Annotated in this window: 103 protein-coding genes, 1 tRNA gene, 1 other RNA gene, 2 pseudogenes and 1 riboswitch (1 of these 108 running past the window's edge); of the genes and pseudogenes, 60 read left to right on the top strand and 47 right to left on the bottom strand. The window is 62.3% G+C overall.

Annotated features, from left to right (window positions below; translation table 11 throughout):
• Positions 1–813: the start of a TonB-dependent receptor domain-containing protein gene (locus NCT03_RS03185; RefSeq protein WP_250491912.1), read on the bottom strand. 1,065 nt of this gene lie to the left of the window's left edge; the window shows 813 of its 1,878 coding nt (coding positions 1–813); the start codon lies at positions 811–813; its stop codon lies off the left edge, out of view.
• Between the two features lie 86 nt (positions 814–899).
• Positions 900–1,223: riboswitch (cobalamin riboswitch) on the bottom strand.
• A gap of 236 nt (positions 1,224–1,459) precedes the next feature.
• On the opposite strand from NCT03_RS03185, the gene NCT03_RS03180 reads away from it, so the two are divergent.
• The 5 genes from NCT03_RS03180 (at position 1,460) to NCT03_RS03160 (ending at position 3,823) form a co-directional block, all read left to right on the top strand.
• On the top strand, positions 1,460–1,846 hold the full coding sequence (locus tag NCT03_RS03180) for an ATPase (RefSeq protein WP_244827263.1): 387 nt from the start codon (positions 1,460–1,462) through the stop codon (positions 1,844–1,846).
• Positions 1,843–2,157, top strand: a complete 315-nt coding sequence (locus NCT03_RS03175) for a cell division protein ZapA (protein WP_244827262.1) — start codon at positions 1,843–1,845, stop codon at positions 2,155–2,157. The genes NCT03_RS03180 and NCT03_RS03175 overlap by 4 nt, the downstream gene beginning before the upstream one ends.
• 122 nt (positions 2,158–2,279) lie before the next feature.
• Positions 2,280–2,462, top strand: a non-coding RNA gene (gene ssrS / locus NCT03_RS03170) — 6S RNA.
• A gap of 77 nt (positions 2,463–2,539) precedes the next feature.
• Positions 2,540–2,998 (top strand): EVE domain-containing protein, encoded by a 459-nt coding sequence (locus tag NCT03_RS03165; RefSeq protein WP_250491911.1) that lies wholly within the window; start codon positions 2,540–2,542, stop codon positions 2,996–2,998.
• Positions 2,999–3,091: 93 nt separating this feature from the next.
• Entirely contained in the window at positions 3,092–3,823 is a 732-nt protein-coding gene (locus NCT03_RS03160) for an SIMPL domain-containing protein (RefSeq protein ID WP_244827260.1), read from the top strand.
• Between the two features lie 27 nt (positions 3,824–3,850).
• Here the strand turns inward: NCT03_RS03160 and lgt are convergent, their stop codons facing one another.
• Together lgt and NCT03_RS03150 are read right to left on the bottom strand one after the other, a co-directional pair.
• Positions 3,851–4,747: a prolipoprotein diacylglyceryl transferase gene (lgt, locus tag NCT03_RS03155; RefSeq protein ID WP_250491981.1), complete on the bottom strand. Its 897-nt coding sequence runs from the start codon at positions 4,745–4,747 to the stop codon at positions 3,851–3,853.
• Positions 4,748–4,784: 37 nt separating this feature from the next.
• On the bottom strand, positions 4,785–5,720 hold the full coding sequence (locus tag NCT03_RS03150) for a LysR family transcriptional regulator (protein WP_244827258.1): 936 nt from the start codon (positions 5,718–5,720) through the stop codon (positions 4,785–4,787).
• A 112-nt stretch (positions 5,721–5,832) separates the two neighbouring features.
• On the opposite strand from NCT03_RS03150, the gene ilvD reads away from it, so the two are divergent.
• A complete protein-coding gene (ilvD, locus tag NCT03_RS03145) occupies positions 5,833–7,506 on the top strand; it encodes a dihydroxy-acid dehydratase (protein ID WP_244827257.1) in 1,674 nt (557 codons plus the stop codon).
• 100 nt (positions 7,507–7,606) lie between these two features.
• Here ilvD and NCT03_RS03140 read toward each other — a convergent pair whose 3' ends face one another.
• The 3 genes from NCT03_RS03140 to NCT03_RS03130 all read right to left on the bottom strand — a co-directional run bounded on the left by NCT03_RS03140 (position 7,607) and on the right by NCT03_RS03130 (position 9,984).
• Positions 7,607–7,945 (bottom strand): DUF2486 family protein, encoded by a 339-nt coding sequence (locus NCT03_RS03140; protein ID WP_244827256.1) that lies wholly within the window; start codon positions 7,943–7,945, stop codon positions 7,607–7,609.
• Between the two features lie 76 nt (positions 7,946–8,021).
• A complete protein-coding gene (locus NCT03_RS03135) occupies positions 8,022–8,438 on the bottom strand; it encodes a DNA polymerase III subunit chi (RefSeq protein ID WP_250491910.1) in 417 nt (138 codons plus the stop codon).
• A gap of 10 nt (positions 8,439–8,448) precedes the next feature.
• Complete coding sequence (locus NCT03_RS03130; protein WP_250491909.1) at positions 8,449–9,984, bottom strand: leucyl aminopeptidase; 1,536 nt, start codon at positions 9,982–9,984, stop codon at positions 8,449–8,451.
• Positions 9,985–10,181: 197 nt separating this feature from the next.
• Between NCT03_RS03130 and lptF the strand changes: the two genes are divergently transcribed.
• The 5 genes from lptF to NCT03_RS03105 all read left to right on the top strand — a co-directional run bounded on the left by lptF (position 10,182) and on the right by NCT03_RS03105 (position 13,893).
• Positions 10,182–11,279: an LPS export ABC transporter permease LptF gene (gene lptF, locus NCT03_RS03125; RefSeq protein WP_244827253.1), complete on the top strand. Its 1,098-nt coding sequence runs from the start codon at positions 10,182–10,184 to the stop codon at positions 11,277–11,279.
• A 4-nt stretch (positions 11,280–11,283) separates the two neighbouring features.
• Positions 11,284–12,432 carry an LPS export ABC transporter permease LptG gene (gene lptG, locus NCT03_RS03120; RefSeq protein ID WP_244827252.1) on the top strand — a complete coding sequence of 383 codons (1,149 nt, stop codon included), beginning with the start codon at positions 11,284–11,286 and terminating at the stop codon, positions 12,430–12,432.
• A gap of 19 nt (positions 12,433–12,451) precedes the next feature.
• Positions 12,452–12,817 carry a sirohydrochlorin chelatase gene (locus NCT03_RS03115; protein WP_244827974.1) on the top strand — a complete coding sequence of 122 codons (366 nt, stop codon included), beginning with the start codon at positions 12,452–12,454 and terminating at the stop codon, positions 12,815–12,817.
• A gap of 243 nt (positions 12,818–13,060) precedes the next feature.
• Positions 13,061–13,495, top strand: a complete 435-nt coding sequence (locus tag NCT03_RS03110) for a hypothetical protein (RefSeq protein WP_244827251.1) — start codon at positions 13,061–13,063, stop codon at positions 13,493–13,495.
• The gene (locus NCT03_RS03105) at positions 13,492–13,893 is read left to right on the top strand and encodes a hypothetical protein (RefSeq protein ID WP_244827250.1); all 402 of its coding nucleotides are present in this window, start codon (positions 13,492–13,494) and stop codon (positions 13,891–13,893) included. The genes NCT03_RS03110 and NCT03_RS03105 overlap by 4 nt, the downstream gene beginning before the upstream one ends.
• A gap of 78 nt (positions 13,894–13,971) precedes the next feature.
• On the opposite strand, the gene cobA is transcribed toward NCT03_RS03105, so the two are convergent.
• The 6 genes from cobA to NCT03_RS03075 all read right to left on the bottom strand — a co-directional run bounded on the left by cobA (position 13,972) and on the right by NCT03_RS03075 (position 20,130).
• The gene (gene cobA, locus NCT03_RS03100) at positions 13,972–14,730 is read right to left on the bottom strand and encodes a uroporphyrinogen-III C-methyltransferase (RefSeq protein WP_250491980.1); all 759 of its coding nucleotides are present in this window, start codon (positions 14,728–14,730) and stop codon (positions 13,972–13,974) included.
• 10 nt (positions 14,731–14,740) lie between these two features.
• On the bottom strand, positions 14,741–16,066 hold the full coding sequence (locus tag NCT03_RS03095) for a sulfate adenylyltransferase subunit 1 (RefSeq protein ID WP_244827249.1): 1,326 nt from the start codon (positions 16,064–16,066) through the stop codon (positions 14,741–14,743).
• Between the two features lie 26 nt (positions 16,067–16,092).
• Positions 16,093–17,055 carry a sulfate adenylyltransferase subunit CysD gene (gene cysD / locus NCT03_RS03090; protein ID WP_250491908.1) on the bottom strand — a complete coding sequence of 321 codons (963 nt, stop codon included), beginning with the start codon at positions 17,053–17,055 and terminating at the stop codon, positions 16,093–16,095.
• A 105-nt stretch (positions 17,056–17,160) separates the two neighbouring features.
• Positions 17,161–17,883, bottom strand: coding sequence for a phosphoadenylyl-sulfate reductase (locus tag NCT03_RS03085; protein ID WP_250491907.1), 723 nt, complete (start codon positions 17,881–17,883; stop codon positions 17,161–17,163).
• A 3-nt stretch (positions 17,884–17,886) separates the two neighbouring features.
• Positions 17,887–18,426, bottom strand: coding sequence for a DUF934 domain-containing protein (locus tag NCT03_RS03080; protein ID WP_250491906.1), 540 nt, complete (start codon positions 18,424–18,426; stop codon positions 17,887–17,889).
• Between the two features lie 27 nt (positions 18,427–18,453).
• Positions 18,454–20,130, bottom strand: a complete 1,677-nt coding sequence (locus NCT03_RS03075; protein WP_250463503.1) for a nitrite/sulfite reductase — start codon at positions 20,128–20,130, stop codon at positions 18,454–18,456.
• A 254-nt stretch (positions 20,131–20,384) separates the two neighbouring features.
• On the opposite strand from NCT03_RS03075, the gene NCT03_RS03070 reads away from it, so the two are divergent.
• From NCT03_RS03070 to NCT03_RS03060, 3 genes are all read left to right on the top strand, one after another.
• Positions 20,385–21,326, top strand: a complete 942-nt coding sequence (locus NCT03_RS03070) for a CysB family HTH-type transcriptional regulator (RefSeq protein ID WP_250463500.1) — start codon at positions 20,385–20,387, stop codon at positions 21,324–21,326.
• Positions 21,327–21,389: 63 nt separating this feature from the next.
• A complete protein-coding gene (locus NCT03_RS03065) occupies positions 21,390–22,550 on the top strand; it encodes an ABC transporter substrate-binding protein (protein ID WP_250491905.1) in 1,161 nt (386 codons plus the stop codon).
• A gap of 104 nt (positions 22,551–22,654) precedes the next feature.
• Positions 22,655–22,739: transfer RNA gene (locus tag NCT03_RS03060), tRNA-Leu, on the top strand.
• A gap of 67 nt (positions 22,740–22,806) precedes the next feature.
• Here NCT03_RS03060 and NCT03_RS03055 read toward each other — a convergent pair.
• Positions 22,807–22,965 carry a nitrile hydratase subunit beta gene (locus NCT03_RS03055; RefSeq protein ID WP_250491904.1) on the bottom strand — a complete coding sequence of 53 codons (159 nt, stop codon included), beginning with the start codon at positions 22,963–22,965 and terminating at the stop codon, positions 22,807–22,809.
• Positions 22,950–23,465, bottom strand: a complete 516-nt coding sequence (locus NCT03_RS03050) for a hypothetical protein (RefSeq protein ID WP_250491903.1) — start codon at positions 23,463–23,465, stop codon at positions 22,950–22,952. The genes NCT03_RS03055 and NCT03_RS03050 overlap by 16 nt, the downstream gene beginning before the upstream one ends.
• 278 nt (positions 23,466–23,743) lie before the next feature.
• Here NCT03_RS03050 and NCT03_RS03045 point away from each other — a divergent pair, with 278 nt between their 5' ends.
• From NCT03_RS03045 to NCT03_RS03030, 4 genes are all read left to right on the top strand, one after another.
• Complete coding sequence (locus tag NCT03_RS03045; RefSeq protein WP_250491902.1) at positions 23,744–26,083, top strand: hypothetical protein; 2,340 nt, start codon at positions 23,744–23,746, stop codon at positions 26,081–26,083.
• Between the two features lie 71 nt (positions 26,084–26,154).
• Positions 26,155–26,871, top strand: coding sequence for a pseudouridine synthase (locus NCT03_RS03040; RefSeq protein ID WP_250491901.1), 717 nt, complete (start codon positions 26,155–26,157; stop codon positions 26,869–26,871).
• Between the two features lie 40 nt (positions 26,872–26,911).
• On the top strand, positions 26,912–27,769 hold the full coding sequence (locus tag NCT03_RS03035) for an alpha/beta hydrolase (protein ID WP_250491900.1): 858 nt from the start codon (positions 26,912–26,914) through the stop codon (positions 27,767–27,769).
• 122 nt (positions 27,770–27,891) lie between these two features.
• Positions 27,892–28,068: a hypothetical protein gene (locus tag NCT03_RS03030; RefSeq protein WP_244827238.1), complete on the top strand. Its 177-nt coding sequence runs from the start codon at positions 27,892–27,894 to the stop codon at positions 28,066–28,068.
• Here NCT03_RS03030 and NCT03_RS03025 read toward each other — a convergent pair.
• Positions 28,065–29,060 carry an NAD-dependent epimerase/dehydratase family protein gene (locus NCT03_RS03025; RefSeq protein ID WP_250491979.1) on the bottom strand — a complete coding sequence of 332 codons (996 nt, stop codon included), beginning with the start codon at positions 29,058–29,060 and terminating at the stop codon, positions 28,065–28,067. The genes NCT03_RS03030 and NCT03_RS03025 overlap by 4 nt on opposite strands.
• A gap of 95 nt (positions 29,061–29,155) precedes the next feature.
• Between NCT03_RS03025 and NCT03_RS03020 the strand changes: the two genes are divergently transcribed.
• From NCT03_RS03020 to NCT03_RS03010, 3 genes are all read left to right on the top strand, one after another.
• The gene (locus tag NCT03_RS03020) at positions 29,156–30,187 is read left to right on the top strand and encodes a CDP-6-deoxy-delta-3,4-glucoseen reductase (RefSeq protein WP_244827237.1); all 1,032 of its coding nucleotides are present in this window, start codon (positions 29,156–29,158) and stop codon (positions 30,185–30,187) included.
• 307 nt (positions 30,188–30,494) lie between these two features.
• Positions 30,495–31,679, top strand: a complete 1,185-nt coding sequence (locus NCT03_RS03015) for an acetylornithine transaminase (RefSeq protein WP_250491899.1) — start codon at positions 30,495–30,497, stop codon at positions 31,677–31,679.
• Positions 31,676–32,098 carry a GNAT family acetyltransferase gene (locus NCT03_RS03010; protein WP_250463480.1) on the top strand — a complete coding sequence of 141 codons (423 nt, stop codon included), beginning with the start codon at positions 31,676–31,678 and terminating at the stop codon, positions 32,096–32,098. The genes NCT03_RS03015 and NCT03_RS03010 overlap by 4 nt, the downstream gene beginning before the upstream one ends.
• A 67-nt stretch (positions 32,099–32,165) precedes the next feature.
• On the opposite strand, the gene NCT03_RS03005 is transcribed toward NCT03_RS03010, so the two are convergent.
• The 7 genes from NCT03_RS03005 to NCT03_RS02975 form a co-directional block, all read right to left on the bottom strand.
• Entirely contained in the window at positions 32,166–32,888 is a 723-nt protein-coding gene (locus tag NCT03_RS03005) for an ABC transporter ATP-binding protein (protein ID WP_244827234.1), read from the bottom strand.
• Entirely contained in the window at positions 32,888–33,664 is a 777-nt protein-coding gene (locus tag NCT03_RS03000) for an ABC transporter ATP-binding protein (protein WP_244827233.1), read from the bottom strand. Before NCT03_RS03000 ends, NCT03_RS03005 begins: the two co-directional genes overlap by 1 nt.
• Before the next feature lie 15 nt (positions 33,665–33,679).
• Positions 33,680–34,849 carry an ABC transporter permease subunit gene (locus NCT03_RS02995; protein ID WP_244827232.1) on the bottom strand — a complete coding sequence of 390 codons (1,170 nt, stop codon included), beginning with the start codon at positions 34,847–34,849 and terminating at the stop codon, positions 33,680–33,682.
• Positions 34,850–34,873: 24 nt separating this feature from the next.
• Positions 34,874–35,824 (bottom strand): branched-chain amino acid ABC transporter permease, encoded by a 951-nt coding sequence (locus NCT03_RS02990; RefSeq protein WP_244827231.1) that lies wholly within the window; start codon positions 35,822–35,824, stop codon positions 34,874–34,876.
• 254 nt (positions 35,825–36,078) lie between these two features.
• Entirely contained in the window at positions 36,079–37,308 is a 1,230-nt protein-coding gene (locus NCT03_RS02985) for a branched-chain amino acid ABC transporter substrate-binding protein (protein WP_244827230.1), read from the bottom strand.
• Positions 37,309–37,726: 418 nt separating this feature from the next.
• Positions 37,727–38,695 (bottom strand): 4-hydroxy-3-methylbut-2-enyl diphosphate reductase, encoded by a 969-nt coding sequence (gene ispH, locus NCT03_RS02980; RefSeq protein WP_244827229.1) that lies wholly within the window; start codon positions 38,693–38,695, stop codon positions 37,727–37,729.
• A 2-nt stretch (positions 38,696–38,697) separates the two neighbouring features.
• A complete protein-coding gene (locus tag NCT03_RS02975) occupies positions 38,698–39,153 on the bottom strand; it encodes an FKBP-type peptidyl-prolyl cis-trans isomerase (RefSeq protein WP_244827228.1) in 456 nt (151 codons plus the stop codon).
• A 194-nt stretch (positions 39,154–39,347) separates the two neighbouring features.
• Between NCT03_RS02975 and radC the strand changes: the two genes are divergently transcribed.
• The 4 genes from radC (at position 39,348) to nadB (ending at position 42,545) form a co-directional block, all read left to right on the top strand.
• Positions 39,348–40,094: a RadC family protein gene (gene radC, locus NCT03_RS02970; RefSeq protein WP_244827227.1), complete on the top strand. Its 747-nt coding sequence runs from the start codon at positions 39,348–39,350 to the stop codon at positions 40,092–40,094.
• Positions 40,095–40,344: 250 nt separating this feature from the next.
• Entirely contained in the window at positions 40,345–40,578 is a 234-nt protein-coding gene (gene rpmB, locus NCT03_RS02965; protein ID WP_008351171.1) for a 50S ribosomal protein L28, read from the top strand.
• An 11-nt stretch (positions 40,579–40,589) separates the two neighbouring features.
• Positions 40,590–40,757, top strand: a complete 168-nt coding sequence (gene rpmG, locus NCT03_RS02960) for a 50S ribosomal protein L33 (RefSeq protein WP_007180630.1) — start codon at positions 40,590–40,592, stop codon at positions 40,755–40,757.
• Positions 40,758–40,946: 189 nt separating this feature from the next.
• Positions 40,947–42,545 (top strand): L-aspartate oxidase, encoded by a 1,599-nt coding sequence (gene nadB, locus NCT03_RS02955; protein ID WP_250491898.1) that lies wholly within the window; start codon positions 40,947–40,949, stop codon positions 42,543–42,545.
• 19 nt (positions 42,546–42,564) lie between these two features.
• Here the strand turns inward: nadB and nadC are convergent, their stop codons facing one another.
• From nadC to purN, 6 genes are all read right to left on the bottom strand, one after another.
• On the bottom strand, positions 42,565–43,446 hold the full coding sequence (gene nadC / locus NCT03_RS02950; protein WP_250491897.1) for a carboxylating nicotinate-nucleotide diphosphorylase: 882 nt from the start codon (positions 43,444–43,446) through the stop codon (positions 42,565–42,567).
• Positions 43,443–44,570: a quinolinate synthase NadA gene (gene nadA / locus NCT03_RS02945; RefSeq protein ID WP_250491896.1), complete on the bottom strand. Its 1,128-nt coding sequence runs from the start codon at positions 44,568–44,570 to the stop codon at positions 43,443–43,445. The genes nadC and nadA overlap by 4 nt, the downstream gene beginning before the upstream one ends.
• Positions 44,571–44,748: 178 nt before the next feature.
• Positions 44,749–45,945: a DesA family fatty acid desaturase gene (locus NCT03_RS02940; RefSeq protein ID WP_244827223.1), complete on the bottom strand. Its 1,197-nt coding sequence runs from the start codon at positions 45,943–45,945 to the stop codon at positions 44,749–44,751.
• 227 nt (positions 45,946–46,172) lie between these two features.
• Positions 46,173–47,549, bottom strand: a complete 1,377-nt coding sequence (locus NCT03_RS02935) for a mechanosensitive ion channel family protein (RefSeq protein ID WP_250491895.1) — start codon at positions 47,547–47,549, stop codon at positions 46,173–46,175.
• Positions 47,549–48,862 carry an RsmB/NOP family class I SAM-dependent RNA methyltransferase gene (locus NCT03_RS02930; protein ID WP_244827221.1) on the bottom strand — a complete coding sequence of 438 codons (1,314 nt, stop codon included), beginning with the start codon at positions 48,860–48,862 and terminating at the stop codon, positions 47,549–47,551. Before NCT03_RS02930 ends, NCT03_RS02935 begins: the two co-directional genes overlap by 1 nt.
• Positions 48,859–49,509, bottom strand: coding sequence for a phosphoribosylglycinamide formyltransferase (purN, locus tag NCT03_RS02925; protein WP_250491894.1), 651 nt, complete (start codon positions 49,507–49,509; stop codon positions 48,859–48,861). The genes NCT03_RS02930 and purN overlap by 4 nt, the downstream gene beginning before the upstream one ends.
• Before the next feature lie 150 nt (positions 49,510–49,659).
• Here purN and NCT03_RS02920 point away from each other — a divergent pair, with 150 nt between their 5' ends.
• The 7 genes from NCT03_RS02920 to NCT03_RS02890 all read left to right on the top strand — a co-directional run bounded on the left by NCT03_RS02920 (position 49,660) and on the right by NCT03_RS02890 (position 59,689).
• Complete coding sequence (locus NCT03_RS02920; RefSeq protein ID WP_250491893.1) at positions 49,660–50,655, top strand: bifunctional riboflavin kinase/FAD synthetase; 996 nt, start codon at positions 49,660–49,662, stop codon at positions 50,653–50,655.
• A gap of 90 nt (positions 50,656–50,745) precedes the next feature.
• On the top strand, positions 50,746–53,577 hold the full coding sequence (gene ileS / locus NCT03_RS02915) for an isoleucine--tRNA ligase (RefSeq protein WP_250491892.1): 2,832 nt from the start codon (positions 50,746–50,748) through the stop codon (positions 53,575–53,577).
• The gene (lspA, locus tag NCT03_RS02910) at positions 53,577–54,083 is read left to right on the top strand and encodes a signal peptidase II (RefSeq protein ID WP_244827217.1); all 507 of its coding nucleotides are present in this window, start codon (positions 53,577–53,579) and stop codon (positions 54,081–54,083) included. The genes ileS and lspA overlap by 1 nt, the downstream gene beginning before the upstream one ends.
• A gap of 54 nt (positions 54,084–54,137) precedes the next feature.
• Entirely contained in the window at positions 54,138–55,355 is a 1,218-nt protein-coding gene (gene coaBC, locus NCT03_RS02905; protein WP_250491891.1) for a bifunctional phosphopantothenoylcysteine decarboxylase/phosphopantothenate--cysteine ligase CoaBC, read from the top strand.
• 4 nt (positions 55,356–55,359) lie between these two features.
• Complete coding sequence (locus tag NCT03_RS02900; protein WP_250491890.1) at positions 55,360–56,379, top strand: LLM class flavin-dependent oxidoreductase; 1,020 nt, start codon at positions 55,360–55,362, stop codon at positions 56,377–56,379.
• Positions 56,376–56,822 carry a dUTP diphosphatase gene (dut, locus tag NCT03_RS02895; RefSeq protein ID WP_250463450.1) on the top strand — a complete coding sequence of 149 codons (447 nt, stop codon included), beginning with the start codon at positions 56,376–56,378 and terminating at the stop codon, positions 56,820–56,822. The genes NCT03_RS02900 and dut overlap by 4 nt, the downstream gene beginning before the upstream one ends.
• Before the next feature lie 356 nt (positions 56,823–57,178).
• Positions 57,179–59,689 carry a hypothetical protein gene (locus tag NCT03_RS02890; RefSeq protein WP_250491889.1) on the top strand — a complete coding sequence of 837 codons (2,511 nt, stop codon included), beginning with the start codon at positions 57,179–57,181 and terminating at the stop codon, positions 59,687–59,689.
• A 75-nt stretch (positions 59,690–59,764) separates the two neighbouring features.
• Here the strand turns inward: NCT03_RS02890 and clpA are convergent, their stop codons facing one another.
• The gene (gene clpA, locus NCT03_RS02885; protein WP_244827212.1) at positions 59,765–62,068 is read right to left on the bottom strand and encodes an ATP-dependent Clp protease ATP-binding subunit ClpA; all 2,304 of its coding nucleotides are present in this window, start codon (positions 62,066–62,068) and stop codon (positions 59,765–59,767) included.
• Complete coding sequence (clpS, locus tag NCT03_RS02880; RefSeq protein ID WP_250491888.1) at positions 62,065–62,379, bottom strand: ATP-dependent Clp protease adapter ClpS; 315 nt, start codon at positions 62,377–62,379, stop codon at positions 62,065–62,067. The genes clpA and clpS overlap by 4 nt, the downstream gene beginning before the upstream one ends.
• 516 nt (positions 62,380–62,895) lie before the next feature.
• Here clpS and NCT03_RS02875 point away from each other — a divergent pair.
• Positions 62,896–63,102: a cold-shock protein gene (locus NCT03_RS02875; protein ID WP_244827210.1), complete on the top strand. Its 207-nt coding sequence runs from the start codon at positions 62,896–62,898 to the stop codon at positions 63,100–63,102.
• 160 nt (positions 63,103–63,262) lie between these two features.
• Here the strand turns inward: NCT03_RS02875 and icd are convergent, their stop codons facing one another.
• Positions 63,263–64,519: an NADP-dependent isocitrate dehydrogenase gene (gene icd / locus NCT03_RS02870; protein WP_244827209.1), complete on the bottom strand. Its 1,257-nt coding sequence runs from the start codon at positions 64,517–64,519 to the stop codon at positions 63,263–63,265.
• A 238-nt stretch (positions 64,520–64,757) separates the two neighbouring features.
• On the opposite strand from icd, the gene NCT03_RS02865 reads away from it, so the two are divergent.
• From NCT03_RS02865 to NCT03_RS02820, 10 genes are all read left to right on the top strand, one after another.
• Positions 64,758–65,330, top strand: a complete 573-nt coding sequence (locus tag NCT03_RS02865) for a pseudouridine synthase (protein ID WP_244827971.1) — start codon at positions 64,758–64,760, stop codon at positions 65,328–65,330.
• Between the two features lie 358 nt (positions 65,331–65,688).
• Positions 65,689–65,892 carry a hypothetical protein gene (locus NCT03_RS02860; RefSeq protein ID WP_244827208.1) on the top strand — a complete coding sequence of 68 codons (204 nt, stop codon included), beginning with the start codon at positions 65,689–65,691 and terminating at the stop codon, positions 65,890–65,892.
• A gap of 235 nt (positions 65,893–66,127) precedes the next feature.
• Entirely contained in the window at positions 66,128–66,670 is a 543-nt protein-coding gene (locus tag NCT03_RS02855) for a DUF192 domain-containing protein (protein ID WP_370652125.1), read from the top strand.
• Positions 66,671–66,929: 259 nt separating this feature from the next.
• Positions 66,930–69,035, top strand: a complete 2,106-nt coding sequence (gene fusA, locus NCT03_RS02850) for an elongation factor G (protein WP_250463444.1) — start codon at positions 66,930–66,932, stop codon at positions 69,033–69,035.
• 127 nt (positions 69,036–69,162) lie between these two features.
• Complete coding sequence (locus NCT03_RS02845; RefSeq protein WP_244827205.1) at positions 69,163–69,642, top strand: cupin domain-containing protein; 480 nt, start codon at positions 69,163–69,165, stop codon at positions 69,640–69,642.
• A 115-nt stretch (positions 69,643–69,757) separates the two neighbouring features.
• Positions 69,758–71,428: an ABC transporter substrate-binding protein gene (locus tag NCT03_RS02840; RefSeq protein ID WP_250491887.1), complete on the top strand. Its 1,671-nt coding sequence runs from the start codon at positions 69,758–69,760 to the stop codon at positions 71,426–71,428.
• Positions 71,429–71,443: 15 nt separating this feature from the next.
• Entirely contained in the window at positions 71,444–72,475 is a 1,032-nt protein-coding gene (locus NCT03_RS02835) for an ABC transporter permease (protein WP_244827203.1), read from the top strand.
• A complete protein-coding gene (locus tag NCT03_RS02830; RefSeq protein ID WP_244827202.1) occupies positions 72,472–73,329 on the top strand; it encodes an ABC transporter permease in 858 nt (285 codons plus the stop codon). The genes NCT03_RS02835 and NCT03_RS02830 overlap by 4 nt, the downstream gene beginning before the upstream one ends.
• Complete coding sequence (locus NCT03_RS02825) at positions 73,326–75,413, top strand: ABC transporter ATP-binding protein (protein WP_250491886.1); 2,088 nt, start codon at positions 73,326–73,328, stop codon at positions 75,411–75,413. The genes NCT03_RS02830 and NCT03_RS02825 overlap by 4 nt, the downstream gene beginning before the upstream one ends.
• Positions 75,414–75,489: 76 nt before the next feature.
• Entirely contained in the window at positions 75,490–75,897 is a 408-nt protein-coding gene (locus NCT03_RS02820) for a hypothetical protein (RefSeq protein ID WP_250491885.1), read from the top strand.
• Positions 75,898–75,925: 28 nt separating this feature from the next.
• On the opposite strand, the gene NCT03_RS02815 is transcribed toward NCT03_RS02820, so the two are convergent.
• The 3 genes and pseudogenes from NCT03_RS02815 to aspT (NCT03_RS02805) all read right to left on the bottom strand — a co-directional run bounded on the left by NCT03_RS02815 (position 75,926) and on the right by aspT (NCT03_RS02805) (position 80,221).
• Positions 75,926–76,771: an aldo/keto reductase gene (locus tag NCT03_RS02815; protein ID WP_250491884.1), complete on the bottom strand. Its 846-nt coding sequence runs from the start codon at positions 76,769–76,771 to the stop codon at positions 75,926–75,928.
• 57 nt (positions 76,772–76,828) lie between these two features.
• The gene (gene aspT / locus NCT03_RS02810; RefSeq protein WP_250491883.1) at positions 76,829–78,526 is read right to left on the bottom strand and encodes an aspartate-alanine antiporter; all 1,698 of its coding nucleotides are present in this window, start codon (positions 78,524–78,526) and stop codon (positions 76,829–76,831) included.
• Positions 78,527–78,539: 13 nt separating this feature from the next.
• Positions 78,540–80,221 (bottom strand): annotated as a pseudogene (gene aspT, locus NCT03_RS02805) (aspartate-alanine antiporter).
• Positions 80,222–80,702: 481 nt separating this feature from the next.
• On the opposite strand from aspT (NCT03_RS02805), the gene NCT03_RS02800 reads away from it, so the two are divergent.
• Together NCT03_RS02800 and NCT03_RS02795 are read left to right on the top strand one after the other, a co-directional pair.
• Positions 80,703–81,713, top strand: a complete 1,011-nt coding sequence (locus tag NCT03_RS02800; RefSeq protein WP_250491978.1) for a LysR family transcriptional regulator — start codon at positions 80,703–80,705, stop codon at positions 81,711–81,713.
• 62 nt (positions 81,714–81,775) lie between these two features.
• Positions 81,776–82,795 carry a 2-hydroxyacid dehydrogenase gene (locus tag NCT03_RS02795; RefSeq protein WP_250491882.1) on the top strand — a complete coding sequence of 340 codons (1,020 nt, stop codon included), beginning with the start codon at positions 81,776–81,778 and terminating at the stop codon, positions 82,793–82,795.
• 9 nt (positions 82,796–82,804) lie between these two features.
• Here the strand turns inward: NCT03_RS02795 and NCT03_RS02790 are convergent, their stop codons facing one another.
• On the bottom strand, positions 82,805–83,302 hold the full coding sequence (locus tag NCT03_RS02790) for a plasmid fertility inhibition factor family protein (protein ID WP_244827195.1): 498 nt from the start codon (positions 83,300–83,302) through the stop codon (positions 82,805–82,807).
• Between the two features lie 171 nt (positions 83,303–83,473).
• Between NCT03_RS02790 and NCT03_RS02785 the strand changes: the two genes are divergently transcribed.
• The 4 genes from NCT03_RS02785 to pdeM are packed head-to-tail and all read left to right on the top strand — an operon-like array spanning position 83,474 to position 89,684.
• The gene (locus tag NCT03_RS02785; RefSeq protein WP_250491881.1) at positions 83,474–84,571 is read left to right on the top strand and encodes a ligase-associated DNA damage response exonuclease; all 1,098 of its coding nucleotides are present in this window, start codon (positions 83,474–83,476) and stop codon (positions 84,569–84,571) included.
• Positions 84,568–86,223: an ATP-dependent DNA ligase gene (locus tag NCT03_RS02780; protein WP_250491880.1), complete on the top strand. Its 1,656-nt coding sequence runs from the start codon at positions 84,568–84,570 to the stop codon at positions 86,221–86,223. Before NCT03_RS02785 ends, NCT03_RS02780 begins: the two co-directional genes overlap by 4 nt.
• A gap of 22 nt (positions 86,224–86,245) precedes the next feature.
• The gene (locus NCT03_RS02775; protein WP_250491879.1) at positions 86,246–89,014 is read left to right on the top strand and encodes a ligase-associated DNA damage response DEXH box helicase; all 2,769 of its coding nucleotides are present in this window, start codon (positions 86,246–86,248) and stop codon (positions 89,012–89,014) included.
• 7 nt (positions 89,015–89,021) lie between these two features.
• Entirely contained in the window at positions 89,022–89,684 is a 663-nt protein-coding gene (gene pdeM, locus NCT03_RS02770) for a ligase-associated DNA damage response endonuclease PdeM (protein ID WP_250491878.1), read from the top strand.
• Between the two features lies 1 nt (position 89,685).
• Here pdeM and NCT03_RS02765 read toward each other — a convergent pair whose 3' ends face one another.
• Positions 89,686–90,126, bottom strand: a complete 441-nt coding sequence (locus NCT03_RS02765; protein ID WP_250491877.1) for a hypothetical protein — start codon at positions 90,124–90,126, stop codon at positions 89,686–89,688.
• A 313-nt stretch (positions 90,127–90,439) separates the two neighbouring features.
• Between NCT03_RS02765 and NCT03_RS02760 the strand changes: the two genes are divergently transcribed.
• Positions 90,440–91,612, top strand: a complete 1,173-nt coding sequence (locus NCT03_RS02760; RefSeq protein ID WP_244827189.1) for an MFS transporter — start codon at positions 90,440–90,442, stop codon at positions 91,610–91,612.
• Between the two features lie 52 nt (positions 91,613–91,664).
• Entirely contained in the window at positions 91,665–92,837 is a 1,173-nt protein-coding gene (locus tag NCT03_RS02755) for an MFS transporter (RefSeq protein WP_250491876.1), read from the top strand.
• Between the two features lie 201 nt (positions 92,838–93,038).
• Here the strand turns inward: NCT03_RS02755 and NCT03_RS02750 are convergent, their stop codons facing one another.
• The 3 genes from NCT03_RS02750 to hmgA are packed head-to-tail and all read right to left on the bottom strand — an operon-like array spanning position 93,039 to position 97,008.
• Positions 93,039–94,373 carry an MFS transporter gene (locus NCT03_RS02750; RefSeq protein WP_250491875.1) on the bottom strand — a complete coding sequence of 445 codons (1,335 nt, stop codon included), beginning with the start codon at positions 94,371–94,373 and terminating at the stop codon, positions 93,039–93,041.
• Between the two features lie 2 nt (positions 94,374–94,375).
• On the bottom strand, positions 94,376–95,674 hold the full coding sequence (gene fahA / locus NCT03_RS02745) for a fumarylacetoacetase (protein ID WP_250491874.1): 1,299 nt from the start codon (positions 95,672–95,674) through the stop codon (positions 94,376–94,378).
• A complete protein-coding gene (hmgA, locus tag NCT03_RS02740) occupies positions 95,671–97,008 on the bottom strand; it encodes a homogentisate 1,2-dioxygenase (RefSeq protein WP_250491873.1) in 1,338 nt (445 codons plus the stop codon). The genes fahA and hmgA overlap by 4 nt, the downstream gene beginning before the upstream one ends.
• Positions 97,009–97,210: 202 nt before the next feature.
• Between hmgA and NCT03_RS02735 the strand changes: the two genes are divergently transcribed.
• Positions 97,211–98,032: an EAL domain-containing protein gene (locus NCT03_RS02735; RefSeq protein WP_244827185.1), complete on the top strand. Its 822-nt coding sequence runs from the start codon at positions 97,211–97,213 to the stop codon at positions 98,030–98,032.
• Here the strand turns inward: NCT03_RS02735 and NCT03_RS02730 are convergent.
• Entirely contained in the window at positions 98,029–99,576 is a 1,548-nt protein-coding gene (locus NCT03_RS02730; protein WP_250491872.1) for an FGGY-family carbohydrate kinase, read from the bottom strand. The two genes, NCT03_RS02735 and NCT03_RS02730, sit on opposite strands and share 4 nt — an antisense overlap.
• Before the next feature lie 50 nt (positions 99,577–99,626).
• Here NCT03_RS02730 and NCT03_RS02725 point away from each other — a divergent pair, with 50 nt between their 5' ends.
• The 4 genes from NCT03_RS02725 (at position 99,627) to NCT03_RS02710 (ending at position 104,035) form a co-directional block, all read left to right on the top strand.
• Positions 99,627–99,833, top strand: coding sequence for a hypothetical protein (locus NCT03_RS02725; RefSeq protein WP_244827183.1), 207 nt, complete (start codon positions 99,627–99,629; stop codon positions 99,831–99,833).
• Between the two features lie 78 nt (positions 99,834–99,911).
• The gene (gene dalD, locus NCT03_RS02720; RefSeq protein WP_250491871.1) at positions 99,912–101,291 is read left to right on the top strand and encodes a D-arabinitol 4-dehydrogenase; all 1,380 of its coding nucleotides are present in this window, start codon (positions 99,912–99,914) and stop codon (positions 101,289–101,291) included.
• Between the two features lie 108 nt (positions 101,292–101,399).
• On the top strand, positions 101,400–102,881 hold the full coding sequence (gene xylB, locus NCT03_RS02715; protein WP_250491870.1) for a xylulokinase: 1,482 nt from the start codon (positions 101,400–101,402) through the stop codon (positions 102,879–102,881).
• A gap of 206 nt (positions 102,882–103,087) precedes the next feature.
• Entirely contained in the window at positions 103,088–104,035 is a 948-nt protein-coding gene (locus NCT03_RS02710) for a sugar-binding transcriptional regulator (protein ID WP_250491869.1), read from the top strand.
• Between the two features lie 55 nt (positions 104,036–104,090).
• Here the strand turns inward: NCT03_RS02710 and NCT03_RS02705 are convergent, their stop codons facing one another.
• From NCT03_RS02705 to NCT03_RS02680, 6 genes are all read right to left on the bottom strand, one after another.
• On the bottom strand, positions 104,091–105,239 hold the full coding sequence (locus tag NCT03_RS02705; RefSeq protein ID WP_244827179.1) for an ABC transporter ATP-binding protein: 1,149 nt from the start codon (positions 105,237–105,239) through the stop codon (positions 104,091–104,093).
• A gap of 48 nt (positions 105,240–105,287) precedes the next feature.
• Positions 105,288–105,956 (bottom strand): HAD family hydrolase, encoded by a 669-nt coding sequence (locus NCT03_RS02700; RefSeq protein ID WP_244827969.1) that lies wholly within the window; start codon positions 105,954–105,956, stop codon positions 105,288–105,290.
• Between the two features lie 55 nt (positions 105,957–106,011).
• A complete protein-coding gene (locus tag NCT03_RS02695; RefSeq protein WP_244827178.1) occupies positions 106,012–106,863 on the bottom strand; it encodes a carbohydrate ABC transporter permease in 852 nt (283 codons plus the stop codon).
• Positions 106,860–107,795, bottom strand: a complete 936-nt coding sequence (locus tag NCT03_RS02690; RefSeq protein WP_244827177.1) for a carbohydrate ABC transporter permease — start codon at positions 107,793–107,795, stop codon at positions 106,860–106,862. The genes NCT03_RS02695 and NCT03_RS02690 overlap by 4 nt, the downstream gene beginning before the upstream one ends.
• 74 nt (positions 107,796–107,869) lie before the next feature.
• Positions 107,870–109,231, bottom strand: a complete 1,362-nt coding sequence (locus NCT03_RS02685) for an ABC transporter substrate-binding protein (protein WP_244827176.1) — start codon at positions 109,229–109,231, stop codon at positions 107,870–107,872.
• 198 nt (positions 109,232–109,429) lie between these two features.
• Complete coding sequence (locus tag NCT03_RS02680; RefSeq protein WP_250491868.1) at positions 109,430–109,852, bottom strand: hypothetical protein; 423 nt, start codon at positions 109,850–109,852, stop codon at positions 109,430–109,432.
• Positions 109,853–110,171: 319 nt separating this feature from the next.
• Here NCT03_RS02680 and NCT03_RS02675 point away from each other — a divergent pair, with 319 nt between their 5' ends.
• The 4 genes from NCT03_RS02675 to NCT03_RS02660 all read left to right on the top strand — a co-directional run bounded on the left by NCT03_RS02675 (position 110,172) and on the right by NCT03_RS02660 (position 113,271).
• Positions 110,172–110,630: a Fur family transcriptional regulator gene (locus NCT03_RS02675; protein ID WP_250463381.1), complete on the top strand. Its 459-nt coding sequence runs from the start codon at positions 110,172–110,174 to the stop codon at positions 110,628–110,630.
• A gap of 76 nt (positions 110,631–110,706) precedes the next feature.
• Entirely contained in the window at positions 110,707–111,588 is an 882-nt protein-coding gene (locus tag NCT03_RS02670; RefSeq protein ID WP_250491977.1) for a metal ABC transporter solute-binding protein, read from the top strand.
• Positions 111,585–112,496 carry a metal ABC transporter ATP-binding protein gene (locus NCT03_RS02665; protein WP_250491867.1) on the top strand — a complete coding sequence of 304 codons (912 nt, stop codon included), beginning with the start codon at positions 111,585–111,587 and terminating at the stop codon, positions 112,494–112,496. Before NCT03_RS02670 ends, NCT03_RS02665 begins: the two co-directional genes overlap by 4 nt.
• A complete protein-coding gene (locus NCT03_RS02660) occupies positions 112,489–113,271 on the top strand; it encodes a metal ABC transporter permease (RefSeq protein ID WP_244827172.1) in 783 nt (260 codons plus the stop codon). Before NCT03_RS02665 ends, NCT03_RS02660 begins: the two co-directional genes overlap by 8 nt.
• Before the next feature lie 331 nt (positions 113,272–113,602).
• On the opposite strand, the pseudogene NCT03_RS02655 reads toward NCT03_RS02660, so the two are convergent.
• Positions 113,603–114,187 (bottom strand): annotated as a pseudogene (locus tag NCT03_RS02655) (type VI secretion system baseplate subunit TssG); the annotation flags it as partial.
• Positions 114,188–114,329: the final 142 nt, after the last annotated feature.

Below are 114,329 nucleotides of genomic sequence, written 5' to 3'. Positions count from 1 at the left end.
ATCGTCGAAACTGTCGATGCCGTTCGACTGATAGAAGCGCACGCCCACGTCCCATTTGTCGCCGAACTTGTGGCGCAGCGTGGCCACGACGCTTTCGTTCAGATAACCGTTCGCGTTCGGATTGGCGTTGGGCGCGAGCGCGGGATCGATCGACGAGAAACCATCGGTCTTCTCGCGCGATACGTTGAAGCTGAAGGTCGTGCGGCCTTCGCTATCGAGCGCGCCGGAAACGCCCGCCGCTTGCCGCTGCGTGTGATAGCTGCCGTATTCCGTCTCGAAGTAGAAGCGCGGCGGATGCGCCTCGCCGTCTTTCGTGAAGATCTGCACGACGCCGCCGATCGCGCCCGAGCCGTACAGCGCCGACACGTTGCCGTTCACGACTTCGATGCGGTCGATCTGATCCGGCATGATCTGCGCAAGCTGCGCCGAGCCGAGCGATGCGGACTCCACACGCACGCCGTCGATTAAAACGAGCGATTGCGTCGAGGACGCGCCGCGTATGAACGCGCTTGCATTCGCTCCCGGGCCGCCATTGCGCGTCACCTGCACGCCGGGCGCAAGACCGATGACGCCGAGCGCGTCGTAGGCATTGCTATCGGCGATATCCTGGGCGTCGAAGAGCGAAGTCTGCGCGATCGTATCGGCGAGAGGTTGCGCGGTGCGCGTCGCGGTCACGACGACGGGTGCGAGCGGCGGTTGCGAGGCTTCGTCCGCGAGCGCTTCATGAGCGAGCAGCCATGTGTTGAGGGCGACGAGCGCGGCGCGTTCGATCGTTTTGCGTCTGCCCGCGTGTCGGGCAAGTGGCGATACCATGCGTGAAATGTTCCCATGCGTAGGCTGGCGCGACCTCGCTCCCCGCAAGGCCAATGCGCGACGAGCGCGCTCGAATGCGAACAGACGAACGCGCTGAACAGTTGGCCGGTATCCGGGCTGGCGACACACCGTCCCGCCTTCCCACGCATGAAGCGCAGTGGCATCGACACGTTCTTCGCCTTGCCTGCGTCGAGCGGCGGATTCTTGCGAATCAGACAGACTCGCAAGCAAACTCACACGACGGCGCGGCGAAAAACGCGCAAGGGACGACTTGCAACTTGCGTTGCGGTCGCTTACCGTTGCGGGGGCAGCACAGGTTGGCGTGGCCTTGGCGGCGCCGCTTCCTGTTTCCCGTTTGACTGCGCCCGCAAAAGAATGCGGACGCGAGCACCAAAAGTGCGGCAAGTGTAGGAGCGCGATTCAGGACCGTCAAGAAACGACCCTGGCCGATCATCGCAAGACACACGGCTCACGACGAACCCAACTAGAACCCGCCGTCGCATCGCATCGGCAGCGCCCGCGCTTTCCACACACGAATGCATCGCGATGCACGCATGATCGCGTGCTGTTACGTCTCGAAACGAGACAATTATCGGAAGCTCCGTTGAACCGCGCTAGAATGCGAGGTCTTTAGAGGACGCAGCACATGCTCAACGAACTCGAATCACTGTCAGGAAATATCGGCCGGCTGATCCAGATCAGCGAGCGGCACAATCAGGCGCGTCTCGCGCTTGAAGCACAAATCGAACAACTGCGTAGCGACTACGCGAACGTGCAGGCAGAGCTCGTGCAAATGCGCGAGGAGCGCGACACGCTGCAAGCCGAACGCGATTCCCTCTCGGCCAAGATCGACGACGCGCAGGTCCGCCTGAACGCGATTCTCGAAAAGTTGCCGCGCGGCAAGTCCGCGAATCATGCCGAGACGGAAAATCAGCTCGATCTCCTCGATGCCCGTTCTCACGATGTGCAAGCCGCGCACGAGCATGCGCACGCGGGAGAGCACAGTGAGCATCATCACGGAGAGAAGGCATGACGACCACGCAGATCGAAGTATCCATTCTCGGCCAGCAATATCGCCTCGCCTGTTCGCCGGAAACCGAAGGCGCGCTGCGTGAAGCGGTGGCACGCGTCGACGCCGAGATGAACAAGGTGCGCAATGCAAGCAACGTGCGCGGGCAAGACCGCATTGCGGTGATGGCCGCGCTTTCACTCGCTTCCGAATTGCTGAGGCTGCAAGAAAGCGTGCGTCATGGCGAGGCCTTCCCCGCCGAGGAAATTCGCCGCACGATGCACTCCATGAACGAACAGCTTGGTGCTGTCATCGCGCAGTATGAAGTGCAGTGACCGAAGTGCCGCGACGCCGCTCCTTGGCGAACGCTAATCGGTCGCGCGATGTCAATCGAAAAAAGAAACTGCGCAATTGGTGTCGAGAGGCTGCATTAGACATTCGATTGGTGTAGAGTGACTACTCCCTGCCTGGTTCGCCAAGGTCATATATTCCTTGAACCAATGCTACATTGGCACGGTTGTGGAAACTTGCAGCACGGGCGCGCGCGTCACTCTGTCTGATGTACCCGAAGTGTTGCTTACTGCGACCAATCTTGAACCCAGGTTCAGGATGCCGGCCTAGCGGCCGAGGTGGGGACCCTACTCCAGCGGCATCGGTTCATACCGATGCCGTTTGCTTTTGTCGAGCCCGTTTCAAAACCCCGTTGCCGAATCCATCATGCGCTACTGGCTGATGAAGTCCGAACCGGACGAAGCGAGCATCGATCATCTCGCGCACGCGCCGAAGAAAACCCTCCCGTGGACGGGCGTGCGCAACTATCAGGCGCGCAACTTCATGCGCGACCAGATGCAAGTCGGCGACGGCGTGCTCTTCTATCATTCGAGTTGCCCGGAGCCGGGCATTGCGGGCATCGCCAAAGTCTGTTCTACGGCCTATCCCGATCCCACTCAGTTCGACGCCAAAAGCCCGTACTTCGACGCCAAGTCCACGCAGGAGACGCCGCGCTGGATGCTCGTCGATGTGCGCTTCGTCAAGAAGACGCCGTTGATTCCGCTCGCGACATTGCGCGAACACGCGGAACTCGCCGACATGCAAGTGCTGGCGCGCGGTAATCGGCTGTCGATCACGCCCGTGACCGAGGCGCAGTGGCGCTTCATAACCGAGCGTCTGGTCTAGGGCGCGCGAATCGTTCAAGGGAACTAAGGGAACGAACGAAGCGCCTAAGTGCGGTCGCGAATCACGCGATGCTCTTGCACTCGGAGTCCTTAGATGATCGACAAGAAAACCGCCGCCGCCCTCGCCTTCGTCGCGATGTCGAGCGCCGCGCTCACGCTTCCGCTTTCGGCCGCCGCTCAGACGGTAATCACCAATCCGCAGCCATCCGGCGTGCTTTCGCTATCCGCGCAAGCCAGCGCGCAAGTGCCGCAAGATGTCGTCAACATCACGCTGTTCTACGAGCAGGAAGCGGCCGATCCATCGTCGCTCACCACCACGCTCAATCAGCGCGCCGAAGCCGCATTGCGCGAAGCAAAAGGCGTCGACAACGTGACCGCGAAAAGCGGCTCGTTCACGGTTTATCCGAGCACGGATCGCGACGGCAAGATCTCCGCGTGGCGCGGCCGCACGGAGGTCGTGCTGGAATCGCATGACTTCGCGGCGGCGTCCAAGCTCGCGGGCAAGATGAGTAACGCCATGCAAGTCGGCAGCGTCGCGTTCTCGCTGTCGCCCGAAGCGCAGCGCGCCGCCGAGCAGAAGCTCTCGACGCAGGCCATCGAGTCGTTCCGCAAGGAAGCGCAGGCCGCGAGTCAGGCGTTCGGCTACGCCAACTTCACGATCCGCGAAGTGAACGTGGGCCACAGCGGCGCGGGTCCGCGCCCGGTGATGATGATGCAGGCCCGCTCGCTTGGCGCGGACGCGAAGGTCGGCGCGCCGATGGCGCTCGAAGCCGGCACGACGACGGTGACCGTCGACGTGTCGGGTTCGGTGCAAATGGGGCGATAACTGCTGTGCCGGAGAACGCGGCGTGATTTACGCCGCGTTGCCGGACACGCGTTTCTGACGTTTGTACGCCCACACCATCATGACGATGCCCGCGGCGATCATTGGCAGCGAGAGCCATTGGCCCATCGAAAAGCCGAGCGCGAGGAGTCCGAGATAATCATCCGGCTCGCGCGCGAATTCCACCGTGAAGCGCGCAAGCCCATAACCGATCAGAAACAACGCCGACACTGCGCCCACCGGCCGCGGTTTGCGCGCGAAGAGGTAGATCACCGCAAACAGCACGAGCCCTTCCAGCGCGATTTCATACAACTGCGACGGATGGCGCGGCAGCATGTGATAGCGCGAGAAAATCTCCGAGAGATTGTATTGCGCATCGAACTGCGGATGCTTCGCGAGCCAGATGGCGTCGTCGTTGGTGGAGTTTTGGAAGAGCATGGCCCAGGGTGCGGCCGGGTCGGTCACGCGGCCCCATAACTCACCGTTGATGAAGTTGCCGAGACGCCCCGCCGCCAGTCCGAGCGGCACCATCGGCGCGACAAAATCCGTCACCTGCAGCCACGTGCGCTTGCGCTGAAACGCGAACAAGACCATCGCGAGCGTCACGCCGAGAAAGCCGCCGTGAAACGACATGCCGCCTTCCCACACCTTGAAGATATCGAGCGGATGCGCGAAGTAATAACTCGCCTTGTAGAACACCACATAGCCAATGCGGCCGCCGAGAATCGTTCCGAGTACGCCGTAAAACAGCATGTCGTCGATGTCCTTGACGGTCCAGCCTTGCGCGGCGACATGCGGCAAGCGCAGACGCAATCTGCCGATGGCAATGGCCGAAATGAACGCAACGAGATACATGAGGCCGTACCAGCGCACGGCGAGCGGTCCGAGATGGATCGCGACGGGATCGAAATTGGGATGTATGAGCATCGTGTAATGGAAGAGCCAGGCGAACTTCAAAGGCGAATCATACGGCAACGACGGCAGCAGCCTGCGCGCGCACGATCTCGATGAGCCGGCTCAACACCGGACTCACTTCGGCCGCGCGCCACACGAGCCCGGTTTCGACCACGGGCCCCGGTTCACGCAACGGGCGATACACCACGCCCGTGCGCCGCAGATGCCGCACCGACTGCGGCACGAGCGCGACACCCATGCCGGCGGACACGAGGCTCACGATGGTCTGCATCTGTATCGCCTCTTGTCCGATGCGCGGCGTCAAACCGGCCGCGCCGTAGCAGCCCATAATGATGTCATACAAACCCGGCGCGAGACGCCTTGGAAAGACGACGAGCGGCGCGCTGGCCAAGTCGTGCAGATCGACGGGCGTCTCGGTCCATTCGGCGGCGCCCTGCCCGAGTTCCTGCGCGGCATCCGTCGACATGGCGATGACGAGCGGCTCGCGCGCAATCGGCAGATACGAAAGCGTCATGGCGTGACGCGGCGGCAGCGGCGGAATCACGAGACCGGCATCGATACGGCCGGCCACGAGTTCGTCTATCTGAACGTCGCTGGTGGCTTCCGTGAGTTGCAGACGCACGCCCGGATAACGCGCATTGAATTCGCGCAGTAACGCTGGCAAAAGGCCGTAATCCGCCGTGGAGACGAACGCGAGCGAGAGCACGCCCGCCTCGCCGCGCGAAAGCGACTGCGCGAGCGGACGCAAGGCGTCGGCGGCGGCAAGCAGGCGGCGCACCTCGGGCAACAGATCGCGGCCAACCGGCGTCAGTTCGACCGTGCGCCGCGTGCGTTCGAACAGCACGACGCCGAGCGCGTCTTCCAGCGCACGGATGGCCTGCGAGAGCGGCGGCTGCGTCATGGCGAGGCGCGCGGCGGCGCGGCCGAAGTGCATCTCCTCGGCGACGGTCACGAAGTAGCGCAGCAGGCGGAGTTCGACTGGCATCGATATGTTTTGCGACTCAATAGACCCTGAATAATATATTGGACAGATACATCGACGACACTGCATTCTTCCTGCACCACACCAAGAACCACGATCCCCTCAGGAGGCAGCCATGCCCTTCAATCGCCGCTCGAAACACATCACGCAGGGCGTCGCACGTTCGCCCAACCGCTCGATGTACTACGCCCTCGGTTACAAGGAGGAAGACTTCGACAAGCCGATGATCGGTATCGCCAACGGTCACTCCACCATCACGCCGTGCAACGCGGGTCTGCAGCGTCTCGCCGATGCCGCCGTCGAATCCATTCGCAAGTCCGACGCGAATCCGCAAATCTTCGGGACGCCGACCATTTCGGACGGCATGTCGATGGGCACCGAAGGCATGAAGTACTCGCTCGTCTCGCGCGAAGTCATCGCCGACTGTATCGAAACGGCCGTGCAGGGACAGTGGATGGACGGCGTAGTCGTGATCGGCGGCTGCGACAAGAATATGCCGGGCGGCATGATCGGCCTCGCGCGCATGAACGTGCCGGGCATCTACGTGTACGGCGGCACCATTCGGCCGGGCAACTGGAAGGGCAAGGACCTGACCATCGTGTCGTCGTTCGAGGCGGTCGGCGAGTTCACGGCCGGGCGCATGTCGGAGGAAGATTTCAAGGGTGTCGAGAAGAACGCGTGTCCGTCCACCGGTTCGTGCGGCGGCATGTACACGGCCAACACCATGAGCTCCTCGTTCGAGGCGCTCGGCATGTCGCTGCTCTATTCCTCGACGATGGCGAACCCGGATCAGGAGAAGGTCGATTCCGCCGGCGAATCGGCGCGCGTGCTCGTGGAGGCCGTGAAGAAAGATCTGAAGCCGCGCGATATCATCAACAAGAAGTCGATTGAAAACGCCGTGGCGCTCATCATGGCGACGGGCGGTTCCACCAATGCCGTACTGCACTATCTGGCTATCGCGCATGCGGCGGAAGTCGAATGGAGCATCGACGACTTCGAGCGCATGCGCAAGAAAGTGCCGGTGATCTGCGACCTGAAGCCGTCGGGCCAATATGTCGCGACCGACTTGCACAAGGCGGGCGGCATTCCGCAGGTGATGAAGATCCTGCTCGATGCGGGCATGCTGCACGGCGACTGCATCACGATCACGGGCCGCACGCTCGCCGAGGAACTGAAGGACGTGCCGAGCAAGCCGCGCGCGGATCAGAAGGTGATTTTTCCGATCGAGCAGGCGTTGTACAAGGAAGGCCACCTTGCGATCCTGCGTGGCAATCTCGCGGAAGACGGCGCGGTGGCGAAGATCACGGGCTTGAAGAACCCGGTCATCACGGGCCCGGCGCGCGTGTTCGAAGACGAGCAAAGCGCGATGGACGCGATTCTCGCCGACAAGATCAAGCCCGGCGATGTCGTCGTGCTGCGCTATCTCGGCCCGCAAGGCGGCCCCGGCATGCCGGAAATGCTCGCGCCGACGTCGGCGATCATCGGCAAGGGGTTGGGCGAAACCGTCGGCCTCATCACCGACGGGCGTTTTTCTGGTGGCACGTGGGGCATGGTCGTGGGCCACGTCGCGCCGGAAGCGTTCGCGGGCGGGACCATCGGGCTCGTGCAGGAAGGCGATTCGATCACCATCGACGCGCACAAGCTGCTGCTGCAATTGAACGTGGATGACGCGGAGATCGCGCGCCGCCGCGCGCTGTGGACGAAGCCGGCGCCGCGTTATACGCGCGGCGTGCTGGCAAAGTATGCGGCGTTGGCGTTGCCGGCCAATCGCGGGGCGGTAACGGGCTGAAGTGGGTCCAGCCAGGAAAGGCGAGCGCCCGGCGTTAAAAAGCCGCTACGAATGATCTTCGTAGCGGCTTTTTTCGTTCGGAGCCGTTGGCAGGCCCCGCTCACTCTTCCCGCTGCCGCCGCAACTCCTCTTCCACCGCCGCTCCCACCCACTCGCGCAAGCGTCCATCCAGCGCCACCGCCACTTCGCGCGTGATGTCCTCGACGAGCGTCTGCGTATGTTCGCGCAGCACTTCCTCGCAGCGCGCCGCGATCAGCGCGCGGGCATCGGTGTCCAGATACTGCGTGACGCGCGCGCGCAGGCGTTCGGCGACCAGCGCGGCATCGTATTCGAATGCCGCTTCCGCCGATGCCGCGCGCGCATATTCCGGCTTGCCGGGCACGACGACATCGGTGAGAACGGGGATGGACGTATCGAAGGATTCAGGTGTTTTGGTCATGGTGTCTCCGTCCGTCGCGTGATGAGCCTGTGTTGTGCGCCAATCGTAATGCCCCGCGACGGCGCGCTATGTTCGCTCAACCGCCTTGCTTGTGCGTTTCGATGGCGTAACCGCGATCCCGATAGAACCGGAAGCGCTCGCGCCCGGACGCGAGTTCGTCGTCCTCGTTGCCGACGATCTCCACGAGCCGCTCGAAGCGCGCGAATTGCGCGGACACCGGCACGCCGAGATTGACGAGCACCTGATGATGCGGCGCGTCATCCAGATTCGACGTGAGCACGACCGGCGTCTCGGCCGCAAGCGGGCTTTTCGCCATGCAGTGCGGCACGAATTCGAGCGGCGCAAAGGTCCACAACTGCTCGTCGAATTCGGCGAGACGGCGCGGCTCGGCAAGGACGACGAGCGCGCGCCCGCTCGCATACGCCTTGCGCGCGAGGCGGCAGGCGTAGGCGAGCGAATCGCCCACGTTGGTGTGAAAGTCGATGCGCGTCACGGCCTTACGCTCACTGGCCCGCGCGATCGATCAGGAACTGCGAGAGCAGCGGCACGGGACGGCCCGTGGCACCCTTCGCCGCGCCGCTCTTCCACGCGGTCCCGGCGATATCCAGATGCGCCCACGGATAGCTCTGCGCGAAACGCGACAGGAAGCACGCCGCCGTGATGCTGCCGCCCGGACGCCCGCCGATATTCGCGACATCCGCGAAATTCGACTTGAGCTGATCCTGATACTCGTCGTCGAGCGGCAGACGCCACGCCGGATCGACGGCTTCGCGCGAGGCATCGAGCAATTCGCCGGCGAGCGCGTCGTCCTTCGAGAACAGGCCCGTGTTGTGATGGCCGAGCGCGATGACGCAAGCGCCGGTAAGTGTCGCGATGTCGACGACGGCGGCGGGCTTGAAGCGCTCCGCGTAGGTCAGCGCGTCGCACAGAATGAGACGGCCTTCGGCGTCGGTGTTGAGCACTTCGATGGTCGCGCCGTTCATCGCGGTGACGATATCGCCCGGCTTGAGCGCGTTGCCCGCGGGCATGTTCTCGCAAGTCGGGATGACACCGACGACGTTCAGCTTGAGCCCCATCTCGGCGACGGCGCGCAGCGTGCCGAATACCGAGCCCGCGCCGCACATGTCGTACTTCATCTCGTCCATGGAATCGCCAGGCTTGATGGAGATGCCGCCCGTATCGAACGTGATGCCCTTGCCGACCAGCACGACCGGCGCGTTCTTGCCCTTCGCCTTGCCGGACTCGGTCCCGCCCGCGCCCTGATAATGGATGACGATGAATTGCGGCGGTTCCACCGAACCCTTCGCCACCGACAGGAACGAGCCCATGTTGAGCGCTTCGATCTGCTTCTGGCCGAGCACTTCGACTTTCAGCTTCCAGTCGCGGCCGAGCTTCTTCGCGGTCTGGCCGAGATAAGTCGGCGTGCAGACATTCGGCGGCAGGTTGCCGAGATCGCGCGTGAGGTCCATGCCGTTGGCGATCGCCACGCCTTGCCTGGCTGCGGCCTTCGCGGCTTTTTCATCGGCGGGATCGACACTGAAGACGATCTTCTTGAGCGAGCGCGCGCTGTTGTCGGGCTTGCTCTTCATCTGCGTGAACTTGTAGGTCAGTTCGCGCAATGCGAGGATGGCGGCGCGCACGCCCCAGTCGCCGCTGCGTTCCTGAATGGGCAACTGCGCAAGCGTAAAAGTAGCCTGGACGATCTTGGCGCCGAGGATCACGCGCCACGCGGCACGTACTGCCTCGCCATATGCTTTCTGATTGAAGGCGTCCTGCTTGCCGAGTCCGACGAGCAAGATGCGCGATGCGCCAATGCCGGTGACTTCGGGAATGAGGAGCGTGGTGCCTGCGCGGCCGTTCATGTCGCCGGCCTTAACGACGCGCGAAACGAGCCCTTTGGTGGCGACATCCATGTCGCGTGCGGCGCCTGTCAACGTCTGTGCTTCGAAGATGCCGAGCACGATCACATCTGACTTCCCGGTGAGGAAACCATTTGCCTCGCCTTTGCTCCAATCACAGGCTTTTATGCTAAAGTCCATCGCGCTTATCCTCGGATAAAATCTGGGCTGAAGGATGAAAGCCGCAATTATCCGCTATTTTTTCCGCGGCGGTCACAGGCAAAGCCCGACTGACTCGGGGAACGATTGCATTGCTACTGCATCTACTTCTTGTTGTTGCAGGGCATGTTCGTTACGCCGCATCGCCGCCGGCCTTCAGCTAAATTCAGCTAAATTCAATGATCTTCGAACGCTCCCTGCAGCGCGAACTCGCGTATACGGCCGGCGCCGTATTCATGGTGCTGCTCACGATCATGCTCACGACGATGATGATCCGTATCGTCGGCTTCGCGGCATCGGGCCAGGTCGACCCGCGCGATGTCGTCGTGCTGATCGGGCTCACCGTGATCGGCTATCTCGCGGTCATGCTGATCGTGACGCTGTTCGTTTCCATCCTCTTCGTGCTGACGCGTTGGTATCGCGACTCGGAGATGGTCGTGTGGCTTGCCTCGGGCGTGAGCCAGACGCAGCTCATCAAGCCCATCGCGGTGTTTTCCACGCCGATCATCATCCTTATCGTCTTCTTCGCGTTCGTCGGCTGGCCGTGGTCGAATCAGCAGAGCAAACTCATCAAGGCGCGCTTCCAGCAACGCGATGAAGTGTCGCTGCTCGCGCCGGGCCAGTTCCGCGAATCGCCTTCGAGTCATCGCGTGTTCTTCATCGAGAAGATGTCGCCCGATCAGTCGCAAGTGGAGAACGTGTTCGTCACGAGCACCGAAGGCGGCAAGGTCAACGTCATCGTCTCGAAGAACGGACACACGGAGACGCGCCCCGACGGTGACCGCTTCATCGTGCTGGAAAACGGACGTCGTTACGATGGCGAGCCCGGCCAGCCGAATTTCCGCATCACGGAGTTCGAGCGCTACGGTGTGAAGATAATGAGTCATCAGGTCGTCAACACGCCGACCACCACCGGCATCTCCACGCCCGACCTGCTTGCCAATCCAAGCAAGGACAACCTCGCGGAATTCGCGTGGCGCCTGGGTCTGCCGCTCATCGCCATCAACCTGATGCTGCTCGCCATTCCGCTGTCTTATCAGAACCCGCGCCGCAGCCGCACCATCAATCTCGTGATGGCCGTGCTCATCTATCTGACCTATTCGAATTTGCTGAACGTGGTCCAGTCATGGATCGAGCAGGGAAAGATGTCGTTCGGCGTGGGACTCGTGGGCCTGCATTTACTGGTGGCGGCACTCGTGGCGTTCATCTTCTGGCTGCGCGTGCGCAACCGGCCACTTTTCACGCTCTCGACGTTCACGCGTTCGAAGGGAGCCTGACGCAATGCGCATCTACGAACGATACTTCGCGCGCCAGATCTATCTGGCGTTCATCTTCATTCTGTTCGCTTTCTCGGGCCTGTTCTTTTTCTTCGACCTGATCAACGAACTGAACACCGTGGGGCATGGCAACTACAAGTTCACGCTCGCGATATTGCGCGTGGCCTTGCAGACGCCTTCGCGCTTCTACGAAATCATTCCGGTTGCTGCGCTCATCTCGGCCATTTATGTCTTCGCGCAGATGGCGGCGGCGTCCGAATTCACCATCTTCCGCGTGTCGGGACTCTCGACGGGCACGGCATTGCGTTCGCTCTTGAAGATCGGGATTCCGCTCGTGCTGGTGACGTATATCATCGGCGAAGTGGTTGGGCCTTACGCGGATCAGTTGTCGGAGCGCGTGCGTCTGGAGGCGCTGGGGTCGTCGGTCTCGTCGAATTTCCAGTCGGGCGTGTGGGTAAAGGACACGCTGACCGCGAAGGAGAACGGCGAGCAAGTCACGCGCTTCGTCAACGTGGGTACGTTGAACCCGGATACGACGATCGCCAACGTGCGTATCTATGAATTCGATTCGAAGTTCCGTCTCACCAATGTGCGTATAGCGCAGAGTGGCGTCTTCGAGCCGCCGGGCCACTGGAAGCTGACAGGGGTAACGGACACTCAACTGGTCGATGCGCCGCTCGCGGCCATCAATCCTAACGATGCGCTCAATCCTATCTACAACGCGAAGCAAACCACGCTGCCGGAGTACTCGCTGCGTTCCGAGCTTACGCCGCAGATTCTGTCGGTGCTGCTGGTGTCGCCGGATCGCATGTCGATGTTCAACCTGTTTCGCTATATCCAGCACTTGACGGAAAATCATCAGGACACGCAGCGTTACGAGATTGCGTTCTGGCGCAAGATTCTTTATCCGTTCGCGGTGTTCGTCATGCTGGTGCTGTCGCTGCCGTTCGCATATTTGCACACGCGGGCTGGCGTGGTCGGCGTGAAGGTGTTCGGCGGCATCATGATCGGGATGAGTTTTCAGCTATTCAATACGCTCTTCTCGCACATCGGGACCTTGAATACGTGGCCGGCTCCGATTACTGCGGCCGCGCCTGCCCTCGCCTATCTTGCGATTGGCTTGCTGGGGCTCAAGTGGGTCGAGCGGCACTGAGTTTCTTCGGGAGAAGATGATGGGCAAGCACGGCATCGTACTGTTCGGACACGGCGCACGCGATCCACGTTGGGCGGAGCCGTTCGAACGGCTTGCGTCGCGCCTGCGTGCCGGGCGCGACGAGCCGGTTGCGCTTGCGTTTCTGGAGTTGATGACGCCGGATCTGCCTTCGGCGGTGACGCAATTGGCTGAAGAAGGTTGCGATGCCGTTACCGTGGTGCCCGTGTTCTTCGGGCAAGGCGGTCATGTGAGGCGTGACTTGCCGGCGGTAATCGAGACGTGTCGCGCGGCGCATCCCTCCGTCGCGATTCATTGCGCGACGGCGGTCGGCGAGGATGATGCGGTGCTGGATGCGGTCGCGGAGTATTGTTTGCGGCAGGTTTGAGGGCCGGTCAGACTCAAGGCTCACGTATCGTTGGCTTGCCGAGAATTTGAAGCGCTGCATATCGCTTTCGTCTTTTACTCAATGCCTAGCATTACTGACGATGCTACGATCTTTATCGAGTTCAGGAATGCTGGCCAGCCAACTCCACCACTCAGGGCAACGGTCAACGTCAGCTTCACGAGACTGCTGCCTGCAACTCTGGCTTTCAGCGAAACATCGAGATAACCCGCATCAACTCCTTGCATGGCGCGTTACGTTTATAACTCTTTCGTTCGTGTCTTTATTTATGCACTGCCGTTCTGGCTGGGAAGCTTCGAGCTGACCGTTCACCAGGCGTTCAAAGAGAAAGATCCAGAGGCGTTTTTGGCGCCCGGGCTTATGCTAAGCGCGATCGCCCTGCTCACCTCACTGTGCCTTGCACGCAAGGAGCCAGCAGTTACGGCAGGAGCCGCCGAAAAGTTTCGATATCGGTGCGACGTTACGCTCGTGGCCATGGCGGCTGCCTTGGCTCTCATCGGCATGCCTTTGTGGCATCAGATACTCGGTGCGTCGCTTTCCGGAATTTATAAAGGTTGGCTGGGACTCACTCTGTTTGGCTGGAGCTCGACCAAATCGATTTCAGTGGTGTATTATTTTTTTGCAGTATCGCTGTCCGAGCTCAAACGCCTGACGACATGATAAATATTCTGACTGCGCTTCAAGGGAATTACGGCACGCTCGTCATTGCAGCGATCGCGTTCGCTGTAGTGCAGACGCTTGCCTACTTTTATCGCGAACACGTCGCCAAGTTGAGTGAAGAACAGGCAGTTGCGGAACCGGTGTCGGCCGAGGAGCTTCGGCGTCAAGTCGAGCAACTGGTTCGACAGCAAGAAGATCGGTTGAATGGACTTCACAAGGAACTTCGAAGGGAATTGCTTGCGGAATTGCAGTTAGATTTATCGAAGGCGGCACGCCGGCAAGCCGGCGGAAAATCGTTAGCGGCTTCGGTTCTCTCTAACGCCAGATCGAGTTCTGCAAGTTCGTCATCAAGCGTTTATGTCGGCGAGTTGCGGCATAAGCGTGGCCGCGCTGCCTGATAAGCACATCGCAATCGTCCGCTCCAGGCAACGCGATTGGCCCGCAACCAGGCTCGTTCCAGAGTTCAGCCGTCCGCCTCAAGCCGCCGCCTGCATCCCCTTCAAATGCACCTTCGGCTTCGCCACCGCGTCGCGATCCCGAAACGCCTCGCCTATCATCAGCAAACTCGGCTGCGATGCATCGAGCCATTCCTGCGCCTCGCCTAGCGCCATGCGCGCCAGCGTCAGCGTAAGCGTGCGCTCGCGCGGCGTGCTGCACGCCTCGACGATCGCCACCGGCGTCGAACCCGGCCGTCCCGCATCGATCAACTGTTGGGCAATGTCCGGCGCGCTGTCTCGGCCCATGTAGAACACGAGCGAATCCGCCTGCGCCTGCTCGCGGATATCGTCGCTGTCGGCGGCGCGACTGTGCGTCGCCAGCGCGACACTGCGCGCCACGCCTCGCAAGGTCAGCGAGCGCTTGAGCGTCGCCGCGCTGGCGAGCGCCGCCGTGATGCCCGGTACCACTTCATAGTCGATACCCGCCGCCTCCAGCGCGCGCATCTCTTCATCCGCGCGGCCGAAAAGCATCGGATCGCCGCCCTTTAGACGCACGACGAGACCGTGTTCCAAAGCGGCATCGACGATCTGCTTGCTGATGAAATGCTGCGCCGTGGAACGCTGCCCGCAACGCTTGCCGACCGCGATCTTGCGTGCGTTCGGCGCGTAGTCGAGCATCGAAGGTTCGACGAGCGCGTCGTGCAGCACCACGTCGGCCTGTTCGAGCAAACGCATGCCGCGCACGGTGATGAGATCCGCCGCGCCCGGCCCTGCTCCGATCAGATAGACCTTACCCATTTGCATGCACTCAGGCTGAGATTGCGCGAATCATACCGGCTGCGACCGTGTGATGCGTCGCCTCGTCGATCAAGACGAACGCGCCCGTGCCCTGATGCGTCTCGTACAAGTCCGCGACGAGCGGCTTCTGCAAGGTCAACGCCACGCGGCCGATATCGTTCATGGCGAGTGTATTGCGATCGACCGAATGCGACAGCGTATGCACATCCAGCACTTCCTTCACCGCGCCGATCCGCGCGAACACGGTGTTTGTCGTCTGCTTCAACAAATACTTGCGCTGCTGCGAAAGCGGCTCTTCGTCGAACCAGCACAGATCCGCTTCGAGCTTCTTCGCGGGTTCGACCGTCTGCGCTTCGCTCTCCGCGCGCGGCACGAAGGTATCGCCACGCGAGACATCGACATCCTCGGCGAGACGAATGGTCACCGTCTGGCCGGCAAACGCGCGATCCACCGGCGCAACGCCGCCCGGCACCGGCGCGATGATCTCGGCGACCGTCGCCTGGCGATTCGCCGGCAGCACGGTGATGGCGTCACCTAGACGCACTTCGCCCGCTTCGACGCGGCCCATGTAGCCGCGAAAATCGTCGGCTTGAGAGCCGTCCTGACGCGCGACCCATTGCACCGGGAAACGCAGCGCCTGATCGACGGGCTGCGCGACCGGCAGCGATTCGAGCAAGTCGAGCAGCGGCTCGCCCGCATACCACGGCATGCGTTCGCTCGCGGACACAATGTTGTCGCCCTTCAACGCCGACACCGGCACGAAGCGCACATCCGCGATTCCAAGCTGACGCGCGAGCACGACGTACGCGTCGCGAATTTCGTTGAAGCGCGCTTCGCTGTACTCGACCAGATCCATCTTGTTGATCGCGACAATCACGTGCTGCAAGTCGAGCAACTTGACAATCGCGCTATGGCGCTTGGTCTGCGGCAGGAGTTGAGCGTCGCCGTTGTCGAACGTGACGCGCGTCGCGTCGACGAGAATGATCGCCGCATGCGCCGTCGATGCGCCCGTCACCATGTTGCGCGTGTACTGCTCGTGACCCGGCGTATCCGCGATGATGAACTTGCGCTTCGCGGTCGCGAAATAACGATACGCGACGTCGATGGTAATGCCCTGCTCGCGCTCGGCTTCGAGGCCGTCGGTCAGCAACGACAAGTCGATCTCATCGCCCACGGTGCGCTTGTTCTTGGCGCGCGAGATGGCGGACAACTGGTCCGACAACACGGCCTTGCTGTCGTACAGCAGGCGGCCGATCAGCGTGCTCTTGCCGTCGTCGACACTGCCCGCCGTGATGAAGCGCAACACGCCCAGGTCTTCAGCTTGATAGATGCTCATTTCGTTCGTTCCTTGGGGGCGTGGCTTCAGAAATAACCTTGCTTCTTGCGCTGTTCCATCGCGGCTTCGGAAGCCTGATCGTCCATGCGCGTGGCGCCGCGTTCGGTGATTTCCGTCACGGCCGTTTCGGCGATGATCTTTTCGACGTCGTCGGCATCGCTCGAAACCGGGCACGTGCAGCTGATGTCGCCGACCGTCCGGAAGCGCACTTGCGCCATCTCGGCGGTTTCGCCGTCGCGCACCGGAGTGAGCGGCGTCACGGGCACGAGCAGGCCGTTGCGGCGCACGATCTCGCGCTCATGCGCGTAATAGATGGACGGCAGATCGAGTTTCTCGCGCGCAATGTATTGCCACACGTCGAGTTCGGTCCAATTGGAGATGGGGAACACGCGCAAGTGTTCGCCCGGATGCAGACGCGCGTTATAGATGCTCCACAGTTCCGGACGCTGCGCCTTCGGGTCCCACTGGCCGAATTCGTCGCGGAACGAAAAAATACGTTCCTTCGCACGCGCCTTCTCTTCGTCGCGGCGCGCGCCGCCGATCAGCGCCGTATAGCCGTATTGCTCGATGGTTTCGAGCAGTGTCACCGCTTGCGCGGCGTTGCGCGAATCGCTTTCGCGACGCAGACGCACGGTGCCCTTCTTGATCGAATCCTCGACGTGGCCGACGACCAGTTCCGCGCCGATTTCAGCCGCGCGCCGGTCGCGAAACTCGATCACTTCGCCGAAGTTATGGCCGGTGTCGATATGGACGAGCGGAAACGGCAGCACGGTCTTGCGGCCCGCGCCGAGACCGAATGCCTTAAGCGCCAGATGCAGCACGACGACCGAGTCCTTGCCGCCCGAGAACAGAAGCGCGGGCTTGCTGCACTCCGCGACGAGTTCGCGCAGGATGTGGATCGACTCGGCTTCGAGCCAGTCGAGATGGTCCATCCGGGTCGCCTGATTGGTAATCGGGGCGGTGACGGTAGAGTCGAGCGTGGTGCTCATATGCGTCGATCCTTTTATTGGCTGCGTCATGCGTTTGTGGCGCTTTGACGCCGCGTTCAGTGACAGTGTTCGTACCGGGCGCTTCTCTTTGAGCACCTCGATGATTCAGATAGCCGAACTCGGGGCTTCTTCGACGATCTTGATGTTCGTGATGTGCAGGCCGCATTCTTTCGTATCGCGCGATTCCCACCACCAGCGGCCGGCGCGGCTATCTTCGCCGGGGCGCACGGCGCGCGTGCATGGCTCGCAGCCTATGCTCGGATAACCGCGCGCATGCAGCGGATTCACCGGCACGTCGAAGGCCTTCAAGTAGTCCCAGACATCGCTTTCGGTCCAGTCCGCGAGCGGGTTGAACTTGGCGATGCCGCGCGGCGCGTCGTGCTCTTCCTCGTGGAGTTCGGTGCGCGTCACCGACTGCTCGCGGCGCTGCCCCGTTACCCACGCCGACACATCCGAAAGCGCGCGATTGAGCGGCTCCACCTTGCGGATATGGCAGCAGCTTTTGCGTAAATCAATGCTCTCGTAGAACGCGTTGAGGCCGTGATCGCGGACGTAGGCATCGACGGCATCTTGGCGCGGATGAAACTGCTCGATGCCGTAGCCATAACGCGCCTTGACCGTGTCCAGCATGCCGAGCGTTTCCGCGTGCAGACGGCCCGTGTTCAGCGAGAAGATGCCGATATTCACCTCGCGCGACAGAATGGCGTGCGTGAGCACCATGTCTTCGGCGGCGAGGCTGCTGGCTAGCTTGACGCGCTCATGGCGCGCTGCGATCGAATCGAGCAGCGCGTCGAGGCGTGCAACCTTGGCTTGCAATTCGGGAGTCATGCCTCAGGCTCCAAGCGTCGCGAGAACCGCGCTGCGACGGCGAAACAGCGGTTCGAGATCGTCGGTCGCGCCTTGATAGCGCTCCGTGAACTCGTTGAACGCGTTGAGCGCGTCGTTGATGTCCTTGTCTTCGCGCACAGCGAATGCGTCGAAGCCGCAGCGCGCGTGGAACAGCAACTGATCGCGCAGCACGTCGCCGATTGCGCGCAACTCACCCGTCCACTGATAACGCTCGCGCAGCAAGCGGCCGATGGAGAAGCCGCGGCCATCGCGGAACACTGGAAAATCGACGGCGATCACGGCGATGTCGCCGAAATCGGCGACGAGATCGGCGGGTTCGTCGTCGGGCGCGAGCCACACGCCGAGTTCGTCCTTCGAATGCGCCGCGACGAGCGCCGCACGATGCTCCTTCCACAACGCGAACGGCACGAGCAACTTGCCGGCGGGCAGCGCATCGAGTGCGGGCAGCGCGCCGTCTTCGGCGGCACGGACCACGGTGAAATCGTCATTGACGACGGAGCGGTTCTTGATAATCAAAGCCATCTGCAAAGTCCTCGGTCTCGTCGACGTTTAAGCGTGCGCCTGGCGCGATGCGTACACGCGCTCCTTGAACGGCGTCATGCCGATGCGGTTATACGTCTCGATGAAACGCTCGCCTTCCATGCGGTTGTCGACGAAGGTGTCGATCACGCTCGACACGACATCCGGCATTTCATGCGCCGAGAAAGACGGGCCGATGACCTTGCCGAGATGCGCGCCGGTCGCGCCCGAGCTTTGCTCGCCGCCTAGCGTCACCTGATACCACTCCGAGCCGTCCTTATCGACGCCCAGCACGCCGATGTTGCCGACGTGGTGGTGACCGCACGCGTTGATGCAGCCCGAGATGTTGAGCGACAGGTCGCCCAAGTCGTACACGTAGTCGGCGTTGCTGAAGCGCTCTTGAATGGCTTGCGCGATGGGAATGGACTTCGCATTCGCGAGCGAGCAGAAATCGCCGCCCGGGCACGCGATGATATCGGTCAGCAAACCGACGTTCGAGGTCGCGAAACCCACCGCCTTGGCGCGTTCCCACACGGCGTACAGATCGTGCTTCCTGACGTTGGCGAGAATGAGATTTTGCTCGTGCGATACGCGAATCTCACCGAAGGAGAATTCATCGGCGATAGCGGCGACATCGTCCATCTGCTGGTCGGTGGCGTCGCCCGGCGCAATGCCGGTAGGCTTGAGCGACAGCGTGACGGACGCGTAGCCCGACACCTTATGCGGACGCACATTGCGCTCGACCCAGCGCGCGAACGGCTTGCTGTCGATCAGATGCTTTTCATACGAGGCGTCGGTATCCGGCAGCTTTTCGTAGGCAGGCGGCGCAAAGTACTGCGACACGCGTGCGACTTCTTCCGCCGTGATGGTCGAAGGGCCGTCCTTCAGATGCTGCCACTCTTCCTCGACCTGCTTCGCGAACTTCTCCGGCGACAGCGCCTTCACGAGAATCTTGATACGCGCCTTATACATATTGTCGCGGCGGCCGTAGCGGTTGTACACGCGCAGCACGGCTTCGCAATACGTAATGAGATGCTGCCAGGGCAAGTCTTCCTTGATGACCGCGCCGACGATCGGCGTGCGGCCGAGCCCGCCGCCCGCGAGAATGCTCGCGACGACTTCGCCCGCTTCGTTCTTCTTCAGATAGACGCCCAGATCGTGCACCTGCGTGGCCGCGCGATCTTCTTCCGAGCCGCACACCGCGATCTTGAACTTGCGCGGCAGCCATGCGAACTCGGGGTGGAACGTCGACCATTGACGCAGAATCTCGGCCCACGGACGCGGATCGACGAGTTCGTCCGGCGCCACGCCCGCAAACTGATCCGCCGTGATGTTGCGGATGCAGTTACCCGACGTCTGAATGGCGTGCATTTGCACCGATGCCAGCTTGCGCAGAATCTCGGGCGTCTCTTCCAACTCGACCCAGTTGAACTGGATGTTGGTACGCGTGGAAAAGTGGCCGTACCCACGATCGTGCTCGCGCGCGATGGTGGCGAGCATGCGCATCTGGTCGCTGCGCAGATTGCCGTACGGAATCGCGATGCGGTGCATGTAGGCGTGACGCTGCATGTACAGGCCGTTCTGCAGACGCAGCGGACGGAATTCCTCTTCGCTCAACTCGCCCGACAAGCGACGGCGAACCTGGTCGGCGTATTGCGCGACACGTTCGTCGACGATGCGCTGGTCGATCTGATCGTATTGGTACATTCGGGGCCCCAAGTTTTAGTTCGAACGCCTGCGTCCTAGGTTACGCGGCGCGTTGAGAATTCAGCCATTCCATATTGATTCGTCATCGCAAGCGCCGTTCCGACGCTTAATTCATTAGCTAATGACAAAAACAGATATGGATATTGGAAAAATTGGACTGATAGTAATAAACCTGCTATATATTGCAAACGACTTAAAACTTACTTTGATATGCCCTCAGGTAATAACGAAAGGGCAAAAAACGAAGGCACTACATGAATCTGCACCAGTTCCGCTTCGTCCGCGAGGCCGTGCGGCAGAACTTCAACCTGACCGAGGCCGCAAAGGCTTTATTTACCTCGCAGCCGGGTGTGTCGAAAGCGATCATCGAGCTCGAGGATGAACTCGGCGTCGAGATTTTCACACGCCACGGAAAGCGTGTCAGATCGCTGACCGAGCCGGGGCGCATCATTCTCGCATCGGTCGAAAAGATTCTGCAGGAAGTGGAAAGCCTGAAACGCGTCGGCAAGGACTACGCGGCGCAAGATCAGGGCAATCTCGTCATTGCCGCCACGCACACTCAGGCGCGCTACTCGCTGCCCTCGGCTATCGCGGAATTCAAGAAGCGCTTTCCCAAGGTGCATCTTTCGATTCTGCAAGGCAGCCCGACGCAAGTCGCGGAAATGGTCATCCACGATCAGGCGGATGTGGCTATCGCGACGGAAGCCATCGCCAACTATAAAGAACTGATTTCGCTGCCCTGCTTCCAGTGGCAGCATCTGGCCGTCATGCCAGCCGATCATCCGCTGCTGGAACGCAAGCTTCTCACGCTCGACGATCTGGTGCAGTACCCGCTCATCACTTATGAAGCGGCGTTTGCCGGCCGCAGCAAGATCAATCAGGCGTTTGCGTTGCGCAATCTCACGCCGGATATCGTGCTCGAAGCCATCGACGCCGATGTCATCAAGACTTATGTCGAACTCGGGCTCGGCGTGGGAATCATGGCGGACATCGCGTTCAATCCGGAGCGCGACAAGCATTTGCGCGCGATGCCGGTTGGCCACTTGTTCGGCACGAACGTGACGCGGCTTGCGCTCAAACAGGGCGCGTATTTGCGCAGCTATGTGTATACGCTCGTCGAACTGCTGTCGCCGTCGATGAATCGCAAGCTGATCGAGCAGGCGCTTTCGGGCGACCACGAAAGCTACGAACTCTGATCGCCACTAGTCTTGAGTAATAGAGACGCAGAAGAACCCATCACCCTCCTGGAGAGCTTTTCGATGAAGTTGTCGATGTTCACGCGCCGGCTCATGGCCGGCGTTGCCTTGTCCGCGCTGGCCGCTGCCGCGCACGCGCAACTGAAAGTAGGCGTGGACCTGTCGAGCACGGGCCCCGCCGCGACCATCGGCATCACCAGCAAGAACGCGATGTTGATGTGGCCGAAAACCATCGCCGGGCAGAACGCGGAGTACATCATCCTCGATGACGGTTCGGACCCGGGCGCGGCCGTGCGCAACATCCGCAAGCTCATCACCGAGGATCGTGTCGATGTGATCGTGGGCCCGAACATCACGCCGGCCGCGCTCGCGGCGCTCGATCCCGTGGCGGAATACCAGACACCGATGATCACGCTGATCGGTTCGGCTTCGGTGGTCGAGCCGCAGGAAGGCAAGAAGGTCTGGGCCTTCAAGATGGCGCAGACCGACCGCGCCATGGCCGACGTGATGACGCGCTACATGGCGAATCATGGCGTGAAGACGGTCGGTTTCATCGGCTTCGCGGATAGCTACGGCGACAGCTGGTTCAACGAGTTCGGCAAGTTCGCGGAGTTGCGTCACATCAAGATTGTCGCGAGCGAGCGCTTCAACCGGACCGACGCGAGCGTGACGGGGCAAATTCTCAAGCTGATGTCCGCGAAGCCCGATGCGGTGCTGATCGCGGGCGCGGGCACACCGACCGTTTTGCCGCAGCGCACGCTGGTCGAGCGCGGCTACAAGGGCGCGATCTATCAGACGCACGGCATCGCGACGCCGGAGTTCATCAAGCTGGGCGGCAAGGATGTGGAAGGCACGCTCTTCCCGACGCAGCCCGTGGTCGTCGCGCGCACGCTGCCGGCCGATCATCCTTCGAAGAAAGCGGCGCTGGCGTTCGTGAGCGCTTATGAGGAAAAGTACGGCAAGGGCACCGTGACGCAATTTGCCGGCGATGCGGCGGGCGTGTACCCGCGTTTGCAGGATGCCGTGGCGCGCGCGCTCAAGACCGCGAAACCGGGTACGAAAGAATTCCGCGTGGCTTTGCGGTCGGAACTGGAGCACGCGCATGAGCTCGTGGTGCCGAATGGCGTCGTAAATACGAGCGCGACGGATCACGTCGGGCTGGATCAGCGCGCAAGCGTGATGGGCGTGATCAAGGACGGACAGTTCACTTATTTGAGTCAGTGAAGGCGTGCTTGCGGGCGGCTTGTCGAACCGGCTTGCCCACGGCGGATTTTTGCGCCATAATCGCGGACTCGATTTACTGCTCCTCGCGAGTGGCAATTTCGAAGGCCCAGGTGGTGAAATTGGTAGACGCAGGGGACTCAAAATCCCCCGCCGCAAGGCGTGCCGGTTCGATTCCGGCCCTGGGCACCAGAAATTCATAAAAAAGCCGCTCTTTTTAGAGCGGCTTTTTTGCGTTTGGGGCGACCGATGCGGAGCTTCAGCGCTTCATACCTTCCTCGAGTTCAGCTTTTGCGCGCTCTGCCATCAGCCTCCGGCGCAACCATCGCTCGTAGTAAGGCATGGTGAAATACATACCTCCGCACACTACGACCACGATTCCATATTCCTTAAAAAAACCGATCACGAGGTCCAACATTTTTCCACCTCTTCCTTGTAGCGCGTCAAATGCATGGAAATTACATAGTAGGTCAAAGCTTCCAAGATGGAATTCATGTTAAGTAATGCTTTGACGTCCTCACTGAATGAAGACAGTAGCAAGTATATCCACAGAAGCACCCCGCCTAGCGAGGCGAAAATTCCCAGTTTCGCAATAAAAATTACCTGTCTGAGATGCTTTCTCAACTGCCATTCAGCAGCATTCTCAAGTAGTCCATCAGGCAACGCGGTCACCGCAAGATTCAAACTGATCCCCGACGCGACAAGCGAGATTGGAAAGAACTCGCTCTGATCCGACTGCCTCATCGCGACACGTAACAAGTATTCGATCACGCCCATGAAGATCGGCAGCAGAAGAACCAACTGCCGCGTCGTCGATTCGAGACCACTGGATTTCATCGTCGTGCCCGCTCGTTTGCATTGACCGCCAATTTCGCCGATGCCGCGTGCATCGGGTAGTCGGCCAATCGGCCAGGACAAGATCGCTAATACCTGTTTTATGCGGCGCAACGCACATATTCAGCCTTCAAACTTCGCGTTTTCCCCTACACGATCATTACGCCTATGTGCGCAATCGCGTAGACGCGTTTCACCGGGAGTCGCAAAAATAGGCTCCCGCTCGGCATTCAGGACTCCGGCGCAGGGTGCATCGCGAGGATGCGTGCCTGCGCAGGCGACCGCTTTCGGCTTCCTTAGAAGTTCCGATGTCGTGACCCGCCCGCGCCATGTGTCGGGCCATAACTCCAATAGGGTGCGACATGAACCGACCAGAATATTCGCTGACGCTCGATTCGGTGATTTGCCGCCGCTGTAACGCCGTTTCGCGCGCAGAGGAAGAAACGTGCCCTTCTTGCGGGTCCGATCGGCAGGGCGCGATCTTCACGACGCGATCCGATCCTGTCGCGCCCATTGCATCCGCGGCGCCCGCAGCCGCCGCTGCCGCCGCGCCGATGCCAGGGCAACTCGACATCACCGATCTGCGCGATACGGGCTGGCTGACGCGTCTCGTTCGTCGCAGGATGGTGACGTCCTACCCGAGTCTTGCCGAGCCGGGCGACCTGCCGCCCGAGGCCGAGCGCAAACCGGCGAGGAAGGGACTGGCGGTGCTCATTGGCGGCGTGGTCGCGGGACTCGCCGCGGGCGGATACCTTTACGTGCAATCGGACGGAGGCGTCACGGCGAACCGGCCGGTGATCAGCGCGGCTGGATCGATTGGAAATGGTGCGTCGGCGGCGCGCGGCGCGGGCGACGAGAAGCGTGCCGGACTCGACCAATCGAGAGCGGTCGCGGAACAGGCACGCACGCTCGCATCGGCTGACGACGATGCGAAACGTGTTCGTGCAGATGACGCGCAAAGGCTTGCTAGTCGCGCGAATTCGGCCGATGCGAGTTCGCGTCGGGCACCCGATGCATCCTCTGCGGGCGGTTCCGTGGCGATCGCCGGCGTGACAGCGGGAGCGTCGGCGACACCGTCGGGCAATCGGCCTACGGCGACCGCAATGGCCGATCATCGTGCGACGAACGCCGGGCTTGGGAATTCGACGGTTGCGAAGCCCGCAATGGGAACGGAGCCGGAATCCGCTGCTCTGGCTCTGGCGTCGACGAGTCAGGCTCCGCAGTCCGCGACTACGCCGGTGGTGAAAACCGCATCGATCGCCGATGCGGGTGTGTCGACGGGCGCAGTGGTATCGCAAAGCAAGCCGTCGGCGGGCGGCGGCACTGTTTCCGTGCAAACGCCGGCAGTTTCCGCGCTTGGCGCATCGCAGAACAAGGCTTTGGCGTCGAATGCGGCTGGTGCTGGTGACGCCGGTGCATCGACGGTGAAACCGGCATCGCCCGGCAATGCCACGATGGCGAGCGGCTCATCGAACAAGGCCCCCGCGAACGATGCGATCGGCACACGGGAAGCAGTCGCGGCCGGTACCGATGGCAAGAAGAATGTGAACGCCGCACAACCGGCAGCGCCTTCGCTCGCCGCTCACAGCGCGCCTGGAGCGGTCGCGTCGCCTGCGACGCAGACGGCGGCGAACTCGAAGCCTGAGAATGGCTCGACGTCATCGAAGCCGGCGACGCAGACCGTAGCGGGTGTCGCCACCCCGGCGGATGCTTCGCGGGGCAACGCGGCGGCATCGAACGGCATTGCATCGACGACTGCAAAGCCGGTGATGCAGACCGCAGCCGCTAGCGCCAACACGCCCGATACGTCGCGAAGCAACGCGACGACGACAACATCAGAAACAACCGCAAGCGGGAAGCCGGCGACGCAGACCGCAGCCGGCGCTGTCACCGCAGCGGATACGTCGCGAAGCAACGCGACGACATTGGCAGCTTCAAAGACCGCATCGCCAAGCGCGAAGCCGGCTGTGCAGATCGCAGTCGCCAACGCGCCCGAAGCCTCCCAACACAGCCCGGCAGCCGGAAACGCAGCGCATCCCGCCCCGACCCCTCTCGCATCGACACAAGCCGCCGCGACCGTCATCGCGCAGGACGCTTCCCGCAACCACACGACCACGTCGGCCGCGAGCGCATCCGCCGCTCCATCACCGAAGACAGCATCGATCGCCGCCAAACCCGCCGACACCCATCCGCCGCAAGAATCACCCGCCGTGGCCCGCAACATCGCCGCCGTCCAGCAGGCGCTCGCCAATCGCGACCTGGCTGCCGCCCGCCGCAACCTGCGCGTCCTCGCTTCGAGCCAATCGCGCAACCCGGAAGTTCAACAACTCGCAGCCGATGTCGCCCGCCAGGAACGCGCCCGCGACAGCGCCGTGGCAAGCGCCCGCTCGTGCCCGTTGAACAAGGACCCGTCCTGCGCGGTCCGCAATGCCCGGCGCGCCGTGGCGCTCGATCCGCGCAACGCGCAAACGCAAGCAGTCCTGCGCCACGCGACGGCCGCGCAATACGAAGCGAACATCGCCTACTTCAGTCAAGGCGCGGCCATCCCGGCGCCCGCGGTGCCCGCGATGACCTTCGATGGCCGCTGGAGCGTGGGATCGCACCACGCGCCCGTGACGAGCCTCGCGGAAGACCGTTCCAATGCGACGCTCTTCGGCTGGGGCGTGCCGACGGTGGCGAAGGGTCGCGGCGACGCGCATTGAGCAACGGCGGGGGCAATCGCTCGCAAGCCCCCGCCGCTTGCTAGAATCGCCGCTTCAACCCCGCCTATCCGATGGACCTCGAAACCCTCCTCTTCTCCCAAGGCTTCGGGTCGCGCCGCCAATGCCGCGGACTCGTCGCCGAAGGCCGCGTAAGTATCGGTGGCGATGTTTGCGCCGATCCCCACGCGAGCATTTCCCTCACGCCATCGCCCGAATTCGAAGTGGACGGGCACGCCTGGACGTATCGCGAGAAAGCCTACATCGCGCTGAACAAGCCGCCCGGCTACGAATGTTCGCGCGATCCGCAACATCACCTAAGCATCTTTCACCTGTTGCCGCCGCAGTTGATCGAGCGCGGCGTGCAGCCCGTCGGCAGGCTCGATCAGGACACCACCGGCCTGCTTCTGCTCTCCGATGACGGCGCCTTCGTGCATGCCTTCACGTCGCCCAAGCGCAAGGTGCCGAAGCTGTATTTGGCGACGACGCGTCACCCCATCGACGATGCACAACTCGCGCGCCTCGTCGAAGGTGTCCTGTTGCACGGCGAGACGAAGCCGAGCGCCGCGCTCGCGGCCACGCGACGCGACGAACATCTGCTCGAACTCACCGTGCAGGAAGGCAAATACCATCAGGTGAAGCGCATGGTCGCGGCGGCCGGCAACCGGGTGGAGAAACTGCATCGCGAGCGCGTGGGCGGTTATGCTTTGCCTGAGTCCCTGGCCGAAGGCGCGTGGCGCTGGCTCGACGAGACCGATCTCGCCGCGCTGCGGGACTCACGCACGTCATAGCATCGGCTGCGCGCCGATCACTTTCAGGGTCGACGACATCATGCAACTCGCGGCGAGACGGCGCTTCATCACTCTGGCACTGGCGGCGTGCGCTGCGGGCTTCGGTCCGTCGCGCGCGTGGGCAACGGCAGTCACGGCCGCGTCCGATGACGAAGAACTCGCCGACGGCCTGCCCTACGGCCCGACTTCGCGGCAACGGCTCGACGTCTACGCGCCCGAAGAGGCCTCGCAACATGCGCGTCCGGTGATCGTGTATTTCTATGGCGGAAGCTGGCAAGCCGGCCAGCGCGCCGATTCGCGCGGCGTGGCCGACGCGCTCGCGCAACGCGGCTTCGTCGCGGTGACGCCGGATTACCGCGTATATCCGGAAACCGTCTTCCCTGGCTTCCTTGCCGATGCCGCCGCCTCGGTGCGCTGGGCGCGCGATCACGCGCATGAGTTCGGCGGCGACCCGGAGCGCATCTTCGTGATGGGACATTCGGCGGGCGCGCATATCGCGGCGATGCTCGCCACCGACGGCCGCTATCTGCAAGCGCAAGGCATGGCGAAGGAATCGTTGCGCGGCATGATCGGGCTCGCCGGGCCGTATGTCGCCATTCCGTCCGAGCCGCACATGGGCGACATCTTTCCGGCAGCGGAGCGCGCCGAAACGCTGCCGATCGACTTCATTTCCGGCAACGAGCCGCCGATGCTTCTCGCCACCGGCACCGCCGATAACGTCGTCGATCCGCGCAACAGCGAGCGCTTCGCCGCGGCGTTGCGCGCACACGACGATAGCGTCGAGCTCAAGCGCTATCCGGGCTACGACCACGGGCGCATCGTCGATGCCTTCACCGCGTCGGCACACGCAAATTCCCCGGTTCTGGCCGATGTCGCCGCGTTTATCGGCGCGCATTGATCCTGCAAATCGGTGTAAGCCCTGAACGCGAGGCGTTGCACCGCAGCATGCTTTCCGGCGGCCGTATTCATATACTCAAAGCACGGACACCAGAATGACTATCAAAAAAGCAGGAGGGCATCATGTTCGCCCACACCACCGTTGCGCTGATCGCGTTCGCCGCACTGAGCGTTGTTCTTATCGGGGCATTGGCCGTCGCCATGCACATGCGGCACAAGTATTCGCCGAATCTGATCGGCGCGTTGATCGGCGCGCTGATGTGCTTCATCCTGCTCGAAACCTTGCCCGCGCTCATTTAGCGGGCCGCGCGCTCGCTTGCCGTCGCGCGCAGGAAGTCGGAAACGGTCGGATAACGCAGCGCGTAACCGAGCTCGCGCTTCAGGCGCGCGTTGGCGAGTCGTCGCGATTCGCGCATGAACGAAAGCGTAACCGGTTCGAGCTGCGTCGCGGCTTCCTCGCGCGAGATGCGCGGCACGCGCGGCAGTCCGTAGGCATCGGCGACGAGATCGAAATAGTCGGCCATGCGCAGGTCCGTATCGTCGGATGCGTTGATGACTCTTTGCGGCCGCATGCGTTCGAGCGCGCGCACGAGGATGGCCGCGAGATCGTCGGCGTGAATGTGATTCGTGTAGACGTCCTCGCTCGCCAGAAGCGCCGGCATGCGCTTCTCGATGCGCGCCACGGGCAAACGATTCGCCGCATAAATTCCCGGAATCCGCACGATCGACACGTGCCAGCCGCTCGTCGCGCCTGCACGCCGCAGTTGCCGTTCCGCCGATATGCGGCGCCGGGCGCGTTCGTTCTCCGGACGCGCGGGCCGCGTTTCATCGATGTGCGCGCCGGCGCAATCGCCGTAGACGCCCGTCGTGCTCGCGTACACGAAGCGCGTGCCCGTCGCGAAAGGGGCGTCGGGTACAATGAACGACCTTCGGGCAATGCGCGAACCCGGTTGCATAGGGCCACGCGCGACGGAGCGGCGCGGTGCGCGCAACGCGGCGATGAGCGCACGCGTGCGGGTATCGGCGGCGCCATCGCGTTGCGGCGGCGCGAGATGCAAGACCGTCTTCGCAATACCGGCCAGGCGCCGCAGCGACCGGCGCGCGTCGAGGTCGCCGCCAATGGGCAGCGCGCCCGCGGCACGCAACTCGCCCGCGCGTTCAGGATGATGCGTAAGCGCGATCACGCGCGGCGCGGCGGCGCGGTTTTGCAGAAGCGGCAACGCGCGCATGCCGACATCGCCGCATCCGACGACAAGCACGCGCGAGCGGCGCAAAGTTCGAGTGGCGATCATGCCGAGCATTGTATCCGCGGCAGTCATTGTCGACGGCTTCATGACTCGCGGCATCGCACGGAACACTCCTTCACGAGACAGCAAGAATTCGATCTATGGCTTTCAATGTAACGCTCCGGCAAAGCGGCCGGCAGTTTCAGGTGGAACCCGATGAACCGGTCCTGACGGCCGCTTTGCGCCAGGGTATTGGTCTGCCTTACGGGTGCAAGAACGGCGCGTGCGGCTCCTGCAAGGGGTCCGTGGTCCAGGGCGAAATCGAGCAGGCGCCGCATTCTTCGTCCGCGCTCTCGAACGACGAAAAAACGCGCGGCATGGCGCTCTTCTGCTGCGCGACCGCGCAGACCGATCTCACCATCGACGTGCGCGAAGTCGCGGGTGTCGGCGACGTGCAGGTGAAGAAGCTGCCCTGCCGCGTGAACGCGCTCGAACGCAAGGCCGACGACGTCATCGAACTGAAGCTGCAACTGCCCGCCAACGAACGTCTGCAATATCTCGCGGGGCAGTACATCGAATTCATTCTGAAGGACGGCAAACGTCGCAGCTATTCGATGGCGAGTCCGCCGCATCACGAAGGCCCGCTCGAACTGCACGTGCGTCACATGCCCGGCGGCACGTTCACGGACCACGTCTTCGGCGCGATGAAGGAACGCGACATCCTGCGCTTCGAAGGTCCGCTCGGCACGTTCTTTCTGCGCGACGAATCCGACAAGCCCATCGTGCTGCTCGCGTCGGGCACGGGATTCGCGCCGATCAAGGCGATCATCGAGCATGCGGTGTTCAAGAACCTCAATCGCCCGATGACGCTCTACTGGGGCGGCCGTCGCAAGAAAGACCTCTACATGATGGCGCTTGCCGAGCAATGGGCGCGCGAAGTGCCGAACTTCAAGTTCGTGCCGGTGCTCTCCGAACCCGACGCCGACGACGCATGGACCGGCCGCACGGGCTTCGTTCATCGTGCTGTCATCGAAGATCTGCCAGACTTGAGCGCTCATCAGGTGTACGCGTGCGGCGCGCCGGTGATGGTGGAATCGGCGCAGCGCGACTTCACGTTGCATCATCGCTTGCCGGAAGACGAGTTCTATGCGGATTCGTTCACGAGCGCGGCGGATCTCGCGCATCCGGTCTGAATCGCCAAAGGTGCCAGCCTGCGAACCTGCACGCGGATAAAAATTCGCGCGCACGGTTTACAGGCGGGAACTTGATAACGTATCCTTCGCGAATGAACTCGATCCTGATTCACCTTCGCGCACTTCGACGTCGCCGCTCGCCGCTTCCCTAGGGATGCCGCTGGCTCGTCACGCATTTGCGCGCAAAGGTTCGGTTTGTTCAACGCGCAAGAAATGAAGCCACGGATATCCGTGGCTTTTGTTTTTTTCGGCTCGCCGTTCTTCTCGCTTCCTTTCCTTCGTCACTGCTTTCGTGGAGCCTGCTGTCATGAATTTCAATGAGTACCCCGTCGATTCGCTGATGTACATCACGAACCGCCCCGAGATCGTGTTCACGCACGGCAAAGGCTCCTGGATTTACGACAACACCGGCAAGCGATATCTCGACTTCATTCAGGGCTGGGCTGTCAATTCGCTCGGCCATTGCAACGAAGGCATGATCGAAGCACTGGAAAAGCAGGCGCGCACGCTCATCAACCCGTCGCCCGCGTTCTACAACGCGCCTATGGCGCAGCTCGCGGGTCTGCTCACCGCCAACAGTTGCTTCGACAAGGTGTTCTTCGCCAACAGCGGCGCGGAAGCCAACGAAGGCGCGATCAAGCTCGCGCGCAAGTGGGGACGCAAGTTCAAAAACGGCGCGTATGAAATCATCACGTTCGACCACAGTTTCCATGGCCGCACGCTCGCGACCATGTCGGCAAGCGGCAAGCCGGGCTGGGACACCATCTACGCACCGCAAGTGCCGGGCTTTCCGAAGGCCGATCTGAACGACATCGCATCGGTGGAAAAGCTCATCACGGAAAAGACCGTCGCCGTGATGCTCGAACCGATTCAGGGCGAAGGCGGCGTGATTCCGGCCACGCGCGAATTCATGCAGCAATTGCGCGATCTGACGAAGCAACACAACCTGCTCTTGATCGTCGATGAAGTGCAAAGCGGATGCGGCCGCGCGGGAACGCTCTTCGCCTACGAACTGTCGGGCATCGAGCCGGACATCATGACGCTCGGCAAGGGTATTGGCGGTGGCGTGCCGCTGGCAGCGCTCCTTTCGACGGCGGCAATCGAATGTTTCGAACCGGGCGATCAGGGCGGCACCTACAACGGCAATCCGTTGATGACGGCAGTGGGTTACTCGGTGATCTCGCAACTCGTCGCGCCCGGCTTTCTCGAAGGCGTGCGCGAGCGTGGCGAATATCTGAAGTCCGAGTTGCTGAAGCTGTCCGCCGAGCGCGGCTTCAAGGGCGAGCGCGGCGAAGGTTTGTTGCGCGCGCTTCTGCTCGATAGCGACAAGGGTCCGCAGATCGTCGAAAAGGCGCGTCTGTTGCAACCCGACGGTCTGCTGCTCAACGCCGCGCGTCCGAATTTGTTGCGCTTCATGCCCGCGCTGAACGTGACGAAGGACGAGATCGACCAAATGCTGAAAATGCTGCGCACCGTGCTGGATGCGCTGTGATCATCCGCACGTTCGATGCAAGCGATCGCGAAGCCGTGATCGCCCTGTGGCGCGATGTCTTCCCCGAATACGCGGATGCATCGCGGCCGCAGCGCGATCCGGCATTGTCGATCGCCAACAAGATGAACACGCAGCCGGAGTTGTTCTTCGTCGGAACGGTCGAGGACCGCGTGGTCGGCACGGTGATGTCCGGCTATGACGGTCATCGCGGCTGGGTTTATTCGCTGGCCGTGGCGCCCGCGTTACGCCGGCGCGGCTATGGCGCAACGCTCATGCGCCATGCCGAAGAAGCGCTCGCGGCACGCGGATGCCCGAAAGTGAATCTGCAGATACTCGCGGTCAAAACCGAACTGCGCGGCTTCTATGAAAAGCTCGGGTATCGGATGGATGAAGTCGTGAGCCTCGGCAAGCGGCTTTAAACGTCTCTATAACGCGACTATAAAAAAGCCCTTCCGTGGAAGGGCTTTCGAACGACTCAAGCACTATTCACTCGCCGAGATACGCGGCACGCACCTTCGGATCGTCGAGCATGATCTTGGCGTCGCCGGACATAGTGACCACACCCGAGTCCATCACGTACCCGCGATTCGCCGCCTGCAACGCCAAACGCGCGTTTTGTTCGACGAGCAACACCGTCAGCCCTTCCGACGAAATCTCCCGCACCACCTCGAAAATCTTCTCGACCATGATGGGTGAAAGACCCATCGACGGCTCATCGAGCAGAAGCAGTTTCGGACGCGACAACAACGCGCGCGCCATGGCGAGCATCTGCTGTTCGCCGCCCGACAGCGTGCCCGCATATTGCGATGCGCGCTCCTTCAGACGCGGGAAGAAGCCGAACATGCGGTCGGTGTCCTTCTGAATCTGGTCGGCGTCGTTGCGCAGATAGGCGCCCATCTGCATGTTTTCCAGGATCGACATGCGCGCGAAGATGCCGCGGCCTTCCGGCACCATGGCAAGACCGCGCTTGAGCAACTCGTGCGTCGGCACGCCACGGATCGACTGACCCATGTATTCGATGTCGCCGCCCGAATACGGCTTGAGACCGGTGATGGCCTTCATCGTCGTGGTCTTGCCGGCGCCGTTCGCGCCGATCAGCGTGACGAGTTCGCCCTGTCCGACTTCCAGATCGACACCCTTCACCGCCTGGATGCCGCCGTAGTTCACCTGCAAACCCTTGACCTTCAACATTGCGCTTGGCGTCGCCATTAATGCACCCCCGCACCCAGATATGCCTCGATCACCTTCGGGTCCTTCTGCACGTCCTGCGGCAGACCCTCGGCGATCACCTTGCCGTAATCGAGCACCGTCATGCGGTTGCACAATCCCATCACGAGTTTCACGTCGTGTTCGATCAACAGAATCGTCTTGCCGTCGCTACGGATCTTGTCGAGCAGACGCGTAAGCTCCACTTTCTCCGTCGCGTTCATGCCGGCGGCCGGTTCGTCGAGCGCAAGCAGCTTCGGATCGGTCGCCAGTGCGCGCGCGATTTCCAGACGCCGCTGGTGGCCGTACGACAGATTGCGCGACGTGTAATCGGCGTATTGCAGCACGCCCACGTATTCGAGCAGCTCGAGCGCGCGCTCCTTGATCTCGCGCTCTTCGCGCCGCTCGGACGGCGTCTGAAACACCGCGCCGATGAGACCGTGCTTCGTGCGCACATGGCGTCCGACCATCACGTTTTCGAGCGCGGTCATGCCGCCGAAGAGCCGGATGTTCTGGAACGTGCGCGCAATGCCCGCCTTCGCCACCTGATACACCGCCGTCGGCGTATAGGCTTCGCCATCGAGCTTGAACACGCCCGAATCCGGCGTGTAAAGGCCCGTGATCACGTTGAAGAACGTGGTCTTGCCCGCGCCGTTCGGACCGATCAGACCGTAGATTTCGCCCGCCTTGATTTCGAGGCCGACATCCGACAAAGCCTGCAGCCCGCCGAAGCGCTTGTTGACGCCCTTCACGGACAGTCGCGTTTGCTTTTCGCTCATCTTTGAGTTCCCCGTTTAGGCGCGCACTGGCTTCTTGCTGCCGCGCTTCGCGATCTTCGCGATCTTGTCTTCGTGTTTCGGGGCCGGCCACAGGCCTTCCGAGCGATACAGCATGATCAGCACCATCGCGAGACCGTAGAGCAACTGGCGGATGACTTCGGTATCGACGATCTGATGACCGAAGATCGCGTTCTGCAGCGGACCCATGGTCGAGCGCAGGAATTCGGGGAACACGGCAAGCAGCACCGCGCCGAGAATCACGCCCGGGATATGGCCCATGCCGCCGAGCACCACGCACGCCAGCACGACGATCGATTCCCAGAACGTGAACGATTCCGGCGACACGAAGCCCTGGAACGCGCCGAACATCGAGCCCGACAGACCGCCGAAGGACGCGCCCATCGCGAAGGCCAGCAGCTTTACGTTACGCGTGTTGATGCCCATTGCCTTGGCGGCGATTTCGTCTTCGCGGATAGCGGCCCACGCGCGGCCGATACGCGAGTGCTGCAAGCGCGTGCACACCCAGATCACCAGCAACGCGCCGAGCACGAAGAGGTAGTAATACATGTACACGGACGGAAACTTCATGCCGAAGAACGTGTGCGTCTGCGAGAGGTTGAAGCCCGCGACGGTCACGGGATCGATACCGGTGATGCCCTTCGGACCGTTCGTGATGTTGATCGGACGATCGAGGTTGTTCATGAAGATCCGGATGATCTCCCCGAAGCCCAAGGTCACGATGGCGAGGTAGTCGCCGCGCAGACGAAGCGTCGGCGCACCGAGCAGCACACCGAAGGTCGCGGCCAGCGCCATCGCGCACGGCGCGATGATGAGGAACGGCACGTGCAGACCGCCCGGCGCGAGATGCGCGATCCACTCGAACTGCGAGGTCAGTTGCGGCGACGACAGCAGCGCTGCGACGTAAGCGCCGACCGCGTAGAACGCGATGTAGCCCAGATCGAGCAGGCCGGCGAAACCGACCACTACGTTCAGGCCCAGCGCGAGCATCACGTAGAGCATCGCGAAGTCGAGCACGCGCACCCAGTAGTTGCCGCCTGCCGCGCCGATGATCATCGGCGCCGCGATCACGAGCACCGTGGTGATGACGCCGACCACCAGCTTGCGGGTCGCGTTTTTCTCGGGAATGAGCGTCGTGGACGGCTCAATCGGTTGAATCGAAGTCATATTTTTTAGCTCCTCACGCGAGGGTTAAGCGCGATCCGCGACACGTTCGCCGAGCAGACCCGACGGACGGAACACGAGCACGATGATCAGCACGATGAAGGCGAACACGTCTTGATAGTTACTGCCGAAGACGCCGCCTGTCAGGTTGCCGATATAACCGGCGCCCAACTGTTCGATGAGACCCAGCAACACGCCCCCGACCATCGCGCCGCCCAGGTTGCCGATGCCGCCCAGCACCGCCGCCGTGAACGCCTTGAGACCGGGGATGAAGCCCATGTAGAAGTGCGCATTGCCGTATTCGGAGGCGATCATCACGCCGGCGAGTGCGGCAAGCGCCGAGCCGATCATGAAGGTCGCGGAAATCACGAAGTTCGGGTTCACGCCCATCAGCGATGCAACGCCTGGGTTCTCGGCGATTGCGCGCATGGCGCGGCCGAGCTTGGTCTTGTGCACGAGAAGGAGCAAGCCGCCCATCACGAGGAACGCGACCACGATGATGACGATTTCGGTCATCGAGATCACCGCGCCCGGACGGGTTTCGTCGGCGGCGATGACGTTGATCGGATCGGTCGGCAGCAACTGCGGAAACGCGAGGGGATTGCGGCCCCAGATCATCATCGCGAGCGTCTGCAAGAGAATGGACACGCCGATCGCGGTGATCAGCGGCGCAAGACGCGGCGCTTTACGAAGCGGACGGTACGCGACCTTTTCGATCGTGTAGCCCACCACCGCGCAGACCACGGCGGCAATGACAAGCGCGATGGTCAGCATGATCGGCCCGGGAATGCCCGGCGCGTGATTCTGCATCACGCCGATGGCCGACAGCGCGACCATGGCACCCACCATCAGCACGTCGCCGTGCGCGAAGTTGATGATGCCGAGAATCCCGTACACCATCGTATAGCCCAGTGCGATGATGGCGTAAATGCTGCCAAGCACCAGACCGTTGAGGACCTGCTGGATGAAAATATCCATATAACGCTCCTTAGCCCCGTGCGACCGGATTACGTCTTTATCACCGGCCGATAAACCGATGTGAAGCGAAATCTGGAGCAGCACTGCGCGTACTGATTAAAAAAACCGGTAAGGTTAATCGCCCGGGTCCCGCCTGCTGCCGGATCTGGCTGCAAACGTCTCCGAACGGTTTTCACGGAAGTCTTACTCCCATCCACTGCCACGAAGCCATGAGAACGGCGCTCAACGCGCGGCGCCGCTTTCACACATCTCGCTTACTGCTTGACTACGTCCAGCACGTCCTTCCTTTTGTCCTTGAACTCGTAGAGCGTGATGGCGCCCGCCTTGAGGTCGCCTTTGTCGTCGAATGCGATATGCCCGGTCAGACCGTTGAAGTCCGTCGTGGCGATCGCCGCGAGCACCTTGGGCGCTTCGATTGAATTGGCGCGCTTCATGGCATCGACGATCACGTACATCGCGTCGTACGTGAACGGCGCATAAATCTGGACCGGCGCATGAAAGCGCGCTTCGTACTTCTGCGCGAAGTCGGCGCCCTTATCCATCTTCGAAAGCGCGAGCCCCGCTTCCGAGCAGACGATGTTCTGTACGGCGTCGCCCGCAAGTTCCACGAGCTTGCCGGTGCAGACTCCGTCGCCCGCCAGAATCTTCGCCTTGATGCCGAGCGCCGCCGCTTCCTTCGCGAATGGCCCGCCCGTTACGTCCATGCCGCCGTACATCACGACATCCGGCTGGATGCGTTTGATCTTCGTGAGGATCGCCTTGAAGTTGCGCGCCTTTTCGCTCGTGGCTTCCCGGGCGGCAAGCTTCGCGCCGCCGGCCTGCGCCGTCTTCGAGAATTCATCGGCAAGGCCGCGGCCGTAGGCGCTGGCGTCGTCGACCACCACGATTCTCTTCGCGTGCAGCGTCTTGATCGCGTAATTGGCGAGCACGGGGCCTTGCAGCGCGTCGGTCGCCACGACGCGAAACGTCGTCTTGTAGCCTTGCTTCGTGTATTCGGGATTGGTCGTCGACGGCGAAATTTGCGCGATGCCCGCATCGCTGTAAATCTTCGAAGCCGGAATCGACACGCCGGAGTTCATGTGGCCGATCACCGCGACCACATGGTCGTCGACTAGACGCTGCGCGGCTTCGGTGCCCACGCGCGGATCGGCTGCATCGTCCTGGCTGTCGAGTTCGAGGCGAATGGAGCGCCCGTCGATTGTCAAACCCTGCGCGCTGATCTCTTCGAGTGCGAGTCGCGCGCCGTTTTCATTGTCCCGGCCGAGATGTGCCTGCAATCCGGTAAGCGGCGCGGCGTGACCAATTTTGACGACCATTGCTTCGCTCGCGGCGGGGGCTGCCGCGGCCGACGCTGCGGCAGGTGCGGACACCGCGCTCGCCGCCGATGCCGGTGCGCTCGCTTCGCCCTCGCCCTTCTTGCCGCATGCGGTTGCCATTGCAACCGCAGCCGCGATGGACACGGCGTAAGCAAACTTGAATCGCATCAAATAGGTCTCCTGCGCCTTTCAAAACCGTTGCCGAGAGACCCCTCCGAGCCCAAGACGGGCGCATTGTAACGCTAAATATGAGACAAGCAATATTCTTGTGTGGCGGGGTTTTCCAGCATTGCAACCCGTTTTTTTTGACGATTTTCCGCGCAAGTCGCAACCGGGTTGCGATTCGTTTTTGTGCAGCAGTTGCACCATAACGGGAACGGGTTTATTCGGCGCTTCGAAGCGTTGACGTTTGCGCCTTTGCAGCGAGGGGAAACCCTTAAATTCTTACCGAACAAAAGTCGCCCCAAAATAGTGCTTACCGTTTGGGTCTTATGTCGGCCCGAGTAGTTCCGTTCTTGAGCAAAAGCGTTCACACAGAACAAAAAAAAAACGCCCGTAGGCGCTTTTTTCGAAAGAACTATCTAACTCATTGCGGCAAGGTCAGCCCGCGCGGCAGCGGAAACGCGATGGTTTCCTCGATTCCCTCGAGCGAACGCACATTGCGCACACCGAGCTCACGCAAACGGGCGATTACCGCCTGCGCGAGCACTTCCGGCGCCGATGCGCCCGCCGTCACACCGATACGCTTTTTGCCTTCCACCCAGCGCGGATCGATCTGCGTCGGCGAATCAACCATATAGGCCGGGATGCCGCGCTTCTCGGCCACTTCGCGCAGACGGCTCGAATTCGAACTGTTCGGGCTGCCCACGACGATCACCACGTCGCATTGCGGCGCGAGGAACTTCACCGCGTCCTGACGGTTCTGCGTCGCGTAGCAGATGTCCTGCTTCTTCGGCTCCTTGATGGCCGGATACTTGGTCTTCAACGCGTCGATGATGGCGAAGGCGTCGTCGACGGAAAGGGTTGTCTGCGTGACATAGGCAATGCGGTCAGGATTGGGCAGATCGAGCTTCAGGACGTCTTCGATATCCTCGACGAGATGCATGCCCTCGCCCGACTGGCCCATCGTGCCTTCGACTTCCGGATGGCCTTTGTGGCCGATCATCACGATGTCGAAGCCTTCCTGGCGCATTTTCGCGACTTCCATGTGCACCTTGGTCACGAGCGGACACGTGGCGTCGAACACGCGCAAACCGCGCGCTTCGGCTTCGCCGCGCACCGCTTTCGACACGCCGTGCGCGCTGAAGATAAGCGTGGCGCCTTCGGGCACGTCGTCCAGTTCCTCGATGAAAATGGCGCCCTTCTTGCGCAGGTCCGACACCACGTAGGCGTTGTGGACGATTTCATGCCGCACGTAGATGGGCGCGCCGAACAGCTTGATGGCCCGCTCGACGATCTCGATCGCGCGATCCACGCCGGCGCAAAAGCCGCGCGGCTGCGCGAGCAGGATCTCGACGTCGGTATCGATCTCGTTGAGGCTTTCAGTCAGGCTCATGGCTACAGAATTCCGATGATTTTCACTTCGAAGGCCAGCGACTGGCCGGCGAGCGGGTGATTGAAGTCGAAAAGCGCCGACGTCTCGCCCACTTCCTTGAGCACGCCCGCGTAGCGCCCACCGTTGGGCGCGTTGAATTCGACGAGATCGCCGGGAGAAAAATCCTCACCGATCATGCTGTTTTCGCGCAGCGTCGCAAGCGACACGCGCTGCACGAGCTCCGGATTGCGCGGCCCGAACGCTTGCTCCGGCGTTAGCTGAAAGGTCGAATGGTGGCCGACCTTCATTCCCAGCAGAATCTCTTCCAGTGGCGGCGCGAGTTGGCCTGCGCCGAGCAGGAGGGTCGCGGGCTTGTCGGTGAACGTGTTGACGATGTCGGCGCCATCGGCCAGTGCGAGCCGGTAATGAAGCGTGACATGCGAACCGGGTTTCACCTCGGAAATATCGATGATGCTCATGAGTATTGGCTGTGACGGTTCAGTCGGAAGCGGGACGTGCGCCTGGCGCGATACTTCGGGCCGCGTGGCGGGGCGGAGCGCGCGCCGAAACCGCTATTGTAAGACAGAGTTGGGAAGCGCCGCGCTTCGCTCGAGCGGCGTAGGTGCGGTGTATCTCGCAAAAATACAGCCTTAAGATGGCCTCAGGGGAAGGAATGTCCGCCAATTTTGAGATTCTGATGCGTGAAATGGAAGCCGGCCCCGCGCTGCCGAAGCCCGTTTCCGTTCTGCCAATTTCCCAGTGGGACAAGACGGACAAGCCGCGCGAGCGTCTGTTGCAGTCCGGCGGCGACTCGTTGAGCGACGCCGCGTTGCTCGCCGTATTCTTGCGCACAGGCTTGCCGGGCAAAACGGCAGTCGATGTGGCGCGTGCGCTGCTGCGGCGCTTTGGCTCGATTCGCGGCGTGCTCGACGCGTCCGCGCTTCAGCTCCAGGAAGAGCGCGGCGTCGGCGAGGCGCGCGCAGCCACGCTTTTGGCCGTGTCGGAACTGTGTCGACGGGCGCTCATCGAGAAGGCGCGCGAACGCATGCTGCTGAACTCGCCGGGCGCGGTGGAAGACTTTCTGCGCCTGAGAATCGGCACTCAGCCCAACGAACTTTTCCTATGTATCTATCTCGATGCGCGGCATCAACTGATCGATGCGCACGTGGAAGCGAGCGGCTCGCTCACGCGGGTGGCGGTGTATCCGCGCGAGATCGTGAAGCGTGCCTTGCATCTGAACGCGGCGGGGCTGATCGTGGCGCATAATCATCCGTCTGGCGGCGTGGAGCCTAGCGCGAACGACAAGAAGCTCACCCGCACGCTGCAAGACGCGCTGAATCTCATCGACGTGAAATTGCTCGATCACATGGTGGTCGCGGGCAATGAGATTTTTTCTTTCGCGCGTGAGGGCTGGCTTTAGATTTGACCCGAAGCAGTCGAGGTTGACTAAGATAAGGACGAACGGGCTTGATATTGCTACGTTTTTCCTGCTAGAATCCACGATTCGTTTTCTCAACCCACCTGTTTCGGGCTTACGTCGTCCTCATTGGCATAACCGTGCTGCCAACTCCCCGTTCAAGGCAATCGGGCGAATTTGAGGTATCGATTGCGGGATTCCCCCAAAGTCGAGCGTTTGACTTCCGGACTCAACGTGTTTTAGGAGTGTCCTCATGGCACGCGTATGCCAAGTAACTGGGAAAGGCCCGATGTCGGGCAACAACGTTTCCCACGCAAACAACAAGACCAAGCGCCGTTTCCTGCCGAACCTGCAGAACCGCCGTTTCTTCGTTGAAAGCGAAAACCGCTGGGTGCGTCTGCGCGTCTCGAACGCCGGCCTGCGCCTGATCGACAAGAACGGTATTGACGCCGTGCTCGCAGACCTGCGCGCACGCGGTGAAATCTAAGGAGCACGCACATGGCCAAGGGCGCACGCGACAAGATCAAGCTGGAATCGACCGCAGGTACGGGTCACTTCTACACGACGACCAAGAACAAACGCAACATGCCGGAAAAGATGCTGATCAAGAAGTTCGATCCCGTCGTCCGCAAGCACGTTGAGTACAAGGAAACCAAGATCAAGTAAGCGCTTGATATTGAGAGCCTGACAAAGACACGAGAAGCCCCGCACACGCGGGGCTTTTTGTTTGTGCGCGCGATTTCTTCTTTCGCTTTCACACGTTCGCGCGCGGGTTATCCGTGCCGGTTGGGTGGCGAGCGCGTTATGCTTGCCGGCTTGCAGTCATAAAAAGCACATAGACGGAGATCGAGCAGCATGAATTTCGATGTAGCGATCGTGGGAAGCGGGCTCGCAGGCTTGAGCGTGGCGTTGAACCTGGCCGAAACGCGGCGCGTCGCGATCATCGCCAAGCGTGCGGTGAGTGTCGGCGCGAGCGACTGGGCGCAAGGCGGCATCGCGGCCGTGCTGGATTCGGCGGACAGCATCGACAATCACGTGCGCGATACGCTCGTCGCGGGCGCCGGACTTTGCGACGAAGCGGCGACGCGCTTCATCGTCGAAAACGGGCGCGCTGCAATCGAATGGCTGATCGCGGAAGGCGTACCCTTCACGCGCGATGTCTCCGCGGAACTCGGCTTCCATCTGACGCGCGAAGGCGGCCATAGCCATCGGCGGATCATTCATGCCGCGGATGCCACCGGCCACGCGGTCGTCACGACGCTCAACGAGCGCGTGCGCAATCATCCGAACATCACGGTTCTCGAAGACCATACCGCGATAGATCTAATCACGTCCGACCGGCTCGGCTTGCCGGGGCACCGCTGTCATGGTCTCTACGCGCTGGATCTCGCGAGCGGACGAACCGTGACGATTCAAGCGCCGCACACCGTGCTCGCCACGGGCGGCGCGGGCAAGGTTTATCTGTACACGACGAATCCCGACACTGCCACCGGCGACGGCATCGCGATGGCGTGGCGCGCGGGCTGCCGCGTCGCCAACATGGAGTTCATCCAGTTTCATCCGACTTGCCTGTTTCATCCATACGCCAAGTCGTTCCTGATCTCCGAGGCCGTGCGCGGCGAAGGCGGCGTACTGCGTCTACCCGACGGCACGCGCTTCATGCCCGCGCATGACGAACGCGCCGAACTCGCGCCACGCGACATCGTCGCGCGCGCGATCGACTTCGAAATCAAGAAGCGCGGCATCGATTGCGTCTATCTCGACATCAGCCATCAGCCGCGCGCGTTTCTCGAAGAACATTTTCCGACGATCCTCGCGCGTTGCCGCGAATTCGGCATCGATATCGCGAAGGAGCCGATTCCCGTCGTGCCCGCCGCGCATTACACCTGCGGCGGCGTCGTGACGGACCTCGCGGGCCGCACGGATCGCGCGGGACTTTATGCGGTCGGCGAGACGTCGTACACAGGTCTGCATGGCGCGAACCGGCTCGCCAGCAACTCGCTGCTCGAATGTCTGGTGGTCGGGCGCGCGACGGCCGAGGCGATCGAGACGGAAGGTTATTCAGCGGGCTGCCATGCGCCGCTGCCCGACTGGGACGAAAGCCGCGTTTCCGATCCGGACGAAGAAGTCGTCGTCGCGCACAACTGGGACGAGTTACGGCGGCTGATGTGGAATTACGTGGGCATCGTGCGCACGGACAAGCGGCTGGCGCGCGCGCAGCACCGGCTTGCGCTTTTGCGCGACGAAATCCACGAGTACTACGCGAACTTCAAGGTCAGCCGCGATTTGCTGGAACTGCGCAATCTCGTGGATGTGGCGTCGCTGATCGTTGAAAGCGCGTGCTCGCGACGCGAGAGCCGCGGGCTGCACTTCAGTCGCGACTGGCCGGCGACTTTGCCGAAAGCGCTTCCGACTGTGTTGATGCCGCCGGCGGCGAGGCGGCGCGCGGTTTAGATGTCGACGCGCAGCAAGCTTAGTCTTCGATCAAGCGCATCGAAAAATCCGTTGCCCGCACGTCCTTCGTCAATGCGCCGATAGAGACGCGGTCCACGCCCGTCTCCGCAATCGCCCGCACGGTCTCGAAATTCACGCCGCCCGAAACTTCGAGCAGCGCCCTTCCCGCCGTCACGCGCACGGCTTCGCGCATGGCGTCGAGCGTGAAGTTGTCGAGCAACACAGATTCCGCGCGATGCGCCAACGCGGTTTCAAGCTGCGCCAGCGTTTCCACTTCGATCTGAATGGGCACGCCCGCGTCGAGCGCGAGCGCGGCGTCCATTGCAGCGCCGACGCCGCCCGCCGCCGCGATGTGATTTTCCTTGATCAGAATGCCGTCATAGAGCGCGAGCCGCTGATTGGCGCCGCCACCCACGCGCACCGCGTACTTCTGCGCGAGCCGCAAGCCGGGCAGCGTCTTGCGCGTGTCGAGGATGCGCGCCCGCGTGCCTTCGATGGCATCGACATAACGGCGCGTCGCCGTTGCCACGCCCGACAGCAATTGCAGGAAATTGAGGCCGTTGCGCTCGGCGGTCAGAAGCGAACGCGCCTGGCCGCGCAGCAAGACGACCGGCGTATTCGCCGTCATGCGCTCGCCTTCGCGATACCGCCATTCGACTTCGATGCTCGGATCGACGCGACGCATCACCTCGTCGAACCACGGCGCGCCGCACAGCACCGCCTCTTCCCGCACGATGATGCGCGCCGTGCGACGTGTGTCTGCTGGCACGAGACGCCCCGTATGATCGCCGCTGCCGATGTCCTCGGCGAGCGCATCGGCGACATTGCGGGCGAGCGCGGCATCAAACGCTTCGCCGTACTGCGCGCGGATCTCCGCGAATAAAGGCGAATGGTTCGTCATGCGGGCCCCACGTTCGAGAACAACGTTTGATCCTTCGCGAGATCGCCGCTCGCCTGCACACGCTTCTTGTGACGCGCGGCGAAGTCGAGCATGCGGTCGATCGGCACGCGCGCGCGCTCGGCGATAGCCGCATCGACGTGAATCTCGTTGTGGCCGCGCTCGAGGACATCGGCGAGATTGGCGAGGCCGTTCATCGCCATCCACGGACAATGCGCGCAGCTCTTGCACGTGGCGCTATTGCCGGCGGTCGGCGCTTCGATGAAGGTTTTGCCGGGCGCCGCGAGCCGCATCTTGTGCAGGATGCCGAGATCGGTCGCGACGATAAAGCGCTTTGCGTCGAGCTTGACGGCCGCATCGATCAGCTGCGTGGTCGAACCGACGACGTCCGCCAGTTGCACGACGCCTTCCGGCGATTCCGGGTGAACGAGAACCTTCGCGTCCGGATATTCGGCGCGCAAGAGCTCCAGCTCGATGCCTTTGAACTCGTCGTGCACGAGACACGAACCCTGCCACGAGAGCATGTCCGCGCCGGTCTTCTTCTGGATGTAGTTGCCGAGATGCCGGTCCGGCGCCCATAGAATCTTCTCGCCGCGCGCGTGCAGATCCGCGACGATTTCCAGTCCGATCGATGAGGTGACCATCCAGTCCGCGCGCGCCTTCACGGCCGCGCTAGTGTTCGCATACACGACGACCGTGCGGTCCGGGTGAGCATCGCAGAAAGCGGAGAATTCGTCCGGCGGACAGCCGAGGTCGAGCGAGCAGGCGGCGTCCAGATCGGGCATCAACACGCGTTTGCCGGGGCTCAGGATCTTCGATGTCTCGCCCATGAAACGCACGCCCGCGACGACCAGTGTCTTCGCGGCGTGATCGCGGCCAAAACGGGCCATTTCGAGCGAATCGGCGACGCAACCGCCCGTTTCATCGGCGAGTTCCTGGAGCTCGGAGTCCACGTAATAGTGCGCCACCAAAACCGCCTCTTCCCGATGCAACAGCGCACGGATTCGCGCCTTCAATTCGCGCTTCTCTTCGGCGGACGGCGCGTTGGGAACACGTGCCCACGCCTCGCCTACGCCGCACGTCAGGCCATGCGGCCGGTCGTATTCGACGCTCCTGATCGCTTCCATTGTTTCTGTCTCCTGTGTCCGCGCGAGTGCCGTGCCGGCGCTGACTCGTATCGATGCGCTGCCCGGCCACGCTGCAAACCTAGCGCCGCGACAAAACGCGAAATCCGCCGCCCAAAAACAAAGACCCCGCCAGAGCGGGGTCTTGTGACGTCATCAAATTTTAACGGATATCGCGATGTCAGGCGTAGCGTCGCAGGCGCATCGCGAAGTCTTGCAGAGCCTTGATGCCGCTCTCTTCCGCACGATGGCACCAGTCCTGCAATTGCACCAGCAGTTGCTCGCGCGACGCATTGGAGCGGTCCCACATTGCCGACAGGTCCTTGCGCATTTCGATATACGTGCGCAGCTTCTGGTTGTCCGAGAACAGTTCCGGCAATTGCTTGCGCTGCGGCTCGTCGAGACCGTCTTCTTCCTTATGGACCCACTTGCGCGCACCGCGCATCAACTGATATTTCTCGCGCGCACCGGCTTCCTTCAGCTTCGACAGTTCCTGTGCGTATGCGCGCTTGAGCGCCTTGCCGTAGCGCGCCATCACTTCGTAGCGGTTCGCGAGCACGGCTTGCAGCGTGTCGTTGTCGAGCACCGACTTGCTGTCCGCCAGACGCGGTGTGGGCGCGACCTTCTTCACCTTGGCGAGACCCACAGCCGACAACATGCGGATATAGAGCCAGCCGATATCGAATTCGTACCACTTGTTCGACAGCTTCGCCGACGTGGCATACGTATGGTGATTGTTATGCAGCTCTTCGCCGCCGATCAGGATACCGAGCGGGAAAATGTTCGTGCTGGCATCGGCCGAATTGAAGTTGCGATAACCCCACCAGTGCGCAAGACCGTTGACCACGCCAGCTGCCCAGAACGGAATCCAGATCATCTGCACGGCCCAGACCGACAGACCGACGATGCCGAACAGCGCGACGTCGATAACCATCATAATGCTGATGCCGAGGATCGGATAACGCGTGTAGAGATTGCGTTCGAGCCAGTCGTTCGGCGTGCCGTGACTGAACTTGCGCATGGTCTCTTCGTTTTTAGCTTCGACGCGATAAAGCTCGGCGCCTTCGAGCAGCACCTTCCAGATGCCGCGCGTTTGCGGGCTGTGCGGATCTTCTTCGGTTTCGCACTTCGCGTGATGCTTGCGGTGGATCGCCGCCCATTGGCCGGTCAGCATGCCGGTGGTCGACCAGAGCCAGAAACGGAAAAAGTGACTCGCGATCGGATGCAGGTCGAGCGCACGATGCGCCTGGCAGCGATGCAGATAGATCGTGACGCCAGCGATGGTGACGTGCGTCATCGCGAGCGTGAACAAAATGATCTGCCACCAAGAAAAGTCGAGCAATCCGTTGGCGAGAAATTCGAGAGAAGAATTCAGCAAGGCAATTTACCTATCTAGCTGTGAAATTCGGAAAAAATGGCCGGTGCAAATGACACTGAACACCGTGTTGGGCACATGAAAGAAACGCGCGCAAGTTCGATCGCATTCTACTGCATGCGTTCCAAGTCTTTGTCGTAAAGGTAGAATTTCTTGTATGGTAACAAAACGCGCAAAAACTCACGCGCCGATTTAATGCCTGTTTTCGATCCAAATCAACGGATCAAGCATCAAACCTGGGCTCCGGCCGGCGCTGCGGCGTCATCGCCGCGCCTTTCGGCATTTCCTACCGTATCGCCTAGTGCGTTGCGCGCGTCGCCAACAATCCTTATCTCGCGTTGCGCGTAGGGGATTTCAATGCCGTTGTCACAGAATAACCGCCAGACGCGACGATTTACCTGCGACTTGACGCCGCCAGTGCCCTTCGCGGCATCTTCGATCCAGAAACTCAATTCCAGATTGATGCCGTCAGCGCCAAAGCTGGCAAGCAACGCGGCGGGCGCGGGGTCCTGCAGCACGCGGTCGACATCGTGCGTGGCCTCCACGAGTAACAGCATCGCGCGTTCCACGTCGGAGCGATAACTCACCTGCACGGCAATCTTCGCGTTGCCGCGCGTCAGGAACGACGAATGGTTCTGTACCACGTCGGTGATGAGTTTTTCGTTCGGAATCAACGTTTCGATGCCGTCGAGTCCGCGAACGACGGTATAGCGCGTGCGAATCTGCGTGACCGTGCCCTGATAGTTGCTCACGTTGATCATGTCGCCAAGCCGCAGTGACCGGTCGAGCAGAATGATGAAGCCCGAGACATAGTTGCTCGCGATCTTCTGCAAGCCGAAGCCGAGCCCCACGCCGAGCGCGCCGCCGAACACGCCGAGCACCGTAATGTCGATGCCGACGATAGACAGACTGACCAATATGGCCGCGAGGATCATCAGTGCCCGCGCAACGCGGCCGAGCACGACCTTGAGATTGGCGTCGAGTGAGCGGGAGCGCATCAGCCGGTCGTCGAGCAGCGCGCCGGCCCACATCGCCACGATCAGCGTCACGCAGACCCACAGCACGCCCGATGCAAGCGACAGCAGAGTCATGTGCGCGTTGGCGAAATTGAAGCGCACGCTCGCCATCCAGCGCACGACGTCGTCCTGTATGCCCATTACGGTGAGGAGCATCACGACCCAGACGATGGTCGTCACGAGCTTTTCGAACAGAAAGAGGAGCGCGCCCGCCTCGTGCTCGGTGCCGTCGCGACTGAACACGCGGCGCGCGACATAGAACATCAGATAGATGACGGTGATGCCCAACAACGGCACCAGCGCCAGCCGCAGGAACGCGGTGTGGATGAACGGCGCGAGCAACAGTTGCGCGGCCGTCACGAACACTGTGCCGAGCAGCGGAAAGAGCGCTTTGTTCAGGCTCTCCGCGCCGAAGCGCACCGCCTCGAAGCGCGACTGGCGGCGCGCATCCAGCCGCTTGCGCAACAGCCGCGCGCACCACCACGCGACGACCAGCAGGCCGATCAGAACCGCAACCTGCCACAGCACCTCCGGTTCGCCGAAGTCGCGAAACAGGCGTTCGGAAAGATGCGTCAGGATGCGGTTCGGCATCAGCTTTCGGAAGGCGCTTCGTCTTCCGCCGCGGAAGCCTTCGGCGATTTTGCGTCGGGCACGCGTTCCAGCACGGCGGCGAAGAAGCCGTCGGTACCGTGCTTGTGCGGCCACAAGGACAAGAACTCGCCCGTGTCGAGGTCGATGCGCTGTTCCGCCAACACATCGCGCGCGGGCACGACACGGAAGTTCGGATGCGCTTCCAGGAACTGCTTCACCACGCCTTCGTTTTCGGCTTCGAGCATGCTGCACGTCGCGTAGACGAGACGCCCGCCGGGTTTGACGAGGCGCGCCGCGCTCGTGAGAATCGAGAGCTGCTTAGGCGTGAGTTCCGCAACCGTCGCGGGCGATTGCCGCCACTTCAGGTCGGGATTGCGACGCAACGTGCCCAAGCCGGAGCAGGGAGCATCGACGAGAACGCGGTCGATCTTGCCCGCGAGGCGCTTGATCTTCGCGTCGTGTTCGCTGTCGATCAGCACCGGATTCACGTTCGACAACCCGCTGCGCGCAAGACGCGGCTTGAGTTTGGCGAGACGCCGGTCGGAGACGTCGAACGCGTAGAGACGGCCGGTCGAGCGCATCATTGCGCCAAGCGCCAGCGTCTTGCCGCCCGCGCCCGCGCAGAAGTCGACGATCATCTCGCCACGGCGCGGCGCCATCAGCGAGCACAGCAACTGGCTGCCCTCGTCCTGCACTTCGATCCAGCCTTCCTGGAACGGCGCGAGGCGCGTGAGCGCGGGCTTGCCGTCCACGCGGACGCCGAACGGCGCGAACGGCATTTCGCCCGCGTCGATGCCGGCTTCGCTCAGCGCTTTCAAAACGACATCGCGGCTCGCCTTGATCGGATTCGTGCGCAGATCGAGCGGCGCCGGATAGTTCAGCGCGGCCGCGAGTTTGGCGAGTTCCTCGGCGTCGAAACGCTTGGCCATGGCCTCGTAGATCCACTGCGGCAAGTTCGTGCGTATGCGCACCGGCAAGCTCGCGGGATCGATCTTCGATACCTGCGCGAGCCATTGGTATTCGTCGGCCGAGACGTGCGGCTTGAGCGCGGTGAGACCGGCAGTCTGCATCAGCCCGAGCAGCGCGAGACGCCGCGCCTGGTTGCCGCTGCCGCTTTCGGCCAGATGCGAAAACTCCATTTTCCGGCGCAGCACGGCGAACACCGCCTCCGCGATCACGCCGCGCTCGCTGTGACCGAGCTTCGGATGCGCGCGGAAGAAACGGCTGGTCGCGGCATCGGCGGGACCTGAAAAGCGGAGTACGTCCGCCAACAGCGTTTCGGTTTGACCAATCAAAAATCCATGCAGCCTCATGCGCCCTCCCCGGCAATGTCGGCAAAGAGCCACTGTGGCTCAGAGGAACGAAGCGCGACGCGCTTTCCCTCGATGGCAAGACGCCCTTCCACGAACCAGCGCACCGCGCGTGGGTAAATCTCATGTTCGACGGCCAGCACGCGCTCGGCGAGCGTGGCGGCGTCGTCGCCGGGCAAGACCGGCACCGCGGCTTGCGCGACGATCGGACCATGATCCAGCTCGGGCGTCACGAAATGCACGCTTGCGCCGTGCACGCGCACGCCGGCATCGAGCGCTTGCTGATGCGTGCGCAAGCCCGCGAAACTCGGCAACAGCGACGGATGCACATTGAGCATGCGCCCCGAATAGCGCTCGACGAAGGCATTTGTCAAAACCCGCATGAAGCCCGCGAGCACGACGCAATCCGGTTCGAAGCGATCGATTTCCCGCGCGAGCGCGCCATCGAACGCTTCACGCGAGTCGAATTCGCGATGATCCACCACCACGCCTTGAATGCCATTCTCGGCCGCGAAGCCAAGCCCGGCGGCATCCGGCCGGTTTGAAACGACCGCGCGAACGCGAGCCGGCCAGCCTTCGCGCGCGCAAGCACGCACGACGGCCTCCATGTTGCTCCCGCGTCCGGAGATCAGAATGACGATATTTTTCATTCGCGGATTTTATCATTCGGCGACGGCGAAAATCGTGCCAATCCGATTGACGAGCGCGCAGCATCCGGCCGCGCGCGCCCGTCGATGCGTGCGAGCGTTTATAATCTAACGCTTTGCGGCGCAAGCCCTGCCCACCCACCAACGTCTATCGTGAGAGTCTTTCGCGGCCTCCCCAATGCCGAAAGCCGGTCGCCTTGTGCGCTGACCATCGGCAACTTCGACGGTGTCCATCGCGGTCATCAGGCGTTGCTCGCGCGCGTGCGCGCCGCCGCGGACGCACGCGGGCTGCCGGTCTGCGTCATGACCTTCGAGCCTCACCCGCGCGAATTCTTCAATCCGGCGGGCGCGCCGCCGCGTATCGCCATGTTGCGCGACAAGCTCGAAGCGCTGCGCACGAATGGGGTGGATCGCGTGGTGGTCGAGCATTTCAATCACACGTTCGCGAGCCAGCCGCCCGACAAGTTTGTCGAAGACACCATCGTGAAGGGGCTGCACGCGCGCTGGGTCATGATCGGCGACGACTTCCGCTACGGCGCCAAACGCGCGGGCGACTTCGAATCGCTCAAGGCAGCCGGGGAAAAACACGGCTTCGAAGTCGAGCAGATGGCAACCGTCGCGCATCCGAACGGCGCGCGCATTTCGTCGTCGTCGGTGCGCTCGTCGCTCGTCGCGGGCGACCTCGACGCCGCGCAACTCGCGCTTGGCCGTCCGTACGTCATCAGCGGCCACGTCGTGCATGGCGCCAAGCTTGGCCGCGATCTCGGCTTTCCCACGCTCAACGTGCCGATTGCGCACAAGCGGCCCGCGCTCGCCGGCATCTTCGTCGTGCGCGTGCATGGGCTTGCCAATGAACCCTTGCCCGCCGTCGCGAGTCTCGGCCTGCGCCCGACCGTCGACGACTCCGGCCGCGTGCTGCTCGAAGTCTTCGTGCTCGACTGGCATGGCGACGCCTACGGCAAGCTCGTGCGCGTCGAATTCCTGAAGAAGCTGCGCGACGAAGAAAAGTACGTCGACCTGGAAACGCTTTCCGTTGCCATCGCGAAGGACGTCGCCAGCGCGCGCGCCTACTTCGGCCTGCCGCCGGCAAGCGCGGCGGGCAGCGGCGCGACGGGCTTCGCCATTTCGGCCACCGACCGAATTAGGTGAGCGCGCGGCGCCCTTGCGCCGCCCGCTGCCCCGTCATCGAATCACTGCGCGCGTCGGCGACGCCGTCTCACCGAATTCACCGAGTCACACATGAGCGACAAGAAACAAAAAGCTGCTGCGAAATATCCCGTCAACCTGCTCGACACCCCGTTCCCCATGCGCGGCGATTTGCCCAAGCGCGAACCTGCGTGGGTGAAGGAATGGCAGGACGAAAAAATCTACGAGAAGATTCGCGCCGCCAGCAAGGGCCGCAAGAAGTTCATCCTGCACGACGGCCCGCCGTATGCGAACGGCGACATCCATCTGGGTCACGCGGTCAACAAAATTCTGAAGGACATGATCGTCAAGGCGCGCAATCTCGCGGGCTTCGACGCGGTCTACGTGCCGGGCTGGGATTGCCACGGCATGCCGATCGAAATCCAGATCGAAAAGCAGTTCGGCAAGTTGCTGCCGGCCACGGAAGTCATGCAGAAGGCGCGCGCTTATGCGAGCGAGCAGATCGAGAAACAGAAGGTCGGTTTCCGCCGTCTTGGCGTGCTCGGCGACTGGGACAATCCGTACAAGACCATGAACTTCGCGAACGAAGCCGGTGAAATCCGCGCGCTCGGCAAGATCATGGAAAAGGGCTACGTGTTCCGGGGCCTCAAGCCCGTGAACTGGTGTTTCGACTGCGGCTCGGCGCTGGCCGAAGCGGAAGTCGAATACAAGGACAAGACCGATCCGACCATCGACGTGCTGTTCGCGTTCGCCGAACCCGAAAAGACCGCGCAGGCGTTTGGTTTGCCCGCGTTGCCGAAGGCTGAAGGCGGCATCGTCATCTGGACGACCACGCCCTGGACCATTCCCGCCAATCAGGCGCTGAACGTGCATCCGGAGATCGTCTACGCACTCGTCGATACCCCGCGCGGCCTCCTCATCCTCGCGCAAGAGCGCGTCGAGGCATGCCTGCAGAACTACGGCTTGCCGGGCGAAGTCATCGCCACGACGACCGGTGCGAAGCTCGCGAACCTGCGGTTTCATCATCCGCTCGCGGCGGCGCATCCGGGCTACAAGCGCACGGCGCCCGTGTATCTCGGTGAGTACGTGACGACAGAAAGCGGCACGGGCGTCGTGCACTCGTCGCCAGCGTACGGCGTGGAAGACTTCGTGTCGTGCAAGGCGCACGGCATGTCGGACTCCGACATCGTCAGCCCCGTCATGGGCGACGGCCGCTATATCGAATCGCTGCCGCTTTTCGGCGGACTGTCGATCTGGGACGCGAATCCGCGGATCATCGAGGCGCTCGAAGGCGCGGGCTCGCTGCTCAAGACCGAGAAGTACACGCACAGCTACATGCATTGCTGGCGCCACAAGACGCCGATCATCTATCGCGCGACCTCGCAATGGTTCGCAGGCATGGACGTGACGCCGAAGGACGGCGGCAAGACGCTGCGCGAGACCGCGCTGGAAGGCGTCGAGAACACGGCATTCTATCCGTCGTGGGGCAAGCAGCGCCTTTACAGCATGATCGCGAATCGCCCGGACTGGACGCTTTCGCGTCAGCGTCAGTGGGGCGTGCCCATGGCGTTTTTCGTGCACAAGGAAACGGGCGAACTGCATCCGCGCACGCTCGAATTGCTCGAGGAAGTGGCGAAGCGCGTCGAGCAAGGCGGGATAGAAACATGGCAGGCGCTGGACCCGCGCGAGCTAATCGGCGACGACGCCAACATGTACGAAAAGAACCGCGACACGCTCGACGTCTGGTTCGACTCCGGCACCACGCATTGGCACGTACTGCGCGGCTCGCACAAAGACTCGCTGCAATTTCCGGCGGACCTGTATCTCGAAGGTTCGGACCAGCATCGCGGCTGGTTCCATTCGTCGCTGTTGACGGCATCCATGCTCGACGGCCGCCCGCCCTACGACGCGCTTCTCACGCACGGCTTCACGGTCGATGGCGAAGGCCGCAAGATGTCGAAGTCGCTCGGCAATGGCGTCGATCCGCACGAGGTGGCGAACCGTCTGGGCGCGGAAATCATTCGCTTGTGGATCGCATCGACGGACTATTCCGGCGAGCTCGCGATCTCCGAGGAAATCCTGAAGCGCGTGACGGAGACGTACCGGCGTATCCGCAACACGCTGCGCTTCTTGCTCGCCAATCTGTCCGACTTCGACTTCGAGAAGAACGCGTTGCCGGTCGAAGACTGGCTCGAAATCGATCGTTACGCGATCGCGCTGTCGCGCAATCTGCAGGACGACGCGCTCGCGCATTACGAGAAATACGAGTTCCACCCGGTCGTCGCCAAGATCGCCACGTTCTGCTCGGAAGACCTGGGCGGCTTCTATCTCGACGTGCTGAAGGATCGTCTTTACACGACGAAGCCCGATTCACGCGAGCGCCGCAGCGCGCAAACGGCGCTTTATCACATCGCGCATGGCTTGCTGCGGCTCATCGCGCCGTATTTGTCGTTCACGGCGGAAGAGGCGTACAAGGTGCTCAAGCCCGGTCAGGAAACCATCTTCACCGAGGTCTATCACGCGTATCCGGAAGTGGCGAATGCGGGCGAATTGCTCGATACGTGGACGCTCATCCGCAACGCGCGCGGCGACGTGACGAAGGCGCTGGAAGAAGCGCGGACGGCCAATCTGATCGGCTCGTCGCTGCAAGCCGAGGTGCTCGTGCGCGCAAGCGGCGCGCGTTATGACGCGCTCGCCAGTCTCGGCGATGCGTTGCGCTTCGTGCTGATCACTTCATCGGCGGCGCTCGAGCGCGTGGCGAGCGAAGCGGAAGAAGGCGTGGACGTGAGCGCATCGAGCTATCTCAAGTGCGAGCGCTGCTGGCACTACTGTGCGGATGTCGGCTCGCACGCGGATCATCCGGGACTGTGCGGCCGCTGCTTCTCCAACCTTTTCGGCGCTGGCGAAACGCGGGGCGCGGCATAATGGTTCGAACGATGTCGAAACAAACTTCCGGTAGTGGCTCACTTGCGCCGTGGCTCGGCGTCGCGCTGATCGTCATTCTGTTCGATCAGTTGACCAAGATCGCGGTGCAGAAGATTTTCGCTTACGGCGAACCGCACGCGCTCACGCCCTTCTTCAACCTGTTCCTCGTCTATAACCGCGGCGCCGCGTTCAGCTTTCTCGCGGCGGCGGGCGGCTGGCAGCGCTGGGCGTTCACGGCGCTGGGCGTGGTGGCTGCTGTCGTGATTGGCTATCTGCTCAAGAAGCACGCCGCGCAACGGCTCTTCTGCACGGCGCTCGCGCTCATCATGGGCGGCGCGATCGGCAACGTGATCGATCGTATCGCTTATGGTCACGTGATCGACTTTTTGGACTTTCACGTGCGCGCGTGGCACTGGCCCGCGTTCAACCTTGCCGACAGCGCGATTACGGTCGGCGCGGTCCTGCTCGTGTTCGACGAACTGCGGCGCGTGCGCGGTTCGCGCTGATGTTTCCGGCGCGGCTTTACAGAGAGCCGCGCGTCTCGCATCGATGGAGGCAAGTTGACTAGCGAACTCACGGGTAAGCATTTGGTGCTTGGCCTCACCGGCGGTATCGCCTGCTACAAGATCGCGGAACTCACGCGCCTCTTGATCAAGGCGGGCGCGACCGTGCAAATCGTGATGACGGAAGCAGCCACGCAGTTCATCACGCCAGTCACCATGCAGGCGTTGTCGGGCCGTCCCGTCTACACCTCGCAATGGGACGCGCGCATGCCGAACAACATGCCGCATATCGATCTTTCGCGCGAGGCGGATGCCATCGTCATCGCGCCCGCATCCACCGACTTTCTCGCGAAACTCGCGCACGGCATGTGCGACGACCTGCTCTCGACCTTGTGCATTGCACGCGATTGTCCGCTGCTCGTCGTGCCCGCCATGAACAAGCAGATGTGGCAAAACCCGGCCACGCAGCGCAACGTCGCGCACATTCGCGGGGATGGCATCGAGGTGCTAGGACCGGATTCGGGCTCGCAAGCGTGCGGCGAGGTCGGTGACGGACGCATGCTCGAACCCGAAGCCACGTTCGAAGCCATCTGCGCCTTCTTCCAGCCTAAGATTTTGCGCGGCCAGCGCGTGCTCATCACGGCCGGCCCGACTTTCGAGCCGCTCGATCCCGTGCGCGGCGTCACGAACCGTTCATCAGGAAAGATGGGCTTCGCGCTCGCGCGTGCGGCGGCGCAAGCCGGCGCGGACGTGCATCTGGTGGCCGGGCCCGTTTCGCTGCCAACGCCCTGGGGCGTGTATCGGCAAGACGTGCAGACGGCCATGCAGATGCATGACGCCGTCATGCAGGCCACGCCCGATGCGGACATTTTCATCGCGGTGGCGGCGGTCGCGGACTGGCGTGTGGATCAAGTCAGCGAGCACAAGATCAAGAAGGTCGCGGGTCAACCGTTGCCATCATTCGAGTTCGTCGAGAATCCGGACATTCTTGCGCTGGTGGCCAAGCAGCCGAACCCGCCCTATTGCGTCGGCTTCGCGGCGGAAAGCGGCGATCTTGACGTTCACGGCGAAGAGAAGCGCAAGCGCAAAAACGTGCCGCTTCTGATCGGCAATCTCGGTCCGCTCACGTTCGGCCGCGACGACAACGAAGTCGTGCTCTTCGAAGCATCCGGCGCGACACCCTTGCCGCGCGCCGACAAAGAGACGCTTGCTCGCACGCTGATCGGCGAAATAGCGAAACGCGCGCCACGCGGCGGCGGCTCGATCCTCTCCTAAGCCCATGACAAAGCTCTCGGTTTTAGACCAGACGCCTGTGATCCACGGTGACTCGACCGCGGATGCCATCGCGGCCACGCTCGATCTCGCGCAACTCGCGGACGACCTCGGCTACACGCGCTACTGGTGCGCGGAGCATCACGGTTTGTACGGTGTGTCGAACCCGTGTCCGGAAGTGATGCTCGCGCGTATCGGAAGTCTCACGAAGCGTATCCGCATTGGTTCGGGCGGTGTCATGCTGCCCTACTACAGTTCGTTCAAGGTGGCCGAACAGTTCCTGATGCTCGAAGCGCTGTTTCCGAGTCGCGTGGACTTGGGTGTCGGGCGCGCGCCGGGCGGCGACATGCGCACGGCGCAGGCGGTGGCCGCGGGTTCATACAATCGCGGCGACATTTTCCCGCAGCAAGTGGCCGAACTCGTCGCGCTTTTCAAAGGCGAACTGCCCGACGATTCACTCGCGAAAGGCGTGCTGCTTCAGCCGCAGATCGAAACGCGTCCGCAACTGTGGATGCTCGGCTCCAGTGATTTCGGCGGCTTGCTCGCCGCGCAACTCGGCATTCGCTTTGCGTTTGCGCACTTCATCAACGCGCAGTATGGGCATCGCGTGGCGGAGGCTTATCGCGAGCGTTTCACGGCCGGCCACGAGGAGAAGCCTTATCTCGCCGCAGCCGTTTTCGTGATTTGCGCCGATACCGACAAGGAAGCCGATGCGCTCGAACGCGCGGTGGATCTGCGGCGCGTGCAAATGGCCTATGGTTTGAATCAGCCTATTCCGTCGATCGCGCAGGGCATCTCGCAGGTCTACGGCGAACGCGAGCTCGCGGTGATCGCGCATGAGAAAGCGCGCAGTATCATCGGCACGCCAGAGCGCGTGACGGAGAAGCTGCATGCGCTGCAAGAGCAATTCGACGCCGATGAACTCATCGTGCTCACAGTCGCCGGCAGCTATGCCGCGCGGACTCGGTCCTATCAACTTCTCGCCGAGGCATTCGAACTCGGCCGCCACGCTCAAAAGAACGTATGAAACTCGACGTCAAGATTCTCGATGCGCGCATGCGCGATTTCCTGCCCGCGTATGCCACGCCTGGCAGCGCGGGTCTCGACCTGCGCGCGTGTCTGGACGAGCCGATGGTCATCGAGCCGCATCAAACCGTACTCGTGCCCACTGGCCTCGCCATTCATCTCGCGGACCCCGGTTATGCGGCGCTGATTCTGCCGCGATCAGGACTCGGTCATAAGCATGGCATCGTGCTTGGCAATCTGGTCGGTCTGATCGATTCGGATTATCAAGGGCAACTGATGGTATCTACGTGGAATCGCGGGGACACTGCATTTACGTTGAATCCGATGGAGCGTCTTGCGCAATTGGTGATCGTGCCGGTGGTGCAGGCACAGTTCAATATCGTCGATGATTTCGATGCCAGCGCGCGTGGCGCGGGTGGTTTCGGTAGCACGGGCAAGCACTAAGCCGCATAGGTCGGGCTGCAACGGCCCGATCAGTCGTTTTATATTCCGAGCGCTATCACCGGCGCGCGCCCCGATACGGTGCGCAAATCTCGGATTTCTCCCATTCTGGCATTTATTTCCGCCACCTATAAATCGGGTGTCGAACTGATTTAAAGGTGTTCGGCACCACGCCTCGATAAGCTGGCAGCGGCTATCGAGATTCTCAATATCTTGATTGTTCTAGGAGCCGACAAACAAGACACATTGCAATTAGTTCGTTGTACATACTTAAATAAAGTAAGTTCACAAAGGCTCGTTATTATTTCGTATATCGAATTGATAATGATTCCAGCCGAAATAACGAATGGAGCAAGAACATGCAGATCAAATATGATGCAGTCGTCGGTGCGGGCGCCAATGAATGGTACGGCACGATCATCGTCTCCAACCTGCGCTATGAAGACGACAGCGCGGTCACGGTCGACAACTATCTTGCGTTCAACTTTCACTCCCCAGCCAATATCGACGCTACGGCAATCACGCCAGCGTATGCCGTGTACGTGATCGGAGACATTACCGCCGACGTTTCGCAACTGGGCGACGGCACTTTCGACGCCACCGTGACGATCGACTACACCACGTCCTACACGATGCAGCCGGCGGATCAGATCACCATCGGCATCAATGGGAATCTGGTAGCCAGCCCCGACACGTGGCTCAATTCGTTCACCTTCGCGGCGGACCAGTCGCCCGATATCGAAGGAACCCTGTCAATCACGTGTCCGGCCGCGCCCGATCCCGCGCTGTCCGGTGTGCTTCCCACACTCACGCTGACTCAGGGGGACGCGGCCGTCACCGTCGTCCTTTGCTATGACCAGACGTGTACGTCCGAACTGGAACAAGGCACGTATAGCGTGATAGCCAACCCTGTTGTCACGGGCGATGAGACGGTCCTCGCTCCGTTGCTCGTGGACCAGTCGACCGTCAAGATCGTGGCGGGTCAAACCTCGTCGCTTAAAGCGAGCTTTGGTCCGGTCGAATATTACTGTTCGCTCGATCTCTCGTTTGGCGCGCTTACCGGCCTTTCGACCGAAACGCTTCATGTGACGGTGAACGACATCGAGACCGGCGCGACGCTCGCATTATTCGACACCCGGACGAACAGCGTCGTTTCGCTACGCAAGCTGCCACCCTCGGGCAGCGCACGAGTCTCGATTCAAAACGTCGCGCTCAATAATGTCGAATACTCGTTCTCGGTGCCGCTCGTCACGCTGACGAACGCACTGCAAACGTTGACGATCAGTGATTCGATGATCACCACCTCGAACGTCCCCACCACGGGCTATGTCGAGCTGCCGATCAATATCACGGCTCAGGATGCGGTCGATCATGCGATCGAATTGCGTCTGACGGGCGGTTCCATGACCTATGTGCAGAACGTATCCGCCAAGTCGCAACAGACGGCATTTGCCGTTCCGATACAGCCAGGCAGCTATAGCACGACGGCGGGCGATTTCCTTCTCGCGGGCGTGGTCTATGTCGTCGAGGCACCGTCCTCGCTCAACGTGACGAACGACGAGAGCGCGCATCTCGATGTGAACATTACGACCTCCGCCAATCTCACCGTGCCCGGCTTTCCGAACTATCTGTCGTTCGGCGGCTGTACAGATCTCGTGCCGAGCAATGAAGCGGATTTCGTCGCCGCGCGCGCAACTTCGATCTTCTGTTATGCCGGAACGGACGGCGCTGGCGACGCCAGCACGTATCTGACGGACGACCCTCAGACCCGCGCGACGATCTCGCTTGCCCGTTCAGTGGAGGACGACTTGGGCAGTGTGCAGCCGGTGCTGCCCGTAATGGTGTCCTACACCTGCAACTTGTCGCTTGGCGACACGCCGGACCAGTTGGCGAACGCGGACGCTCACGCACACAGCTTCGCGAACTACATTCTGGCGCTCAATATCGCGAACGAGGCAATCGACAGCGCGCATCCGGTGCCGGCGGGATTCATCGTGAATCCTGACTTCCTCGGCTCATGCGAGCAGGGTAAATATGCTCCAACTTACGCGATGCCGGTACGCGCGCCGCTGCAGACCGCGCTCGATCACTGGCAGGTCACGGCCACGATTCCCGCTAACGTCACGGAGGACATCAAAGGCTACGTGCTGGCCGTGAACTGGCTGACGCGCACCATCGCGCCCAAGGTGACTTTCGGCTGGCAGATCAACCTTTGGGGTGTGGGCTACTCGGAGTGGATCTACGAGGCCGACGTCGATCCCGCGCAAATGGCGCAGCAGACGGCGAGCTATGTCCAGAGCCTTGGCGTCTACGACGAGCCGTACAAGCCCGACTTTCTGGCTATCGACCGGTACGAAGCCGACGACTTTACTCAGCGCGCCTACGAGAATGGCTACTGCTACGGCCCACGCGAATGGGATCACTTTTTCGACTTTTGCAAGGCCGTCAGTCGTGCGCTCAAGTTGCCCGTGATGCCGTGGCAAATTCCAGCCAGCCACATACCGACCGTTGACGACCCGGTCGCGGACCCGTTCGATTCGCAGCACTGGGGCACGGGCGGAAGCTGCATTCTCGGCGATCCGGCAATCGGCTCGGATGCGAGCCACGTCAATGCAACCGTGCTTGCGCTGCCTTTCCCCGATGCGTTCACGCAATACATGGGCAACACGGTCGCGGACATGTTCACGCGCTCCGAGCCGTTCGATATCACCAACCCCCTCTACGGCGACTTTCCACTGCGTGGCATTTTCACCTTGTTGCTCGGCGGCGGCGCGACGACGGGCATCGTCACGACCATAGGGAACGCGGAACCGTGGACCAGACAGAAGCTGAATATCTATATGGATAACCCGATCTCGCTCGATCACTAGGAATTCGGGCGAGACGCGTAAAAAAAACGGCGCGGATTCAATCCGCGCCGTTTTTGTCTTCAACCGCAAAAAAGCTCAATCTACCTCGATCGCTTCCGGATTCGGATTACGCGGCGGAGCCGTGTTTTCGTCGAAGGTCAGTTGCACCTTGTCTTCCGCATCGACGTCCACCGTTACGCGACCACCGTTCAGCAGCTTGCCGAACAACAACTCGTCGGCGAGTGCACGGCGGATGGTGTCCTGAATCAGACGCTGCATCGGTCGCGCGCCCATCAGCGGATCGAAACCGTGCTTCGCCAGATGCTTGCGCAGGGCGTCGGTAAAGACCGCGTCGACCTTCTTCTCGTGCAGTTGATCTTCCAGTTGCATCAGGAACTTGTCGACCACGCGCAGAATGATTTCCTCGTCCAGCGAACGGAAGCTGATGATCTGATCCAGCCGGTTGCGGAACTCAGGCGTAAACATCCGCTTGATGTCGGCCATTTCGTCGCCCGACTCGCGCTTCGCGGTGAAACCGATCACCGCCTTGCCCATGGCCTCGGCGCCCGCGTTCGTCGTCATGATGATGATGACATTGCGGAAGTCCGCCTTGCGGCCATTGTTGTCGGTCAAGGTGCCGTGGTCCATCACCTGCAGCAGCACGTTGTAGATGTCCGGATGCGCCTTCTCGATTTCGTCCAGCAGCAGCACGCAATGCGGCTTCTTCGTGACGGCCTCGGTCAGCAAACCGCCCTGGTCGAACCCGACGTAGCCCGGCGGCGCGCCGATCAACCGGCTCACCGCGTGACGCTCCATGTATTCCGACATGTCGAAGCGCAACAACTCGATACCCAGCGTGAACGCCAGTTGTTTCGCGACTTCGGTCTTGCCGACACCGGTCGGGCCGGAAAACAGGAACGCGCCGATCGGCTTGTCCATCTTGCCAAGACCCGCACGCGCCATCTTGATCGACGCCGACAGCGCATCGATAGCCGGATCCTGACCGAACACGACCGCCTTCAGGTCGCGATCGAGCGTCTGAAGCTTGCTGCGATCGTCCTGCGACACGCTTTGCGGCGGGACGCGCGCGATCTTCGAGATGATCTCTTCGATCTCGCTCTTTCCAATAGTCTTCTTCTGCTTCGACTTCGGCAAAATGCGCTGGGCCGCGCCTGCTTCGTCGATCACGTCGATCGCCTTGTCCGGCAGATGACGATCCGTAATGAAGCGCGCCGACAGTTCAGCCGCCGCCGACAGCGCGCCCGACGAATACTTCACGCCGTGGTGCTCTTCGAAACGCGATTTCAAACCGCGCAGAATCGCAACCGTCTGCTCGACCGAAGGCTCGGTGACATCGACCTTCTGGAAACGCCGCGAAAGCGCCGCGTCCTTCTCGAAGATGCCGCGATATTCGGTGAACGTGGTCGCGCCAATGCACTTCAGCTGTCCCGACGACAACGCCGGCTTCAGCAGGTTCGACGCGTCGAGCGTACCGCCCGAAGCCGCGCCAGCGCCGATCAGCGTATGGATTTCGTCGATGAACAGAATGGCGTGCGGACGCTCTTTCAGTTCCTTCAATACCGTCTTGAGACGCTGCTCGAAATCGCCGCGATACTTCGTGCCCGCCAGCAACGCGCCCATATCGAGCGAGTAGACCTGCGCGTCGGCCAGAATGTCCGGCACTTCGCCGCGCGTGATGCGCCAGGCGAGGCCTTCCGCAATCGCGGTCTTCCCCACGCCCGCTTCGCCGACCAGCAGCGGATTGTTCTTGCGGCGACGGCACAGCACCTGCACCACGCGCTCGACTTCGGACTCGCGGCCGATCAGCGGATCGATCTTGCCGTCCTTCGCGCTTTGGTTGAGATTTTGCGTGAATTGCGCGAGCGGCGTTTCCTTCTGCGCCGCGGCGTCTTCCGACTCCGGATTCGCCTCGCTGCTCGCCTTGGCCGCATCGCCGCTACTGCTCTTGGCAATACCATGCGAAATGAAATTCACGACATCGAGACGCGTCACGCCCTGCTGTTGCAGGTAGTAGACCGCATGCGAATCCTTCTCGCCGAAGATCGCGACGAGCACATTCGCGCCGGTCACTTCCTTCTTGCCGTTCGAGGTCGATTGCACATGCATGATCGCGCGTTGAATCACGCGCTGGAAACCAAGCGTCGGCTGAGTATCGACGTCGTCCGTGCCAGGCACGGTCGGCGTGTTGTCATGAATGAAATTGCGCAGGTTCTGACGCAAATCTTCAATGTTGGCTGCGCAGGCACGCAACACCTCAGCCGCGGTCGGATTGTCCAAAAGGGCGAGCAAAAGATGCTCGACCGTAATGAACTCATGCCGCGCCTGACGTGCTTCCATAAACGCCATGTGCAGACTGACTTCCAGTTCCTGGGCAATCATGCTTCCTCCATCACGCACTGCAGCGGATGACCCGCCTGCCGTGCATGGCTAACGACTTGCTCAACTTTGGTCGACGCAATGTCTCGCGTGTAGACCCCACAAACTCCCCTGCCTTCGCGATGAACCTTCAGCATGATCTGCGTCGCAGTCTCACGATCCTTATTGAAGTATTCCTGCACGATCATCACGACGAATTCCATCGGCGTGAAGTCGTCGTTCAGCAGCACTACCTTGTACATCGCCGGCTGCTTGAGCTTCTGCTCCTGCCGCTCAAGTACCGTGCCGTCCTGCTTGTTGGGATTTATCGCCATACACCCATTCTAAACAACACCATCGCAATCGTCGCACCAGCGCCGGTCACCCGGTCGATATTACTGCTGGCTGCAACGCTCGCAGATGGAACGTCCATTCAATCCTGCCGCTGCTTATCACGTCAGCGCGGCCCGCTTGCACCTCGTTGAAACCAGTATCGCACAGCTTCAAAAAAAACAAACTGCACGCCGGGTGCCGGGGGCCGCCGGGTTACCACACAAGTGAGACGATTATGCGACTTTTCAAGATGGCTTGCTTGGGCGGCTGCGCACACGCAATGCAGGAATTACCCTACGAATGCGACATACACAACGAGCTTAACGGCCATCTCAAAATTTCCTTGACACCCGATTTAAGAGATTCAACAATCAAACTGGCACTTTTTTCCGGGGGCCTCCGGAAATAGAAAAAGAGCCGAGGTGAGCTAGTGAGGAGGACGCGGTTCACAAAGTGGGGTGGCCGACGAGCTTTTCGAGCGTGCTCTGGTTGCGACGAGAGTTAGAGGGGAAGTACGAATGTCTACTGGTACGGTCAAATGGTTTAACGACGCGAAAGGTTACGGATTCATCACGCCCGATGAAGGCGGCGAGGATCTGTTTGCACATTTCTCGGCGATTCAAATGAACGGTTTCAAGACGCTCAAGGAAGGCCAGAAGGTCTCCTTCGAGATCGTCCAGGGACCGAAGGGCAAGCAGGCTTCCAACATCCAGGACACTGTCTGAGACGCGGACTGACCGTAAGAAGCGCAAAGCCTTTGAAACCCGGCCCAGGCCGGGTTTTTTTATTGCCTGTTTCTACGCGTTTTACCAAAGACAAAACCCCAAAGACTTTAAGCCCTTGGGGTTTTAATGCAAATGCCGGTGATTCGTTGCGGCCGCGCTGTCACATATTCTCGATCATTACTTCGCCGAAACCCGAACATGAAACTTGCGTCGCGCCTTCCATGAGACGCGCGAAGTCGTAAGTAACGCGTTTGGACAGAATGGATTGTTCCATTGAATCGATGATTCGATCCGCCGCCTCGGTCCAGCCGAGATGACGCAGCATCATCTCGGCGGACAAAATTTCCGATCCCGGATTCACATAATCCTTGCCGGCGTACTTCGGCGCGGTGCCGTGAGTGGCTTCGAACATTGCAACCGAGTCCGACATATTGGCGCCCGGCGCAATGCCGATCCCGCCAACTTGCGCCGCGAGCGCATCGGAAATGTAATCGCCGTTCAAGTTCAGGGTGGCGATCACGTCGTATTCGGCGGGGCGCAAAAGAATCTGCTGAAGGAACGCATCCGCGATCACGTCCTTGACGACGATATCGCCACCTGTCTTCGGATTTTTCACCTTCATCCAAGGGCCGCCGTCGATCAGTTCCGCGCCGAACTCCTTCTGCGCGAGCGCGTAGCCGTAATCGCGGAACGCGCCCTCGGTGAACTTCATGATGTTGCCCTTGTGCACGAGTGAAACCGAGCGGCGCTCGTTGTCGATGGCGTATTGAATTGCCTTGCGCACGAGCCGCTCGGTGCCCTCGCGCGACACCGGCTTGATGCCGAGCCCCGACGAGTCCGGAAAGCGGATCTTCTTCACGCCCATTTCCTCGCGCAGAAATTGGATGACCTTCTTCGCTTCCGGCGATTCGGCGGGCCACTCGACGCCCGCATAGATGTCTTCCGAGTTCTCGCGAAAGATCACCATGTCGACCTTTTCCGGCTCGCGCACGGGCGAAGGCACGCCTTTGAAGTAGCGCACCGGCCGCAGACAAACGTAGAGGTCCAGCTGCTGGCGCAGCGCGACGTTGAGCGAGCGAATGCCGCCGCCCACCGGCGTCGTGAGCGGTCCCTTGATGGACACGAGGTACTCCTTCACCACGTCGAGCGTTTCGTCCGGCAGCCAGACATCGGGGCCGTAGACGCGCGTCGCCTTCTCGCCCGCGAAGATCTCCATCCATTGAATCTTGCGCTTGCCACCGTAGGCCCGCTCGACCGCCGCATCGACCACCTTGATCATGACCGGCGTGATGTCGACGCCCGTACCGTCACCCTCGATATACGGGATGATCGGCTGATCCGGGACGTTGAGCGAGTAATCCGCGTTGACGGTGATCTTTTCACCGTCCGCCGGAACCTGGATGTGCTGATACGGCATGGTCGACTCCAAAGAAGGCCGGGCTCGAATGGAAGCTGGCGCGATAGTGCGGACGATTCGCGGACCATGAACGTCGACGGCGCCCGCGAGCATGGCCAGAACAGCATTCTAACCACGCGCGAGTACAGCCGGTCGCCGTTCGAGGCCTGGCGTCGCGCTTGCGTCGGCTCGCGTCAGGATTGGGGGCGGCTCATTATGCATTAAGATGCCGCTTCGAATTCCGCCGCGCCTTCCTCCGATGCCGCTCATCGCGCTCAATAAACCCTTCGGCACCATCTGCCAGTTTTCCGCGCACGAAACGCGTCCCTCGCTCGGCGACTGGGTAAAGACGCCGGGCGTGTACCCGGCGGGCCGGCTCGACGCCGACAGCGAAGGCCTGCTTTTACTCACCGACGATGGCGCGTTGCAGGCGCGTATTGCCGAGCCGCGTCACAAGCTCGTCAAGCGTTATTGGGCGCAAGTGGAAGGCGCCCCTGACGATGCCGCGCTCGCGCATCTCGCGAAAGGCGTCGATCTGGGCGACTACGTGACGCGTCCGTGCCAATGCGCCTTCGTCGCCCAAGAAGATAGCGACGCGCTCTGGCCGCGCAATCCGCCGATCCGCTATCGCGCGGCAATCCCCACGACGTGGATCGAGCTCGCCATCACCGAGGGCAAGAACCGGCAGGTCAGGCGCATGACCGCAGCCGTGGGCTATCCGACGTTGCGGCTCGTGCGCGTGGCTGTCGGCGCACTCGATATCTTCGCGCTCGGACTCGCGCCGGGCGAATGCATCGAGGTGAATGCGCGCGCGCCGTGGCGACGCGCTTAAAGCTTTATCGACGATAAGCGTCACGTCGTGCGTTTAAATGGCGTGTCGTGTAACCACGCGTGCAAAGCGCCGAGAAACTTTTTGCCGCGCGTTCGCAAATCTCTTTGAAACGACGTCAACCGAGTCTTCACGCGATGCGTTAAGGACCGCAGATGCCGAACAAAGCTATCCGGCATGAGCGATAAACCAATTGAATATGCTGTGTGCTCCAGGGTATTTGAAAGGTCAAAGCGCTCACAGCTGTATCGAAGACCAAATCATCGATACGACTGTCAACCGAAAGGTGGATGGCTCGTTTACCGACATGACTCCATGACCGGGTCGTTTGGTTAATCAACTCAAGCTAGAGGATTCACAAATGAACAAACTGATCGCTGCTCTCGTCGCTGGCCTGTTCGCAACGGCTGCATTCGCACAAGCATCGGCACCGGAAGCTGCTGCTCCGGCTGCTGCTTCGTCGGCACCGGCAAAGAAGGCTCACAAGTCGCATAAGAGCTCGAAGAAGCACGCGCACAAGAAGGCTGCCGCTTCGGCACCGGAAGCCGCTTCGGCAGCTCAGTAAGTTCGTTGTAAGAGGCGGTATAGCGAAGTTCGATGTTGCAGTACCTGCAAAATCAATAACGAGCAATATCGCCGTCTTTACGGCGTTGAAGGGCAGATGGCCAACACGGCATCTGCCCTTTTGTTTTATCGACTCGCCTCATGGCACGCGCTTCGAGTAACATTCGCGAGTTTGCCGTGAGCCTGCCGGATTCTCGGCGCATCGATTCTTGATAAGGAGCATCGTCGTGATTCCGTTGTTTCATGCCTTGAAGTCTTCATTCGGTCCGAATCATTCAAATTGGCGTTCGCGCATTGCGAGCCGCGCGCTTGCCGCCGTGCGAGCATTAACTATTGCGTTGTTGTTGCCGTTTGCGGCAATGCCGCTTGCACAAGCGCAGACCATGCCGCCCGGTGCCAAGCAACCTTCCGATTTCCCCCGCGCAAGACTCACCGCCGGCATGTTCGTGATCGATGCCGCTGTCGCCGCCAACGACGCCGATCGCGAGCAAGGCCTCATGTATCGCACGCAGCTTGCATCGAACGAAGGCATGCTCTTCGTGTTTCAGGAAAACGCGGTCCACTGCTTCTGGATGAAGAACACGCTGATCCCGCTGTCGATCGCGTTCATTCGCGCGGATGGCACCGTCACCGACATCGACGAGATGCAAGCCGAAACCGAGAACAACCATTGCCCGCGCAACAACGGCGTTTATGCCCTCGAAATGAGCAAGGGCTGGTTCACGGCCAAAGGCATCAAGCCGGGAACGAAGATTTCGGGCTTGCCGGCCGCACAGTAATCGCGGCAATCGCTGGAAAGATAAAGAGGCGCGTCACGTGAACGCGCCTTTTTTTCGTCCATACCGGCCGCATATGGCCGTCTCCGAGCCTTTTCGATTGCCGCAGGAGCGTTCCAGCGAGTTTCCTGCAAAGACCTTGCCAACGCGCTATCCTGAAAAGATTATCGCGATGCCGTTGCGAGCCCGGACGGCAATCGTGTGGCGGCGTGCACGGAATATGCGCATGCCGCCAGGGCTTACTACTCCAAAGGAGGTTCACGTGCCCCGCAAGACTCCCATCGAGCGCTACCGGAATATCGGCATCAGCGCTCACATCGACGCCGGCAAGACCACCACCACCGAGCGCATTCTTTTCTACACCGGCGTGACGCACAAGATCGGCGAGGTGCACGACGGCGCGGCCACGATGGACTGGATGGAACAGGAGCAGGAGCGCGGCATCACGATCACGTCGGCTGCAACCACGGCCTTCTGGAAAGGCATGGCGGGCAATTATCCTGAACACCGTATCAATATCATCGATACGCCGGGACACGTCGACTTCACCATCGAAGTCGAACGCTCGATGCGCGTGCTCGATGGCGCGTGCATGGTCTACGACTCGGTCGGCGGCGTGCAGCCGCAGTCTGAAACCGTGTGGCGTCAGGCGAACAAGTACAAGGTGCCGCGCATTGCGTTCGTCAACAAGATGGACCGCGTCGGCGCGGATTTTTTCCGCGTGCAGCGGCAAATCGGCGAGCGTCTGAAGGGCGTGGCCGTGCCGATTCAAATTCCCATCGGCGCGGAAGATCACTTTCAGGGCGTGGTCGATCTCGTGAAGATGAAGGCCATTCTCTGGGACGACGACAGCCAGGGCATCAAGTTCACCTATGCGGAGATTCCCGACAACCTCAAGGAACTCGCGCACGAATGGCACGGCAAGATGGTCGAGGCCGCCGCCGAAGCCAACGAGGAACTGCTCGAGAAGTACCTCGAGAACCACGAAAGCCTGACCGAGGAAGAAATCAAGGCGGCGCTCAGGCAGCGCACCATCGCGAACGAAATCGTGCCGATGCTTTGCGGCAGCGCGTTCAAGAACAAGGGCGTGCAGGCCATGCTCGACGCGGTGATCGACTATCTGCCGTCGCCGGTGGACGTGCCCGCCATCCTTGGCCATACGGAAGACGACCAGGAAGCGGAACGCCATCCGAGCGATGACGAGCCGTTCGCCGCCCTCGCCTTCAAGATCATGACGGACCCGTTCGTCGGCCAGTTGATCTTCTTCCGCACGTATTCGGGCGTCGTGAATTCCGGCGATACGGTCTACAACCCGGTGAAGGAAAAGAAGGAACGCCTCGGCCGTATCCTGCAGATGCACGCCAACGAGCGCAAGGAAATCAAGGAAGTGCGCGCGGGCGACATCGCGGCGGCGGTCGGTCTCAAGGAAGCGACCACGGGCGACACGCTCTGCGATCCGAACCACGTCATCATCCTCGAACGGATGATCTTCCCGGAACCGGTGATCTCGCAGGCCGTCGAGCCGAAGACGAAGGCCGACCAGGAAAAGATGGGTATCGCGCTGAACCGGCTTGCGCAGGAAGATCCGTCGTTCCGCGTCACGAGCGACGAGGAATCCGGTCAGACCATCATCTCCGGCATGGGCGAACTGCACCTTGAAATTCTCGTCGACCGGATGAAGCGCGAGTTCGGCGTCGAAGCGACGGTCGGCAAGCCGCAAGTGGCGTATCGCGAGACGGTGCGCAACAAGGTCACGGACGTGGAAGGCAAGTTCGTCAAGCAGTCGGGCGGGCGCGGCCAATACGGCCATGCGGTCATCACGCTCGAACCGGACCCGGGCAAGGGCTACGAATTCGTCGATGCCATCAAGGGCGGCGTGATTCCGCGCGAATACATCCCGGCGGTCGACAAGGGCATTCAGGAAACGCTCAAGGCAGGCGTGCTGGCGGGCTATCCTGTCGTCGACACCAAAGTAACGCTGACCTTCGGTTCCTATCACGATGTCGATTCGAACGAAAACGCCTTCCGCATGGCAGGCTCCATCGCGTTCAAGGAAGCGATGCGCCGCGCGCGGCCGGTGCTGCTCGAACCGACCATGGCCGTCGAAGTGGAAACGCCCGAGGAGTTCATGGGCAACGTGATGGGCGATCTGTCGAGCCGTCGCGGCATCGTGCAGGGCATGGACGATATCGCGGGCGGCGGCGGCAAGATCGTGCGCGCCGAGGTGCCGCTGGCCGAGATGTTCGGCTACTCCACTTCGCTGCGTTCGCTCACGCAAGGCCGCGCGACCTACACGATGGAGTTCAAGCACTACACCGAGACGCCGTCCAACGTGTCCGAAGCGATCATCAATTCCAAAGGAAAATGATCGCCGCTTAAGACGTGTAATATCGGAAGTCCGTTGCTCGCGCGTTGTTGGTGGCGGCAACGGACTTTTTTTATCCGCAGACCAAAACGACAAACCCGACGCGATCACCACGACCATCACGACCACTATGAGCGACGCACATCACACCGATTGGCGCGAGCACGGCGTCAAGGTCATCAAGGGCGACCAGCTCGACACCAACACCGCGCAGACGCCGGGCATGAACCGCGCGGCCGCGATCAATGCAGCGCGCGTCGGTGCGCAGAAAATCTGGGCGGGCACGGTCACGATCCATCCGAATGCCAAGACCGGCGCGCATCATCATGGCGCGCTCGAAAGCGTGATCTACGTCGTGCGCGGACAGGCGCGCATGCGCTGGGGCGAACACCTCGAATTCACCGCCGAAGCCGGTCCGGGCGACTTCATCTTCGTGCCGCCTTACGTGCCGCATCAGGAAATCAACGCGAGCACCGACGATCCGCTCGAATGCGTGCTCGTGCGCAGCGACAACGAAGCCGTCGTCGTGAACCTGAATATCGATGCCGTGGAAGCGCCCGAGGAAGTCTTCTGGGTCGACCCGATCCACAAGCATCCGCACGATCATTGACATACCGGCCGCACGCCTTGGCATGCGGCCCGTTCCTTGCTTCCTCGAAACGACGCGGCAACGCTTTTCGCGTGGCCGAACGCATAACGACAACCCGCATACGGAACGACCACCGATGAAGAAATCCTCGACCGACGCACATCACCTCGACGCAGCGCGCACTCATGCGGGCGACCTGGGTAATCATGCGATCGACGAATTCAAGGCAGGCCGGCTTACGCGCCGCGAGTTATTGCGTCATGCGAGCGTGCTGGGTATCGCGCTTTCGGCTGGCGGCTTGCTTGGACTCGGCGCGACGAACGCTCGCGCTCAGGCCGCGGCCAAGCCGGGCGGCACGATTCGCGTGGCGCATCTGACTCCCGCGGGCGCCGTCGATCCGCTCACCGTCACCGATGCCTCGGGTCTCGCGCTGATCAATCAAACCGGCGAATTCCTGATCGACGACGACAGCGAAAAGCTCGCGCTCAATCCCGCGCTCGCGCTGTCGTGGTCGTCGAATGCGAAGGGCGATGTCTGGACTTTCAAACTGCGCCAGAACGTGAAGTTCCACGACGGCCAGACCATGACCGCCAAGGACGTGGCCGCGACCTTCAACCGCTTGGCCGATCCGAACGCCGGTTCGGCCGCGCTCTCGGTTCTGAAAGGCGTGCTGTCGAAGGATTCCGCGAAGGCCATCGACGATCACACCGTCGAGTTTCATCTGGACGCGCCCAACGGCAATTTCCCCTACTACGTTTCGTCCGACAACTACAACGCCGTCATTCTCCCGGCGAATTTCACGGGTTCGTACGAGAAGACCTTCATGGGCACGGGCGCGTTCAAGCTCGAAAAGTACACGCCGAAAGTGGGCGCGTCGTTCGTGCGCAATCCCGACTACTGGGGCGCGAAAGCGCTGCCGGACCGCGTGAACTTCTCGTTCTATGCGGACCATCAGGCGCAGCTTCTCGCCATGCAAGGCCGCCAGGCCGACGTCATGGGCGACTTCACCGTGCAAGGCGGCGTCTCGATCCTGAGCAATTCGCAGTTCAAGGTACTGGGCGCGAAGTCGAGCTCGCATCGGCAGATTCACATGCGCTGCGATACCGGCCCGTTCAAGGACAAGCGCGTACGCCAGGCGCTGGCGCTGGCGATCAATCGCGAAGTCATCGTGAAAGGGTTGTTCAAGGGCCGCGCGACGGTCGGCAACGACAGCCCGTTTGCGCCCGTGTTTCCGTCGAGCGATCTTTCCGTGCCGCAGCGCCATCTCGATGTTGCGAAGGCCAAGCAACTGCTCGGCGAGGCCGGCGTGGCGAACGGCTTCGACATCACGCTCACGACCGAAAAGTACATGGAAATTCCTGACCTCGCGGTCGTCGTGCAGAACGCGGCCAAAGCCGTGGGCATCCGCATCACGCTGAAGGTCGAAAGTCAGGATCTGTATTACGGCTCGGGCACGTTCGGCAAGTCGGACTGGCTGGATTCGCCGCTCGGCATCACGGACTACGGGCATCGCGGCGTGCCGAACGTGTTCCTCAACGCGCCGCTCACGAGCGACGGCACCTGGAACGCGGCGCACTTCAAGAATCCCGCTTACGACAAACTCGTCGCGCAGTTCGTGGCCTCGCTCGACGTGGCATCGCAGAAGAAAGTGTCGGGCGACATTCAGCGTCTGTTGCTCGATGAAACGCCCGTGATCATCCCGTACTTCTACGACCAGCTGATCGTCACGCGCGCCAGTGTTTCGGGCGTGCGTTTCAATGCGATTTCGCAGATGTGGTTCGACCGGGCGACGGTGTCGGCGGCTTAAAGGAGGTTCGCGAGGATGAGCACGATCACGCCCTCGACCCGCATCGGGCCGGCGCGCAACGGCGGCGCGAAAGCACGCCGCGTGTTGCGCTTCGTCGGCGTGCGCGTGCTGCTTGCGCTCGTCACGCTCTGGCTCTTGTCGATGATCGTCTTCGCCGGCGGCCAGTTGCTGCCGGGCGATGTCGGCCGCGCCATTCTCGGCCCGCTCGCGGATGCGCGCGCTGTCGCCGCGCTGAATCATCAGCTCGGCGTGGACCGGCCGCTTCTCACGCAATATTCGGCGTGGATCACGCATTTCCTGCGCGGCGACATGGGCGAGTCGTATGCGTTTCGCGCGCCGGTTGCACCGTTTATCGGCGAGGCGCTGTGGAATTCGGCGAAGCTCGGCGCGCTGGCGTTCATCGTCGTGGTGCCGCTCGGCATTGCAGGCGGCGTGTATGCGGCGCTGCACGCGGGGCGCTGGATCGACCGGATCATCAGCATTGGCGGACTCACGTTGACGGTCGTGCCGGAATTCGTCTCGTCCATCGTGCTGATCCTCATCTTCGGCGTGTGGCTGCAATGGCTGCCGATAGAAGCAAGCGCCAGCGCCGATGCCGGCATCCTCACGCAATTGCAGCATCTGATCCTGCCGGTGCTGCCGCTCGTCTTCGTGTTCTTCGGCTATATCGCGCGGATGGCGCGCGCGGGCACCGTCGAAGCGCTCGATGCCGACTACACGCGCACCGCAATCCTCAAGGGCTTGCCGCGCCGTATCGTGATCTGGCGGCATGTGCTGCGCAATGCGCTTCTGCCAACCGTGACGGTTGCCGCGACGCAGCTCGGCTACATGATCGGCGGGCTGGTCGTCGTGGAGACGCTCTTCCACTATCAGGGCATCGGCTCGCTGATCTACAACGCGGCGAAGGCCAAGGACTTCCCGATGCTCGAAGCAGGCGTACTCAGCATCGGCGTGATCTACACGGCGGCGAATCTGATCGCGGATGCGCTTTACGTCGTGCTGAATCCGCGTCTGCGCACGGCGGATTCGTCGGGAGACGGGCGATGAGCACACAAGCCCTCGCCCCCGTCAAACCGAAGCGCTTCGAGGCGCTTTTCGCACTGTTGCGCTCAGCGACCTTCGTCGTCGGCGTGTCGATCCTGCTCTTCTGGGTGCTGTGCGCCTTGTTCGGTCAGCATGCCGTGCCGATCGATCCCTACGCTTCCGATCCCTTGAACTCGCTCGCGCCGCCTTCCGGCGATCACTGGTTCGGCACCGATCAGCTCGGCCGCGACGTGTTCGCGCGCGTGATCGTCGGGTCGCGCGACATTCTCACCATCGCGCCGCTGGCGACACTCATCGGCACGGCGGCGGGCACGGCCATCGGCCTCGTGGTCGGCTACTTCGACGGCTGGGTCGATGCCGTCGTCGGCCGCGCTATCGACGCTCTTCTCGCGCTGCCGCTCGTCATCGTCGCGCTGCTGGCGCTGGCCGCCGTGGGCGCGAGCAACACGACGGTGATCATCGTGATCGGCCTGACCTTCGCGCCGATCACCGCGCGCACGGTACGCGCCGCCGTGCTGGGCGAACGCCATCTCGACTACGTGATGGCGGCGCAGTTGCGCGGCGAGAACGCGCTTTACATCATGTTCGCGGAGATTCTTCCGAACGTGCTGCCGCCAATCATCGTCGAAGCCACCGTGCGGCTCGGCTACGCGATCTTCGCGGTCGCGACGCTCTCGTTCCTGGGATTCGGCATTCAGCCGCCGTCCGCCGACTGGGGACTCGCGTTGTCCGAAAGCTATACGCTGATGGCGGGCGGCGCGTGGTGGACGGTCGTGTTCGATGCCGCCGCCATTGCCTCGCTCGTCGTCGCTGTCAACCTCGTCGCGGATGCCGTGCAAGGAGTGCTCGACCGATGAACGGACCGCCGCCATCGGCATTTCCCACATTCGGCGCCGCCAAGGGCGAAGCGACCGACGCGCTCACCATCGTCGGACTGACGGTGGCCTACCGTTCGCGCGGACGCGAGCGCGAAGTGCTGCAGGACGTCTCCTTGCGCGTGCGGCGTGGCGAAGCGTACGGACTCGTCGGCGAATCCGGCTGCGGCAAGTCGACGGCGGCGCTCGCGGTGCTGCGCTACTTGCCGAAGAACGGCCGCGTAAAGTCGGGCCGCATCTCGATAGCCGGGCGCGATGTCTCCGCGCTGTCCGCCGACGCCCTGCGCGAAATGCGCGCCGATGCCGTCTCCATGGTCTATCAGGACCCGGGGCGCGCGTTGAATCCGTCGCTGACCGTCGCGCGGCAGGTGTCCGAAGCCTTCGAGGCTTCGGGCGCTTCTGAAAGCGACGCGCTCGAGCGCACGGTGGAGATGCTGCGGCGTGTGCGTATTGCATCGCCCGAACGGGTGATGGAAAGCTACCCGCATCAACTGTCGGGCGGCATGCAGCAGCGCGTGGTGATCGCCATGGCGCTTGCCTGCAATCCCGAACTGCTGATTCTCGATGAACCCACCACCGGTCTCGATGCCACCGTCGAAGCTGAAGTGCTCGATCTCATTGCGCAATTGCGTGAGGAACTCGGCACCGCCGTGCTGTTCATCAGCCACAATCTCGCGGTGATCGGGCGCATGTGCGAGCGCGTCGGCGTGCTGTATGCGGGCAAGCTCGTCGAGGAAGGCGCAACCGCCGATGTCTTCGCAAAGCCGCGCCATCCATACACCGTGGGCCTGTTGCGCTGTCTGCCGACGAGGGGCCGCAGCAAGGAAAACGGCCGGCTCGACACCATTCCCGGTTCGTTGCCGCTGCCGGGATCGGTGACGCAAGGGTGCATCTTCGCCGCGCGCTGCAAGCTCGCCGACGAACGGTGTCTCAAGGAAGCGCCGCCGCCGTATCGGATGAGTGCGGCGCACGGCGATCAGATGGCGCGCTGTCACTATCACGAACGCGCGGAAACGCTGCCGCGTTCGACCGACGAAACGCCCGCCGCGCCTCCACTCGATCATCGAGCGCAACCGACGCTCGCGCTCACCGCACGCAACCTGTCCAAAACCTTCCATGTCGGCGATGAAGAAGTGCGTGCCGTTCACGATGTCTCGCTCGACCTCGTGCAAGGCGAAACACTCGGACTCGTCGGCGAATCGGGCAGCGGCAAGACCACGCTCGCCAAGCTGCTGCTGGGCCTCGTCTCGCCGGACAAGGGCGCGACGCTCGAACTCGACGGTCAGCATCTGCCTGAACGCGTCACGCGGCGCAGCGACGAGCAGGTGAAGTCGCTGCAGATCGTGTTTCAGAACCCGGATTCGGCGCTCAATCGCGCGCATTCGGTGCGCCGGCTGATTGCGCGTTCGCTGTCGAAACTCGCGTCGCTGCGTGGCGAAGCGAAGGAAAAGCGCCTGCAATCGCTGACCGAAGCCGTGCGTCTGCCGGAGCGCTATCTCGGCTCGCGCACGCGCCAGTTGTCCGGCGGGTTGAAGCAACGCGTGGCGATCGCGCGTGCTTTTGCGGGCGATCCGCGCGTCGTCGTCTGCGACGAGCCGACTTCCGCGCTCGATGTCTCCGTGCAGGCCGCCATCCTCAATCTGCTGGCGGACTTGCAGCGCGAACGGCGCGTGAGCTACGTGTTCATCTCGCACGATCTGCACGTCGTGCGCTATTTGTCGGATCGGATTGCGGTGCTGTATCTCGGGCGCATCATGGAGATCGGCCGCGCGGCGGATGTCTTCACGGGGCCGCAGCATCCGTACACCGAAGCATTGCTCTCGTCGGTGCCCGCGCTCGAAAGCGCGCCCGTGCAAAACGAGCGCATTCGCTTGTCGGGCGAGTTGCCGAGCGCGGCGAATCCGCCTTCGGGATGCGTGTTCCACACGCGCTGTCCGCGCAAGGTCGGCGACATCTGCGAACGCGAGGTTCCGCCTTGCCGCGATGCGGGGCACGGTCATGCCATTCACTGTCATATTCCGGTCGAGGAGCTGCGCGCGCTGCAAAGTCCCGAAAAGGTGACTTAAGCGCCGCGCGCCCGGAACCAAAGTGCGTGTTTGCGCCTCTCATCGGTTCACTCTCAAAACAACGAGGATTCAATCGATGAAACCCACTCTCTCGCTCGCTCTCGCCGCAGCTTGTGCCTTCGGTTCGGCCGCCGCTCACGCGCAGACGGCGGCGCCTGCCGCCATCGACCAGAGCTTCACTGCTTATTCGCTCGCGCAGCAATGCGCCCAGAAGGGCGACAACACCGCGCAAGGTCAGTGCGTGGGCGCCGTGCGCGGCATCGTGCGGGGTTATCAGTACGGCGTGCTGTTCCTGTCGCAACGCGCGTCGCTGCAGGATGGCGACACCAAGCGCGTGTCGCTGTGCCTGACGGATACGTCGGTGTCATCGATCGTCGATGACTTCCTCACCGATGCGAAACAGGTGAACGAAGCCGATCTCAAGCGCACGCCGGCTGAAGTGGCGGTGCTGGGGTCGGTGCATTTGCATCACGCTTGCACGTGACTTGCACGTGCTTTGCACTTGAGCCCGCTCAAAGCATCTCCAACCTGCGCTTCGCTTTTGGCGGCTTGAACTGCTGATCGATATCCGCCAGTTCATCCGCCGACAACGCAAGGTCGAGCGCCGCGCGATTCTCGCGGATATGCGCAATATCCGCGGCTTTAGGAATCGCGAAGACTTGCGGCTGTTGCAGCACCCACGCGAGCGCGACCTGAAACGCCGATACGCCGCGCGCCGCCGCGATCTTCTCCAGCGCCCCGCCCCTCGGCAGACGCGCGTGATCGACGGGGCTATACGCCATCGCTGGAATGCGGCGCTCGCGCAACCACGGCAGCAGGTCGAATTCGGGTCCACGACGCGCGACGTTATAGAGAATTTGATCGGTTGCGCAGGCATCGCCGTGATCGAGCGAAACAAGTTCTTCCATGTCGTCGGTGTCGAAGTTGCTCACGCCCCAGTGGCGAATCTTGCCATCGCGCCTGAGCTTTTCGAAGCCCGCGATCACGCCTTCCAGATCCTCGTCGCCGCGCCAGTGCAGCAAGTAAAGATCGATGCGGTCCGTCGCCAGCCGCTTCAGGCTGCGCTCGCACGCGCTCTGCACGCCGCGTTCATTGCCGTTATGCGGATACACCTTGCTGACGATGAACAAGTCCTCGCGCCGGTCGCCGAGCGCTTCGGCGATCAGCTTTTCGCTTTCGCCATCGCCGTACATTTCGGCAGTATCGATGAGCGTCATGCCGAGTTCCACGCCCTCGCGCAATGCGGCGATCTCGGTCTTGCGGGTGTTCGGGCGTTCGCCCATCTCCCAGGTTCCCTGGCCGAGCTTTGGAATGGTTTCGCCGTTCGGCAACGTGACGGTTGGCAGTGTGTGCGCCATGGAAAGCCTCCTTGTGCTGAAGGCCGATTATGTCGCAAGGAGCACTCCAGGTCTTCGCTAGACCAGTCCGACGACGAGCGGCCCGAGCAAGGTCAGAAGCACGTTCGCAAGCGCGTAGGTGACGGCGAACGCAGCCGTCGGCACCGGGCTTTCCGCCTTGTCGAGCACGCCGCCGAACGCCGGATTCGCACTGCGCGACCCCGACAGCGCGCCCGCGAAAACCGCCGCGTTGTCGTAGCGCAGGACATATCGGCCGAACAGCATCGTGAGAAGAAGCGGAAACAGCGTGACGAATACGCCGAGCAGAAAGATGGTCACGCCGCTTTGCTTCACCGTCACGACCGCCTGCAAACCCGAGTTCAAGCCGACCACCGCGACGAACGCGGCCAGCCCGAAGTCCTTCAGCAATTGCGATGCGGCGGGCGGCATGACGCCATACATCGGATGCTTGCCGCGCATCCAGCCGAACAGAAGGCCCGTGAGCAGACAGCCGCCGCCCGAGCCGAGCGTGATCGGTATGCCGCCCACGCGCACCACGATCAGCCCGATCAGCAGTCCCAGCACGATACCCACGCCCATGTAGATGAAGTCGGTCTTGTCGGTGAAGGGAAGCTCGTAACCGGCGGCATCGACGGCGCGCTTCGTGTCTTGCGGCGAACCGTAGACGGTGATCACATCGCCATGTTCGAGGCGCGTCTCCGGCAACACGGGCATGGGCAAACCGGCGCGCGAAATCTCCTGGATATAGACGCCGTGCCGCATGTCGCGATCCACGGTCGCGCGCAGCGTGGCGATCGTCGTGTGGTTCATGCCGCGCTTGGTGAACACGCCCTGACGCTTCTGCATGACGACGCTGATGCCGTCGGTGTCCGCGACTTCCTCGCCGAGTTGCGCCGCCGCGCTCACCATTACTTCGCGCCGTCCGACGACGAGCACGATATCGCCTGCCGCGAGCATGACGTCGGGACGCGCTTCGAGCGCCTTGCCGCCGCGCCGGATGCGCTCGATGGTGATCATGTCCGCTTCGGCCATTTCGAGGTCGGCCACCGTGCGGCCCGCCGCGCCGCTTGCCGCCGTCACGCGAAACGCCCGCCCGACGAGCGCGGGCAACGCGGAAACCTGGCCCGCCGCGGGCCCGGATGCGCCGCCGCCCGCAAGCTGCCGCTCGGCGTCGACGGATGCTTCCTTCAGGCTCTGTCCCATGAACTTCGGCAGGATGTTCACGCAGACGATGATCGCGCCGAGCGAGCCGAAGACGTAAGTCACGGCATAGGCAATGGCGACATCGGACTGGAGCGCCTTCGCTTCGGCGGCCGGCAAGCCGAGCCGCGCGATGGCGTCGCCCGCCGTGCCGATGATCGCCGATTGCGTCAGCGCCCCGCCCGCGAGTCCGGCCGCGAGTCCCTTGTTCAGTCCGAAGACCTTCGCGCAGACGATCACCGTGACGAGCGCGGAGACGGCCAGAAACACGGCCATCGCGATTTCGCGCAGCGTCTTGCGATTGAGCGAATTGAAGAACTGCGGCCCGGAGTCGTAGCCGACCGCATAGATGAACACGGCGAACATCACCGCCTTCACGCCATTGTCGATTTGCACGCCGATCTGGCTGATCGCCACCGCCGCGAGCAGCGAGCCGCCCACGCCGCCCAGCTGGAACTTGCCGAAGTTGACCTGGCCGATGAGATAACCCGCCGCGAGCGAAAGAAAGAGCGCCGTTTCGGGCGACTTCTGAAAAACGAGGTGCAGCCATTCCATGTCGATGTCCCCTTCAGCCGAGCTTGCTCGCCAGCCCGACGACGAGCGGCCCGAGCAGCGGCAGCAGCACGTTCGAGATCGCATAGGTGATGGTGTAGCCGATCACGGGCGTCGCGTTGCCCGTCACGCCGACGAGCGCGCTGATGGCGGGCGTGCTGCACTGCTGGCCGGCGATCGCGCCGAGCAGCATCGGCACTTCGAGCTTGAGCAGCATCCTGCCGATAAAAAGCGACGCGAGCGCGGGCCCCAGCGTGATGACGATGCCCGCAAGCGGCAGCGCGACACCGAATTCGCGAATCAGCCGCAGCGCGTCCGCGCCCGCCGACAAGCCCACCGACGCGATGAATGTGCACAGTCCGAAGTCCTTGAGAATCTGCGCGGCGGCGGATGGCAACGAGCCGATCACCGGATAGCGCGAACGAATCCAGCCGAACAGAAGACCCGCGAGAAGACAACCGCCGCCCGTGCCGAGCGTAATGTCGATGCCGCCGACACGCGCAGAAAACCGCCCGATCGCGATGCCCGCGATCACGCCGAGCCCGAGATACACGAAGTCGGTTTTTTGGGTCGCGCGGATGATGTAGCCGAGCTTCGACGCGCCGCGCGCGACATCTTCCTTGTTGCCGACGAGCGTCAGCACATCGCCGCGATGCAGTTGCGTGCCGGGCAACGCGGGAATGGTGCTGTCCAGTCGCGTCACGGCCGCGACGAAGACGCCGCGCCCTTCGCCCGGCGCGGCGCGGGCGCGCGCCTGGGCAAGCGTGAGGCCGTGCAGCGCGCGCGCTGTGAGCATGACATCGACTTTCTCGACGTAGACATCCGAGACGCCGCCGCCGAACACTTCCTCGCCGATAGCAGGCAGTGCCTCGACGATCGCCTCGCGGCGGCCGCCGACCATCACGCGGTCGTTCGCCTTCAGGATGACCGACGGCTGCGCCTTGATGACCGAGCGGTCGCGCAACACGCGCTGCACGCTGATGTTGTTGCCGAAGCGCTTTTCAAGATCGCCGATGGACTGGCCCGCGCCCGCCGTCACTTTCAGTTCGCGTCCGGCGAGAGGCGGCGCGGCAAGCGTCTGCCCTTCGGACAGCGCGCCGTCGCCACCGAGCTTGCGCCACACGCGCTCGGCTTCATCGCGCAGATTAACGCGCAGGATGAGCGGCGCGAACTGGCTCGAAAAGAGCACGATCGTGACGAGCCCGAACAGGTAGCTCACGCTGTACGCGGTCACGATATTCGCCTGCAAGCGCGCGATTTCCGCGGCCGGAAGCCAAGCCGCCCGATGGCCTCGGACGCCGTGCCGATCACGGCCGATTCGGTGGCGCCGCCGGCCAGAAGTCCCGCCGCCGTGCCTGGATCGAGCCTGAGCAGGCGCACGCTCAGGAGCACGAGCGCCACCACCACCACGACTTCCACGAGTGAGAGGATGCCGTAGCGCCAGCCGCGTCCGACATTCGCGAAAAACTGCGGGCCGCCCGTGAATCCGAGCGCAAAGATAAAAAGCGCGAAAGCGATATTTTTCAGATCGGGGGAAATTCGCGCGCCGCTTTGCCCGAGAATCAGCGCGACGATAAGCGTGCCGCAAACGCCGCCCAGCTGAATCGGCCCGAGTTTGAAAGACCCAATAAAAAAACCGATCGCGAGACTCGCGAAGAGGGCTATTTCCGGTTGCGCCTTTAACAGAGTCCACAGCATGGTTGGTGTAGATCCGGTTGATTGTCGACAAACCTGGGGATTTATTTATTAACACATAGGCCGGGAAAATCCCGATTGGATTTTATCCATTTCGGCAGAGCGGCGGTATGTTTCTTAACATTAACGCATTACTAATCTCACGGTTAATTAGAATGCTGCTTTTTAGTATCCGCACAATACTTCATACAAGTTCGTTATGGTCTAGCCAGCTTGCATAAGCGCAGTTCCGTGCGATATCGCACCTTCGCGAGCAGATTCGTATAAAAATCAACCATCAAGCCCGTACATCTTCGAAAAACCGAAATAAAAACCCGTCACGTGCGCAATTACTCTATTTACCTTAAAAAATTAAATATTGCATTTCTTTCGTCCTGTCAATATTATCCGTTTAAAGAACAAAACGAGGGTCAACAAAAGTGAACGGCCGTATCTTTGGATGCGCCTAACTCACTCCATCGCTGTACAACCTGAGGGCTGCACAATGAATCAGATCCATGCAATGCGAGTTTTCGTTCGGGTAGCCGATACCGAAAGCTTCAGACGAGCCGCCCAGCAACTAGACGTCTCAAATGCCTTGGTGACACGGGCAATTGCCATGCTCGAAGCGCATTTGCGAACGCGTTTGATTAACCGGACCACGCGAAATCTTTCTCTCACGGAAGCCGGCACACGCTATCTCGAAGGCTGTCGGGCTCTGCTGGAAGAACTGGATCATCTTGAGTCGGCAGTTACCCATACCGAAGGCGAACCTAGCGGCACTTTGCGCGTGGTGGCATCGAGCGCGCTTTCACTCCTAACCCTTACTCCGTTAATCGACGGATTCAGAAAGCTTTATCCGAAAGTCAATGTGCGCCTGACGCTCGCCGAACGTCACGTCGATCTCGTCGAAGACGGCTATGACGTGGGAATCGTCACCGCGTTCATGGTGTCGAGCACCGCGCTCGTGGAACGTCCCGTCGGCAATAACGCGCTCGTGCCCGTTGCCACGCCCGCGTATCTCGCCGAACACGGCACGCCCGCCACGCCAACCGATCTACAGTCCATGCCGTCCGTTGGGCTACCCAGCGAGATACGAAGTTCTTCCTGGCATTTCCGGCACCGCCATGGAGCAGCGGACCAAGTCGCCCTCGCTCCCGTCTACTCGGTCAACAGTGCGCTGATGGTGCGCCTTGCGACGATGCGTGACATGGGCTTTTCGATCCTGCCCGAAGGCATCGTCAACCGGGATATCGCAGACGGCACGCTCGTGCGGCTCTTGCCCGAGTACACCATCGACGACCCGGAGATGAAAGTGTCGATCGTCTATCCGGGACGTCAATATCTGCCTGCCAAGACGCGCTTTTTCATCGACTACGCGCTTGAAAGGCTCACTCAGGAAGTGACTTCCGCATCGTCCAAGCCAGATGAAATCTATCGGCCGACGCCCCCCGCCTTCAAACCCGCACCGGGCGCAGGCGTGACGCCTGCCGTCACCTCGGCGACCCACCACTGACCCCAAAGGCGTGCGGCTTATCTCACAGGCCGGTACGCGTCGATTCTTGCCTGTGACGAAACATGTCGAGCGCCCATTCCCATCGCCTCATTCTCTTTAGCAGCCGTCAGTACGACGCCGATACGTTTTGTCAGGCTAACGAATCGTTCGGCGTCGAGCTCGATTTTCGCGAAGCTCATCTCGACGCGCAGACGGCCATCCTTGCGCAAGGTTTCACGGCCGTCTGCCCGTTCGTCAACGATCTCGTCGACGCCGCCGTACTCGAAAAGCTCCACGCAGGCGGCACGCGTCTGGTCGCATTGCGCTCGGCGGGCTTCAATCATGTCGATCTGCATGCGGCCAAGCGCCTTGGCATCGCCGTCACGCGCGTTCCCGCGTATTCGCCGCATGCGGTGGCGGAACACGCGGCCGGCATGATCCTCACGCTCAATCGCCGGCTGCATCGCGCGGTGGCGCGCACGCGCGAAGGCGATTTTTCGCTCAACGGCCTGCTCGGCTTCGATCTGTATGGCAAGACCGTCGGCGTGGTCGGCACGGGTATCATCGGGCGCACGTTCGGCAAGATCATGGCGGGCTTCGGCATGCAGGTGCTCGCCTACGATCCAGGACCGCCCGCCACGGACCTGCTCGAACGCGGCGCGCGCTATGTCGCTCTGGACGAACTGCTCGCGAACTCCGATGTCGTCTCGCTGCACTGTCCGCTCCTGCCCGCGACCTATCACATGATCGACGAACGCGCGCTCGCAAGCATGAAGCGCGGCGCCATGCTCATCAATACCGGACGCGGCGGGCTCGTGGAAAGCAATGCGTTGATCGGCGCGTTGAAGAGCGGCCAGTTAGGGCATCTCGGACTGGATGTCTACGAGGAAGAAGGCGGTCTTTTCTTCGAAGACCATTCGGACCACTTGCTTCAGGACGACGTGCTCGCGCGTCTCCTCACGTTTCCGAACGTCATCATTACCGCGCATCAGGCGTTTTTTACGCGCGAGGCGTTGATCGAGATTGCATCGACCACGCTCGGCAACCTCATCGCATGGGCGAACGGCACGCCGCGTAATCTGGTCGATGCCCCCGCCGCCTGACCGGCGCAATCACATATCGCCGTATTCCGCGCTCGCTTCGCCGGGCGCGGCGCACATGGCAAGCAGCATGGCCGCTTCGCGCTCGTGCACTTCCACCGGCATGCAAAGCGCGCCCGCATGAGCCAGATAGCGCGCGCGATGCTGCCCGTTGCGAAACGCGATCACACCCTCACGATGCACGCCCAGCAAGCCTAGAAAACCCGACGAGCGGCGCACGCTGATGGTCACGTAAGGCATCTCCGGCACACGCGGATTGTCCGGGTCGAGAAACTCGCGGATACCGCGTACCTTGCCCGCGTGCCAGTCGGTGACGGCCTTGAGCACGTAGTCGGTGTCGTCGCGATTGGCGCATTCGAGCAGTTTCCTGACATCGACGAGTACGACCTGATGGCGGGAACCCGGGTCGTTGAAGACCCGTTTCAGGCGCACGAAGTCGTACTGAGGATGGCCTTGCAGCCTGACGATCCAGACCGCTTCTGCGGCGGTCGGCGCTACGATCGTATCCATGTTCGGCACCAAAAAGACGAGCGGCGCGCGCCCCGTGCGCGCGTATCGCGAGATGAAGCGGCGATAGATGAGTCAGTTAAACTTTTACACCCTAGCGGTTAATCGTGAAAGCACCATGACGGGCACGTGGCGTGCTTTTGTGGTCGGAATCGAACACTATTGGCAAGCTGCATGCCTCAACGTCTCGTGGACACCTCTTCCGACCTGATCGTCGCGCGGCCCGAAGGGCTGTTTTGCCCGCCGGGCGGCTTCTATATCGACCCGTGGCGACCGGTCGAACGCGCCGTGATCACACACGCGCATGCGGACCACGCACGCTTCGGACATGCGCGCTATCTCACCGCCGAAGCGGGACTGGGCGTGTTGCAGTCGCGCCTTCCGGGAATCGACGTTCAAGGTCTGCCTTATGGCGAGAGCATCGACGTGAATGGCGTGACGGTCTCGCTGCATCCCGCCGGACATGTGCTCGGCTCGGCGCAAGTGCGCGTGGAGCACGGCGGCCGCGTGTGGGTCGCATCCGGCGACTACAAGGTCGAGCCCGATCCGACTTGCGCGCCCTTCGAGCCCGTGCGCTGCGATACCTTCATCACGGAATCGACCTTCGGCTTGCCGATCTATCGATGGGAACCGTCCAAGGCCGTGTTCGATGGCGTCGATGCATGGTGGCGGCATAACGCCGCCGAAGGCCGCGCTTCCGTGCTCTTCTGCTATTCGTTCGGCAAGGCGCAGCATGTGCTCGCGGGCATCGACAGGAGTATCGGGCCGATCTTCTGTCATGGCGCGGTCGAGCCGCTGAATCGCGCCTATCGCGATGCGGGTGTCAACCTGCCGCCGACGCGCCTCGTCAGTGAAATCGCCGCGCGCGACAAGGCCGAGTTCAAGGGCGCGCTGATCGTCGCGCCACCATCCGCGCAAGGCAGCACGTGGATGCGCCGCTTCGGCGATTACAGCGATGCCTTCGCGTCCGGCTGGATGCGTCTGCGCGGCACGCGGCGGCGCAAGGGCGTGGACCGCGGCTTCGTGTTGTCCGACCATGCGGACTGGCCGGGCCTGCAACTCGCGATAGGCGCGACGGGCGCGGAACGCGTGATCGTCACGCACGGACAGATCGAGCCGATGGTGCGCTGGCTCACCGAGCAAGGTCTCGAAGCAGGCGCGTTCACGACCGAATACGGCGACGACGCCATCGAAGCCGATGCCGCCGATGCGCCCGCCGAAGTCTCTGCGCCAGCCGCGACCGACGCGTCAGCCGAGACCGCGCCGCAATGAAACGCTTCGCGACGCTCTATACGGCGCTCGACGCCACCACATCGACGAACGAAAAGCTCGAAGCGCTGATCGCCTACTTCTCGGGCGCCGCGGCCGAAGACGCGGCGTGGGCGTCGTACTTCCTTGCAGGCGGCAAGCCGCGCCAGTCGGTGCCGACGCGCCTTTTGACCGAACTCGCCCGCGAACGCGCGGGTCTGCCGGATTGGCTCTTCGAGGAGTCGTATCAGGCCGTCGGCGATCTCGCGGAGACGATTGCGCACGTGCTCCCGCCCGCCTCGCGCGAATCGGAACTCGGGCTTGCTCAATGGATCGAGGAGCGCGTGCTGACCTTGCGTGGCGTGTCGCCGGCGGAGTTGCGCGAGCGGCTGCTCGGTTACTGGGACGAACTCAACTGGGGCGAGCGCTTCCTGCTCACCAAGCTGATCGGCGGCGGTTTTCGTGTGGGCGTCGCGCGGCAACTCGTCGTGCGCGCGCTCGCGCAAGTGGCGGGCGTCGATCACAAGCGCATCGCGCAACGCATGGTCGGCTGGACCGATTCGCGCCAAAGCCCGAGCGCGGCGCGTTATCTTCGGCTGATCGCGCCGACAGCCGAAGGCGATGACGTCGATACCCCGCACGAAAGCGATATCGGCTTGCCGTTTCCCTTCTTTCTCGCGCATCCGTTGCAGATCGATCCGGCGACGCTCGGCGCGCCATCGGACTGGATCGCCGAATGGAAGTGGGACGGCATTCGCGCGCAGATCGTCAAGCGCGCGGGCCGCGTGTGGATCTGGTCGCGCGGCGAGGATCTCGTCACGGAGCGCTTTCCGGAGCTTGCCGCGCTCGGCGCCGCACTGCCCGACGGCACCGTGATCGACGGCGAGATTCTCGCGTGGGAACCGGGCGCGGACGCACCGCTGCCGTTCGCGCGTCTGCAGCCGCGCATCACGCGCAAGTCGCTGACGAAGAAAGTGCTCGCCGATTCTCCCGCCGCGATGCTCGCCTACGATCTGCTCGAAGCCGATGGCCGCGACCTGCGCACCGAGCCTTTGGAAACGCGTCGTGCGAAGCTGGATGCGCTGGCGGCATCGCTCGCGGTGGATGTCTTGCGCGTGTCGCCGCTCGTGGTGGCGCCGGATTGGGAGACGCTCGCCGGCTTGCGCGACGAAAGCCGCGCGCGCGGTGTCGAAGGGCTCATGCTGAAAGAGCGCATGTCGATGTATGGCGTCGGCCGCACCAAGGCGTCGGGAACCTGGTGGAAGTGGAAGATCGATCCCTACGCCATCGACGCCGTCTTGCTCTACGCCCAGCGCGGCCACGGCCGGCGCGCGAGCCTCTACACGGATTTCACCTTCGCGGTCTGGGACGAAGCGGACGGCGTGCGCACGCTGGTGCCGTTCGCCAAGGCCTATTCCGGCTTGACCGACGAGGAAATGCGCAAGGTCGATGCAATCGTACGCAAGACGACCATCGAAAAATTCGGTCCGGTGCGCAGCGTCACGCCGACGCTCGTGTTCGAGATCGGCTTCGAGGGCATTCAGGCGAGTCCACGCCACAAATCGGGCATCGCGGTGCGCTTTCCGCGCATGCTGCGCTGGCGGACCGACAAGACTATCGAGGACGCCGATACGCTCGACATGCTCAAGGGGTTTTTGAACGAGGCGGTGGCATGAGAAGCTCGCGCGGAGCATCGGCATGAGTGAACTCGACGATGCGGACGGTATCGACACGCCCGACACGTCGGCGCGATCCAGGCGCCGTGCGCCGCGTCCGCGTCGCGTGCCGCGCACGCAGGCGGCGCAGGCCAAGCTCGATGCCGCCGCCGAGCTATTCAAACCCGCGCCGTTTGAATACGACGCGCAGGAAGCCGCGAAGCCGATGGACGAACGCATCACGCGCTGGTTCGATTCGCGCGGCTGGCAGCCGTTCGAGTTTCAGCGGGAAGTCTGGCGTGAGATCGAACGAGGCGCGAGCGGCTTATTGCATGCGACCACGGGCGCGGGCAAAACATGGGCCGTGTGGCTCGGTGCGCTTGCGGCGTACGCGGGACCGCCGAAGCCCAAAGCGGGCGCGAAGCGTAAAGGCAAGACCGCCGGCAATTCCCGGCTCGACGAGAAAGGCCGCGCGCTTGCCGTTGCGGACCCTGAGGACAGCGCGCAATCCACCGCAAAGACCGCCGACCGCATTGCCACCATCACTGACAAAACGCCTCTCCCCGCGCCGCTCACCGTGCTATGGATCACGCCGATGCGCGCCCTCGCCGCCGATTCCGCCCGCGCCTTGCAAACGGCGGTGACGGCGCTCTCGGCGCCGTGGACCGTCGGCTTGCGCACGGGCGATACGTCATCCACGGAACGCTCGCGTCAGAACCGCCGCATGCCTTCCGCGCTCGTCACCACGCCGGAAAGCCTCACGCTCATGCTCACGCGCGCCAACGCGCGCGAAGAACTCGCGCATGTGCGGCTCGTCGTGGTCGACGAATGGCATGAACTGCTCGGCAACAAACGCGGTACGCAGACGCAACTCGCGTTCGCCCGCCTCGCGCGCTGGCGTCCCGAGGTGCAAATCTGGGGTCTCTCCGCCACGCTCGGCAATCTCGCGCTCGCGCACGACGCGCTGCTGCATCCCGTGCGCACGCCACGCGTCATCGTGCGCGGCGCGCAGCCGAAAACGCTCGTCGTCGACACGCTGATTCCCGAGACCATCGAGCGCTTTCCGTGGGGCGGCCATCTCGGCGTGCGCCAGGTCGGACCCGTCGCCGATGAAATCGAGCACGCACAAAGTTCGCTCGTCTTCACCAATACCCGCTCGCAATCCGAGATCTGGTATCGCGCGCTTCTGGAGTTGAAGCCGGAGTGGGCCGGGCTCATCGCGCTGCATCACGGTTCGCTCGACAAGGAAGTGCGCGACTGGGTCGAACTCGGTCTGAAGAACGGGCAGCTGAAAGCGGTCGTATGCACGTCGAGTCTCGATCTCGGCGTCGATTTTCTGCCGGTGGATCGCGTGTTTCAGATCGGCTCGCCCAAAGGCGTCGCGCGTCTCATGCAGCGCGCCGGACGTTCGGGACACGCGCCGGGGCGTGTGTCGCGCGTGACCATCGTGCCGACGCATGCGCTCGAACTCGTGGAGGCGGCCGCGGCGCGCTGGGCCATCGGCGAGCGGCGTATCGAAGGACGAGACATGCCGCTCAAGCCGCTCGATGTCCTCGTGCAGCATCTCGTGACCGTGGCGATAGGCGGCGGCTTCACGCCCGCCGACATGTTCGACGAAGTACGCACGGCGTATGCGTATCGCGATCTCACGCAGGCCGAATTCGACTGGGCGCTCGCCTTCGTCGAACGCGGCGGCACTTCGCTTTCGGCGTATCCGGACTATCACCGCGTCGTTCATGGCGACGACGGCGTGTATCGCGTGCCGCGCGAGGACCTCGTGCGCAGGCATCGGAATAATGTCGGGACCATCGTCGCCAATGCGACCATCAGCGTGGCCTACATGACGGGCGGACGGATCGGCGCGATGGAAGAATCGTTCATCTCGCGCCTGAAACCGGGCGATGTCTTCACCTTCGGCGGCCGCGCGCTCGAACTCGTGCGCGTGCGCGACATGACCGCCTACGTGAAACGCGCGACCTCCTCGCGCGGCGCGATGCCGCAATGGGCCGGCAGCAAGATGCCGCTCTCGTCCGAACTCTCCGAGGCCGCGCTCGTCATGCTCGCGCGCGCCAACGACGGCATCTACGACGAACCCGAAATGCGCGCCGTGCAACCGCTGCTCGACTTGCAGGCGAAATGGTCCGCACTGCCGGGACCGGGCGTGCTGGTCGTCGAAAGCGTGCGGTCGCGCGAAGGACATCATTTCTTTTGTTATCCATTCGCCGGGCGCATGGCGCACATCGGCCTGGGCTCGCTCATCGGCTGGCGCGTCGCGCGCGATCAGCCCAGCACGTTTTCCATTTCGATGAACGATTACGGCTTCGAACTGCTGTCGGCGCGGCCGTTCGACTGGGAGACGCTCATCGAGGAAGGGCTTTTCTCGGCGGAAAATCTCGAGCACGACATTCTCGCGAGCCTCAATGCCTCGGAATTGTCGGCGCGGCGCTTCCGGGAAATTGCGCGCGTGTCGGGGCTGATTTATCAAGGGCATCCGGGGCAGCAGAAAAGCGCGCGGCAATTGCAGGCGTCGAGCGGGCTTTTCTACGAAGTGTTCCGCAAGCACGACAGCGGCAATCTGCTGCTCACGCAAGCCGATCAGGAAGTCATGTTGCAGGAACTCGAACTCGGCCGCATCCGCGCCGCGCTGCAACGCATGAGCGAAAGCCGTCTCGCGCTCACGCATCCGAAGAAGCCGACGCCCTTTGCGTTTCCGCTGATCATCGCGCGTCTCCGCGAAAAGGTGAGTACCGAAAAGCTGTCGGACCGCGTGGAGCGTATGCTTGCCGATCTGGAAAAAGCAGCGCAAGCATAGGATGCAAATGGCAATTGAAGCACTGACGGTCGATGTGAGCGGTCACGCGCTCCTGCTTTCGGCGGAGCGCGCGGCCTTCGATCCCATTCTGATGACGCTTTTCATCGCCGACGCCCACTTCGGCAAGGACGCCGTGTTTCGCGCGCGCGGCATTCCAGTGCCAGTCGGCACGACGGCGGAAAGCCTGATGCGGCTCGATACGCTCGTCGCCACGCATAAACCTGAAGCGATCGTGTTTCTCGGCGATCTGCTCCATGCGCGCGAGTCGCATGCCGATGAAACGCTCACGGCGCTACATGCGTGGCGCATGCGGCATCGGCAAATGCGGCTCGTGCTGGTCGAAGGCAATCACGACAAGCACGCGGGCGCGCTGCCCGAAGCGTTCGGCGTGGAACTCGTGAAGGAACCGTATCGGCTGGGACCGTGGGCGCTTTGTCATCATCCGCAGACCGTGGACGATGCCTACGCGCTCGCCGGACATGAACACCCTGTGTACCGGCTCGCGACGCGTGCCGACAGCGTGCGGCTGCCGTGCTTTCGCTTCGGCCAACGCTCGGGCGTGCTGCCCGCGTTCGGCGCGTTCACTGGCGGTTTCGAGGTCAACGGCGACGTGCGCGGCGAAGCGGTTTATGTCGTGGCGGGCGAACGCGTCTTCAACGTGCGCAACTGAGTCAGTGATACGTCGACGTCGACGATTGCAGCTTGATCAATGTCCCGCGCTGATAGCCGTACCAGCCGGACGACGTCTGCATGACGACTTCCTCGCCTTGCCAGAACACGCGTTTGACGACGAGCCTCTTGCCGATGCGCTGCACGAGCGGCGGCTTGTGACGAAAGTCGTAAAGCACGGGACCGACGTCGGTCTGCACGAGCGAGCGCGTGAGCGTGTCGGATGCGCCCGTCTGGTCGAAATGCACGACGCGCTTGGCGTCGAAGCGGTCGAAGGTATCGGTGCCGAGCACGGCGGCGAAGCCCGATTCGTCGCGCAGAAAATTGAGCGCGCCCGCCGACGTGGCAATGGGTCCGGTGGCGCTGCTTTGCGCCTGCGCGTGAACCGAGACGAGCAGCGCGGCAGCAAAGGCGGCGCCGAAAAAACTTTTGAGTTGGGACATGTCAATCAGTGGATGCTGCGTTTTTCCAACACTCGCCCAGAACTTCGCTCGCGCAAGCAATGGCGTCCTGTCAGAACATTACTAGAAACATCTGACGTCAACTAGCGGCCGCGCGGGTAAAACTCCGTCGACGAGGCGGCATTCGTCAAAATATCCGTTCGCGGGAGTGCATTGTCCGGGCCGAGCAGACTAAGGGTTTCCACCAGCATCAAAAATGACCTTTCGGTAGAATCCGAGCCTTCACTCGCCGACATTCGCGCCGCTCATTCCGACGACGCGCGCCGCGCGACACACCGCACTCGCACCCTCCGCCATGCCTCTGCCCCTTCTCGCTCTCGCCATCGCCGCGTTCGGCATCGGCACGACAGAATTCGTCATCATGGGCCTGCTGCCCAACGTCGCGCGCGATCTCGCGGTATCGATTCCGGCGGCAGGCATGCTCGTTTCGGGCTATGCGCTCGGCGTGACCATCGGCGCGCCGATTCTTGCCGTCGTCACGGCGAAGATGCCACGCAAGAAGGCGCTCATGGGGCTGATCGGCGTGTTTATCGTCGGCAATACGCTTTGCGCGCTCGCGCCGAATTACTGGGTGCTGATGGGCGCGCGTATCGTCACCGCGTTCTGTCATGGCGCTTTCTTTGGCATCGGCTCGGTGGTCGCCGCCGATCTGGTCGCGCCGAACCGCCGCGCGCAGGCCATCGCGCTGATGTTCACCGGCCTCACGCTTGCCAACGTGCTCGGCGTGCCGCTCGGCACCGCGCTCGGCCAAGCGGCCGGCTGGCGCGCGACCTTCTGGGTCGTGACCTTGATCGGCCTCGCCGCGGCGGGCGCGCTCGCGGTTTGCCTGCCGAAGCACATCGAGATGCGCGAGACCAGCATCCTGCGCGAATTCGACGTGCTCAAGAACCCGCAGGTGCTGATGGTGCTCGGCATCAGCGTGCTGGCTTCGGCGAGCCTGTTCTCGGTCTTTACCTACATCACGCCGATTCTCGAGGATGTCACCGGCTTCACGCCGCACGCCGTGACTTACGTGCTGCTGTTGTTCGGCCTCGGCCTCACGGTCGGCAGCACGCTTGGCGGCAAGCTCGCCGACTGGAAGCTGTTGCGCTCGCTGCTGACGTTTCTCCTGTCGATCGTCGTGATCCTCACGATTTTCGCGGGCACCATGCACGAACCGGTCTCGGCGATGATCACCATCTTCCTGTGGGGCGTGCTCGCGTTCGCGATCGTGCCGCCGCTGCAGATCCTGATCGTGAATCGCGCGAGCGATGCACCCAATCTCGCCTCCACGCTCAACCAGGGCGCGTTCAATCTGGGCAACGCCACGGGCGCGTGGCTGGGCGGCTGCGTCATCAGCGCAGGCGCGCCGCTGACTTCGCTGCCGTGGGTCGGCGTGCTGATGGCGTGCTGCGCCTTTGCGCTCACGCTGCTTTCCGCGACGCTCGACAAGCGTGCGCGGCGCGTTGCGTTCGGGCAGGCCGCTTGAGGCTGCTGCAGATCCTCTCGGGTTCTCGGCGAAGCGAGCGGCACGGCGGTATATGAAGGGCATTCTTTCTCGCGACTTTCTCGCGCTCATACTGAGTGTCGCGGTGGTCGGCCTCGGGCTAGGCGCAACCATTCCGCTCACCGCGCTTGCACTCACGCAAGCCGGGTTCGGCACGGGCATCGTCGGCCTGATGACGGCGATGCAGGCAGGCGGCGGACTGGCCGTCGCGCCTTTCGCAAGCCGCGTTGCGAGTCGGCTGGGCGCACGCGGGACGATTGTCGGGGCGGTGGTCGTCGCAGCGTTCGCGACCATCGCGATGCAGTTCACCGTGAATCTGTGGCTATGGGCCGTGCTGCGCTTTCTATGCGGCGCGGCGCTGATGCTGCTATTCACCATCGGCGAAGCATGGGTCACGCAGCTCGCCGACGACTCCACGCGCGGGCGCGTCGTCGCCATTTACGCGACCAACTTCACTCTGTTTCAGATGACGGGGCCGGTGCTCGTCAGCGCCATCGGCGGCTGGACTTCGGCGCGCTTCGCCGTCTGCGGCGCGATCTTTCTGCTGGCGCTGCCCGCGCTCGCCTCGATTCGCGGCACGCCGCACACGCTTGCATCGCACGACGAACACGCTACCGCTGGCGACTGGCGGCATGTGTTGCCGCGCATGCCCGCGCTCGTGATCGGCACGGGTTTCTTCGCGCTCTTCGACACGCTCGCGCTTTCGCTGATGCCGCTCTTCGCAATCTCGCACGGCGTTGGCGCGGACGTGGGCGTGCTGTTCGCCTCCGCCATCCTGTTCGGCGATACCTTGATGCAGTTTCCCATCGGCTGGCTGGCGGACCGTATCGGGCGCACGAAGGTGCATGTCGGCGCGGGCGTGGTGGTCACGCTGCTGCTGCCGCTGCTGCCGTGGGCGGTCGAGTATCCGTGGTTGTGCTGGCCGCTCCTGTTCGTGACCGGCGCGGCCGCGGGCAGCGTCTATACGCTGTCTATCGTTGCGTGCGGCGAGCGCTTTCGCGGCACGGCGCTGGTGTCGGCGACGGCGATCGTCGGCGCTTCGTGGAGCGTGGCGAGTTTCGGCGGGCCGATCATCGCGGGGACATTGATGGATCGCGTGAGTCCGGATGCGCTGATTGGCGTGCTGGTGGTCGCGGCGGCGGCGTTTCTGGGCGCGGCGGCTTGGGAGAAGCGCGCTTCGACAGATGACGCTGATTGCGTTTCCTGAACGTCCAACGCGCCGTCTTTCTGTCGGCGTCGGCTGCGAGCGCGCCACCGGATGCGTCGCCCTAGCAGGCATGGCGCACACGCCGTTACGCGCGGGCCTTCGTTGCACATCTGGATCGTGCCGACCGAAGGCCACGCGGCGGCGTGGCGCGACATCATGCGCCGGCGCCGGCTTCGCTTGAGGAATCAAGTCTCCATCACATCAAGCCGTCTGCGCCGCCCCACTTCGCTCCCGCCGCACGAAAGCCAGCACGCCAACCAGCAACGCCGAGCAAAACACCGGCAACGCCGCCGCATGAAACAGCGACGCATTGCTCCATCCGAGCGCGATCATCTGTCCGCCGACGAGCGGCCCGATCACCGACCCCACGCGTCCGATGCCCAGACTCCAGCCGATGCCCGTGGACCGCAGCGAGGTCGGATAAAAATGCCCCGCGAGCGCATTCACCGCAGGCTGTCCACCGACGATGCAGAACCCGCCCGCAAACACCGCGACGAATAGCCAGAACTGCACGTGCGCCACGCCGCCGATCATCCCCACGCTCACCGCGCCCACGAGAAAGCAGGCCAGCAACACACGCACGAAGCCGAATCGTTCGATGAACCAGCCAAGCATGAGCGTGCCCACCACGCCGCCCGTCTGCAACAGCGTGCCGACCAGCACGGCCATGCCCGGCGAGTATCCCGCATCGCGCATCACGGTCGGCAGCCAGTTCGACAGGAAGTACAGATCGATGAGATTCATGAAGCTGATCGCCCACAAGATCAGCGTGACCGGCCCGCGGCCCGCGCGGAACAGTTCGGCGACCGGCGCGCCCGAACTCGCTTTTTCGCGGACGACGAGCCGCGTCGAGGCATCGATGGCAAGCGACGGATCGAACTTCGCGAGCCAGTCGCGGGCGCGCGCCTCGCGGCCCTTCAACACGAGAAATTGCAGCGATTCAGGCAGCGCGATGACCATCCAAACCGCGAGCAACAAAGGCACCAGGCCGCCGACCCAGAACACCGAACGCCAGCCGAAAGCAGGGATCAGCGCCGCGCTCACGAAGCCGCCCAGCGCTGCGCCGAGCGTGAAGCCGCACGAGACGAGCATCATCCGCTTGACGCGATGCTCGGCCGTCGAAAACTCGCCGACGAGCGCCATTGCGTTCGGCATGATGCAGCCGAGGCCAAGACCCGTCACGAAACGCAAGGCCGTGAGCACCGGCAAGCTGTCGGTGAACGCGGTTGCGATCATCGAGAACGCGAAGAAAAACGTCGAGCCGATCAACACCGGCCTGCGCCCGATGCGATCCGCCAGCACCGACAAGCCGAGCGCGCCAAGCAGCATGCCGAAAAGACTCGCGCTGAAAACCGGCCCGAGCGCCGCCTTCGACACGTGCCAGTCCGCGATGACGGCCGGCGCGACGTAACCCATCGCTTGCGCGTCGAAGCCATCGATCACGAGGCATAGTCCGCACAACACGAGCAGCATCGCCTGGAAGCCGGGACGGTGCGCGTGGCCAAGCGCGCTCTCCACATCGACCGCATTCGCCATGTTCAATCCTTGAAATTATTGCGCGCCGCGAGGATGCGCCCCGCGCACTCGCCGAAACCAATGCGATAACCCTCGCCCTGACACCATCCGCGCAAGGTGACTTCATCGCCGTCCTGAAGGAACGCGCGCTCGCCGCCTTCGACAAGGCTCAACGGCCGTTGTCCGTTCCACGTGCTTTCGAGCAAACTGCCGCACGATTGCGGCGTCGCGCCACTGATGGTGCCGGAGCCCATGAGATCGCCCACGCGCGTATTGCAGCCCGATGCCGTGTGATGCGTAAGCTGCTGCGCCATCGACCAGTACATCAGCCTGAAATTGGTGCGCGAGATGGTCGTGGCGCGGCTCGCACCCTCCGGCCTCAGCGTCACTTCCAGGTCGATGTCGAACGCGTGCTCGCCCTCATGCCGCAGATACGCGAGCGGTTGCGGCTCCTGCACGGGCGTCGCGGTGCGGAAGGGTTCGAGCGCGTCGAGCGTGACGATCCACGGCGAAATGGTGGTCGCGAACCCTTTCGCGTTGAACGGTCCGAGCGGCACGTATTCCCATTGCTGGATGTCGCGAGCGCTCCAGTCGTTGAGCAGCACCATGCCGAAGATATGCGACTCCGCATCCGCGCAGGCAATCGGTTCGCCGAGCGCATTGCCGCGCCCGATGATGAAACCCGTCTCCAGCTCGATATCCAGCTTGCGGCATGCGCCGAACACCGGCCGCTCTTCGTTGGGCGCTTTCAACTGGCCGTTCGGGCGGCGCACCGGCGTGCCGCTCACCACCACCGACGACGCGCGTCCGTTATAGCCGATCGGCATCTCGGACCAGTTCGGCAGCAGCGCATTCTTCGGATCGCGGAACATCGAGCCGACGTTGGTCGCGTGTTCCTTCGAGGAATAGAAGTCCGTGTAGCCGGGAATCTCGACGGGCAGATGGAGCGTTGCATCGGCGCGCGGAACGAGCGTGCGGCGGCGCAACGCGGAATCGTCGCGCAGCGTGGATGCGCCCTCTTGCAGCAGGCCGCTGAGCGCGCTGCGCACCGCGCGCCACGTATCGCGTCCGAGCGCGATGAAGTCGTTCAGACGCGGCGCGTTGAAGGTGCCGTGACCATCGACGAGACGCGCTTCTTCGAGCGCCGCCAGGTCCGCGATCCAGTCGCCGATAGCCACACCCGCGCGCGGCCGCGGATTCACCGGGTCGCTGAAGATGCCAAACGGCAGGTTCTGGATCGGAAAGTCGCTCGCCGGATCGTTGGCGGAGTCGAGCCAGCTTCTGAGTTGCGGCGCACGCGTCGCGTGAAGCGCGTCGTTCATCGTTGCTCCGGGTTGAAGTGTTTCGTGAGCCCTTGCCAGCACTCGTAGTAATGCGCCTGCAATTGCGCGGTTTCGAGCGCGAACTGCGTCGGCTTGATGAGCGTGCGCGTCTCGAACATGAAGGCGAGTGTGTCGCCGACCTTCGCGGGCTTCGAGGTATCGCTTCTCGATGCCTTTTCGAAGGTATCCGCGTCCGGCCCGTGTCCCGACATGCAGTTGTGCAGACTCGCGCCGCCCGGCAAGAAGCCCTCGGCCTTCGCGTCGTAGACACCATGCACGAGGCCCATGAATTCGCTCGCCACATTGCGATGGAACCAGGGCGGCCGGAACGTGTCCTCGGCGGCGAGCCAGCGCGGCGGAAAAATCACGAAGTCGATGCTATCGACGCCCGGCGTATCGCTCGGCGATTGCAGCACGAGAAAGATGGACGGATCGGGATGATCGAAGCTGATCGAACCGATGGCGTTGAAGTGGCGCAGGTCGTATTTGTACGGCGCGTAATTGCCGTGCCATGCGACCACGTCGAGCGGCGAATGGCCGATATCCGCGCGCCACAGCACGCCGTTCATCTTGGCGATGAGTTCGAACGCGCCTTCGCGGTCCTCATAAGCCGCGTGCGGCGTGAGGAAATCACGCGGATTGGCGAGCCCGTTCGAACCGATAGGCCCGAGATCGGGCAGCTGCAGCAACGCGCCGAAGTTCTCGCAGATATAGCCGCGCGCTTCGCCATCCGGCAGCGCCACGGCAAAGCGCACGCCGCGCGGAATCACCGCGATCTCGAACGGCGCGATATCGAGCTTGCCGAGTTCAGTCCAGATCGCGAGCCGCCCTGCTTGCGGCACGATCAGCAATTCGCCGTCCGCGCTGTAGAAGAAGCGCTCGTGCATCGAACGGTTCGCCGCGTACAAATGAATTGCGCAGCCGCTCATGGATTCGGCGGCGCCGTTGCCGGCCATCGTCACCCAGCCGTCGACGAAATCGGTCGGCGCGGCGGGCATCGGCAGCGGGTCCCAACGCAACTGGTTCGGCGGCGTGGGCGGCACATCGGCGAAATTGGCGACGAGCCGCGCGCGCGAGGCATCGCCAGTCAGTTGCACGAACGGCCGATGCACTGCCGCCGGCCGGATGCGGTACAGCCACGAGCGCCGGTTATGCGCGCGCGGCGCGGTAAAAGCCGTGCCGGAAAGCTGCTCCGCATAAAGACCGTAGGCCGCGCGCTGCGGCGAGTTGCGGCCGATGGGTAGCGCGCCCGGCAACGCTTCGGTCGCGAAGTCGTTGTCGAAACCCGACTGATAGTGCGCGCTGGCGTCGGTATGCGTGTCGAACGTCGGCATGGTCGTGATCCTCGATGAGTGCCATCGCGTGGTATTTACGAACGGTAAAACCAATTACGTTTAGTGAAATTTGTCGTAAACCCTGAGCGTGGCTTATCCCACCCGCATATGAATATGTGAATTTGGCGCAAGCCACGGCGCCTTGCGCTGGTACCATCGACGGAATTCGTCCCACATTGGAAGCCTTAACGCCGAACGCGCCATGATCACCCCGTCCGTGACAGAACTCGTCAACCGCGCCAAGGCGCATCCGTTTCTCGGCGCGCATATCGTGCTGGGCGAAGGCGAGCACGCGGGACAAGCGGTCGCGAACTATGGCGAGTTGCGTATTGCAAGCGCGTATGAGCCGATCTTCGATGTCGGCACGCATAGCTTTCCGCAGGTGTTGAGCGCGTCGCCCGAGAGCGCCGAGCGTTTCGGCGACGAACTCGGCGTGCAGGCGCAGACGCTGATCGAAGGCGATACTCCGCACGATCCCTTTGGCCAACTGGACAACGACCGCGAACTCGTCGCGCTCGACCGGTTATCGCGCGCGCTGCATGCGTTCAATTTCTTCGGCGCGCAAAAGCCCGGTCTGCTGTTTTTGCGCGTGCATGAGCGGTTATTGAAGAGCGTGAAGTACGACCACGGTCTGCACTTCTCGTCGGTGTTGCTGGAGTTCGGCGTGAATCCCGGACGCATCGTGATCGAATTGCCGGCGGCGGCCGTCGCGCACAAGACGTTTCTCGGCTACCTCATCAAAAGCTATCAGCGCTACGGTTTCAAGGTAGCGGGCAATCTGCCCAATGCCGGGCAGATCATGGCGGTATCGGACATGGCGCGGCTCGACTTCATCAAGATGGATGCGCGCGCCGCCTTGCGCGATTCCGTGGTCAAGCATCTGGTGGCGTATGCGCATAGGCTGCGCATTCCGCTCATCTTCAGCAATGTCGCCGATGCCGCGCAGTTCAATGCGCTCGAACAATACGACGTGCACTTCGTGCAAGGGCCGGTGTTCGACGCGCATCCCGGAGAATTGCGTTAGCTGTCGCTGCGCAGGCGATGCATCAGCGGCTTCAGCGCCGGATACAGATCGAGATAGACGCCGAAGCGGTCTCCATAAACGCGTTGCCGTGCTTCGTCCGGCTCTGCGCGATCCACGAGCGTGACCCAGCCGCCTTCCGCCGTTTCGCGTGAAATGAGATTGGCACCGAGCGCCGCGAGCAAGGCCGCGCCCATCGCCGCTTCGACTTCCTGTTCGATGGATTGCACGGGATAACCCGTTACATCCGCGATGATCCGCATCCACAGGTCAGAATGCGCCGCGCCGCCGACCACGATCAGCTTGTCATCCAGCGACTGCGCGCCGCGCCGCCCTGCTTCCATGTTGTGCTTCAACGCAAACGCGACGCCTTCGAGCACCGCGCGATAGAGCGTCGCGCGCGTGTGAAAGAGATTCAAGCCCACGAACGTGCCGCTCGCGTGGGCATCCCAGACGGGGCTGCGCTCGCCCATCAGATAAGGCAGGAACACGACGCCGTCCGAACCCGCCGCGACCTTGGCCGCCGCATCTTCGAGCAGCCGATGCGGATCGCCATCAGGTATTTGCTTGGCCGCCGCGATCTCGGCCTGACAGAACTGATCGCGATACCACGCGACGCATGCGCCCGCCGTGCTGGCGCCACCGAACACATAGAGATCGCGCTTGCCGTTGTAGACGTGCGGCATGGAGACGAGACCGTGTTGCGCATCGACGCTCTGGTTGATGTAGCCCCAGCACATGCTCGTGCCGATCATCGCGACATGGTGACCCGCGCGCGTCACGCCCGCCGCGAAAGTGGCGACGGCCGCATCGACGCCGCCCGCGACGATCGGCGTGCCCGCCGCAAGCCCGAGCTTGTCCGCCCACTGCGGCAACAGCCCGCCCACGATCTCCGACGACTCGACGAGCCGCGCGGGCATCATCGACACGGGAATGCCGAGCATGTCGAGCGCTTCTTCCGACCACGCGCGGCGGCCGATGTCGTACACGCCGCCGATATTGCCCGCCGAGCTGTGATCGATCGCGAGTTCGCCCGTGAGGCGCTGGATGATGAACGCGTTCGGCGGCAGGAAATAGCGCGTCTTCTTCCAGACTTCCGGCTGCTGCTCGCGCATCCACAGAATTTTCGTGAAGCCGTAGTAGCTGTCGACGCCGTTGCCGGTGATCGCCTCGATGCGCGCCATATCCACGTTCTGCCGCACCCATTCGACTTGCGCGGTCGCGCGGCGATCCATCCAGATGAGGCACGGGTAAAGCGCTTCCATGTCGTCGTCGACGGGAATGCCCGAGCCGCCGTAGAGACTGCTCACGCAGACCGACTTGATCTGATCGGCCGCGACGCCCTTCGCGCGCGCTTTCGCGACGCAGCCGCTCAAGGCTTCGGTCACGGCATCGAACCAGACGGACGGCCATTGTTCCGCCCAGAGCGGCTTCGGTGTATCCGGATGATAGGCGCTCGAATGTTGCGCGACGATTGCGCCAGTCGTATCGACCAGGAGCGCCTTCGTGCTCTGCGTGCCGATGTCTATGCCGATCACGTAATCCATGCTTTGTCTCCGACTCGTATCTTTCTGTGTGGTTTGCCGCGTCATTGCCTATGGTTGATGCAGACCTTCGTTCAACGCCGGCCATGCTGACTATCCGGGTTATTCCCGATTCGTCCTGTAACGGCGCGCTGGGCTACGTCCGGCGCTTCAGCGCCGCTGCCGCGCGCGGCCGCATGCGGCACCGCGCCTTGACTTTCGCGATGCCCAATACGATCATTCGATCAACCAAAGAGCAAATGCTCACCACGGCTGCGTAAATTGTGAGCGCAAGGCGTCGCAAACGCAAACGGTCGTCCGCGAAGAACGGGCGCACATCCAATCAAAGGAAGCGAGACATGACGAGCGAAAACAATGTGATCCTGCACATCGGCGCGGGGTCTTTTCATCGCGCGCATCAGGCGTGGTACTTGAGCCGGCTGATCGAATCGGGCGATGCGAGCTGGTCGCTCGCCGTGGGCAACATTCGCGGCGACATGAACGCCGTGCTCGATGCGCTCGCCGCGCAAAACGGCGAGTACACGCTCGAAACCGTCACGCCGCAAGGCGAGCGCGACTACGAAACGGTGCGCTCCATCCGCCGCGTGATTCCCTGGACCGCCGATCTCGAGGGGCTCATCGCGGCGGGCAGCGCGCCCGAATGCAAGATCGTATCGTTCACCGTCACCGAAGGCGGCTATTACCTCGACGAACACGACAAGCTCGAAACCGGCAACGTCGATCTCGCCGCCGACCTGAAAGGCGCGAAGACCACCATCTACGGTGCCATTGCCGCCATTCTCGACGCCCGCATGAAGAACGACGCGGGCAAGCTGTCGCTGCAGAACTGCGACAACCTGCGCAGCAACGGCGACCGCTTCAAGGCGGGCATGCTCGAATTCCTCGAGCTGCGCGGCGAAACGAAATTGCGCGACTGGATGATCGCCAACACCTCGTGCCCGAACGCGATGGTCGACCGCATCACGCCGCGTCCGACACCCGATGTCGCGGAGCGCGTGAAAGCCGCGACGGGTTTCGACGACCGCGCGCCGATCATGGGCGAGAAGTTCATTCAGTGGGTGATCGAGGATCACTTCATCGCGGGAAAGCCCGCTTGGGAGAAGGTTGGCGCGGAGATGGTCGAGTCCGTGCTGCCGTACGAAGAGGCGAAGATCCGCATTCTCAACGCGAGTCATAGCTGCATTGCGTGGGCGGGAACGCTCGTCGGCCTGCAGTACATTCACGAAGGCACGCAGGACCTGGAGATTCGCGCTCTCGCCGAAGCCTATGTTACCGACGACGTCATCCCGTGCCTCACGCCTAGCCCGATCGATCTGGCGAAGTATCGCGATGTCGTGCTCGACCGCTTCAGCAATCCGTATATCAAGGACACGAATCAGCGCGTCGCCGCCGATGGCTTCTCGAAGCTGCCGGGCTTTATCGCGCCGACGCTCGCGGAATGTTTCGAGCGCGACGTCGATCCCGACTCGACCGCGATTCTGCCCGCGCTCTTCTTTCGCTTCCTCGAACGCTGGCACGAAGGCAAGCTGCCTTATACCTATCAGGATGGCGTGATGGACCCCGCCGTCGCGCATGGCTATTTCACGGCCGACGATCCGATCGAGGCCTTCGCCGGCGACAAGCTGCTCTGGGGCAGCATGGCGCAGACCGAGAGCCTGGAGCGCGTGCTGCGCGCGGCAATCGGGCGCGTCGATGCGTGGCTCAAGAACCGGCCTTGATTGGCTCGCTTGGGTGTTGTGCTCATGGCGCATTGAGGCGCACGGCGTTACATTAGCGCCTCCGGTTTTCTGCCGGGCTTCGCGCCTGGCTTCGACAAAGGTCCGTTCATGTATTTAGGTATCGACCTCGGCACCTCCGAAGTGAAAGTGCTGCTGCTCGCAAGCGACGGCAGTGTAATCGGCACGGCGGGCACGCCTTTTACGGTGTCGCGCCCGAAACCGCGCTGGTCCGAACAAAATCCGCTCGACTGGTGGGCAGGCACGCGCGCCGCCCTCTTCGCCTTGCGCGACAAGTTTCCGAAAGAGTTCGCGCAAGTGCGCGGCATCGGCCTGTCCGGGCAGATGCATGGCGCGGTGCTGCTCGATTCGAGCGATCGCGTGCTGCGCCCGGCCATCCTCTGGAACGACATGCGCAGCGACAAGGAGTGCGCCGAGCTTTACGAGCGCGCGCCGAATCTGCACGAGATCGCCGGTAATCTGGCGATGCCCGGTTTCACCGCGCCCAAGCTGCTCTGGGTCGCGCACAACGAGCCGGAAATCTTCCGGCAGACGGCTTGCGTGCTGTTGCCGAAGGATTATCTGCGCATGCATCTCACGGGCACGAAGGTGTCCGATCCATCCGATGCCGCCGGCACGCTTTGGCTCGATGTTGCGCGACGCGACTGGTCGGACGAACTGCTCGCCGCGTGCAGCATGACGCGGCAGCAGATGCCGAAGCTCGCCGAGGGCAGCGAGCCTTCGGGCACCTTGCGTCCGGAACTCGCGCGTGAACTCGGCTTGCCCGATGGCGTCATCGTTGCGGCAGGCGGCGGCGACAATGCGGCGAGCGCGGTAGGAATTGGCGCAACCGAACCCGGCGATGGCTTCCTCTCGCTCGGCACGTCGGGCGTGTTGTGCGTGGTGGGCGATCGCTTCAGGCCCAATCCGGCATCGGCGGTGCATGCGTTTTGTCACGCCATTCCGGACCGCTGGCATCAGATGAGCGTGGTGTTGTCGGCGGCGAGTTGCCTGCGCTGGGTATGCAAGCTCACGTCCACCGACGAGCCCACGCTGCTTGCGGAAATCGAGGCGCTGCCCGCCGATGCCTTATCGACCGCGCCTTTGTTCCTGCCGTATCTGAGCGGCGAGCGCACGCCGCACAACGACCCTTACGCGCAGGGCGTGTTCTTCGGCATGACGCACGCCACCGATCGCGCCTTGCTCGGCTATTCGGTGCTGGAAGGCGTGACGCTCGCCCTGACCGATGGTCTCGATGCCCTGCAATCCGCGGGCACGGAAGCGCATGCCTTGTCGCTGCTTGGCGGCGGCGCGCGCAGTGCGTACTGGGGCCAAATGTTCGCCGATGCGCTCGATACGCCCACGCGCACGCACGGCGGCGGCGAGACGGGCGCGGCGCTCGGCGCGGCGCGGCTCGGCTGGCTCGCGGCGGGCGGCGATCCGGCGACGGTGCTGACCAAACCTGCCATCAAGCAAGAGTTCACGCCGAATGCCGAGCGCCACGCGGCGTTGCGCCAGCGGCTCAAGGGCTATCGCGAGCTGTATCAGCACGTGCGGCCGTTGTTCGATCCGGCGCGTCCGCGACTAGCCTGACGCCGAGAGACGTTCGAAAGCCGGCTGTTGCCGTTAAGCGGGCAGCCGGCTGTTTCGTTTTTCAAACGGCATTCATTGGCCGCCTTGCTTGGCCTGAACGCAGCGTTTCGGTCGTGCGGGTAAATATTCGGCGATGGTTTCCGACGATAAACCGCGCCGCGCGCTATAAAAAGAACTACAACTGAAGCAGACTCAATTCAACGACCGTGCCCAAGCCCAACGAAAAACTCGATCTGGCGACGCGCGCCGCGTGGCTCTACTACGTCGCGGGCAATACTCAGAATGAGATCGCCGAAAAACTGCAAATCTCGCGACCTGTCGCGCAGCGGCTCGTCGCCTTCGCGGTCGAAAAGAACCTGATTCGCGTGCGAGTCGATCATCAGATCGCCGATTGCCTTTCGCTTGCGAAGCAACTCAGCGACCGCTACGGACTCGCGATGTGCGAAGTGGTGCCCATCGACGGCGACAGCAACGAGCAAGTGGACCGCAAGCTCGCGGTAGCAGGCGCGCAAGTGATGGAACGCTATCTCGTCGATGAGAAACCGCTCGTCGTCTCCATCAGCAGCGGGCGCACGCTCAAGGCGGTGGTCGCGCAGATCGGGCAACTGGAGCGGCCGCAGCATCGGCTGGTGTCGCTCGTCGGCGCGATTGCGCACGATGGTTCGTCCAATCGCTACGACGTCGCGCAGCAGCTCTCCGAAAAGACCGGCGGCAAGCACTTCATGCTGCCCGCGCCGCTCATGGCCGATAGCGAAGCCGAGCGCGCGCAATGGTGCAATCACCGTCTTTATCGGATCGTGGATGCGCTCGCGCAGAAAGCGGACGTGGCTTTCGTCGGCATCGGCAATGTGGGCATCAATTGTCCGCTGCACGAGGACGGATTCATCTCGAACGCCGAAGTCCACGAGTTGATGAAAGCGGGCGCGGTGGCGGAACTGCTCGGCCTGCCGATCGATGCGAACGGAGCGCGCGTCGATTCGAAAACAGGCGCGCGCGCGACGAGCCTCAGGATCGATTCGCCGCCGAAACGGCCGACCATCGGCTTTGCCGGCGGCGAGCGCAAGCGCGCGGCGCTGGTCGCGGCGTTGAAGGGGAAGTGGTTGTCTGGATTGGTGACGGATGAGCTTTGCGCGCGCGCGGCGCTGGCGGCTTGAATCGCTCGTCCCATGACGCCGGCGTCCACGCGAGACACCGGCGCCACTGCGGAGATCAAGCCCGCGCCACGCTCGGCACAGCCAATTCCGGATGCTCCACGAGATAAGCTTCCACCACGTGCCGCCTGAACGCGATGCCGTCCGCGTTGAACAAATGGCAGTGTTCCGGCGACGCGCCCACCTTCAGCTTCTCGCCCCGCGTGTGCTTCTCCAAGGGCGGAATCCGCGAGATCAAGCCGTCCGGCGCCACCGATGTCTCCGCGTACAGATAAGCCGCGTCGCCGAGCGTTTCCACGGTCATCGTCGAAGCGGACACGCCGTATTCCGAAACGTTCGGCTGTAACGCTTCCGGACGAATGCCGATAGTCACCGCATCGCCGGGCTTGGCATTGCCTGGCAGCACGCCGGCCAGTTGCGTCTCGCCGGTGGAATACTTCACGAGCACGCCATCGTCCTGAATGCGCTCGACCGTGCCCGAGAGAAAGTTCATCTTCGGCGAGCCGATAAAACCCGCCACGAATTTGTTGGCCGGCGCGTGATACAGCGTGTTGGGCGTGCCGACCTGCTCGATATTGCCCGCCGAGAGCACCACGATCTTGTCCGCCAGCGTCATTGCTTCGACCTGATCGTGGGTCACGTAGATCATCGTCGTCTTGAGATCGTCGTGCAGGCGCGCGAATTCCAGGCGCATCTTCACGCGCAACGCGGCGTCGAGATTGGAAAGCGGTTCGTCGAAGAGAAACACTTTCGGCTTGCGCGTGATCGCGCGGCCAATCGCCACGCGCTGGCGCTGCCCGCCCGACAACTGCTTCGGCTTGCGGTCCAGCAAGTGATCGATATGCAAGATCTTCGCGGCGTTCTTCACGGCCGCATCGATCGCGGGCTTCTTCTCGCCCGCGAGCTTGAGTCCGAACGCCATGTTGTCGTAGAGCGTCATGTGCGGATAGAGCGCGTACGACTGAAACACCATCGCAATGCCGCGCTTCGCGGGCGGCAACTCGTTCACGCGCACGCCGTCGATCGACAGATCGCCGCCGCTGATCTCCTCCAGCCCCGCGATCATGCGCATCAGCGTGGACTTGCCACAGCCCGACGGTCCGACGAACACGACGAACTCGCCGTCGTTGATATCGAGGTTGACGCTCTTCATCACCTCGGTGTCTTCATATCGCTTGTTGATGTTACGCAGTGTCAGACTAGCCATGATCCGTCTCCATGTTTCTTTGTTTGCGACGCTTAGCCGAGCCTCTTTTCAAGGCGTCTCGAAGGTCGCATGCTGCAGCCATTGTTCGACGAGTGCGGGCAAGCGCGCCATGTCGTCGAAGACGACTTCCGCGCCCGCGCGCTTCAACGCGCCGATCTGTCCTTCCGTCGCATGTCCTCCGCCGATGAACCCCAGCACCTGCATGCCCGCCGCGCGCGCCGCCGTCACGCCGGTCACGCTGTCCTCCACCACGAGGCAGCGCAACGGGTCGACCTTCAACGCGCGCGCCGCCGCTAAATACACGTCGGGCGCAGGCTTCGGGTTCGCCACCATGTCCGCCGTGAAGCGCCTGTCGCCGAAAAACTGCACGAGGCCCGTGCGATTCAGGACGGTATCCACGTAAGCCGCGAAGCTGTTGCTCGCGCATGCCTTGGTGAGCGGCACGGCGGCAAGCGCCTCGGCGATGCCCGCGACCGGCGGCGCTTCTACCGCCGCCGCTTCGACCGCGCGGCGGATCGACATGATCTGATCCTGCGTGAGCGTGCGGTTCACGGTGTCCGCCGCGCTCGCGAGCACGGCTTCGATGCGCAAGCCGAGCAGCGGCATCACCACGGGTTCGATATCGACGCCTGGCCACAGCGTCTGCAATTCCGTGACGAGCATGCGCGCCGCCACGGCTTCGCTGTCGATGAGCACGCCGTCGCAGTCGCAGATCATCAGTCGATCTGCGAGCGCGGCTTCTCTGGAAGGTGTCAGGTTCACTGGGTACGCCTCACTTCACCGCGCCGAAGGTCAGGCCGCGCACCAGTTGCTTCTGCGAGAGCCAGCCGACGATGAGAATCGGCGCGACGGCAAGCAGCGACGCCGCCGAAAGCTTGGCCCAGAACAAGCCTTCCGGACTCGAATACGACGCGATGAACACGGTAAGCGGCGCCGCGTTCGAGCTCGACAGGTTGATGCTCCAGAACGCCTCGTTCCAAGAGAGGATCACGAGCAGGAGACCGGTCGATGCCAGTCCCGGCAGCGACATCGGCATGAGCAGATAGACGATCTCCTGCCACGTCGTCGCGCCGTCTATGCGTCCCGCTTCGAGAATGTCGCGCGGCACTTCGTTGAAGTAAGTGAACGCCATCCACACGGCAATCGGCAAATTGATCAGCGTGTACACGATGATGAGACCCGACACCGTATCGAGCAGGCCCGTGTTCTTCCACAACAGATAGATCGGCACCAGCACGCCGACCGACGGCATCATCTTCGTGGAGAGCATCCACAGCAGCACTTTCTGCGTCTTCTTCGTGGGGAAGAAGGCCATCGCGTAGGCGCAGGGCACGGCGAGCAACAGGCAGATCACCGTGACGCCCAGCGAGATCAGCACCGAGTTGAGCGCGAAGCCCCAGTAGTTGCTGCGCGCGAAGACCTCGCGGAAGCTGTCGAGCGTCGGCGTGAAGAAAAGCGACGACGAGTATGCCTGCTGCTCGGTCTTGAACGCGGTGATCGTCATCCAGAAGATCGGGAAGAACAACAGGATCGAAACGATCCACGCCACGATGCCGGGCACGATGCGCTTCACATGTTCGAACACGGGCACGGGCGGCCTGGTGGAAACCGGTTGAGTGCTCATGACTCGTATTCCCCTTTGAGGTTCTTCGCAAGCATTCTCACGAGGAAGAACGCAACCACGTTCGCGAGGATTACCGCGAGGATGCCGCCCGCCGATGCGAGACCGACATCGAACTGCTGCAAACCGAGCGCATAGATGAGATACGACAGGTTGGTGGTCGCGGTGCCCGGACCGCCGCCGGTGGTCGTATAGATTTCAGCGAAGATCGACAGCAGGAAGATGGTTTCCATCATCACGACGACGGCGATTGCGCGACGCAAGTGCGGCAGCGTGATGAAGAAGAACATGGCGAACGGACCCGCGCCGTCGATGCGCGCCGCTTCCTTCTGCTCCTGATCGAGCGACTGGATCGCCGTGAAGAGAATCAGGAACGCGAACGGCAGCCATTGCCACGACACGATCATGATGACCGCGAAGAGCGGGTAGTCGGCGAACCAGTCGATCGGCTGCATGCCCATGGAACGCATCAGCGAGGCGACCAGGCCATACACCGGGTGCAGGATCATGTTCTTCCAGATCAGCGCGGACACCGTCGGCATGACAAAGAACGGCGCAATCACCAGAAGCCGCGCAATGCCCTGCCCGATGAATTTGCGGTCGAACAGCACGGCGAGCAGCACGCCGCCTATCACCGTGATGCCGAGCGTCGAGCCGATCAGGGTCAGCGTATGGCCAATGGACGGGCCGAACGCCGGGTCGGTGGCGAGGAACTCGTAGTTATCGAAGCCCGCGAAACCCTTTACATCGGGATTGAGCAGGTTGTAGCGCGAGAACGAAAACCAGATCGTCATCGCGAGCGGGATCGCCATCCACAAGAACAGGAGACCGGTCGAGGGCGTGATCAGCCAGCGCACCGACTTCGCGCGCTTCTTGTCGCGCTCGGCCGCGGACTCCTGGTAGTGGTCGGAGATAGGGGGATTCAGTTGACTCATCGTGACACCTCTCGATGATTGACCGGCCGCGCATCTTCGGAGGGCGAAGACGCGCGGCCTGCGAACTACGTGACTTACTTCTGATAGCCCGCCTGTTTCACTGCGCGATCGGCTGCCGCGTTGGCGGCCTTGAGCGCGCTATCGACGCTGCCCTGATTCGCGACGACGCCGGCGATCGACTGACCGACTACCGTGCCGAACGACTGGAACTCGGGGATGCCCACGAACTGGATGCCGCTATATGGCACCTTCTTGAGCGACGCATCGTTCGGATTGGCGCTTTCGATCGCCGCCAGCACGAAGTCGCCGAACGGCGCGGCCTGTTTGTACTCGGGGCGCGCGTAGGTGGACTTGCGCGTGCCCGGCGGCACCGAGGCCCAGCCCTCGTCCTTGCCGACCATTTCGATGTATTCCTTCGACGTGGCCCACGCGGCGAACTTCTTCGCGGCGTCCTGCTGCTTCGACGTCTTCGGGATCGCGAGCGACCACGACCACAGCCAGTGCGAGCCCTTCGGCGTCACGGCGATCGGCGCGGCGGCAAAGCCGATCTTGTCCGAGACCTGCGACTGCGCCTTGTTGTAAAGCATGCCGGCGGCAACCGTCGCGTCGATCCACATTGCGCACTTGCCCGAGGACATCAGCGTGAGGTTTTCGTTGAAGCCGTTGGAGCTTGCTCCCGGAGGGCCGTCGGCCTTGAGCAAGTCCGCATAGAACGACACGGCCTTGTGCCATTCGGGCGAATCGAGCTGCGCCTTCCATTGTTCGTCGAACCAGCGGCCGCCGAAGGTATTCACCACCGTCGAAACGAAGGCCATGTTCTCGCCCCAGCCTGCCTTGCCGCGCAGGCAGATGCCGTATTGGCCCTTGGCCTTGTCGGTCAGCTTGTCGGCGAATTGCTTGATCTGATCGTAGGTCGGCTGATCGGGCATCTTGAGGCCGGCCGCGTCGAACAGATCCTTACGGTAATAGGTCATCGAGCTTTCGACGTAGAACGGCAGCGCATAGAGCTGGCCGTTGTACGAGAGACCGTCGCGGGCGGTTTTCACCACGTCGTCGAGATCGTAGTTCGCGGGCAGATTGGCCATCGGCGTGAGCCAGCCACGCTTGCCCCACTGCGGCGCTTCGTACGTGCCGATGGTGAGCACGTCGAACTGGCCGCTGTTGGTCGTGATGTCGGTGGTGGCGCGCTGACGCAGCACGTTTTCTTCGAGAATCACCCACTTCAGCTGGATGTCCGGATTGGCCTTCTCGAACGCGGGCGAGAGCTTTTTCAGCTCGATCATGTCCGGGTTGTTGAGCGTGGCCACCGTGATGGTGGTCGCTGCTTGCGCAGGCGGCACGAAGGCCGCGCTTGCCGCGATGAGCGATGCGACGACGCCGGTCACGGCAAGCTGTGCACGCGGCTCTGTCCGAACGATAGTGTGGATGCGTTTCATTGTGGTGCGTCTCCTTTTTTGTTGGCATGGGCGCCATGCGGGAAACAGGCCGTGCGGCGATGTCTTCGATGCCGTCGGTGCCTGTCTCGCAAGCGCCGGTGTGCCGCTGCCTGCTGCCTCAGGGATGCGCGATGGATATCGCGTGGATTCCGGTTTTGCTTCGGGTTTTCTTTTGAATCTTCGCTGCGGTATCGCCTCTTACCTTTCGCTGCCTTCTTTGGTCTTGCGCCCTACCCTTGCGTGCTTATCGTGCCGTTTCACTATAGACGGTGCGCCTCGCGCTGCAAGGGCCGTCAACTCGTCCGCTTGCCGCTTTTCGACGCTGAGCTCGCGGGCCATGATGTCGTTGACCGCGAAGACATGGCCGTGGATTTCCCGCGATTTGCCGAGGATTGGGTGCATGTCGATGAGCGCCGCGTGACTGAAGGGAATGTCGATACCGCCGGAACGCTCGACGGTCTTGGCGACGATGCGCTCGAACACATGCACGCGTTCGCCAGCGTCTTCGGAGCGCCGACGGAGTTCACTCTCGTCATCGAACACGAGCTTCGCGCCTTCTTCAAGAAAAGACCGCGCCACCGCTTCGCCAATACCACTCGTGGCAACCGTGATGATCGCCACCTTGTCGCTCAATCTCACCGACATCTCCGAGATTTTTGTTTGGTTCGAAGTGAGCGAACGCTCTGGCTTCGATCAATTGCTCTTTGTGTGGTCGAATGATCGGCGTTGTGTAGAGAAGTGTCAAGGCGGGAAAACCAGTTTCGATGGTGCGACGCGCAATTGCGTCCGCGGCGGAAAGCCGCGCCAGTCGCTGCTTCGAGCAACGGTCGTTCCTAAAGGTGCATTCGACGCTGATACGTTATATCATCTCGGAATTATCCGATGCGGCATTCGACATGAACGCCGTGTCATGCATCAAACCCGAACACCGAGCCTCAACATGACCGCATCCGTCGAAACCATGCTCGCTCGCGCGGAAGCGCTGGCGAGCGAGCGCGGCGTCGCGCTCACACCCTTGCGCCGGCACGTGTACGAACTCGTGCTGAAGGCGCACAAGCCGATCGGCGCCTACGACCTCATCGACGCGATGGAGCCGAAGCGCGGCGCGCGTGTGCCGCCCACCACTGTTTATCGCGCGCTCGACTTCCTGGTCGAGAACGGCTTCGTGCATCGCATCGAATCGAAGAACGCGTTCGTCGCCTGCTGCGATGCCGGCAAGCCGCACGAAAGCCAGTTCCTCATCTGCGACGACTGCGGCAACACGCTCGAAATACAGGGCCGCGATCTGGCTTCGTCGCTTTCGGCCACGCCGCCCGCGCATGGCTTCGAAGTACGGCATCAGGTCGTCGAATTGAGCGGACTGTGCAGCGATTGCCAGAAGAAGCACCGTCACGCCTGAGCGCACGTCGTTCGAGCCACGAACCATGCCCCTGCCGCACCGCGCCGGCACGCCCTTCAACGACTCAAGGAACCCGATGAAACTCGCGCATGTCCTCACCTGCCTCGTCGCCGCATTCGGCTTTTGCCAGGGAGCTTTCGCGCAAGCCACGCGCGTGCCCGTCGTGGCGGCTGAAAACTTCTATGGCGATGTGATCCGCCAGCTCGGCGGCGATCACGTGCAGGTGACGAGCATCCTCAGCAATCCGGATGAAGATCCGCATCTCTTCGAAGCCAGCCCGAAGACCGCGCGTGCGCTTCAGCACGCGGCGCTGGTCGTCTACAACGGCGCGGACTACGATCCATGGATGGACAAACTGCTCGCGGCATCGAGAAAGAACGACACGCGCACGATAATCGTCGCGGCGCAACTTGTCGGCAAGAAGTCCGGCGACAATCCGCATCTCTGGTACGACCCGGCGACCATGCCCGCCGTCGCTAAAGCGGTGACCCAGTATCTCGTAAGCGCGGACCTGTCCCACAAGAGCGATTACGACGCGCGCCTCGCGACCTTCCTAAATTCGCTCAAGCCGATCGATGCCAGCGTCGCGCAATTGCGCGCACACTTCAAAGGCGTGCCGGTGACGGCCACCGAGCCGGTGTTCGGCTATATGGCCGATGCCATCGGCTTCGAGATGCGCAATCAGCGCTTCCAGATGGCCGAGATGAACGAGACCGAGCCGAGTCCCGCCGATATCGCCGCTTTCGAAAAAGACCTGAGCGAGCGGCGCGTGCACGTGCTCATCTACAACAGCCAGGCGACGGGCGCGCTCACGAAACGCCTGCTCAACGTGGCGAAGGACGCGCATTTGCCTAGCGTCAGCGTGACGGAGACGTTGCCTGCCAACAAGACCTATCAGCAATGGATGCTGGGTCAGCTCGATTCGTTATCGGGCGCCTTGCAAGGATGGCAAAGATGAGCGTTCACTCGGGACCCGCGCTCGAAGTCGATCGCGTGACGCTGGAACTCGGCGGCCGCACGATCCTCGACGACGCAAGTTTCACCGTCCACACGGGCGAATTCATCGGCGTGCTCGGGCCGAACGGCGCGGGCAAGACCACGCTCATGCGCGCGCTGCTCGGCCTCGTGCCGCTCGCCGGCGGATCGATTCGCGTGAACGGCGCGGCGGTGGTGCGCGGCAATCCGACCATTGGCTATATGCCGCAGATTCGCAGCGGGCTTGCGGGCCGGCGAGTGTTGGGCCGCGATTTCGTCGCGATGGCGGCGGACGGACATCACTGGGGCGTGCCGCATCGCAATGCCCGCATTCGCGCGGATGTCGAGCGCGTGCTCGATCTCGTCGGCGCGGTGCAGCTCGCCGGGCGGCCGCTGTCCGAGTTGTCGGGAGGCGAGCGGCAGCGCTTGCTGCTTGCGCAATGTCTGCTCGGCGATCCGCGCCTTCTCTTGCTCGATGAACCGCTCATCAGTCTGGACCCGCGGCATCAGACGGGCGTGGTCGAACTCGTGCGGCGTGTGCAGCGCGAATTGAACATCACCGTGTTGTTCTCGGCGCATGAACTCAATCCGCTGCTCAACTCGCTCGACCGCGTGCTGTATCTCGGCAATGGACGCGCGGCGCTCGGCACGGTCGGTGAAGTCATCTCGAAGCCGGTGTTGTCGAAGCTGTATGGCTCGCCGATCGACGTGATGCGCGTGAACGGCCGCATCTTCGTGATGTCGGGCGATGTGGAGATCGACAAGCTCGATCACGCGCACGAAGAAGGCGACGAACATGCTCATGGGCACGAGCATGAGCACGATCACGGTCATGGCCACGCGCATGCGCACGGTCACGACACGAAGGGAAAGCATACGCACAATGTTTGAATACGACTTCATGGTCAACGCATTCGCGGCGTCGGGGATCGTCGCGGTGCTGTCGGGGATCGTCGGCTATTTCCTGGTGCTGCGCGGGCAGACGTTCGCGGGTCACGCGTTGTCGCATGTCGGCTTCACGGGCGCAACGGGCGCCGTGTTGATCGGCCTGCCGCCGCTTTGGGGGATGATTGGCGTCACACTTGCGGCGGGCGTCGGCATGGGCGCGCTCGGCGAGAAGCTCGCGGGACGTGACGTGGCGATTGGCGTGATTTTGTCGCTATCGCTTGGCTTCGGTTTGTTGTTTCTGCACTTCTTCACGGCTTATGCGACGCAGGCTACGGCTCTCTTGTTCGGCAATGTGCTGGGCGTGAGTCACAGCGTGTTGATCGTGCTGGCGGGGCTTGCGGTCGTGAGTCTGGGCGCGTTGGCGGTGATCATGCGGCCGCTTTTGTTTGCTTCGCTGCAGCCGGAGCTGGCGGAGGCGAAAGGGGTTTCGCTGCGGCTCGTGTCGACGTTGTTTCTTGCGATTACCGCGTTGGCGGTGGCGGCTTGTACGCAGATCGTCGGAGTGTTGCTCGTTTTTGCGTTGATGGTCGGGCCGGCTGCCGCTGCGCAGAATTTGACGACGCGGTTGTCGTCGGGGTTGGTGTTGGCTGGTCTTTTTGCGCTCGCGCAGGCTTGGGTGGGGTTGACGCTTGCCTATTACACGGATTGGCCTACCAGTTTCTGGATTACGATGCTCGCGGCTTTGGTTTATGGGGTTAGTTTGTTGAGGAAGGGTTGAGAAGGTTTTTTGCTGCTTTTGCGGGCGCGGTGGGTTTGGGTTTTGTCGTTGTCTTGCGTTTTGGTTCATAGCCGTCTCCTGCCGGAGTAGCTTTCTTTGCGGCTGCAAAAAAGTTACCAAAGAAAGCAGCTTCCGAACCGCTTAGCGGGTTGCATTCTTTATTCGGCGCGGTTGAGATGTTGGGCCGCTATCTTGCGTTTTTGTTCAGTCGCCGCCTGCCCGGCGGAGGGGGTTACTTTCTTTGCAAAGCAAAGACGGGTTTGAGGCTGAACCCCTCATGGATAGGGATTTACAAGGAAAGTCCGGCTTTTTCCGTCCAACACCGTCGCTCACCGGCGCGCGCGGGCTTGTTGCCCCAACCGAAACCGGCAAGACAGAGCAGGTTTTGCGAATGGGTATCGGCTCCGCCGTAACGGAAGGTTTCGGTATAGCGATACTTCTTCCATGTGCGATACAGCAGCGTCACGAATCGGTGATGGAACTGATCGAGGAACGCTTCGACCGCTTCGTGTCCTTCTTCGCGTTGCGCGATATCGTCGAGGTAATGGCTCGGCATCGCGGCATCGACACCGTACAGACCCATGAAAGTCGTGCGAACGACGGGCGGCAATGGAACAGCGTACGGGCCATCGCTAGAGTCATCGAGTTCGACACGCGCGATCTCGCCCGCAGGGAAACCCATGCAAGGATGCGAGCCAAAGCGCACCGGCTCATGCTCGTGCGTGTCTCGCTCGCAAAAGCCAAAGCCGTTTGCCATCTCGGGGTGGCTTGCTTCAAGCGATCGGCACAGTTGCGTGAAGCTCATCGCCAGCGCATGTGCGAGCAAAGCCGCGATAAGCGGTTCGATCGACTGTTGCATATCGGGCAGATCGCGCGGTTTCATAGTGGCGAGCGCCACGTCTTGCCGCGCGGCCATTCGACGGAACCTGTCCGCATTTTTGTGTGCGAGGCGGTTAGCGGAGTCACCCGCGTGCGTTGGTAAAACGCTCTCCAAACAGGATGGCAAACTGGTTCATCGCGGACGACCAGTCGAACGCCGCGCGTACTGACTTTGCCAG

It is taken from the genome of Caballeronia sp. GAWG1-1 (genome assembly GCF_023631465.1).
Taxonomy (GTDB): Bacteria; Pseudomonadota; Gammaproteobacteria; order Burkholderiales; family Burkholderiaceae; genus Caballeronia.
This window is presented reverse-complemented; position numbering and strand designations above follow the sequence as displayed.

Bases quoted from the DNA above. Each gene is read 5' to 3' on its own strand.
- NCT03_RS03180 (WP_244827263.1), top strand. From the start codon at position 1,460: ATGCTCAACGAACTCGAATCACTGTCAGGAAATATCGGCCGGCTGATC.
- NCT03_RS03175 (WP_244827262.1), top strand. From the start codon at position 1,843: ATGACGACCACGCAGATCGAAGTATCCATTCTCGGCCAGCAATATCGC.
- NCT03_RS03165 (WP_250491911.1), top strand. From the start codon at position 2,540: ATGCGCTACTGGCTGATGAAGTCCGAACCGGACGAAGCGAGCATCGAT.
- NCT03_RS03160 (WP_244827260.1), top strand. From the start codon at position 3,092: ATGATCGACAAGAAAACCGCCGCCGCCCTCGCCTTCGTCGCGATGTCG.
- lgt (WP_250491981.1), bottom strand. From the start codon at position 4,747: ATGCTCATACATCCCAATTTCGATCCCGTCGCGATCCATCTCGGACCG.
- NCT03_RS03150 (WP_244827258.1), bottom strand. From the start codon at position 5,720: ATGCCAGTCGAACTCCGCCTGCTGCGCTACTTCGTGACCGTCGCCGAG.
- ilvD (WP_244827257.1), top strand. From the start codon at position 5,833: ATGCCCTTCAATCGCCGCTCGAAACACATCACGCAGGGCGTCGCACGT.
- NCT03_RS03140 (WP_244827256.1), bottom strand. From the start codon at position 7,945: ATGACCAAAACACCTGAATCCTTCGATACGTCCATCCCCGTTCTCACC.
- NCT03_RS03130 (WP_250491909.1), bottom strand. From the start codon at position 9,984: ATGGACTTTAGCATAAAAGCCTGTGATTGGAGCAAAGGCGAGGCAAAT.
- lptF (WP_244827253.1), top strand. From the start codon at position 10,182: ATGATCTTCGAACGCTCCCTGCAGCGCGAACTCGCGTATACGGCCGGC.
- lptG (WP_244827252.1), top strand. From the start codon at position 11,284: ATGCGCATCTACGAACGATACTTCGCGCGCCAGATCTATCTGGCGTTC.
- NCT03_RS03115 (WP_244827974.1), top strand. From the start codon at position 12,452: ATGGGCAAGCACGGCATCGTACTGTTCGGACACGGCGCACGCGATCCA.
- NCT03_RS03110 (WP_244827251.1), top strand. From the start codon at position 13,061: ATGGCGCGTTACGTTTATAACTCTTTCGTTCGTGTCTTTATTTATGCA.
- NCT03_RS03105 (WP_244827250.1), top strand. From the start codon at position 13,492: ATGATAAATATTCTGACTGCGCTTCAAGGGAATTACGGCACGCTCGTC.
- cobA (WP_250491980.1), bottom strand. From the start codon at position 14,730: ATGGGTAAGGTCTATCTGATCGGAGCAGGGCCGGGCGCGGCGGATCTC.
- NCT03_RS03095 (WP_244827249.1), bottom strand. From the start codon at position 16,066: ATGAGCATCTATCAAGCTGAAGACCTGGGCGTGTTGCGCTTCATCACG.
- cysD (WP_250491908.1), bottom strand. From the start codon at position 17,055: ATGAGCACCACGCTCGACTCTACCGTCACCGCCCCGATTACCAATCAG.
- NCT03_RS03085 (WP_250491907.1), bottom strand. From the start codon at position 17,883: ATGACTCCCGAATTGCAAGCCAAGGTTGCACGCCTCGACGCGCTGCTC.
- NCT03_RS03080 (WP_250491906.1), bottom strand. From the start codon at position 18,426: ATGGCTTTGATTATCAAGAACCGCTCCGTCGTCAATGACGATTTCACC.
- NCT03_RS03075 (WP_250463503.1), bottom strand. From the start codon at position 20,130: ATGTACCAATACGATCAGATCGACCAGCGCATCGTCGACGAACGTGTC.
- NCT03_RS03070 (WP_250463500.1), top strand. From the start codon at position 20,385: ATGAATCTGCACCAGTTCCGCTTCGTCCGCGAGGCCGTGCGGCAGAAC.
- NCT03_RS03065 (WP_250491905.1), top strand. From the start codon at position 21,390: ATGAAGTTGTCGATGTTCACGCGCCGGCTCATGGCCGGCGTTGCCTTG.
- NCT03_RS03055 (WP_250491904.1), bottom strand. From the start codon at position 22,965: ATGTTGGACCTCGTGATCGGTTTTTTTAAGGAATATGGAATCGTGGTC.
- NCT03_RS03045 (WP_250491902.1), top strand. From the start codon at position 23,744: ATGAACCGACCAGAATATTCGCTGACGCTCGATTCGGTGATTTGCCGC.
- NCT03_RS03040 (WP_250491901.1), top strand. From the start codon at position 26,155: ATGGACCTCGAAACCCTCCTCTTCTCCCAAGGCTTCGGGTCGCGCCGC.
- NCT03_RS03035 (WP_250491900.1), top strand. From the start codon at position 26,912: ATGCAACTCGCGGCGAGACGGCGCTTCATCACTCTGGCACTGGCGGCG.
- NCT03_RS03030 (WP_244827238.1), top strand. From the start codon at position 27,892: ATGTTCGCCCACACCACCGTTGCGCTGATCGCGTTCGCCGCACTGAGC.
- NCT03_RS03025 (WP_250491979.1), bottom strand. From the start codon at position 29,060: ATGATCGCCACTCGAACTTTGCGCCGCTCGCGCGTGCTTGTCGTCGGA.
- NCT03_RS03020 (WP_244827237.1), top strand. From the start codon at position 29,156: ATGGCTTTCAATGTAACGCTCCGGCAAAGCGGCCGGCAGTTTCAGGTG.
- NCT03_RS03015 (WP_250491899.1), top strand. From the start codon at position 30,495: ATGAATTTCAATGAGTACCCCGTCGATTCGCTGATGTACATCACGAAC.
- NCT03_RS03005 (WP_244827234.1), bottom strand. From the start codon at position 32,888: ATGGCGACGCCAAGCGCAATGTTGAAGGTCAAGGGTTTGCAGGTGAAC.
- NCT03_RS03000 (WP_244827233.1), bottom strand. From the start codon at position 33,664: ATGAGCGAAAAGCAAACGCGACTGTCCGTGAAGGGCGTCAACAAGCGC.
- NCT03_RS02995 (WP_244827232.1), bottom strand. From the start codon at position 34,849: ATGACTTCGATTCAACCGATTGAGCCGTCCACGACGCTCATTCCCGAG.
- NCT03_RS02990 (WP_244827231.1), bottom strand. From the start codon at position 35,824: ATGGATATTTTCATCCAGCAGGTCCTCAACGGTCTGGTGCTTGGCAGC.
- NCT03_RS02985 (WP_244827230.1), bottom strand. From the start codon at position 37,308: ATGCGATTCAAGTTTGCTTACGCCGTGTCCATCGCGGCTGCGGTTGCA.
- ispH (WP_244827229.1), bottom strand. From the start codon at position 38,695: ATGAGCCTGACTGAAAGCCTCAACGAGATCGATACCGACGTCGAGATC.
- NCT03_RS02975 (WP_244827228.1), bottom strand. From the start codon at position 39,153: ATGAGCATCATCGATATTTCCGAGGTGAAACCCGGTTCGCATGTCACG.
- radC (WP_244827227.1), top strand. From the start codon at position 39,348: ATGTCCGCCAATTTTGAGATTCTGATGCGTGAAATGGAAGCCGGCCCC.
- rpmB (WP_008351171.1), top strand. From the start codon at position 40,345: ATGGCACGCGTATGCCAAGTAACTGGGAAAGGCCCGATGTCGGGCAAC.
- rpmG (WP_007180630.1), top strand. From the start codon at position 40,590: ATGGCCAAGGGCGCACGCGACAAGATCAAGCTGGAATCGACCGCAGGT.
- nadB (WP_250491898.1), top strand. From the start codon at position 40,947: ATGAATTTCGATGTAGCGATCGTGGGAAGCGGGCTCGCAGGCTTGAGC.
- nadC (WP_250491897.1), bottom strand. From the start codon at position 43,446: ATGACGAACCATTCGCCTTTATTCGCGGAGATCCGCGCGCAGTACGGC.
- nadA (WP_250491896.1), bottom strand. From the start codon at position 44,570: ATGGAAGCGATCAGGAGCGTCGAATACGACCGGCCGCATGGCCTGACG.
- NCT03_RS02935 (WP_250491895.1), bottom strand. From the start codon at position 47,549: ATGCCGAACCGCATCCTGACGCATCTTTCCGAACGCCTGTTTCGCGAC.
- NCT03_RS02930 (WP_244827221.1), bottom strand. From the start codon at position 48,862: ATGAGGCTGCATGGATTTTTGATTGGTCAAACCGAAACGCTGTTGGCG.
- purN (WP_250491894.1), bottom strand. From the start codon at position 49,509: ATGAAAAATATCGTCATTCTGATCTCCGGACGCGGGAGCAACATGGAG.
- ileS (WP_250491892.1), top strand. From the start codon at position 50,746: ATGAGCGACAAGAAACAAAAAGCTGCTGCGAAATATCCCGTCAACCTG.
- lspA (WP_244827217.1), top strand. From the start codon at position 53,577: ATGGTTCGAACGATGTCGAAACAAACTTCCGGTAGTGGCTCACTTGCG.
- NCT03_RS02900 (WP_250491890.1), top strand. From the start codon at position 55,360: ATGACAAAGCTCTCGGTTTTAGACCAGACGCCTGTGATCCACGGTGAC.
- dut (WP_250463450.1), top strand. From the start codon at position 56,376: ATGAAACTCGACGTCAAGATTCTCGATGCGCGCATGCGCGATTTCCTG.
- NCT03_RS02890 (WP_250491889.1), top strand. From the start codon at position 57,179: ATGCAGATCAAATATGATGCAGTCGTCGGTGCGGGCGCCAATGAATGG.
- clpA (WP_244827212.1), bottom strand. From the start codon at position 62,068: ATGATTGCCCAGGAACTGGAAGTCAGTCTGCACATGGCGTTTATGGAA.
- clpS (WP_250491888.1), bottom strand. From the start codon at position 62,379: ATGGCGATAAATCCCAACAAGCAGGACGGCACGGTACTTGAGCGGCAG.
- NCT03_RS02875 (WP_244827210.1), top strand. From the start codon at position 62,896: ATGTCTACTGGTACGGTCAAATGGTTTAACGACGCGAAAGGTTACGGA.
- icd (WP_244827209.1), bottom strand. From the start codon at position 64,519: ATGCCGTATCAGCACATCCAGGTTCCGGCGGACGGTGAAAAGATCACC.
- NCT03_RS02865 (WP_244827971.1), top strand. From the start codon at position 64,758: ATGCCGCTCATCGCGCTCAATAAACCCTTCGGCACCATCTGCCAGTTT.
- NCT03_RS02860 (WP_244827208.1), top strand. From the start codon at position 65,689: ATGAACAAACTGATCGCTGCTCTCGTCGCTGGCCTGTTCGCAACGGCT.
- NCT03_RS02845 (WP_244827205.1), top strand. From the start codon at position 69,163: ATGAGCGACGCACATCACACCGATTGGCGCGAGCACGGCGTCAAGGTC.
- NCT03_RS02840 (WP_250491887.1), top strand. From the start codon at position 69,758: ATGAAGAAATCCTCGACCGACGCACATCACCTCGACGCAGCGCGCACT.
- NCT03_RS02835 (WP_244827203.1), top strand. From the start codon at position 71,444: ATGAGCACGATCACGCCCTCGACCCGCATCGGGCCGGCGCGCAACGGC.
- NCT03_RS02830 (WP_244827202.1), top strand. From the start codon at position 72,472: ATGAGCACACAAGCCCTCGCCCCCGTCAAACCGAAGCGCTTCGAGGCG.
- NCT03_RS02825 (WP_250491886.1), top strand. From the start codon at position 73,326: ATGAACGGACCGCCGCCATCGGCATTTCCCACATTCGGCGCCGCCAAG.
- NCT03_RS02820 (WP_250491885.1), top strand. From the start codon at position 75,490: ATGAAACCCACTCTCTCGCTCGCTCTCGCCGCAGCTTGTGCCTTCGGT.
- NCT03_RS02815 (WP_250491884.1), bottom strand. From the start codon at position 76,771: ATGGCGCACACACTGCCAACCGTCACGTTGCCGAACGGCGAAACCATT.
- aspT (WP_250491883.1), bottom strand. From the start codon at position 78,526: ATGGAATGGCTGCACCTCGTTTTTCAGAAGTCGCCCGAAACGGCGCTC.
- NCT03_RS02800 (WP_250491978.1), top strand. From the start codon at position 80,703: ATGAATCAGATCCATGCAATGCGAGTTTTCGTTCGGGTAGCCGATACC.
- NCT03_RS02795 (WP_250491882.1), top strand. From the start codon at position 81,776: ATGTCGAGCGCCCATTCCCATCGCCTCATTCTCTTTAGCAGCCGTCAG.
- NCT03_RS02790 (WP_244827195.1), bottom strand. From the start codon at position 83,302: ATGGATACGATCGTAGCGCCGACCGCCGCAGAAGCGGTCTGGATCGTC.
- NCT03_RS02785 (WP_250491881.1), top strand. From the start codon at position 83,474: ATGCCTCAACGTCTCGTGGACACCTCTTCCGACCTGATCGTCGCGCGG.
- NCT03_RS02780 (WP_250491880.1), top strand. From the start codon at position 84,568: ATGAAACGCTTCGCGACGCTCTATACGGCGCTCGACGCCACCACATCG.
- NCT03_RS02775 (WP_250491879.1), top strand. From the start codon at position 86,246: ATGAGTGAACTCGACGATGCGGACGGTATCGACACGCCCGACACGTCG.
- pdeM (WP_250491878.1), top strand. From the start codon at position 89,022: ATGGCAATTGAAGCACTGACGGTCGATGTGAGCGGTCACGCGCTCCTG.
- NCT03_RS02765 (WP_250491877.1), bottom strand. From the start codon at position 90,126: ATGTCCCAACTCAAAAGTTTTTTCGGCGCCGCCTTTGCTGCCGCGCTG.
- NCT03_RS02760 (WP_244827189.1), top strand. From the start codon at position 90,440: ATGCCTCTGCCCCTTCTCGCTCTCGCCATCGCCGCGTTCGGCATCGGC.
- NCT03_RS02755 (WP_250491876.1), top strand. From the start codon at position 91,665: ATGAAGGGCATTCTTTCTCGCGACTTTCTCGCGCTCATACTGAGTGTC.
- NCT03_RS02750 (WP_250491875.1), bottom strand. From the start codon at position 94,373: ATGGCGAATGCGGTCGATGTGGAGAGCGCGCTTGGCCACGCGCACCGT.
- fahA (WP_250491874.1), bottom strand. From the start codon at position 95,674: ATGAACGACGCGCTTCACGCGACGCGTGCGCCGCAACTCAGAAGCTGG.
- hmgA (WP_250491873.1), bottom strand. From the start codon at position 97,008: ATGCCGACGTTCGACACGCATACCGACGCCAGCGCGCACTATCAGTCG.
- NCT03_RS02735 (WP_244827185.1), top strand. From the start codon at position 97,211: ATGATCACCCCGTCCGTGACAGAACTCGTCAACCGCGCCAAGGCGCAT.
- NCT03_RS02730 (WP_250491872.1), bottom strand. From the start codon at position 99,576: ATGGATTACGTGATCGGCATAGACATCGGCACGCAGAGCACGAAGGCG.
- NCT03_RS02725 (WP_244827183.1), top strand. From the start codon at position 99,627: ATGGTTGATGCAGACCTTCGTTCAACGCCGGCCATGCTGACTATCCGG.
- dalD (WP_250491871.1), top strand. From the start codon at position 99,912: ATGACGAGCGAAAACAATGTGATCCTGCACATCGGCGCGGGGTCTTTT.
- xylB (WP_250491870.1), top strand. From the start codon at position 101,400: ATGTATTTAGGTATCGACCTCGGCACCTCCGAAGTGAAAGTGCTGCTG.
- NCT03_RS02705 (WP_244827179.1), bottom strand. From the start codon at position 105,239: ATGGCTAGTCTGACACTGCGTAACATCAACAAGCGATATGAAGACACC.
- NCT03_RS02700 (WP_244827969.1), bottom strand. From the start codon at position 105,956: ATGATCTGCGACTGCGACGGCGTGCTCATCGACAGCGAAGCCGTGGCG.
- NCT03_RS02695 (WP_244827178.1), bottom strand. From the start codon at position 106,863: ATGAGCACTCAACCGGTTTCCACCAGGCCGCCCGTGCCCGTGTTCGAA.
- NCT03_RS02690 (WP_244827177.1), bottom strand. From the start codon at position 107,795: ATGAGTCAACTGAATCCCCCTATCTCCGACCACTACCAGGAGTCCGCG.
- NCT03_RS02685 (WP_244827176.1), bottom strand. From the start codon at position 109,231: ATGAAACGCATCCACACTATCGTTCGGACAGAGCCGCGTGCACAGCTT.
- NCT03_RS02675 (WP_250463381.1), top strand. From the start codon at position 110,172: ATGACCGCATCCGTCGAAACCATGCTCGCTCGCGCGGAAGCGCTGGCG.
- NCT03_RS02670 (WP_250491977.1), top strand. From the start codon at position 110,707: ATGAAACTCGCGCATGTCCTCACCTGCCTCGTCGCCGCATTCGGCTTT.
- NCT03_RS02665 (WP_250491867.1), top strand. From the start codon at position 111,585: ATGAGCGTTCACTCGGGACCCGCGCTCGAAGTCGATCGCGTGACGCTG.
- NCT03_RS02660 (WP_244827172.1), top strand. From the start codon at position 112,489: ATGTTTGAATACGACTTCATGGTCAACGCATTCGCGGCGTCGGGGATC.